Origin of the sequence: Pseudovibrio flavus, from assembly GCF_009711345.1 — a bacterium.
Lineage (GTDB): Bacteria > Pseudomonadota > Alphaproteobacteria > Rhizobiales > Stappiaceae > Pseudovibrio > Pseudovibrio flavus.
On record NZ_SMMA01000054.1, the window covers coordinates 1 to 108,809 of the forward strand.

The 108,809-nt window shown below is 52.7% G+C and carries 96 protein-coding genes and 1 pseudogene; 56 read left to right on the forward strand and 41 right to left on the reverse strand.

Annotated elements, in window-relative coordinates; all coding sequences use genetic code 11:
- The 3 genes from E1162_RS19455 to E1162_RS04155 form a co-directional block, all read left to right on the forward strand.
- The coding region (locus E1162_RS19455) for a hypothetical protein (protein ID WP_257098654.1) at positions 1-470 on the forward strand (470 nt) is incomplete at its 5' end.
- Positions 467-2,119 carry a GMC oxidoreductase gene (locus E1162_RS04150; RefSeq protein WP_155127512.1) on the forward strand — a complete coding sequence of 551 codons (1,653 nt, stop codon included), beginning with the start codon at positions 467-469 and terminating at the stop codon, positions 2,117-2,119. The genes E1162_RS19455 and E1162_RS04150, both read left to right, overlap by 4 nt.
- A 214-nt stretch (positions 2,120-2,333) precedes the next feature.
- Positions 2,334-2,939, forward strand: coding sequence for a transglutaminase-like cysteine peptidase (locus tag E1162_RS04155; RefSeq protein WP_257098655.1), 606 nt, complete (start codon positions 2,334-2,336; stop codon positions 2,937-2,939).
- Between the two features lie 52 nt (positions 2,940-2,991).
- Here the strand turns inward: E1162_RS04155 and E1162_RS04160 are convergent, their stop codons facing one another.
- From E1162_RS04160 to E1162_RS04200, 9 genes are all read right to left on the reverse strand, one after another.
- The gene (locus E1162_RS04160) at positions 2,992-4,176 is read right to left on the reverse strand and encodes a thiolase family protein (protein ID WP_155127255.1); all 1,185 of its coding nucleotides are present in this window, start codon (positions 4,174-4,176) and stop codon (positions 2,992-2,994) included.
- Between the two features lie 17 nt (positions 4,177-4,193).
- Positions 4,194-5,486, reverse strand: a complete 1,293-nt coding sequence (locus E1162_RS04165; protein ID WP_155127258.1) for an ArgE/DapE family deacylase — start codon at positions 5,484-5,486, stop codon at positions 4,194-4,196.
- A gap of 12 nt (positions 5,487-5,498) precedes the next feature.
- Complete coding sequence (locus E1162_RS04170) at positions 5,499-6,155, reverse strand: 3-oxoacid CoA-transferase subunit B (protein WP_371311808.1); 657 nt, start codon at positions 6,153-6,155, stop codon at positions 5,499-5,501.
- Complete coding sequence (locus E1162_RS04175; protein ID WP_257098656.1) at positions 6,139-6,828, reverse strand: CoA transferase subunit A; 690 nt, start codon at positions 6,826-6,828, stop codon at positions 6,139-6,141. Before E1162_RS04175 ends, E1162_RS04170 begins: the two co-directional genes overlap by 17 nt.
- 10 nt (positions 6,829-6,838) lie before the next feature.
- Complete coding sequence (locus E1162_RS04180; RefSeq protein ID WP_155127264.1) at positions 6,839-8,179, reverse strand: aminotransferase family protein; 1,341 nt, start codon at positions 8,177-8,179, stop codon at positions 6,839-6,841.
- Between the two features lie 27 nt (positions 8,180-8,206).
- A complete protein-coding gene (locus E1162_RS04185; RefSeq protein WP_155127267.1) occupies positions 8,207-8,989 on the reverse strand; it encodes an amino acid ABC transporter ATP-binding protein in 783 nt (260 codons plus the stop codon).
- 32 nt (positions 8,990-9,021) lie between these two features.
- Positions 9,022-9,678 (reverse strand): amino acid ABC transporter permease, encoded by a 657-nt coding sequence (locus E1162_RS04190; protein WP_155127270.1) that lies wholly within the window; start codon positions 9,676-9,678, stop codon positions 9,022-9,024.
- 28 nt (positions 9,679-9,706) lie between these two features.
- Positions 9,707-10,354 (reverse strand): amino acid ABC transporter permease, encoded by a 648-nt coding sequence (locus E1162_RS04195; protein WP_155127273.1) that lies wholly within the window; start codon positions 10,352-10,354, stop codon positions 9,707-9,709.
- An 83-nt stretch (positions 10,355-10,437) separates the two neighbouring features.
- Positions 10,438-11,226: a transporter substrate-binding domain-containing protein gene (locus tag E1162_RS04200; RefSeq protein ID WP_155127276.1), complete on the reverse strand. Its 789-nt coding sequence runs from the start codon at positions 11,224-11,226 to the stop codon at positions 10,438-10,440.
- A 151-nt stretch (positions 11,227-11,377) separates the two neighbouring features.
- On the opposite strand from E1162_RS04200, the gene E1162_RS04205 reads away from it, so the two are divergent.
- The 8 genes from E1162_RS04205 to E1162_RS04240 all read left to right on the forward strand — a co-directional run bounded on the left by E1162_RS04205 (position 11,378) and on the right by E1162_RS04240 (position 21,532).
- Positions 11,378-12,331 (forward strand): LysR family transcriptional regulator, encoded by a 954-nt coding sequence (locus tag E1162_RS04205; RefSeq protein WP_155127279.1) that lies wholly within the window; start codon positions 11,378-11,380, stop codon positions 12,329-12,331.
- A gap of 138 nt (positions 12,332-12,469) precedes the next feature.
- Positions 12,470-14,752, forward strand: a complete 2,283-nt coding sequence (locus E1162_RS04210; protein WP_155127282.1) for a bifunctional salicylyl-CoA 5-hydroxylase/oxidoreductase — start codon at positions 12,470-12,472, stop codon at positions 14,750-14,752.
- A complete protein-coding gene (locus tag E1162_RS04215) occupies positions 14,749-15,492 on the forward strand; it encodes an SDR family NAD(P)-dependent oxidoreductase (RefSeq protein ID WP_155127285.1) in 744 nt (247 codons plus the stop codon). Before E1162_RS04210 ends, E1162_RS04215 begins: the two co-directional genes overlap by 4 nt.
- Positions 15,493-15,567: 75 nt before the next feature.
- Positions 15,568-15,972, forward strand: a complete 405-nt coding sequence (locus E1162_RS04220; protein WP_155127287.1) for a RidA family protein — start codon at positions 15,568-15,570, stop codon at positions 15,970-15,972.
- Positions 15,973-16,420: 448 nt separating this feature from the next.
- Complete coding sequence (locus tag E1162_RS04225) at positions 16,421-17,212, forward strand: cyclase family protein (protein ID WP_155127290.1); 792 nt, start codon at positions 16,421-16,423, stop codon at positions 17,210-17,212.
- A gap of 143 nt (positions 17,213-17,355) precedes the next feature.
- On the forward strand, positions 17,356-17,796 hold the full coding sequence (locus E1162_RS04230) for a MarR family winged helix-turn-helix transcriptional regulator (protein ID WP_155127293.1): 441 nt from the start codon (positions 17,356-17,358) through the stop codon (positions 17,794-17,796).
- A gap of 17 nt (positions 17,797-17,813) precedes the next feature.
- A complete protein-coding gene (locus tag E1162_RS04235) occupies positions 17,814-19,958 on the forward strand; it encodes a thiamine pyrophosphate-dependent enzyme (protein ID WP_155127296.1) in 2,145 nt (714 codons plus the stop codon).
- Positions 19,959-19,969: 11 nt separating this feature from the next.
- Positions 19,970-21,532 (forward strand): indolepyruvate oxidoreductase subunit beta family protein, encoded by a 1,563-nt coding sequence (locus E1162_RS04240; RefSeq protein WP_155127299.1) that lies wholly within the window; start codon positions 19,970-19,972, stop codon positions 21,530-21,532.
- 34 nt (positions 21,533-21,566) lie between these two features.
- Here E1162_RS04240 and E1162_RS04245 read toward each other — a convergent pair whose 3' ends face one another.
- Positions 21,567-22,025, reverse strand: coding sequence for a MarR family winged helix-turn-helix transcriptional regulator (locus E1162_RS04245; RefSeq protein WP_155127302.1), 459 nt, complete (start codon positions 22,023-22,025; stop codon positions 21,567-21,569).
- A gap of 270 nt (positions 22,026-22,295) precedes the next feature.
- On the opposite strand from E1162_RS04245, the gene E1162_RS04250 reads away from it, so the two are divergent.
- Positions 22,296-22,865, forward strand: coding sequence for a DUF3291 domain-containing protein (locus tag E1162_RS04250; RefSeq protein WP_155127305.1), 570 nt, complete (start codon positions 22,296-22,298; stop codon positions 22,863-22,865).
- Between the two features lie 122 nt (positions 22,866-22,987).
- On the opposite strand, the gene E1162_RS04255 is transcribed toward E1162_RS04250, so the two are convergent.
- The 3 genes from E1162_RS04255 to E1162_RS04265 form a co-directional block, all read right to left on the reverse strand.
- On the reverse strand, positions 22,988-24,481 hold the full coding sequence (locus E1162_RS04255) for a BCCT family transporter (RefSeq protein ID WP_155127308.1): 1,494 nt from the start codon (positions 24,479-24,481) through the stop codon (positions 22,988-22,990).
- Positions 24,482-24,688: 207 nt separating this feature from the next.
- Complete coding sequence (locus E1162_RS04260) at positions 24,689-25,573, reverse strand: MurR/RpiR family transcriptional regulator (protein ID WP_155127311.1); 885 nt, start codon at positions 25,571-25,573, stop codon at positions 24,689-24,691.
- A 7-nt stretch (positions 25,574-25,580) separates the two neighbouring features.
- Entirely contained in the window at positions 25,581-26,363 is a 783-nt protein-coding gene (locus tag E1162_RS04265) for an SDR family oxidoreductase (protein WP_155127314.1), read from the reverse strand.
- 225 nt (positions 26,364-26,588) lie between these two features.
- On the opposite strand from E1162_RS04265, the pseudogene E1162_RS19460 reads away from it, so the two are divergent.
- The 5 genes and pseudogenes from E1162_RS19460 to E1162_RS04285 form a co-directional block, all read left to right on the forward strand.
- Positions 26,589-27,053 (forward strand): annotated as a pseudogene (locus E1162_RS19460) (hypothetical protein); the annotation flags it as partial.
- A gap of 9 nt (positions 27,054-27,062) precedes the next feature.
- Positions 27,063-27,470 carry a RidA family protein gene (locus E1162_RS19465; RefSeq protein ID WP_257098668.1) on the forward strand — a complete coding sequence of 136 codons (408 nt, stop codon included), beginning with the start codon at positions 27,063-27,065 and terminating at the stop codon, positions 27,468-27,470.
- 173 nt (positions 27,471-27,643) lie between these two features.
- On the forward strand, positions 27,644-28,789 hold the full coding sequence (locus E1162_RS04275; RefSeq protein ID WP_155127320.1) for a mandelate racemase/muconate lactonizing enzyme family protein: 1,146 nt from the start codon (positions 27,644-27,646) through the stop codon (positions 28,787-28,789).
- Positions 28,786-29,568 carry a creatininase family protein gene (locus tag E1162_RS04280; RefSeq protein ID WP_155127323.1) on the forward strand — a complete coding sequence of 261 codons (783 nt, stop codon included), beginning with the start codon at positions 28,786-28,788 and terminating at the stop codon, positions 29,566-29,568. Before E1162_RS04275 ends, E1162_RS04280 begins: the two co-directional genes overlap by 4 nt.
- A gap of 255 nt (positions 29,569-29,823) precedes the next feature.
- A complete protein-coding gene (locus E1162_RS04285) occupies positions 29,824-30,060 on the forward strand; it encodes a hypothetical protein (RefSeq protein WP_257098657.1) in 237 nt (78 codons plus the stop codon).
- Between the two features lie 69 nt (positions 30,061-30,129).
- On the opposite strand, the gene nagA is transcribed toward E1162_RS04285, so the two are convergent.
- The 7 genes from nagA to E1162_RS04320 all read right to left on the reverse strand — a co-directional run bounded on the left by nagA (position 30,130) and on the right by E1162_RS04320 (position 36,645).
- On the reverse strand, positions 30,130-31,323 hold the full coding sequence (nagA, locus tag E1162_RS04290; RefSeq protein ID WP_155127330.1) for an N-acetylglucosamine-6-phosphate deacetylase: 1,194 nt from the start codon (positions 31,321-31,323) through the stop codon (positions 30,130-30,132).
- A gap of 60 nt (positions 31,324-31,383) precedes the next feature.
- The gene (locus E1162_RS04295) at positions 31,384-32,298 is read right to left on the reverse strand and encodes an ROK family protein (RefSeq protein WP_155127333.1); all 915 of its coding nucleotides are present in this window, start codon (positions 32,296-32,298) and stop codon (positions 31,384-31,386) included.
- Positions 32,298-32,987: an N-acetylmannosamine-6-phosphate 2-epimerase gene (locus E1162_RS04300; protein WP_155127336.1), complete on the reverse strand. Its 690-nt coding sequence runs from the start codon at positions 32,985-32,987 to the stop codon at positions 32,298-32,300. Before E1162_RS04300 ends, E1162_RS04295 begins: the two co-directional genes overlap by 1 nt.
- Positions 32,988-33,006: 19 nt before the next feature.
- On the reverse strand, positions 33,007-34,281 hold the full coding sequence (locus E1162_RS04305) for a TRAP transporter large permease (RefSeq protein ID WP_155127339.1): 1,275 nt from the start codon (positions 34,279-34,281) through the stop codon (positions 33,007-33,009).
- On the reverse strand, positions 34,278-34,781 hold the full coding sequence (locus tag E1162_RS04310; RefSeq protein WP_155127342.1) for a TRAP transporter small permease: 504 nt from the start codon (positions 34,779-34,781) through the stop codon (positions 34,278-34,280). The genes E1162_RS04305 and E1162_RS04310 overlap by 4 nt, the downstream gene beginning before the upstream one ends.
- 118 nt (positions 34,782-34,899) lie before the next feature.
- A complete protein-coding gene (locus E1162_RS04315; RefSeq protein ID WP_155127345.1) occupies positions 34,900-35,865 on the reverse strand; it encodes a DctP family TRAP transporter solute-binding subunit in 966 nt (321 codons plus the stop codon).
- A gap of 57 nt (positions 35,866-35,922) precedes the next feature.
- Entirely contained in the window at positions 35,923-36,645 is a 723-nt protein-coding gene (locus tag E1162_RS04320) for an FCD domain-containing protein (RefSeq protein ID WP_155127348.1), read from the reverse strand.
- Positions 36,646-36,839: 194 nt separating this feature from the next.
- Between E1162_RS04320 and E1162_RS04325 the strand changes: the two genes are divergently transcribed.
- Positions 36,840-37,736, forward strand: coding sequence for a dihydrodipicolinate synthase family protein (locus tag E1162_RS04325; RefSeq protein WP_155127351.1), 897 nt, complete (start codon positions 36,840-36,842; stop codon positions 37,734-37,736).
- A 172-nt stretch (positions 37,737-37,908) separates the two neighbouring features.
- Here E1162_RS04325 and E1162_RS04330 read toward each other — a convergent pair whose 3' ends face one another.
- Positions 37,909-38,286 (reverse strand): Rid family detoxifying hydrolase, encoded by a 378-nt coding sequence (locus tag E1162_RS04330; protein ID WP_155127354.1) that lies wholly within the window; start codon positions 38,284-38,286, stop codon positions 37,909-37,911.
- Between the two features lie 18 nt (positions 38,287-38,304).
- Positions 38,305-39,672, reverse strand: coding sequence for an L-cysteine desulfidase family protein (locus E1162_RS19675; RefSeq protein WP_371311809.1), 1,368 nt, complete (start codon positions 39,670-39,672; stop codon positions 38,305-38,307).
- A gap of 569 nt (positions 39,673-40,241) precedes the next feature.
- On the opposite strand from E1162_RS19675, the gene E1162_RS04340 reads away from it, so the two are divergent.
- The 10 genes from E1162_RS04340 to E1162_RS04385 all read left to right on the forward strand — a co-directional run bounded on the left by E1162_RS04340 (position 40,242) and on the right by E1162_RS04385 (position 50,390).
- Positions 40,242-41,003, forward strand: a complete 762-nt coding sequence (locus E1162_RS04340; protein ID WP_257098658.1) for a GntR family transcriptional regulator — start codon at positions 40,242-40,244, stop codon at positions 41,001-41,003.
- Positions 41,004-41,056: 53 nt separating this feature from the next.
- Entirely contained in the window at positions 41,057-42,031 is a 975-nt protein-coding gene (locus tag E1162_RS04345) for a uroporphyrinogen decarboxylase family protein (protein ID WP_155127363.1), read from the forward strand.
- 94 nt (positions 42,032-42,125) lie between these two features.
- Entirely contained in the window at positions 42,126-43,121 is a 996-nt protein-coding gene (locus E1162_RS04350; protein WP_155127365.1) for a TRAP transporter substrate-binding protein, read from the forward strand.
- 127 nt (positions 43,122-43,248) lie between these two features.
- Positions 43,249-43,758 carry a TRAP transporter small permease gene (locus E1162_RS04355; protein ID WP_155127368.1) on the forward strand — a complete coding sequence of 170 codons (510 nt, stop codon included), beginning with the start codon at positions 43,249-43,251 and terminating at the stop codon, positions 43,756-43,758.
- 3 nt (positions 43,759-43,761) lie between these two features.
- The gene (locus E1162_RS04360; RefSeq protein ID WP_155127371.1) at positions 43,762-45,063 is read left to right on the forward strand and encodes a TRAP transporter large permease; all 1,302 of its coding nucleotides are present in this window, start codon (positions 43,762-43,764) and stop codon (positions 45,061-45,063) included.
- Between the two features lie 104 nt (positions 45,064-45,167).
- Positions 45,168-46,094 carry an AEC family transporter gene (locus E1162_RS04365; protein ID WP_155127375.1) on the forward strand — a complete coding sequence of 309 codons (927 nt, stop codon included), beginning with the start codon at positions 45,168-45,170 and terminating at the stop codon, positions 46,092-46,094.
- Between the two features lie 154 nt (positions 46,095-46,248).
- Positions 46,249-46,983, forward strand: coding sequence for a glycosyltransferase family 2 protein (locus tag E1162_RS04370; RefSeq protein WP_155127379.1), 735 nt, complete (start codon positions 46,249-46,251; stop codon positions 46,981-46,983).
- A gap of 11 nt (positions 46,984-46,994) precedes the next feature.
- Positions 46,995-48,347, forward strand: a complete 1,353-nt coding sequence (locus tag E1162_RS04375; RefSeq protein ID WP_155127382.1) for an LssY C-terminal domain-containing protein — start codon at positions 46,995-46,997, stop codon at positions 48,345-48,347.
- Between the two features lie 10 nt (positions 48,348-48,357).
- On the forward strand, positions 48,358-49,017 hold the full coding sequence (locus tag E1162_RS04380) for a response regulator transcription factor (RefSeq protein ID WP_155127385.1): 660 nt from the start codon (positions 48,358-48,360) through the stop codon (positions 49,015-49,017).
- A 5-nt stretch (positions 49,018-49,022) separates the two neighbouring features.
- Positions 49,023-50,390: an ATP-binding protein gene (locus tag E1162_RS04385; protein WP_155127388.1), complete on the forward strand. Its 1,368-nt coding sequence runs from the start codon at positions 49,023-49,025 to the stop codon at positions 50,388-50,390.
- A 202-nt stretch (positions 50,391-50,592) separates the two neighbouring features.
- Here E1162_RS04385 and E1162_RS04390 read toward each other — a convergent pair whose 3' ends face one another.
- Positions 50,593-51,012, reverse strand: coding sequence for a NirD/YgiW/YdeI family stress tolerance protein (locus E1162_RS04390; RefSeq protein ID WP_155127391.1), 420 nt, complete (start codon positions 51,010-51,012; stop codon positions 50,593-50,595).
- Positions 51,013-51,500: 488 nt separating this feature from the next.
- Between E1162_RS04390 and E1162_RS04395 the strand changes: the two genes are divergently transcribed.
- Positions 51,501-53,648, forward strand: a complete 2,148-nt coding sequence (locus E1162_RS04395; RefSeq protein ID WP_155127395.1) for a GGDEF/EAL domain-containing response regulator — start codon at positions 51,501-51,503, stop codon at positions 53,646-53,648.
- 137 nt (positions 53,649-53,785) lie between these two features.
- Positions 53,786-56,305, forward strand: a complete 2,520-nt coding sequence (locus E1162_RS04400) for an ATP-binding protein (RefSeq protein ID WP_155127398.1) — start codon at positions 53,786-53,788, stop codon at positions 56,303-56,305.
- On the opposite strand, the gene E1162_RS04405 is transcribed toward E1162_RS04400, so the two are convergent.
- A complete protein-coding gene (locus E1162_RS04405; RefSeq protein WP_306455016.1) occupies positions 56,306-57,301 on the reverse strand; it encodes a crotonase/enoyl-CoA hydratase family protein in 996 nt (331 codons plus the stop codon).
- Positions 57,302-58,015: 714 nt separating this feature from the next.
- On the opposite strand from E1162_RS04405, the gene E1162_RS04410 reads away from it, so the two are divergent.
- The 4 genes from E1162_RS04410 to E1162_RS04425 all read left to right on the forward strand — a co-directional run bounded on the left by E1162_RS04410 (position 58,016) and on the right by E1162_RS04425 (position 64,125).
- A complete protein-coding gene (locus tag E1162_RS04410) occupies positions 58,016-59,497 on the forward strand; it encodes an aldehyde dehydrogenase (NADP(+)) (RefSeq protein ID WP_257098659.1) in 1,482 nt (493 codons plus the stop codon).
- A 384-nt stretch (positions 59,498-59,881) separates the two neighbouring features.
- Positions 59,882-60,622: a glycosyltransferase family protein gene (locus E1162_RS04415; protein ID WP_257098660.1), complete on the forward strand. Its 741-nt coding sequence runs from the start codon at positions 59,882-59,884 to the stop codon at positions 60,620-60,622.
- Complete coding sequence (locus tag E1162_RS04420) at positions 60,594-61,436, forward strand: hypothetical protein (RefSeq protein WP_155127404.1); 843 nt, start codon at positions 60,594-60,596, stop codon at positions 61,434-61,436. Before E1162_RS04415 ends, E1162_RS04420 begins: the two co-directional genes overlap by 29 nt.
- Complete coding sequence (locus tag E1162_RS04425) at positions 61,381-64,125, forward strand: glycosyltransferase family 29 protein (protein ID WP_155127407.1); 2,745 nt, start codon at positions 61,381-61,383, stop codon at positions 64,123-64,125. The genes E1162_RS04420 and E1162_RS04425 overlap by 56 nt, the downstream gene beginning before the upstream one ends.
- Positions 64,126-64,165: 40 nt before the next feature.
- Here the strand turns inward: E1162_RS04425 and E1162_RS04430 are convergent, their stop codons facing one another.
- The 3 genes from E1162_RS04430 to focA form a co-directional block, all read right to left on the reverse strand.
- A complete protein-coding gene (locus E1162_RS04430) occupies positions 64,166-65,047 on the reverse strand; it encodes an FkbM family methyltransferase (protein ID WP_155127410.1) in 882 nt (293 codons plus the stop codon).
- A gap of 123 nt (positions 65,048-65,170) precedes the next feature.
- Positions 65,171-65,632: a CBS domain-containing protein gene (locus tag E1162_RS19475; protein WP_257098661.1), complete on the reverse strand. Its 462-nt coding sequence runs from the start codon at positions 65,630-65,632 to the stop codon at positions 65,171-65,173.
- Between the two features lie 7 nt (positions 65,633-65,639).
- Positions 65,640-66,554, reverse strand: a complete 915-nt coding sequence (gene focA / locus E1162_RS04435; protein WP_257098662.1) for a formate transporter FocA — start codon at positions 66,552-66,554, stop codon at positions 65,640-65,642.
- A 340-nt stretch (positions 66,555-66,894) separates the two neighbouring features.
- Between focA and E1162_RS04440 the strand changes: the two genes are divergently transcribed.
- Positions 66,895-67,824: a LysR substrate-binding domain-containing protein gene (locus E1162_RS04440; RefSeq protein WP_371311810.1), complete on the forward strand. Its 930-nt coding sequence runs from the start codon at positions 66,895-66,897 to the stop codon at positions 67,822-67,824.
- Positions 67,825-67,985: 161 nt separating this feature from the next.
- Here E1162_RS04440 and E1162_RS04445 read toward each other — a convergent pair whose 3' ends face one another.
- Genes E1162_RS04445 through E1162_RS04455 form a run of 3 tightly spaced genes read right to left on the reverse strand, consistent with a single transcriptional unit; the run spans position 67,986 to position 70,771 of the window.
- Positions 67,986-68,771 carry a glycosyltransferase family 25 protein gene (locus E1162_RS04445; RefSeq protein WP_155127413.1) on the reverse strand — a complete coding sequence of 262 codons (786 nt, stop codon included), beginning with the start codon at positions 68,769-68,771 and terminating at the stop codon, positions 67,986-67,988.
- Positions 68,772-68,783: 12 nt separating this feature from the next.
- The gene (locus E1162_RS04450; protein ID WP_155127416.1) at positions 68,784-69,728 is read right to left on the reverse strand and encodes an alpha-1,2-fucosyltransferase; all 945 of its coding nucleotides are present in this window, start codon (positions 69,726-69,728) and stop codon (positions 68,784-68,786) included.
- Entirely contained in the window at positions 69,728-70,771 is a 1,044-nt protein-coding gene (locus E1162_RS04455; protein WP_155127419.1) for a glycosyltransferase family 10 domain-containing protein, read from the reverse strand. Before E1162_RS04455 ends, E1162_RS04450 begins: the two co-directional genes overlap by 1 nt.
- A gap of 166 nt (positions 70,772-70,937) precedes the next feature.
- On the opposite strand from E1162_RS04455, the gene fcl reads away from it, so the two are divergent.
- From fcl to E1162_RS04470, 3 genes are all read left to right on the forward strand, one after another.
- Complete coding sequence (gene fcl, locus E1162_RS04460; protein ID WP_257098663.1) at positions 70,938-71,885, forward strand: GDP-L-fucose synthase; 948 nt, start codon at positions 70,938-70,940, stop codon at positions 71,883-71,885.
- Positions 71,882-72,949, forward strand: a complete 1,068-nt coding sequence (gmd, locus tag E1162_RS04465) for a GDP-mannose 4,6-dehydratase (protein WP_155127422.1) — start codon at positions 71,882-71,884, stop codon at positions 72,947-72,949. The genes fcl and gmd overlap by 4 nt, the downstream gene beginning before the upstream one ends.
- Positions 72,950-73,054: 105 nt before the next feature.
- On the forward strand, positions 73,055-74,230 hold the full coding sequence (locus E1162_RS04470; RefSeq protein WP_155127425.1) for an AGE family epimerase/isomerase: 1,176 nt from the start codon (positions 73,055-73,057) through the stop codon (positions 74,228-74,230).
- 9 nt (positions 74,231-74,239) lie between these two features.
- Here the strand turns inward: E1162_RS04470 and E1162_RS04475 are convergent, their stop codons facing one another.
- The gene (locus tag E1162_RS04475) at positions 74,240-75,052 is read right to left on the reverse strand and encodes a glycosyltransferase family 2 protein (RefSeq protein WP_155127428.1); all 813 of its coding nucleotides are present in this window, start codon (positions 75,050-75,052) and stop codon (positions 74,240-74,242) included.
- Positions 75,053-75,214: 162 nt separating this feature from the next.
- On the opposite strand from E1162_RS04475, the gene E1162_RS04480 reads away from it, so the two are divergent.
- The 3 genes from E1162_RS04480 (at position 75,215) to E1162_RS04490 (ending at position 78,556) form a co-directional block, all read left to right on the forward strand.
- The gene (locus E1162_RS04480; protein ID WP_155127431.1) at positions 75,215-77,092 is read left to right on the forward strand and encodes a 2-oxoacid:acceptor oxidoreductase subunit alpha; all 1,878 of its coding nucleotides are present in this window, start codon (positions 75,215-75,217) and stop codon (positions 77,090-77,092) included.
- Between the two features lies 1 nt (position 77,093).
- Positions 77,094-78,110 carry a 2-oxoacid:ferredoxin oxidoreductase subunit beta gene (locus E1162_RS04485; RefSeq protein ID WP_155127434.1) on the forward strand — a complete coding sequence of 339 codons (1,017 nt, stop codon included), beginning with the start codon at positions 77,094-77,096 and terminating at the stop codon, positions 78,108-78,110.
- 149 nt (positions 78,111-78,259) lie between these two features.
- Positions 78,260-78,556, forward strand: a complete 297-nt coding sequence (locus E1162_RS04490) for a putative quinol monooxygenase (RefSeq protein WP_155127437.1) — start codon at positions 78,260-78,262, stop codon at positions 78,554-78,556.
- Positions 78,557-78,561: 5 nt separating this feature from the next.
- Here the strand turns inward: E1162_RS04490 and E1162_RS04495 are convergent, their stop codons facing one another.
- Complete coding sequence (locus tag E1162_RS04495; RefSeq protein WP_155127440.1) at positions 78,562-79,575, reverse strand: NAD-dependent epimerase/dehydratase family protein; 1,014 nt, start codon at positions 79,573-79,575, stop codon at positions 78,562-78,564.
- Between the two features lie 264 nt (positions 79,576-79,839).
- Between E1162_RS04495 and E1162_RS04500 the strand changes: the two genes are divergently transcribed.
- On the forward strand, positions 79,840-81,450 hold the full coding sequence (locus E1162_RS04500; RefSeq protein WP_155127443.1) for a GMC family oxidoreductase: 1,611 nt from the start codon (positions 79,840-79,842) through the stop codon (positions 81,448-81,450).
- A 19-nt stretch (positions 81,451-81,469) separates the two neighbouring features.
- Here the strand turns inward: E1162_RS04500 and E1162_RS04505 are convergent, their stop codons facing one another.
- The 7 genes from E1162_RS04505 to E1162_RS04535 form a co-directional block, all read right to left on the reverse strand.
- Entirely contained in the window at positions 81,470-82,627 is a 1,158-nt protein-coding gene (locus E1162_RS04505) for an NAD(P)/FAD-dependent oxidoreductase (protein ID WP_155127446.1), read from the reverse strand.
- A 193-nt stretch (positions 82,628-82,820) separates the two neighbouring features.
- A complete protein-coding gene (locus tag E1162_RS04510; RefSeq protein WP_155127449.1) occupies positions 82,821-83,858 on the reverse strand; it encodes an alcohol dehydrogenase family protein in 1,038 nt (345 codons plus the stop codon).
- Positions 83,851-84,384 carry a TetR/AcrR family transcriptional regulator gene (locus E1162_RS04515; protein ID WP_155127452.1) on the reverse strand — a complete coding sequence of 178 codons (534 nt, stop codon included), beginning with the start codon at positions 84,382-84,384 and terminating at the stop codon, positions 83,851-83,853. The genes E1162_RS04510 and E1162_RS04515 overlap by 8 nt, the downstream gene beginning before the upstream one ends.
- Before the next feature lie 400 nt (positions 84,385-84,784).
- Complete coding sequence (ptsP, locus tag E1162_RS04520; protein ID WP_155127454.1) at positions 84,785-87,190, reverse strand: phosphoenolpyruvate--protein phosphotransferase; 2,406 nt, start codon at positions 87,188-87,190, stop codon at positions 84,785-84,787.
- A 4-nt stretch (positions 87,191-87,194) separates the two neighbouring features.
- Positions 87,195-87,821 (reverse strand): dihydroxyacetone kinase subunit DhaL, encoded by a 627-nt coding sequence (gene dhaL / locus E1162_RS04525; RefSeq protein ID WP_155127457.1) that lies wholly within the window; start codon positions 87,819-87,821, stop codon positions 87,195-87,197.
- 9 nt (positions 87,822-87,830) lie between these two features.
- Positions 87,831-88,895, reverse strand: coding sequence for a dihydroxyacetone kinase subunit DhaK (dhaK, locus tag E1162_RS04530; protein WP_155127460.1), 1,065 nt, complete (start codon positions 88,893-88,895; stop codon positions 87,831-87,833).
- Between the two features lie 504 nt (positions 88,896-89,399).
- Complete coding sequence (locus E1162_RS04535) at positions 89,400-90,278, reverse strand: Dyp-type peroxidase (RefSeq protein ID WP_155127463.1); 879 nt, start codon at positions 90,276-90,278, stop codon at positions 89,400-89,402.
- A gap of 544 nt (positions 90,279-90,822) precedes the next feature.
- Between E1162_RS04535 and E1162_RS04540 the strand changes: the two genes are divergently transcribed.
- The 12 genes from E1162_RS04540 to uxaC all read left to right on the forward strand — a co-directional run bounded on the left by E1162_RS04540 (position 90,823) and on the right by uxaC (position 105,149).
- Positions 90,823-91,851: an extracellular solute-binding protein gene (locus tag E1162_RS04540; protein ID WP_155127466.1), complete on the forward strand. Its 1,029-nt coding sequence runs from the start codon at positions 90,823-90,825 to the stop codon at positions 91,849-91,851.
- Between the two features lie 103 nt (positions 91,852-91,954).
- Positions 91,955-93,016 (forward strand): ABC transporter ATP-binding protein, encoded by a 1,062-nt coding sequence (locus E1162_RS04545; protein ID WP_155127470.1) that lies wholly within the window; start codon positions 91,955-91,957, stop codon positions 93,014-93,016.
- A gap of 2 nt (positions 93,017-93,018) precedes the next feature.
- Positions 93,019-93,867, forward strand: a complete 849-nt coding sequence (locus tag E1162_RS04550; protein WP_155127473.1) for an ABC transporter permease — start codon at positions 93,019-93,021, stop codon at positions 93,865-93,867.
- 5 nt (positions 93,868-93,872) lie between these two features.
- Positions 93,873-94,703, forward strand: coding sequence for an ABC transporter permease (locus E1162_RS04555; RefSeq protein ID WP_155127476.1), 831 nt, complete (start codon positions 93,873-93,875; stop codon positions 94,701-94,703).
- 61 nt (positions 94,704-94,764) lie between these two features.
- A complete protein-coding gene (gene add / locus E1162_RS04560) occupies positions 94,765-95,808 on the forward strand; it encodes an adenosine deaminase (RefSeq protein WP_155127479.1) in 1,044 nt (347 codons plus the stop codon).
- A gap of 342 nt (positions 95,809-96,150) precedes the next feature.
- Entirely contained in the window at positions 96,151-96,882 is a 732-nt protein-coding gene (locus E1162_RS04565; RefSeq protein WP_155127482.1) for an FCD domain-containing protein, read from the forward strand.
- Between the two features lie 667 nt (positions 96,883-97,549).
- Positions 97,550-98,542, forward strand: a complete 993-nt coding sequence (locus E1162_RS04570; RefSeq protein ID WP_155127485.1) for a TRAP transporter substrate-binding protein — start codon at positions 97,550-97,552, stop codon at positions 98,540-98,542.
- A 76-nt stretch (positions 98,543-98,618) separates the two neighbouring features.
- The gene (locus E1162_RS04575; protein ID WP_155127488.1) at positions 98,619-99,131 is read left to right on the forward strand and encodes a TRAP transporter small permease; all 513 of its coding nucleotides are present in this window, start codon (positions 98,619-98,621) and stop codon (positions 99,129-99,131) included.
- A gap of 1 nt (position 99,132) precedes the next feature.
- The gene (locus E1162_RS04580; protein ID WP_155127491.1) at positions 99,133-100,434 is read left to right on the forward strand and encodes a TRAP transporter large permease; all 1,302 of its coding nucleotides are present in this window, start codon (positions 99,133-99,135) and stop codon (positions 100,432-100,434) included.
- A gap of 184 nt (positions 100,435-100,618) precedes the next feature.
- Complete coding sequence (locus E1162_RS04585; protein WP_155127494.1) at positions 100,619-102,097, forward strand: UxaA family hydrolase; 1,479 nt, start codon at positions 100,619-100,621, stop codon at positions 102,095-102,097.
- Positions 102,098-102,180: 83 nt separating this feature from the next.
- The gene (locus tag E1162_RS04590) at positions 102,181-103,665 is read left to right on the forward strand and encodes a tagaturonate reductase (RefSeq protein ID WP_155127497.1); all 1,485 of its coding nucleotides are present in this window, start codon (positions 102,181-102,183) and stop codon (positions 103,663-103,665) included.
- 68 nt (positions 103,666-103,733) lie between these two features.
- Positions 103,734-105,149, forward strand: a complete 1,416-nt coding sequence (gene uxaC / locus E1162_RS04595) for a glucuronate isomerase (RefSeq protein WP_155127500.1) — start codon at positions 103,734-103,736, stop codon at positions 105,147-105,149.
- Between the two features lie 127 nt (positions 105,150-105,276).
- Here uxaC and E1162_RS04600 read toward each other — a convergent pair whose 3' ends face one another.
- Positions 105,277-106,356, reverse strand: coding sequence for a quinone oxidoreductase family protein (locus E1162_RS04600; protein WP_155127503.1), 1,080 nt, complete (start codon positions 106,354-106,356; stop codon positions 105,277-105,279).
- Between the two features lie 61 nt (positions 106,357-106,417).
- On the opposite strand from E1162_RS04600, the gene E1162_RS04605 reads away from it, so the two are divergent.
- Complete coding sequence (locus tag E1162_RS04605) at positions 106,418-106,864, forward strand: MarR family winged helix-turn-helix transcriptional regulator (protein WP_155127506.1); 447 nt, start codon at positions 106,418-106,420, stop codon at positions 106,862-106,864.
- A gap of 211 nt (positions 106,865-107,075) precedes the next feature.
- Positions 107,076-107,828 carry a GNAT family N-acetyltransferase gene (locus E1162_RS04610; protein WP_155127509.1) on the forward strand — a complete coding sequence of 251 codons (753 nt, stop codon included), beginning with the start codon at positions 107,076-107,078 and terminating at the stop codon, positions 107,826-107,828.
- Positions 107,829-107,918: 90 nt separating this feature from the next.
- Here E1162_RS04610 and E1162_RS04615 read toward each other — a convergent pair.
- Positions 107,919-108,809, reverse strand: an 891-nt coding sequence (locus tag E1162_RS04615) for a LysR substrate-binding domain-containing protein (protein WP_257098667.1), incomplete at its 5' end; no start/stop codon positions are given.

A 108,809-nucleotide genomic window follows, 5' to 3' on the forward strand; every position in this document is an offset into this window, starting at 1 on the left:
CACGCCGTCAGCTGTTGCAGTTGGCGGCGGCGTTTGTAGCCTCTCCATTTGCAGTGTCGCTCGCTCTATCTGAAGAAAGCACGGACTCTCTTAGCAACGCCTCCTTCAGTGCCTTTCTCGATACTTTGATACCCTCTGATGATCAAAGTCCTGCTGCTAGCAGCTTAGAAATTCCCGCTAAGCTTTTGAGTTTTTCGAAGGAAAGTGACCTTTTGCAACGGCTTATTCTGCTGGGTACCCAGTGGCTTGATCAGGTTGCTCCGAGCCCGTTTCACGAACTCTCAGAGGCTGACAGGGTTACGGTCGTAAGCTGGATGGCTCAATCTGATTTCAATGAAATTCCGCGCCGCTACTATGAGCTTATGAGAAGCTTTGCGATGGTCTATTACTACGCTGAAGCGGAAGCGCGCACGGAGCTGGATCTATACCGCGCACCGCAGCCGCAAGGGGCAATGCCTCCGTGGACATGAGCTCAGGTTTTGACGCAATCGTTGTTGGGGCAGGTGCAGGCGGGGCAGCTGCAGCGTGGCGACTATGCCAAAGCGGCAGGCAGGTTCTTCTGCTGGAGGCTGGCCCCCGTTTCATAGCCGGTGAAGACTATCACCACACCGCAGATGATTGGGAGAGGGGCGGCTTCCCGCATAAACAGGGCTCAACTGCCAAGGTCACATTTGGCGACCTTGGAACTATCTCTCAAGATCATAAAGACCTCTTTTCTTGGAATGCAGTCCAAGGCAGGCTCGCTGCCGATGGGGCGAGGTCGAGTGACGGTGTTGGTTACCATCACGTTCAAGGTCTAGGAGGTTCGACCCTCGCGTTTGTCGGGGAGGCTCACCGCCTTAACCCCCGATCTATGAAGCTCAAAAGTCATCACGGCGTAGGGTTGGACTGGCCCATCTCATACGAAGATCTTGAGCCTTACTATGGTCTTTGCGAAAGCGTTCTTGGTGTCGCTGGGGAGACCTCGCAAGCTGCTGAGCGCTGGCGGTCTTCACCATATCCATTGCCGCCACACCCGCCAAGCCCGGGAGCGCTCGCGCTGGAAGGCGCAGCACAGCGTTTGGGGCTAAACTGGCACATCAATCCGCGTAGTGCGCTCAGCAAACCTTATGAAGATAGGCCTTCCTGCAATTATTGCGGACAGTGCTCCAAAGGCTGCCCCTTAGAAGATAAGGGATCAGCTGACGTCACCTTTTTGCGTAAGGCAAAAGCAACCGGCAGGCTAACAATAGAAACTGGCGCAAGCGTTACCGGTTTCTCGTTGGATGGAACCGGCGCGATCTCAAGTCTTCGCTTTGTACAAAACGGTGTAGCCCAAACGGCTTCTGCGCCGCTTTTTGTATTGGCAGCGGGAGCGGTTAACACCCCCAGATTGTTGCTTAGCGCCAATATCGCAAATACATCTAGGCTTGTGGGGCGTAACTTCATGGAAACGCTATATGTTTCGGCGACAGGTTTCCTGCCGAAATCCATTGGTACACACCGAGGCTTGCCTGCGGATATGATCTGCTGGGACTTCAACGCCCCTGATGCTGTTGAAGGCATCGTAGGTGGATTTCGTTTGAGCCACGCAACGCAGGAAATTGGACTGCTTGGGCCTATTGCCTATGTCAGCAGGCTGCTTTCAGGCTTCGGGCATCCCCTAAAGGAGGCGTTACGCGAAAAGTTCGGTGCAGCGCTATCAGTTGGAGCAATTGGTGAGGTTCTGCCAAATGCGGCCAGTTATGTGGATCTGGACCCAGAAGAGAAAGATGGAAACGGTCTCCCTGTAGCGCGGATTAATTCAGTGCTTCAAGGCGATGGTATTCAGCGTCTTCGCGCAATAGCTTTTCACAGTAAACGACTGCTTGCTGCGGCTGGCGTGACAGAGCTTTCCGAGTTTCTAACGACATATGACCGCTTCGCATCCACCCACGTGTTTGGCACCTGTGCAATGGGAGATGATCCGCGTCAGTCGGTGGTGGACCGCAATTGCGTAAGTCATGACCATTCGAACCTCTTGATCGTTGATGCAAGCGTCTTCCCCTCGACAGGGGGCGGGGAGTCTCCATCTCTCACCATTCAAGCGCTGGCCACCAGAGCTATTGATCAATACCTGAAAACCGCTGCAACGAACTGACTTAGAAATAGTCTCGAGAGGTTTGGGGTGCTGGACTAATAGTTTTCAGTATTTTATTGAAATTGATCATGAAAACACCAGCAGTTCACCTGCTTATTAACGTTGTTTAATAGTGGAGTCTGCGGCATGTTGGAGTACTGTTATATTTTGTTTTGATGTTTTTGCTTTTTTGTATAAAACATCGCAAAAATAAGAACGGCAGCTGAGCATTTTGATGTTGAAGAAGCTCCTAACTCTCTCGCTTGCAATTGGTATCTCTTTGTTTTCACTTGGTTCCCATGCTGGTGGAACGGGGGAGATGCATGTGCGCGGCAATGCTGCGGCACCTAAAGGGCACGCTTCTTTCTGTCATCATAATTCAGAAGCCTGCGATGCACGTGCTGCAATCCCTTCAAAAGTGGTGCTGACAGACCAACTCCTCAAAGAGCTGAATGCCATAAACATCTACTTCAATTCGACGATCAAGCCTCGCGATGACAAGAAGCTGTTTGCGGTCTCTGAGCATTGGACTTATGCCACATCAGGCGCGGGAGACTGCGAAGAGTACGTGCTGGAAAAGCAAAGAAGGCTCATAGAGCTGGGCTGGCCGCCAAGTGCACTGCTCATAACCGTAGTGAGAGAACGGAGCGGCGGCGGCCACGCGGTGCTAACTGTGCGCACCGATAAGGGTGATCTCATCCTCGACAATCAAACCAACAAGATCCACGAATGGCGCTCAACGCCTTATCGGTTTGTGAAACGCCAATCTGGCGAAAATGCCAGAGAGTGGAACTTCGTCTTGGATGCCAGAAGAATGGCGGTCGCGTTCATAGCAATGTAATTGCATGCTCGCCCTTTTTTAGAAGAGCGAGCACTATGCTTATAGAAGGCTCTTAAAACGCCTCAAAGAGCGCCGCTGCGCCTTGCCCGCCGCCAATACACATGGAAACCACCACATAGCGCTCACCGCGCCTGCGAGCTTCCAACAAAGCGTGACCAGCCATGCGTGCACCGCTCATGCCATAAGGGTGCCCCATAGCAATCGCTCCGCCGTTGACGTTCAACTTCTCCAGCGGGATATCAAGTTGCCTCTGGCAGTAGAGCAACTGCGCAGCAAAGGCCTCATTAATCTCCCATAGGCCGATGTCGGCGGTTGAGAGACCGTGGCGGGCGAGCAGCTTGGGAATGGCGAGAACTGGCCCGATGCCCATTTCTTCTGGCGCGCAGCCTACTACTGCCATGCCGTGGTAAACACCCAAAGGCTGGATACCGCGTTGTTCAGCAACCTTTTCTTCCATAACGACACTAACAGATGCACCGTCTGAGAGCTGGCTGGCATTGCCGGCGGTCACGGTTTGGTCTTCACCCAAAACCGGCTTTAAGCTCTGCAGGCCTTCGGCTGTAGTAGACGGGCGCAGGCATTCGTCGGCGGAAATCGTAATATCTTGAGCGCTGGTCGTACCGCTGGCTTTATCGGTTACCAGCTTGCTTGCGGAGACAGGCACAATCTCCTCTTCCAAACGCCCTGAAAACTGCGCATCGGCAGCGCGAAGCTGGCTCAGCAGTGCGTAGGCGTCTTGGTCCTCACGGCTCACACCGTAACGATCCGCAACGACTTCTGCTGTCTGGATCATAGACAAGTAGTAGTCGCTGTAGTGTTCTTTTACAGAAGGGTCTTTGTAGCGATAGGCGTTCCACTTGTCGTTCTGAACCAGCGAGATGCTGTCCATACCGCCAGCAAGGGCAACATCAACGCCTTCGCCGCAAACCTGCTGGGCAGCAATCGCGATGGCAGAAAGGCCGGAGGCGCATTGCCTATCGATAGTGCTGGCAGCGACGGAAACAGGAAGCCCTGCCGCAATAGCGGCATGACGGGCAAGGTTCACCCCTTGCGAGCCTTGCGTAAGAGCACTGCCGAAGGTGAAGTCTTCAATTTCACCAGCATCAATGCCAGCGCGCTGAATAGCAGCGCGAATGGCAGGAGCAGCAAGGCTTGGAGCCTCAAGGTTGTTGAACGCGCCGCGATAGGCTTTGCCAATAGGTGTGCGTGCGGTGGATGCAATAACGGCTCTGCGCATAGCGACCCTTTCAAGCTCTATAGTTTTTCAAGCCCACACCATTGGGCAATGAACATAGCAATGGTTTGCGTGTTGCGGCGAACGGACTGTAGATCAACGCGCTCGTTAAAACCGTGAATGGCCTCGGCCTTAGGCCCATAGACGAGCGCTGGCGTATCCATGTAGAGGCCAAAGAAGCGGGCATCTGTTGTTGCTGTCACCGCAATCTTTTCCAGGTCCGTGCCCGTCACCTGCTTGTGCACGTCTTCCAGCGTTGCAATGGCAGCGCCTGCGGCTTCCCCTTGGTGCTCAGCGAGGGCATAGCCTTCTGCTAAAAAGCCGTGATAGGTGATTTCCGGCCGGTTTTTCTTCAAGAACGGGTGCTTGTTGGCAGCCTCATTCAAAACAGCCTCGATCTCGGCCTTCGCCTCATTGATATCCTGTCCGGGATAAATGGCGATGCGCACATCAAAACAGCACCAAGCAGGAACGGAGGAGGTCCAGTCACCGCCTTGTATCTTGCCAATGTTCAGGTTGATCGGGTGATCAATACCGCAGTAGCAAGCGTGCTTCTTTTCAGGACGGTTCCATCGTGCTTCAAGCTCGTGCAGGGCCGCAATAAGCGGAATAGATGCTTCAATAGCATTGGAGCCAGACCCTGCTTCAAGCACATGGACGGGTAAGCCCTTTAAGTGCACCTGAAACCAGATGACGCCAATCTGGGCGATAGTTAGAGTTTCGGCAAACGGCTCCGGTATCAGGGCAGCATCAGCGCGGTAGCCTCGCTGTAAGCAGGCAAGGGCACCATTTCCGGTGCACTCTTCTTCTACGACAGATTGCACGAAAACATCGGCTGCCGGTGCAAACCCAGCATCGCGAATAGCATCCAGCGCATAAAGGTTTGCAACAAGCCCCGCCTTCATATCACCAGCGCCGCGGCCATAAAGCCAGTCGCCGTCTTTCCAAGGCTCATAAGGTGGACGTTCCCACATCTCCAATGGGCCTTCCGGCACTACATCGATGTGGCCGTTGAGAATAAGCGAACGCCCTTTGCGGGAGCTTGATGAATGGGTGCCGACAACATTTACCGCATCATCATAGTTGCCGATGACTGGAGAGAAGCCCGGTAGATGCTCAATATCTTTAACATCCACCTGCCAGCGATCCACCTCGTAGCCGCGCTCCGCCATGGCGCGGGCCATAAGATCCTGTGCGCTCTGCTCGTTGCCGCGTGTGGAAGGGTGGCTGGTCAGTTCGCACAAAAAATCGGTCTGCTCGTCAAAGCGCTTTTCGACGGCTGAAAGGATTTTGGATTGGATATCGTTATCCATCAGTGGCTCCATCTAGAAAGTCGGGCAGGTACCTGCAGGAACATTCAGCTTTGCGTCAGTGGCAGCAACAACGTCGGAGACGGTAAGCCCTTCAGCAACTTCGCGCAGAACGAGGCCGTTGTCGCTTACATCAATCACCGCCATATCGGTGTAGATGCGGTCAACACAGGACTTGGCCGTTAGCGGAAGGCTGCACGTCTCGACAATTTTAGAGCGGCCCTTCTTATCGCAATGGGTCGTCAGCACCGCTACTTTGCGTGCTTTCTGGGCAAGCTCGACAGCACCGCCAATACCGGGAGCAAACACGCCGGGTATCTTCCAGTTCGCGAGATCACCGTTGGCCGCTACTTGAAAGGCTCCAAGCAGGGTAAGGCTCAACCTGCCGGAGCGAACCATGGCAAATGACGTTGCACTGTCAAAATATGCCGTTCCAGGAAGGGGAGAAACATAAGCCCCGCCTGCATCAATCAAATTGCGGTCAGCATCATCATTGCTAAGTACCGGCCCAACACCCGAAATGCCGTTTTCTGAATGAAAACAAACAGGAAAGTCTTTGGGAATGAAGTTGACCACCTTGGTTGGCAGGCCAATGCCAAGGTTGACGGTCATGCCCGGTTGGATGTCGCGAGCCGCGCGGGCAATCATTCTGTCTCTAGCGTTGAACGACACCGTACACCTCCGGCAAATCTGATAGTTCGACGATTGCGTCTGTGAACGGGCCAGGACAATGAATGTCTTCCGGCTGGATATCGCCAAGCGCGACATAGCTTTCCGTTTCCACAATCACGGTGTCTGCAGCCATAGCCATCAGCGGGTTGAAGTTCATCGCTGTGCCGGAAAAACGCAGGTTCCCGAAGCTGTCGGCAGACTGGGCGTGAACCAGAGCAAAGTCCGCATTAATGGCAGGTTCCAGCAAACCAACCTTGCCGTTCAGCTCCACCTGCTGCTTGCCATCGGCAAACTCTGTGTCGATGCCAATGTCGCTTACAAACCCCATAAGCCCAGCACCGGCTGCGCGAACGCGCTCCGCCAAAATGCCTTGCGCTACAAACTCGATTTCAACGCTGCCGTTGTTCTTTAGCTCTACGGCGCGGGCATTGAGGCCAATGTGACTGGTTATCAGCTTGCGTACCTGACCGTTTTCCAGCAGCCAGTCGACGCCCATCCCCTTTTCGTTGGCATCGTTCTTGATGACGGTCAGGTCTTTTTGACCTTGGCGCACGAGTTCCTGAATAAGGCAGAACGGCGTACCGGGAACACCAAAGCCACCAAGCATAACGCTGTCACCATCTTTGATCCGGCCAATGGCCTCCTCGATGGTGGTTTTCTTATCAAGCAGCATCGCGCGTTTCCTAAACCTGTTCCAGAACGGGTAGGGAGAACTTGTTGGCAAATTCATAGAGGCTTTCTCGCAGCAGGCCGATCAACTCGTGAATTTGCTCTTCGGTGATGATCAGCGGCGGACAGATCAGGAAGTGATCACCCTCTTTGCCGCCCCGTGTCCGGCGGGAGTAGATGATAAGGCCGCGGGCGTATGCCATCTCCACCAGCTCTTCAAAGGCGTTCAGCTCTTTTGGAAGCGGAGCCATAGTGCTTTGGTCGCTTACAAGTTCAAAAGCTGTCAGCAAGCCTTTGCCTCGCACATCGCCAATGAACGGAAATAACTCTTGCAGGGCAAGCAACTCACCCATAAGCACCTCGCCCATGCGGGCGGCATTATCAATGAGGCCTTCGCGCTCAATTTCCTCAAGCACAGCAAGACCAGCGGAACACGCGAGCGGGTTACCGGCATAGGTGAAGCCGTGCGGGAAACCGCCAGCTTCCAGAACAGCATCAACAATCGTGTTGCTTGCCACCATCGCCCCAAGCGGCGCATAGCCGGAGCCAAAGCCCTTGGACATTGCTATGATATCCGGCTTGATGCCCCAATGCTCTGCGGCAAGAAACTTGCCGGTTCTGCCTACGCCGGTCATCACCTCGTCGTAGATCAGCAGGATATTGAACTCGTCGCAGATATCGCGGATCGCCTGATAGTAGCTGTCAGGAGCGACCAACGCACCCGTTGCAGCCCCGCCTACCGGCTCCATAATGAAGGCAAGGACGGTTTCCGGGCCCTGCTTGATGATTTCTTCACGCAGATACTGCGCGTATTTGTGCCCGCGCTGTTCGTCGCTGAGGTTGTCTTTGTCCAGATAACAGGTTGGTGCCGGTATCTTTGGCATCTCCTGCATCATCGGCTTGAAATTTCCGGCGATCGGTTCGTAACCCGTCAGCGCCAGCGCACCGAGTGTACAGCCATGGTAGGACGGAAAGCGGCTAATCACTTTCCAGCGGCTTTCCTCACCCTTCACAACAGCGTACTGACGGGCAAGCTTGATGGCACTCTCAACAGCTTCCGAGCCGCCTGAAACAAAGAACACCTTGTCCATGCCCTCTGGCATAAAACCAGCGGTCTTGGTTGCCAGCTTCTCCGCAGGCTCCGTTTGGAAGTGCAGGCGATAGCCAAAGGTTGCCTTGTCCATCTGCTGCTTCATGGCGTCGATCACACGCGGGTTCGAGTGACCGATGTTAGACACCATGGCGCCGGAGGATGCATCCAGATACCTTTTGCCGTCCTCGGCATAAAGGTAGATCCCTTTTGAGTGGTCCAGCATAGGGCGGCTGGCCTTGGACATATAAAACAAGTTGGACATGGGCAGTACTCTAAAACGCGATTGGTGTCAGGCAGGCGCTAGGGCGTTTGCACGAAGGTGCTTGGCCAAAAACTCTTTGGTGCGTTCATGCTTAGGGGCGCGGAACAGCTGCTCTGGTGGGCCTTCTTCAACCACCACACCGCCATCCATAAACAGAATGCGGTCAGCAACACTCTCGGCAAAGGCCATCTCGTGGGTGACGATAATCATCGTCATATGCTCTTCTGCCAAGCGCTTCATCACAAGGTTCACCTCCTCCACCAACTCGGGGTCTAGAGCGGAGGTTGCCTCGTCAAACAGCATCACCTTTGGCTGCATCGCCAAAGCGCGGGCAATAGCAACGCGCTGCTTCTGTCCGCCAGAAAGCTGGGATGGGTAATAGTCGATGCGGTCACTCAAGCCCACATGCTCAAGCTGCTCTTCTGCCAGACGGTCTGCCTCGGCATCGGAAATGCCCTTCAACATCTTTGGAGCAAGGGTAATGTTCTCGCGAACCGACAGATGCGGAAACAGGTTGAAATGCTGGAACACCATGCCGATGTTCTGGCGCACCTTGTTGATGTGGTTTTCGTACTGCTTGTGCGGCAGCTTCTTGTTCACCTGCGTGTCTTCAAGCCACACTTCACCGTCTGTCAGTGGATCAAGGTCGTTGATCGCCCGCAAAAGGGTGCTTTTGCCGGAACCGGAAGGGCCGATAATGGCAATGATCTGCCCCTTGTTGACCTTGAGGCTGATGTTCTTAAGCACCTCTAGGTCGCCATAGCACTTACGGGCTTGCCTAATTTCTACGAAAGGTTTTGCGTCTGTCATGACGGGCTCCCACAAAGAAGAAACTTGTTTTGTTAGCGCGTCAGCGCAATGCGTCGCTCGATGCGATGCAAAGTGAACTCCAGCAGCAGGTTGACGACGTAGTAACAAGCTGCGGCAGCGAGATAGAATTCGAACGGGCGGAAGGTTTCCGAGATGGCCAATTGCGAGGCGTGAACCAGCTCCACAACGCCGATAACCGAAACGAGGGCAGAGTCTTTCAGCAGGGCGATCATGTTGTTGCCGATTGGCGGGACAACGTCGCGCACCGCTTGCGGAATAACGATCTTGCGCAAGGTCTGACCGCGTGACAGACCAAGGGTTCTGCCTGCTTCGTGCTGGCCTTTGTCGATGGCTAGAATGCCGGTCTGGATGATGTCGGAATTATAGACCGCAAAGTGCAGACCCAGACCGATCATGCCTGCGAAAAACGCGGGAATATCAATGCCGATCTGAACGAGGCCGAAGTAGATCAAAAACAGCTGCAGCAGCAACGGCGTTGTCATGAACAGCCAAGCGAACGCTTTGATCGGATAGCGGATGATAGCCGGTGCATAGAGCGCACAGATCGCAAAACCGATGCCGCCGAAGAAGCTGAGAACGCCCGCAGAAGCCGTGATTGCAATGGTCCACAGTGCGCCCTGTAGAATAAGCCCTGCAAAGGGCGGGACGACGGTAAGATCCAATCCCATATCTATTTTCCTTCGCTAGAGTTGGGCACTACTGAATGGCGACGCGCTTGTTCAGCCAGCTAACGATCATCCCCGTTAGGGTGATGATGACCATGTAGAGAACGCCTGCCAGAATGAACATTTCGAAGGGCTTGTAGGTCGAGCCGATGTAGCGCTGCGCTGTATAGGTCAGGTCAACAACAGAGATCGCCGAAACCAGAGCCGTTGCTTTGATCTGCGCATTGATGTTGACGCCAAGCGGGCGAACCATCAGGCGGGCCGCCTGAGGAAGAATGACTTTGCGTACTGCCTGAAATTTGGAGAGGCCGAGCGTGCGGGCTGCTTCCATCTGGCCGCTATCAACGGCGATGATTGCTCCGCGAATAGTCTCGGTCATATAGGCGCCGATGTTGATGCCTAGGCCAATGACACCTGCGGAAAACGGATCAAGGTTGATGCCGATCTGCGGGCCACCGAAATAAAGAATGAACAGCTGGATCAAGCAGGGTGTGCCGCGGATAACGCTGACATAAACCGTCGCAATACTGCGGAAAACGACGTTTCCGTAAAGCTTGGCAGAGGCTGCTATAGCCCCAAGTGTCAGCCCCAAAAGGGTAGAAAGTACAGCAAGTTCAAGGGTCACCCACGCCGCCTCTAAAAAGAAAGGGGCAACGCGCTGCATCAGCTCAATGTCCATAATAGACCCGGTCTGTTTCAGGAGATTGGTAGAAGTGAAGGGCCAGTACAGAGCCGGTGCCCTGTACTGGAAATAGTGTCAGATTAGCGGATGTCCGCGCCAACCCACTTTTCAGCAATTGCTGTGTAGGTGCCGTCTGCCTGCATTGCGTCCAGCGCTTCCTGCATAGCTGCTGCCAGCTTCGGGTTACCTTTGCGGATTGCGATGCCAGCCTGATCAGCGGTGCCGGTGAGATCAGGAGCGTCCATCTTTGCGATTTTCGCGCCGTTTTCACGGATAGCAACCAGTACTGGAATGTCATCGGTTACGAATGCATCGATACGGCCGTTTTCAAGCTCAAGAATAAGCTCTGGCAGGCCTTTGTAGGTCTTCAGCTTCCAGCCGTCCTGAGAGCGCGCCCACTTCTCGTGGGTTTCACCCAGAGTCGCGCCAACTTTTTTGCCACTCAAAGAGCCGAGACCGGAAAGGTCAGAACCTTGACGAACGAACACTGCGCGGTTCATGCGGTAGTAAGGGCCAACAAAGTCGACAACCTTCTCGCGCTTTTCAGTGATCGACATGGAGCCGACAATTGCATCGTATTTGTTGGCCAGAAGACCGGCGATGATGCCGTCCCATGCAGTGGTCACAATTTTAACTTCAACGCCCATGCGTTTTGCGATTTCAGCGCCAATGGCAGGGTCAAAGCCAACAACCTTGTTTTCTTCATCAACGAAGTTGAACGGAGGGTAAGCACCGGACATGGCGATGGTGATGGAACCCTTTTCTTTAATGGTGTCCAGTTCATCAGCCAGAGTTGGTGTTGAAACACTCGCGCCTGCTGCAAGCATAGTAACCGCTGCAACAATAGATTTAATAGTGAGCTTAATCATAGTCCCCCCGTGCTCCGTCAATTTGGGCAGTGCTTTCGCTGCAATTTTTCTGGCGTAAGCACATGTGCGTACATACCACTTGCATGAGGCTGATAATAATGCAAATAAATATTCTCTATGACGTTCATAGATTTAGGAAATGATACCTCTAATGTTGAACCAAAAGGATCGCTTCCCAAGAGATTTGGATTGGAACCTTCTTCGTACATTCGTTTTCATTGTAGAGAAGAAGGGAATTACCAGTGCTGCAAATTACCTCGGCCTTAAACAACCTACGCTTTCTAATGCTCTCAAGCGCTTGGAGGATCAATTCCAACAAAAGTTGATTGATCGAAAGCCGAACTACTTTCGGGTTACTGATGCAGGACTTGCACTCTATGAGCAGTGCAGGGGGATGTTTGATCGGGTTTCCAATCTGCCGGAGATTGTCGGAGAGACCTCGCAGAAGGTTGCGGGCCATATTTCCCTCGCCATGACGAGCCATGTGGTAGCCCCCGTATGGGATCGCATTTTGGAGGAGTTCAATCAGGCCTATCCAGATGTCAGCTACTCTGTGGTAGTGGCCGATAGTGAGGAAACCAGCCAGACGGTTCTGGATAAAAAGGCGCTGCTCGGCATTTGCCTAGCCTATGAGGAACTGCCAAAGCTGAAGTACCGTGTTCTGTGCAGGCAGTTTTTCGGCCTCTTTTGCGGACCCAAGCATCAGCTATTCGGCAGAGATGATATCCAGCTTTCCGAGTTGGCTAATGAAAACTCCGTTTCCTTTCATACCGACAATGAAACAGGCGCGCTGCACAAGGTAACCGCTATGCGCAAAGCGGCAGGGCTGGAGCAGAACCTCAAAGGCACTTCTCCGAACCTGTTGGAAGTGCGCAGGATGATTGTTGCGAATCTGGGAATAGGCGCACTTCCCCTGCATGTGGCGGAAAGGGATGTGAAGTTGGGGTTGTTGTGGCGCTTGCCGCCCTACGACGATCTGCCAATGGTGAATATTTACGTGGTTCAAAATCCTGAGGCGGAAACGACAGCAGCGGAACAGGCTTTTTTGACATTTCTTGATGATTTGCTTGATCAAACGCCTTTGGAACAACGTACCTACAGCTAGGTATTTCATGTTTTAAGTGTCGTGCGTGTGCGATTGATTTTTCAATGGCTGAAAAGTTCGCTTCTATCGACTACTTGACATAGCCTTTCGGAAATATATTTTAAGTATAAAGTAAATCTCGCTGTTGGGGGGCTTGAGATGAAAATTGCGGTTCTGGGCGGAGGACCTTCTGGTTTGTATTTCGCCATTTCCATGAAGTTGCGAAACTCCGATCATGACATCACCGTGTACGAGCGTAACCGCTTCAATGACACGTTCGGCTGGGGTGTTGTTCTCTCTGATGAGACAATGAGCAACTTTGAAGGCAATGACCCTGTCAGCGAGAAGATGATTAGGGATCACTTCGCTTATTGGGATGACGTAAAAACCATTCGCGGTGATGAGGTAGAGACCTCCAGCGGCCATGGTTTCTGCGGCATTGGCCGTATGCGCCTGCTGGTGTTGCTGCAGGAGCGGGCAAAACAGCTTGGCGTCAAACTGGTATTCGAGACCGAGATGGACGATGCCCGTATTGCCCAGCTCAAAGGAGACCACGATCTGTTGGTCGCCTCTGATGGTCTAAACTCCAAGACGCGCAGTCTCTACGAAGACCACTTCAAGCCAGAAATCGATATGCGCAAAAATCACTTCGTCTGGCTTGGTACCAAGCAGAAGTTTGATGACGCGTTTACCTTCATCTTTGAAGAAACCGAGCACGGCTGGATTTGGGCGCACGCCTATCAGTTTGACGATGAAACAGCAACGTTCATTGTTGAGTGCGGACCAGAGGTCTATGAGGCTTTCGGCTTTGCGAATATGAGCCAGCAAGAGAGTGTAGCTCTTTGCGAAAAGCTCTTTGAAAAGCACCTCGGTGGTCTTTCTCTCCTTTCCAACTCCAACCACGTTCGTGGCTCCGCTTGGATCCGCTTCCCACGTGTGACCTGTGAGAACTGGTACTTCGATAATGTTGTGCTTCTGGGCGATGCTTCTGCAACGGCGCACTTCTCTATCGGTTCTGGCAGTAAACTGGGTATGGAAAGCGCGATTGCTCTCGCCGATCAGCTGCACATGGATAAGACCTTGCCTCAGGCATTGCGCGATTATCAGGACGAAAGAAAGCTGCAGGTTCTACGCGTAACATCTGCGGCGCGTAACTCCACCCAGTGGTTTGAAGAGGTTGAGCGTTACCTTGGCCTCGACATGATGCAGTTCAACTATTCCCTGCTCACCCGTTCGCAGCGTATCAGTCATGAAAACCTGCGTGAGCGCGATCCTGAATGGCTGGCATCCGCCGAAGCTTGGTTCCAGTCTAAGGCTGGTAACCAAAGCACTCGCCGTCCAATGTTCGCCCCATACCAGATGCGCGGTATGAGCTTGAAAAACCGCATAGTTGTCTCGCCTATGGCGCAGTACAAAGCAAAAGATGGCATGCCGAACGACTGGCACCTCATCCACTACGGTGAACGGGCAAAGGGCGGCGCGGGCCTCGTCTTTACAGAGATGGTCTGCGTAAGCCCGGAAGGGCGCATCACACCGGGTTGTCCGGGCTTCTATACCGATGAGCAGACCGACGCGTGGGCGCGCTTGACTGCCTTCGTTCATCAAGAAACCGATGCCAAGATTTGTGCGCAGATCGGGCATGCAGGCCGCAAGGGCTCTACTCGCCTTGGGTGGGAAGGTATCGACCAGCCGCTAACAAAGGGCAACTGGCCGTTAATGTCAGCGTCAGCCTTGCCTTTGCAGGAGGGTAACCAGACTCCGAAGGCGATGGACCGAGCGGACATGGATCTCGTACGCGACCAGTTTGTCGCCTCCGTCAAGGCAGCTGACAAAGCCGGTTTTGATATGATCGAGATGCACGCCGCGCACGGTTATCTGCTTGCATCCTTCATCTCTCCGGTAACCAACATCCGCGATGATGAATATGGCGGATCACTGGAAAACCGCATGCGCTATCCGCTGGAGGTCTTCCACGCCATGCGTGAAGCGTGGCCTGCAGACAAGCCGATGACTGTTCGTATCTCCGCCCATGACTGGATGGGAGATGCTGGACTGGAGCCAGAAGAGGCAGTGGAAGTTGCAAGGCTTTTGAAGGAAGCAGGCGCGGACGCTATCAACGTGTCATCCGGCCAGACCTCGAAAGAGGAGCAGCCTGTCTACGGACGTATGTTCCAGGTGCCGTTCTCTGACAGAGTGCGTAACGATCTCGATGTGCCTACGCTCGTCGCGGGTAACATCTACGAGGCCGACCACGTCAACTCCATCCTAATGGCTGGCCGCGCTGACTTGGTCCTGCTTGCCCGCCCACATCTGGCTGATCCATACTGGACCCTTCACGCGGCTGTTGAGCTTGGCGATGAAGAGCAGGAGTGGCCAGCCCCTTACGATGGTGGTCGTAGGCAGGCGAACGTACTGGCCGCACGAGCTAGGGAGATGGCATGAGCCTGTCGGGTAAAAAGGCACTTGTAACGGGCGGAGGCACGGGCGTTGGCGCGGTGATCGCCCGTTCTCTGGCGCAGGCCGGAGCCTCTGTTATCATCTGCGGGCGCAGCCTTGATAAGCTTGAGGCTGTCGCAGCAACCCATGACGCAATTTCTGCGGTTCAATGTGACATCACAGATGAAGCGCAAGTTTCATCTATGTTCGAGGCTGCCGGACCTCTTGATATCGTCGTTGCTAATGCTGGTGCATCGGAAAGCGCTCCATTTGCCAAAACCTCGCTGGATGCATTCCAGCGAATGCTCTCCGTCAACCTAACTGGCACCTTCCTCACAATGCGTGAGGGGCTAAAGGCTATGAAGGGGCGCAAAGGGCGTATGATCGTCATAGCCTCCACCGCCGCGCAAAAGGGTTACGCTTATGTCGCCCCATATGCAGCCGCAAAGCATGGCGCGCTGGGCCTCGTTCGTTCCGTCGCGCAGGAGTATGCTGCCAAGGACATCACCGTAAACGCGATTTGTCCCGGCTTTCTGGATACGGAAATGACCGCTCGCACCATAGACAACATCGTCAAGACAACAGGTCGCTCCGAGCAAGACGCACTTGCGGCGCTAACTGCGACAAACCCCATGGGCAAGCTTGTCCCGCCGGAGGATGTTGCAGCCGCTGTACTGTGGCTGTGTGCGGAAGGCTCGGACATGGTGACAGGTCAGGCCATCTCTGTCGCAGGCGGAGAAATTTAACGCACCTGTTAGCGGTAAGCGATTTTTACGGAGCCATCTAGGCTGCAATAATTATATGAAAAAGAACGGTTTTTTATGACTTCACCTCATACCTTTTTAAATCCTGAAGGCTGGGCTCCTGCAAAGGGGTACGCAAACGGCGTCGTTGCTGAAGGCAAAACCATTTATACCGGCGGTCTTGTTGGCTGGAATGAGCAGCAGCAGTTCGTACACAAAGACATGGTTGGCCAGTTCGAGCAGGTGCTGGAAAACATCGTGGCGGTTCTTGCCGAGGCAGGCGCTGGGCCGGAGCACCTCGTGCGGCTAACGTGGTACATAACCGATAAGCAGGAGTATCTCTCCAGCCTGAAGGATTTCGGCGCGATCTATCGCCGGATCATTGGCCGCCACTTCCCCGCTATGGCTGTGGTGCAGGTCGTCGCTTTGATCGAAGATGATGCCAAAATCGAGATTGAGGCAACGGCGGTTCTGCCAAAGTAAGACCCTCAGCTTACATTGCTATTGCATTTAGAGCAGGCTCTCACCGCAAGGGAGCCTGCTATTCGTGCTTGCTCAATTACACTCACGATTCTTGATAATAGAGTGCTCAAAACTTCCCAGTCATAACTTATTGATTTGATGGTTCCTTTTGCCTTGGAACTGGTGAGAGTTGCAGCCTGCGGTCAGCTCGGAGTTTTGTTTTAGATATAAAATAAATTAGGCGATGCCTAGAAAATCTCATTCTGTAGGATCGGGGCGAGAAGTTAAATAAGCTATTGCAATATAGATATAAAATCACATTAAGCGATCGCGCGTCTCGCTAACCTTCTACGTAAATTCCCTTTAAAAATTCCGTTTCCAGTATTTTATACTTGACGTAAATCAAAAATATGCGTTTGCATATATATCACTGTTTGGGGGACGATTTACACCGGTGGGAGGAACAGTAATGACCGCACAAAAGACCCTTTCTGATTTAGCAGTTGCACTCTTGGATGGCTCGGTTCGAGTTGTTGATTGCGCCGCGCCCCTTGGGCCGAATACGCCGCTGTTGAAGCTGCCGCCTGAGCTGGCCGTTGATACGCCAAAGATCGAGATCCACGAGATTGCCCGCTACAACGAGACAGGTCCTTGGTGGGCGTGGAACTGGCTGAAGCTCGGCGAGCATTCCGGCACTCACTTTGATGCGCCTCAGCACTGGATCACCGGTAAGGATTATCCGGATGGCACAACGGATACCATTGATCCGCAAGCGTTTGTTGCTCCGGCTAACGTCATCGACTGTTCCCGTGAAGCTGCCGAAAACAACGACTTCCTTCTCACTGCTGACGGCGTGAAGGCTTGGGAAGCCGAGTATGGTGAGATTGGTGAGGGTGAGTGGGTGCTCATGCGCACCGACTGGGACCAGTACAACACGGATGAGGACAAGTTTCTAAATACGGACGCAACAGGCCCTCATACACCTGGGGTAACGGCCGATTGCGTCGAGTACCTCATGGAAAAGAACGTGCTTGGCTTTGGTACTCAGTGCATTGGAACCGATGCGGGTATGGCGGCAACTTTCGATCTTCCGTTCCCTGCGCATAACCTGCTGCACAAGAACAACCGTTATGGCTTGGCTTCGCTCACCAACCTCGACAAGCTGCCGCCAAAAGGTGCGATTTTTATTGCCAATCCGCTGAAGATCGTTCGCGGCACCGGTTCTCCGGTTCGCGCATTGGCATTGGTTCCTGCTTCCTAAGTCGCTTTCAAAAAGACAGGTCCGGCGCTGCAACCCATTACGGTTGTTCAGCGCTGGCCGTAAACGAGTTTGTCCGGTGTCGCTGGTTGAACAGCGCCGCCAAGGATGAGCCACTACGATCAGTGTTCAGCAAGGAAACTCCCATGAGTGAATTCGGGCTGGAGGAGTTTACTCCCTATCTCATGAACCGCATCGCCGCGCGTTACAACAAGGGCGTGGAGGATGCTCTGCGCACCATTGGCATTTCCGTGCCGCAAATGCGCACCTTGGCCGTTTTGGACGAGCGCGGCCCCTGCACAATCAACGAGCTATCTGTGCTGACGGTGATTAACCAGTCTACCTTGTCGCGCACGCTTGATGTGTTGGAAGAGCGCCGCTGTGTGCGCCGTGAAACTGACCCGAACGATAGCCGCATCAGGGTCATTCACCTGACTGAGAACGGCCGCGACCTGCGACGCTCCACTTGGCCAAAGATGGAGCGGATGGAAGACATCATGTTGGCAAGCCTGACGCCTGAAGAGCGGGACCAGTTCAACGGCTTCCTCAAAAGCATCCTCTACAACATTCGTCAGCACGAGCTTTGAACTAAAAGGAAACGCAGATGGCTGAGCGCTCTTTTGCCGGAGAAGTTGAAAAGCTGAAGCTTGGGGCAGGGGAAACCTTTTCGGGTGAAGGCATTCTGGCAATAACCAAGGCATTGCTTGAAAACGGCGTCGGGTATGTCGGCGGCTATCAAGGCTCGCCAATTTCGCACCTTATGGATGTGCTTGCTGATGCTCAGGATATTCTGGGTGAGTTGGGTGTGCATTTCGAGGCATCGGCCTCTGAGGCAACCGCTACAGCAATGCTCGCGGCCTCGGTCCACTATCCAATTCGCGGTGCCGTCACCTATAAGTCTGTGGTGGGTACGAACGTTGCCTCTGACGCGCTGTCCAACCTCGCATCTGGCGGTGTAACAGGCGGCTCTCTCATCATTATCGGTGAAGACTACGGTGAAGGCTCCTCTATCATGCAGGAGCGCACTTACGCATTCGCTATGAAATCTCAGGTCTGGATGCTGGATCCGCGCCCGAACCTGCCATCCATCGTTAAATCCGTAGGTGATGGTTTCGCGTTGTCGGAAGCCTCCAATACGCCGGTTATGTTGCAGGTTCGCATTCGATCCTGCCACGTCCATGGCCACTTCACTGCTTCTGACAACGTTCGCCCGTCGATGACCGTGACCGAAGCGCTGGAAAACCCGAAGCGCGACCTTAACCGTATTGTTCTTCCTCCGGCGAGCTATCTGCATGAGAATGAAAAGCTCACCAAGCGCTGGCCAGCGGCTGAAAAGTTCATTCTGGACAACAACGTCAACGAAGAGTTTGGTGACGCAGCGGGCAAAGTTGGCCTCATTGTTCAGGGTGGCAACTACAACACTGTTATCCGTGCATTGAACCGTCTTGAGCTGGCGAATATCTACGGCGACACAGACATTCACATTCTGTGTCTGAACGCGATCTACCCACTTTGCGAAAGCCAGATTCTGGACTTCTGCGACGGTAAGGACGCGGTCTTTGTTATCGAAGAAGGGCAGCCGAACTTTATGGAGCAGACCATCGGTCACATGCTCTACAAGAACGGCTGCAAGACCAAGCTAGAAGGCAAGGGTATGTTGCCTCTGGGTGGTGAGCTCACCGGCCAGATTACGCTTGATGGTCTGGGCACTTTCTTCAAGACCCATGCGCCGGAGATGCTTCCGGCCGCCAAAGTGGCGCATAATGAACCGTCACCGGAAATTCCGGATCTCAGCAAAGTTCTGCCTCCGCGCCCGCCCGGTTTTTGTACCGGCTGTCCTGAACGTCCTATTTTTGCGGCGACGAAGCTTGTCGAAGAAGAGCTTGGCCCGCACCACATCGCATCGGATATCGGCTGTCACCTCTTTTCCATCATGCCGCCGTTTGATCTTGGCGCGACGACTATGGGCTACGGCCTTGGTCCGGCATCGGCCTCCGCATTCCATAACGCCAGTAAAGATGGCCGCAAGTCCATCTCCTTCGTGGGTGATGGCGGCTTCTGGCACAACGGCGTCGCTTCTTCTATCGGTAACGCGGTGTTCAACAAAAACGATGGCGTGATTGTAATCGTCGATAACTACTATTCGGCGGCAACGGGCGGTCAGGACATTTTGTCTTCCCGCGCGGATAACAAGACCAAACAGACCAAGAACTCCATCACCGAGGCTGTTCAGGGCATGGGGGTGAAGTGGGTTCGTCAGCTTGATCGCACCTATGATGTTACCAAGATGCGCGACACCTTGAAGGAGGCGCTGGCCTCTACCGAGGAAGGCCCGAAGGTCATTGTTGCGTCCTCAGAATGTATGCTGAACAAGCAGCGCCGCGTGAAGCCGCAAATGGCGAAAGCGGTCAAGGATGGCAAGCGCGTAGAGCGTCCACGCTTGGGCGTTGATGAAGATGTTTGCACCGGTGATCACGCTTGTATGCGTCTGTCGGGCTGTCCGTCACTCTCGGTGAAGGACACTGGCGATCCTCTGCGGGATGATCCAGTCGCGGCAATCGACCAGACCTGCGTTGGCTGCGGTAACTGCGGTGAGGTGGCCGATGCTGCAGTCCTATGCCCGAGCTTTTACGAGGCGCGTATCGTTTCCAACCCGACAACTGCTGAAAAGAGCAGAGCAAAGCGCATAAACCGGATTGTCAGCTGGCTGCAGAAGCGCCGCGACGCCCGCCGAATTGCTTTTGCCTAAGGATTTGAACCATGAATATGCAGGCTCCTTCCCGTTTAGTTGCTCGTCGCTCTCCCGGTCCTGATGGTGAAAGCATCATCACGCTGGCAGCGCTGGCCGTCGGTGGCCAGGGCGGCGGTGTGCTGACAAACTGGATCACGGCCGTTGCCGAGGCAAACGGTTATCGTGCGCAGTCTACCTCCGTGGCAGGCGTGGCTCAGAGAACTGGCGCGACGATCTACTACATCGAGATGTGCCGCGATACCGGCCGCCAGCCAATCTTTGCTTTGTCTCCTTCTGAGGGCGATATCGACATCCTCATCGCCTCCGAGCTTATGGAAGCGGGCCGTGCCATCATGCGTGGCTTTGTTACCCCTAGCCGGACAACTGTGATCGCCTCCACCCATCGCATCCCTGCGGTGATGGAGAAGGTTGCTCCGGGCGATGGCCGCGCCGATGGCAAGGCGGTTCTGGATGCCATGGGCATTTCCGCAGATCATGTTGTTGCCTTCGATATGGAGACGGTAGCAAAGGAAGCAGGCTCGGTTATTTCCTCTTCTCTTCTTGGCGGTCTGGCAGGCTCCGGCTCTCTACCGTTCCCGAAAGAAAGCTACGAGGAAGTCATCAAGGCATCTGGCCGCGGTGTTGAAGCGTCCCTTCGTGCTTTCAAGCGCGCCTACGACTGTGCCGCAGGCAACGAGACACCGCCTCAGCCCGTGGCGCCAGTCGCTCCGGTTCCTGTTCTCGCCGTTCCTGCAAAACTGAAGAAGGCATGGACCGACCTTCAGGACCGTCTATCGCGTCTGCCTGCACCTGTTCAGGAAATGGCAGGTCTCGGCCTTAAGAAGACCGTTGACTATCAGGATGTTGCCTACGGCAGCGAGTATCTCGATAGGTTAGAGCAGGTCGCAAAGATGGATAGCGCACCGTTCAAGATGACTGAGGCTGCTGCCAAGTACATTGCCCGCGCTCTTTGTTACGACGACATTCTCCGCGTTGCTGATCTTAAAACCCGCGCAACCCGTTTTGCCCGCGTTAAAGACGAGGTCTCCGTCAAGGACGATCAGGTTCTGATGCTGACGGAATACTTCCACCCGCGCTTCGAAGAGTTTGTAACGACACTGCCAGCAGGTCTTGGCCGCAAGCTGTCTCGCAGCAAAGGCGTTGAGGCATTCTATACCAAGCACTTTGATAAGGGACGCCGCATCCGAACCGACAAACTTGGCGGTTTTGCTATGCTTTACCTCGTCAGCTCCTTGCGTCCTTGGCGGCGCAAACTGATGCGCCACGAAAGCGAGATGAAGCATGTAGATGCATGGTTCGCGACCGTTCTGCGGGTAGCTGCAAGTGACAAGGCTCTGGCAAGCGAACTGCTTGCTAACTATCGCTTGATCAAAGGCTATTCAGATACGCACGCTCGCGGCCTTTCCAAGTTCGCCCGTGTAATGGGCGCTTTGGAAATGCTGGAAGGTAGAGAGGATGCCGCTGACTGGATGCGGCGTCTGCGTATTGCGGCGCTTGATGATGTTGACGGTGAGGCGCTGGACGGTGCTTTGGCAACCGTCGCATCATTTGCCTCCGCCGAAGCCGCCTGACCGCATTTCTCAGCGTATAATGCTGTAGGCGGTGCTAGCGGCTGGTGTGGTGGCGGATGTCCAGCATAATGGAAATAGCCCGCGCAACATCTGGCTCTGAAACGCCTTCAAACAGCTCGTCCACCCAGCCGCGATGTTCGGCTGTTACGTGGTCCATGAGCTTGCGTCCCTTCTCAGTGGTTTTCACAAGATGGGCGCGGCGGTCATTTTGAATGCTCTGGCGCTCAACCAGCCCTTCCTCAACCAGCTTTTCGATGATGCCGGTAACGTTGCCATTGGAAACGACGAGCTGCTCGGAAAGCTCCGTCATCCGCAGTCCATCAGGATGCGCGCAAAGGGTCGCCATCACGTCAAAACGCGGCAGGGTCATGTCATGCTCATTGCGCAGTCGTTCTCGCAGGTTGCTCTCAACACTGCGAACGGCTTTTAGCATCTGAAGCCACAAACGCACCCTCTGTGTTGCCAAAGAGGGGTCTTTGATCTGGTGGGACATGGATTCATCCTTGGCAAATTCACCTCCCCAATAACATTATGGCGGCCCAATCTCAATTTCTGCGAGAAAACGCTTGTGACTTATGCAGGTGGAGTGAGCCAGCCCTAGGGGAAGTGCGGTCTAACGGAAGGGCCAATTCATCATTGATGATTAAAAATACTTAGCGCGGCCGTTGAATTCGGCACTGCCTTAAGGGCATGCTGCATTGATTTTTGAGTCGTTACTGGCGGCTAAGTGTAACTGTTTTTAAATTTTGCCAATTGGGTTTCAATGCAAGGATTTCGGCTAGCCGTCTACACTTTCAATCAGTTCGTTGCGCCCTACGAGTCTGAGCAGATTAAAGGGTTCCGCGACGCCGAACCTGCTACGATGTTAGCGATTGAAGGCTCCGAGGGCTTTATTGCACGTTCCGGTTATGGAGGTGACGACGGGCTATCGAGTTGGGGCGAGCAGGTCTTTCCCAAGTGCTGGACCAATGACAACGGCGATGATTGGGCACCGTCCACGCTGTCTCTCTGGGCGTCTGTAGAGACAATAATGGCAGCGACTTATCACGGCCTTCACAGGCAGGTGCTTAAGCAGGGGAAGGGCTGGCACATCCGAGCAGATCACATACCCGAGTATGTTTTGTGGTGGGTTCGTGAGGGTGATGCCCCTGACTGGACGCAGGCCGTGCAGCGCTTTGAAATGCTTTTGGACCACGGTGCGCAGCCGAATGCCTTCAGCTTTAGTAAGCTATTTGACCCGCTAGGAAGCCCGATTAAACCGGATATGGAGAGGGTAAAGCAACTGGCGCAGCTGAACGCGGAATTCGCCCGAAAAGATGTGGCCGCCCTTTAGAGAGCCGCCATGTGGCGGTAGCCGCAACTACCTTCAAGGGTTTGGGCGCAAGCTAAGCCAAACCAGAAACCCGATGTAAGTGAATACGGTAAGGTTTAGCGCCGTGTCTATAAGCTGTCCGCTCATTTGTGCTCCTCCCGCTTCAGGGTCTTAAAGAGGCAAACCGCCAGCACTGGCACAATGAAAACAAAGGCTATGGCCGACAGTGCGATGATGGACCGGACCAGCGAGATATCGCCAACGAGCACCATCGCAAGGCCGAGCGCTCCCAAGATTCCGCCCCAGATTGTTCTGATGCGCGGTGTCGGGTTTTCATCGCCTCCTGTGCCAATCATTGCCAGAGTAAATCCGGCGCTGACAACGCTGGTAACAACAAACAAAAATGCGGCAATTATGGTGGCAGTGCGGGTAACACCGTCCAGCGGGAACTTTTCCAGCAATGCGAAGGTGGTTGCGTCAAGATTGGCGCTGTTTACTGCCGAGAGAGCCCCTTCCTGCCTTAGAGCATCAAAGAAGCCTAGTCCGCCGAACACGCCAAACCAAAGAATAGAAAAGAGCGTCGGTGCAACGATAACGCCTACAAGAAACTCCCGAATGGTTCGCCCACGGGAGATACGGGCAATGAAAATACCAACGAACGGTGACCATGCCAGCCACCAGATCATGTAGTTAAGCGTCCAGCCTTGGAACCAGTCCACCAAGCCCTGCTCAAAAAAGCCTGCCGTTGCAAATCCGGCTGGCAGCACTTCAAAGAGATAACGCCCAAAACCTGAAACAATGCCGTTCATAAGGTATGAGGTTGGGCCAAGCACAAGCAGATAGACCATCAAGCCAACGGCAATAAGCATTGCAGCGTTGGAAAGCTTGGCCATACCGTCGCCAAGCTCTTTTCTGAGCGGAATAACAAAGGCAATACACATTGCCGCAAATACGGGGATGGTCAGCAGATCGGTGTCAGTAATGCCGATGAGCCCAGCAAGGCCCGTTTGCACCTGAAAAACGCCCATGGCCAAAGAACCGGCCAAGCCCACCGCAATAGCGACGATAGATAGAAGATCGAAAAGCCACGCTAGAGCTTTGGTCCAGCGTGCTTCGCCCAAAGCCTCAAGTAGAGGGGCGCTAAGCAAAAGCGTTCGCCCGCGCCGAAAGGCAAAGTAGGCGATAATCAACCCGACAACACCGTAGATTGCCCACGCATGAAAGCCCCAGTTTACATAGGTCACAAACAGCGCGTAGCCCGCTGCTTGCGGGTCATCGGTAAACTGTCTCAGTTCTTCGAAGTGGGTGAGAGGCTCGGCAGCGCCGTAGAATAAAAGCCCAACGCCCATGCCAGCTGCAAACAGCATGGCTATCCAAGCAGGCGTAGAAAACTCCGGCTCGCAGCCATCAGGGCCAAGGCGCACGTCTCCATAGCGGGAAAGAGCAAGATAGATGGCTATGAATAAAAGCCCGCTCGCTTCCAGCATAATAAACCAGCCGCGGCTATCAAACTGGGTAGCCACTGCACTGGCGGCCAGCTCTCCCAGTCCTTGCGGATCAGCAATCCCCCAGATCGCAATGCCAGCGCTGATAAGAAGCGCGATAACGAGCAGCGGACTTGGAGATTTTGCACCCATGATCTCAAATCTTCCGGTTTGGACGTCGCTTGTAGCCAAAGGCAGAAGCGAGTGCAGGTTTTGAGTATGGTCTAGGCCATGTAACCGGAAAAACTATAGAGGCTCGTCCATAGGTTGTCTATCAACGCGGACAAGCTAAAGCCGCTTTCTTAAGTCCAATAAATGGGAGAGTTTATCTAGGGCTACTGAATGTTGGGTGCTTAAGCGTCAGTCACCAATTGGCGTATTACGGCGGTCGGTGATCACGTTGCTGATCGTCTCTTTAACCCGTCTTAGCCTTTGCATCACATCAGGGCCGATCTCCTGCGCAACTGCTGTGGCAAGGTAATCCAGCAACAAAAGCTGAGAGTATCTGATCGGTGATGGCGTCAGGATGTTCTCCGGTTCGCTAACCTCAATCGTCAACGCAAGATCAGAGTGTTCTTCTAGCTTGGAGTTGGACCGCGTAACGGAGATAACCCGTGCACCAGCCTCCCGAGCAACGCGCACGGTATCCAGAACGAGCGGCAGCTCACCGGATGCTGAAAAGACAATCAGAATGTCTTCGGGCGTTAAAGTAGCGGCGATCATTCGCTGCTGATAACCATCAGAGCTGTGACTGACCGTCAGCCCCAAGCGGAAAAGACGGTTTACCGTCTCCGAAGCAACGTTCGCAGAAGCTCCGCCCATACCAACAACTTCAATGCGGCGAGCAGCGAGAACGAGCTTGGCAGCCTTGGTAATTTTCTTCGGCGTGATAGAGGCTTTCACCGCATCCAGCGCTTGATAAGCCGTGGCGGTGATGTGCTCTAGATGAGCCGATAAAGGATCCGATAGCTCGGTTGGTTCGCGGTGAAAGTTGCGTGCAAGCGCTAGTGACTGTGCAAGCGCAATGCGAAAATCTGGAAGGCCCTCGTACCCCTTACGGCGACAGAACCGGATCAGCGTTGCCTCGGTAACACGGGCAGAGACAGCGAGCTGGCTCATGGGCAAGTCGATAAACTTCTCCGGCTTCTCCAGTATCAGCTCGGTAATACGCCGTTCGGCAGGGCTTACAGAATCGCTTCCGTGTTTCAGCTCGGTTAGGAGATCGACGTTCTTGTTCACACTCATAATTTGCTCAGCGCCTCACAAATGGAACCTGAGTGAATGCCTCTGGCATCTCCGGTGTGCCTGCAGTCAAACCGCCATCAACGGGAATGGAAGCGCCGGTAATCATCCGCGCTCCGCTACCTAGCAAGAACATCGCGACAGCGGCTATATCCTCAGGTGTAGAGACATCACGAAGCGGATAGAAACGAGAGACGTTTTCCATCACCTCCGGATTGTTCTTCTGCCGCTCATCCCAAGCGCGGGTGCGAACGGTTCCCGGGCAGATCGTGTTGGCGCGAAGGCCCTGACCACCATACTCAACCGCTATGCTACGGGTAAAGCTGTTCAGCGCGGCTTTCGCAGCCGAATATGCAGGGTGGCCGAAGGAGCCCAGCCCATTCACACTGGAAATGGCGATGTAGCGTGAATCCGTTTCACCTATTAGATCGGCCAGAGCTGCTTTAAAGCAGGTGAAGGCAGCGGTGAGGTTGAGCTGGATATCCTGCTCCCACTGGTCAAGCGAAGTTCTGTCCAGCGTCTCGGCAGTCGCAACTCCGGCGTTATTGATCAGCGCATTGGGCGGGCCGACCTGCGCGCGCACCTGCTCAAAAGCAGAAGTGACTGAGCGGGCATCTGTTACATCGCAGTGGATGCAAGCAATATCAATGTGTTGGCGAACGGTATCCAGCGCATCCTCGCGGTTGTCGAGTATGGCCACGCGCGCACCCTGCGCGTGCGCAGCTGATGCAATGGCAAGGCCGATATCGCCAGCCCCGCCAGTGACCACTATGCGCCTGTCTTTAAGTTCCATGGTTCGCCGCCCTCGAACGAAATCAGTAGTTACACATAGATTATTGATAGGTGTAATAGCAGTCAAGCTACAAAAATCGCTTCACATATACGCGAAACTACGCTTATGTTTATAGTGAAACTACGAGGTGAGTTGATTCTGATTGCCGCTGCGTCTGCTCGGGTTTGCGAGCGCGAACGCGCGTAGCGGTCTCACCTCTTTGCAGGGCGGCTAAAGGTATTTGAAATGACACTTTCAGAAAATCCGTTTTCAGAAGCTGATAAAGATCGACGTGAAATCTGGACAATGCTCGTTGATCGCGACATTGAAGCATTCATCGCGCAAGACTGGTCTCTTGTTGCAAATGACTTTGATACAGAAGCATTTATGGGCGTTGATGCAGGCGGCTCTGCCAATCCAGATTCTTGGCGACTACGGTTCTCATCCCTAGACATCTACAAGGAAGAATGGCTGCGTCAGGCAGCTGCATCAGCAGAAGTTGAGTACGCTGAAGACCTTGCCGCTGGCATTCACCGCGCAACCACTTTGCGCGACATCGAAATTTCCGGCGACACTGCCATTGCCCGCAAGAAATTTGACGGCACTATACTGCGCAAAGACGGCGGCCGCGATCAGCTCAACTGGCAAACGCTCTATTATGTTTCCAAGCGTTCCGGCCGTTGGCGCATCACCGGTTTTACTGGCTATCTTCCAAATCCGATGGGCGCGATTGACCGCAAAGGCCCTGCTGTTTCTCTCCCTGAAGGAGCAGGCCAGCACGTGACCGCCGGTCCTTATTCCCCTGTTCTGGAGGTTTCCTCCGAGCGTCTGGTGGTGATCTCTGGTCAGGTAGCCGTTGCGAAAAACGGCGATGTTATTGGCGATACAATTGAAGAGCAAACCCGCGCTACGTTGGAGAACTGCCGCGTTCAGCTGGCAAGTGCCGGATGCGGTCTGGCTGATGTCTTCAAGGTTAACATCTACATGACGGACCTTGCGCTTTGGCCGCGCATGAATGCTGTCTACGACGAAATTATGCCTCATCCACGGCCTGTCCGGGCAGCAGTTGGCACCAAGCTCCTGCCGGGCTTTGAGGTGGAAGTAGAAATGTGGGCTGTCAAAAGATAGCTACTTTTCAAAAGGTTGGCGATGAGTGAAGCGAAAAAGACGCCCCGCACCAACCTCATAACTTTGAATATGTGCACTCCCATAATTCATCGGCCACAGGCACCTCGGTTCTAAACATCGGGGTGCTTTTTCTAGCCCTGCTGCAGATAGGGCGAAGCGTGGAAGGACGAGATATGGCGTTAGCCGACGATACAATCATCGGATTTGAATTTGCAGAAGTAGTGGTTCCAACAAACCCCGGAGTAATTAACTCTGAAGGTTTGGATAAGCCTTTGCATATGCTTCCAGTTGGCGGCAAAGCTGCATGGTCTGTCCAGTTCGACGAGTTGCCAAAGCTCATCTTGCACCTGAAGCTTGCGGGCGGTGTTGTCGGCCTTGGCGAGTTCTACCGCGACCACGAGTGGCCCCGCGTTGAAGCCATCGTCAACGGTCTCATGGGGCTCCGCCTTTCCGAGTTGACGCTTCAAGATCTGCCGCTTCCGCTCTGCCGTGAGTATGACGGTTTCGAATGCGCCATCTGGGATGCTTATGCAAAACTGCTCGGCGTGCCGATGCATAAACTGCTTGGCGGCGCTATTCGGGACCGCGTGCGTGTCGGCGCTTGGTCCAGCCACCGCAGGGTCGAGGAAGTTGGTCCACTTGCAGCAGCTTTTCAGGAGCAGGGCTTTGATTGCATTAAGTTTAAATGCGATCTTGATGATGATCCGGTCGCTTGGTGCCGTGAAATTGCCAGCCATGCGCCGGGTATGAAAGTCATTCTGGACCCTAACCAGCGCTGGGAAAATTCCAGCAGTGCGCGCCCGATTATCAAGGCGCTTGAAGAGGTTGGAAACATCCTCGCCCTTGAAGATCCGATCCCGCGCTGGATGCTGCAGGAATATGCGGACCTTCGCCAGTTCTCATCGCTCTCTATAGCGCTGCACGTTTCCCTTCCATACGTTTATCAAGGCCAGCGCCCGTATGATGCGATTAACGCTTTGACACACCGTGCAGTCGACGGGTTCAACTTTAATGGTGGTCTAGCGCGCTTCAAAGAGCTGGATGCCATTGCCCGTACCGCCAACCTTTCTTGCTGGCATGGCTCAGAAGTAGACCTCGGTATTCTAGAGGCAATGTATGTTCACCAGTCCGCAGCAGCTCGTAGCTGTATCTGGCCGGGGGATATCTTCGGGCGGCTGATCCGCAGTCATGATCTTCTGAAAGAGCCTCTCACGATCAAAGCTCCTTATGCCTTTATTCCGGAAGGACCGGGTTTGGGAATTGAGCTGGATGAAGATGCGATTGAGCGCTTTAAAGTTGGCGAGAGGGCCTTTTCATGAAGTGGGAAGAGCTCACCAGCCCTAAAATCGCGGCTCTCGACAAGAGCATTCCAGTTGTGATGAATATCGCGGCAATCGAGCAGCATGGTCCTCATTTGCCGCTAGCGACGGATGCATTGATCGGCGAACATTTCATCAGCCGCCTGAATGCTGAAAGGGGAGAGCAAGTGCTTGTTCTCCCTCAGATTAAGGTCTGCTGTTCCCGACATCATATGGATTTTGCGGGTACCTTGACTGCAAGCCATACAACGCTTCTGGAATACATCAGCGAAATTGCGGCCTCTGTATTCCAAGCTGGCTTCCAAACCTTTGTGCTGCTCAATAGCCATGGCGGCAATCAGGCGATTGGTCAGGTGGCTGTCGAAAAGATCGGCGCAGATTATCCTGACAGGCAAGTTGCGTTGGCGACTTGGTGGTCGCTTGCAAGGGAGGAGCTTAAGGCGCTCTCAGAAAGTGGCCCGTTCGGCACCGGACATGCTTGTGAGCTGGAAACATCGTTGATCCAGCTGATCGCACCTCACTTGGTGGAAGCCCCTGTTCCTGATGGGCTGCACTATGAGCGGATGTTCGCGCAGGCAGATGGTGACATGCTGTCAGCTGGCAGCGCGAGCCTCTATCGTTCCATGAAGGAAATCTCTGGCGGATCAGGTGTTGTAGGTGCTGTTGAAACGGCGAGCGCTGAGAAAGGGCAACGCATTTCCGACATTGTCACAGCGCAACTTGTACGCTTTGTGGACGAACTCAGAGACTACGGAACCCGTAGAACCTATGGAAACTAGGGTTTGCGCTGATTGATTTATTAGGCATTACCAAAAGGAAAGTATGTAAACGATATTTTGAAAACAGTGCGTATCTGATGCGTTTACTAAATGATGTCCTTTGGTGTCATAGTTTTTTCTTTTTCTCGACCTATGAAACTCCCCCTGATAGGGTATAGGTCGAGATCGACATTCGGTCGGCCGATATAAAAAACAAGAAAGCCGGTTCAAATGAGCGAAAATAAGCAAAAAACGTCTTATACAACGAAAGAAAAAATGGCTCGCCGCTACGATGACGACCATGAACACAAGCATGACAAAGATCATCTAGACTATGAGACCGGCCACAAATCGCATCCTCATCAGGAGCATGGTGGCAATCCGGAAGGCCATAAGCATCCGCATAAGCATCATGATAGAGGTAGCCATTCTGATGATCGGCACCATCATGACAAGATGCATGACCACAAAGAGCATACCCGTGAGCACCACAAGAAGGGTCACGAGGAATAAGCTCTTCCAAGATCAAGGTTCGCAATCGGCACCGACCTGGCTTAAGGCGGTGCCGTTTCTATTTGTGCTTTAGGAAAATAGGGTTCCGTCTACAACCGTTCCGCAGGCTTCTAGGCCATCGGATAGCAGCGTGAGGCCAGCGCGGTAACCTTCTTTCACGTGCCCCAGTTCGCTGGCAAGGCCAAGAGCGCTAGCTGGATTGGTAGAGGCCATCTTGATTGCGCGGCTTACGGAAACGCCGCTGAAGTCAATCATCTTGCGCAGCGCTTCATCCATGGCAAGGTGTGCACCGGCCAAGGTGCCTGCAGCATCGGTCAAACGGCCATCATTGAGGTAAATCTTGTTCCCGAAAACAAAGAACTCGGTGGTCTTGCCAGCCAGCGTTTGCATGGCATCTGTAACCAGACACAGGTGGTCAGGCATCAGCTTTGCAGTCATTTTGATGTTCTGCGGATGGACATGATAGCCATCTGCAATGATGCCCGCATAGAGCGAGCCTGATGAGACGACAGTGCCAACAACACCTGGTTCCCGTCCCTCAATTTGCGACATGGCGTTAAAGAGATGTGTTGCGCCGGAAAGACCTTCTTCCATAGCAATTTGCATATCTTTGTGTGTCGCTTGCGAGTGGCCAGCAAAGACAATGCGCCCCTCAGAAACGAGGCGTTTGATGGTCTGCGGCTTTTGGCATTCTGGTGCGAGCGTTATGAGCAGCTTACCGGAGAAGGGGGCGCAGAGGCGCTCAAGGTCATCTTCTTCCAGCGTGCGAATGCAGCCGGGAGGGTGAATGCCCGGTCTACGTGGGGAAAGGAACGGCCCTTCAAGGTGAAGCCCTAAAACACCTTTCTCACCGGCCCGAATAGCAGCATCTGCCGCTTCAATAGCTGCGGTGTATGCGCTGTCTTCTGCGGTGATAAATGTTGGCATGCAATAGGCTGTGCCGCCTTGTCGGGCACCCGCTGCAATGGCCGCTACAGCTTCCTTTGTGGGCATGTCATTGAACTGAACGTCTAGGGCTCCGTTGATCTGAATATCAATAAAACCCGGCGCTACGATGGGCGCGATGTGGGCCCCGAGCTTCATCGCAGAGGCTGTATTGGAGGGCTCAACCCGAACGATTTTCTCGCCCTCAATCCAGATCAGTTGGTCAGATATTGGAGCTTCAGCGCTGCCGTCATAGAGCGTGCGCGCAAAAACGAGCGAAACCTGCTGGGCCTTCGCGCATCCATGGTGATCTGTCAGGCTTCGTAGTGACTTGTTCATGGGTGGCTCCGCTCGAAATTATCGTTGTTTTATAGATGTGAAACGCAATTAGGCCTGTTTTCAGGCATCGGCAAGTTGCTTTTGGCTGGTCGCTTCAATCAGCGCGCCCCAAAGCCCTGCATCATGCCCAAGTACAGCGGGCTTAATGGCTGGGCGAAAAATCTCTGGAATGTCAGCGCTCGCTTCCAGCACCATGTCCAAATACCCTTCCGCAAGGCCAACGCTGCCGCCCAAGGCAACGCTCTCAACGCCCACAATGGCGCGTAGGTCAGAGCAAACCTCGGCAATTGCCAAAGCTGAGATGCGTACGATGTTGGTGGCCCAAGCCTCTCCAGATCGCATTGCGGCGAAAACTGCGGGGGCTTCTGTTTTTTCGCCGCGTAGCTCGCTCGCTATCCGGCCAATGGCGGTGCCGGATGCGATGCTCTCCACGGTGCCAAAACGTCCGCTACCACAGGTGCTTGTGGCAAAACGAGAGGAGGCGAACCCGACGTGTCCTTGTAAGCCGCTTGGCGCTTTTAGCAGGGTATCGCCTGCAACAATACCGCCGCCAACACCGGTTGAAATGCTGATGAAAGCGAAGGGCGAGGCGTAGCGCTGTTGATTGAGACGATACTCACCCAATGCTGCCGCTTGAACATCATTCAGCATTGTAACTGAGCGGCCAATGCGCTGCTCGATCAGCTTCGCCAGCGGCTCGCTCGGCATCTGCTTCATGGTTTGCTTATTGACCGCTTGTAGGCAGCCGTCCGCATCAACGCGGCCGGTCACAGCAACGCCTACAGGGACTGAGGTACCCGCTGGAAACTGTGAAATTAGGTCAGGCAAACAATCAAGCCATTCGGTAAAGCCAGAGCCTTTGGGAGTGGCGGTTTGCAGGCGCTTGATGATCTTCCCGCCTTCTATTTGGGCGGCGGCGATCTTGGTGCCGCCGATGTCAATGGCAAGGCCTGTCAGTTGGCTGCAAGGTGTCATCAATCGCCCCTCCGCTGATAAGCCTCGCTTACTCCCTTTTCAAACCACTCAACCATCACCTCTAGGCGGGTGAGGGCGCTGCCGACAGTTACGCTGTCTGCGCCATTGCTCATAGCTTCTGCAGCAAGTGCTGGCGTATTGAAACGTCCTTCGGCCATCACGAACGCACCCAACTCGGAGAACTGGCGCAGCAGGGCAAAGTCCGGCTCTGGTCCCTTGTCCTTCGTCTCTTCCGTGTAGCCGGAAAGAGTGGTGCCGATGATCTCGACTTTATGCTCAAGGGCGAAATAGGCATCATCCATGGAGGAGCAGTCCGCCATAATGAGCTTTCCAGCCTTGCGGATTTCGGCAATTACAGCCTCGCGGCTATCAGGGCGCTCTCTGGATGTTCCGTCATAGGCGATAATGTCAGCGCCAGCTTCTGCCAAGGCTTTGGCATGGTCTGCCAGAACGGTGATGCGCACCGGAGTATCTTCCAGATCCGACTTCACGATACCGATGATCGGCACGGAAACGGTTGGCCGAACAGCTTTCAGGTTTTCGACACCTTCGATACGTAGACCTGCTGCCCCACCAGCGACAGCGGCTTGAGCAAGAGCAGCAACAATCTCGGGCTTATCGAGGGGCCCGTTGTCTACCGGCTGGCAGGAGACAACAAGACCACCTTTCAATTGGGATAGAATATCCATCTACTTGATCCTTAGTCCCTTACTGGAGCAGAGATGGCAGGCCGGTTGCCAGAACAGGGAAGAAACCAACCAGAATGAGCACTACGAACGGCGGGATGAGCCAAGGAATGATGGCTTTTGCTAAGTGGTGATATGGAATGTCGCCAACCTTTGCCACCACGAACAGCGCCATGCCCATAGGCGGTGTCAGTGTCGAGATGGTGAGGTTGAGAACAACCATGATACCGAAGTGCAGCGGATCAATGCCGTAGGTCAGAGAAACCGGAACCAGAATTGGCACGATGATCAGCAGGATTGCCAGAACGTCAATGAATGCGCCTAGAACGAAGATCATCAGGTTCACTGCAATCAGGAAGGTCACGGGACTGTCGATCCAGCCCATGAATAGCGCCGTGATCTGCTGAGGTGCCTGCTCGCGAGCAAGAACGAACGAGAGCAGAGAAACACCGGCAATAATCGTCGCGATGGAAGCTGATGTCGTCGTTGTTTCGTACACCGCATCCCAGAACTTCTTGAAGGTCATCTCACGGTAAATGAAGATGTCGATCAAAAGCGCATAGATAACGGTAACCGCCGCCGCTTCAGTGGGTGAAAACAGACCGGAGAAGATGCCACCCACGATGACAACTGGCGTAAGCAGGGCAGGGAACGAGCGGACGAACTTATCCAAAACCTCGCCTGCGGTGAAAGCGCGGTCTCGCGGGTAGTTATGCTTTTTCGCCAGCACATAGACCATGATCATCAAGGTCGCTGCGCATAGGAAACCCGGCACAACACCGCCAAGAAACAGACTGCCGATGGAGGTGTTGGAGATCACGCCATAGAGAACCATCGTAATGCTAGGCGGCACAAGCGGGCCAATCATGGAAGAGGCAGCCGTCACCGAACCGGAGAACTTGTCCGGATAGCCAGCATCACGCATGGCGCGGATTTCCATTTTTCCTAGACCGCCAGCATCTGCCACAACAGAGCCGGACATGCCGGAAAAGAAGAGTGATGCCAGAACGTTAACATGGCCGAGGCCGCCAGAAATGCGGCCTACCAGAGCACGGGCAAAACCAAACAAATGGTTGGTGATGCCGGCGGAATTCAAAATAGCGGCGGCCAGCAAGAAGAGTGGCACGGCCAGAATAGGGAAGCTGTTCAAGCCATCGGACATCAGCTGCACGGCAAAATTGATGCCGGAGCCTGTGTAGAGAAAGTATCCGATGGACACAAAGATCATGGCGATGCCAATCGGCACGCCGACGAACACCATGGCCAGCCATGCAAGACAGATCGTAAGAAGCGTCATACAGCGGCCTCCTCTTCATTGGTTTTTACGGCTGGTTGGCGCAGGGCTTTAACGTCTTTGAAAATACGCATGGCTACGCGGAAAATTATAAAGAAGGAGGCAACGAAGAACCCGCAATACATTGCTGCATCAGTCAGCGGCAGGGTCACACTCTCGTTCCACCATGTACGGTTTACGGTCTTCCAAGCGATTTGGCATAGCTTGATCATGACGCCGAGATAGATAACGTCGAAAATCAGATAGAGAACGGCTTTCACCTTCTCTCCAAGGAGTTCGGCAATAAACTCCATGCGCAGGTGACCGTTTGTCCGTTCAACCTCGGCAATTCCAATAAAGGCCATCCAGACCCAGATCCATCGGGCCAGCTCTTCTGTCCAGATAGGTGGGTTGAATGAGCTTAAGCGACCGGAAATCTGAAGAACGATTACAGCAATCAGGATGATGAACAAGCAGGACGCAACACAGCCTTCGAAGCTGTAGCGTTTACCGGAATTTTCCATGAGAGCGCCTGTGACTTTGTTGCAAAAGGGATGTCCGGCATAGCTGCCGGACATCGGGATGCGGTGCGGAATGCTTGCCAGCCCTATCGGAGGTTAGAGCCAGCAAGCCCGCAGTGCATTACTGGTCAATCAGAGCAGAGATGGAGCCTTTGCCGAATTCAGCTTCCAGCTCATCGTAGTAAGGCTGCATTGCTGTACGGAATGGTGCAGCATCTGGAGAAGTGATTGTCAGCCCGCGCTCTTTGAACTGCTCGATCAAAGCGCTTTCTGCACCCATGGTCAGACCGTCAGCGTGGTCACCGCCAGCTGTTACAGCTGCTTTAACCCAGCCTTGCTCTTCTTCGTTAAGACCGTTCCACAGCTCTGCGGAAAGGTTAACTGCAGTAGAAGCAATGAAGTGACCGGTCAGGGCAATGTGGCTCTGCACTTCGTAGAACTTCATTGCATCGATGGTTGGCAGCGGGTTTTCCTGCGCGTCAACCTGATTGGTCTGCAGAGCAAGGTAAACTTCCGCAAACGCGACTGGTGCAGGAGAAGCGCCGGTGTTTGCAGCAAACGCGATCAGGAATGGCACGTTAGGAGTGCGAACGCGCAGGCCCTTCATGTCTTCAATAGAGTTGATCGGCTTGTTGGAAGTCATGTGGCGGGTGCCGTAGTACCAAACGTCCAGCTGCTTGATGCCGCGCTTCATGAACTCTTTGTCCATCTTCTCGCCGAATGGGCCAGCGATGATGCGCTGTAGATGGTCAAAGTCGGAAACGACGTAAGGTGCGCCGATCAGCTTCAGCTCAGGGATCATGTAGCTCATGTCCGGATAACCGGTCATAACGCCGCCAAGATCACCAGCCTGCATCTGTGCGGTCATGGACTTGAAGTCACCCAGCTGGGAGCTTGGGAAGATTTTCAAGGTCATTTCGCCGCCGGAGAGTTCTTCCAGCTTTTCTTTAAACTTAACTGCGCCAGCGTATGCGTAGGACGCTTCATTGTCCTGCATGCCAAGGCTAATTTCTTTTGCAGCCATTGCGCCGCTAAAGGTTACAGAGCAAAGAGCAGTTGCAGCTACGAGTGCTTTTAAAATTTTCATTCCTACCTCCCAAGTAATGAACAGTTCCGAGCGAACGAATAATCCCGTCGCTTCAATTCAAGGCCCAGAGTCTACTTTCGGTGGTGGGGTTAGACGTGCACGGTAAGATCGCTCCAGATGATATTCCATCACCTCGGTAGCCTTGTTGGCATCCCCCACGAGAATTGCCTCGTACATCGCCCTATGTTCTTCATAGACCAAACGGTCGTAGTTCTTTTGGTCACTTACAGGGCGCCTACTCGACATTATGGCTTCAGCAAACTTGTCGTAGAGTGCGAGGATCACTTCATTTCCAACAACGGCAATCAAGCTATGGTGGAACTCAAGGTCGGTGCGCTTGAATTCCGGAGTTCCAATGGTTTGATAGTTGGCTTCTAGAGCCTGCCTTATCTTGGCAATTTGTACGTTGTTGGCTTTTCGTGTCGCTTCTCGTATTGCGCCGCACTCAATAAACTGCCGAACCTGTTCCATGTGAGCGATGCTTTCATCAGCGCCCAAAATGTCCTGCAACCTAAGGGCGGCAGAGCCAAGAACGGTAGAGAGGGATGGATGTGCTGCGCGGGGGCGTCGTCCTGTTTCAACCGAGGCATAACCCTCAATTTGAACATGCAGCAAAGCTTCGCGAACCGTAGGTCTGGAAGCGCCAAAGCGCTCACACAACTCACGTTCTGTCGGTAACGGAGAGTCGATTGCAATCGTTCCCGAACGTATATCGCTAATCAATGACTTAGCTATGGTATCAGATGTTTTTGCACCTTCTACCTGAGCAATGTGCTGCATATCAAAATTCCATGATGTTTGCATAAGTTGAGTGTGACTACTCCAAAGTCTTATATGAATCGCCCCTTTGATTTCCACTCTTTCCATTTTGGTATTACTAAATAAGTTTCTTGTCAATCCAGATGTAATTCATGTAGTAATCGGGGAAAGCAGTCGCAGTTCGCTGTGATTACATTGGGAAGGAAATTGAAAACATGTCCAAGGTATTGGCAGGTATGCACGTCGCCCTTATTAGCGGCTTCTCGGATAACGGGGCGTTTGATCCTAAGCGTCAGGAAAACATACTAGAATACGTTATGCGTCAAAACGTTACCGGTCTTTACGTTGGTGGAAGCAGCGGCGAGGGCGCCTTGATGTCAGTCGCTGAATTGAGTGCTCAACAAGAGGTTGTGAAGGGCGTTGCACAAGACACGAACCTTGAACTAATTGCCCACGTTGGACTGCCATCTCTTCGCGACTCAATTGAACTGGCAAAGCGTGCTCAGTCACTTGGCTATCACGGGCTTTCTGCCTTGCCTCCGCACGCCTATCCATACTCACAAGAAGAAATCTACGAGTATTATGAGGTGCTTGCTGCGGCGACTGATTTGCCGATGATTGTTTATGAAGTGCCAGTAAGGACAGGACGTCCAACGCCGCTCGATCAAATGATTCGTCTTTTAGACCTGCCAAATGTGAAGGGCATCAAATACACAAGCTCAGACCTGTTCGCTCTGGCGCAGCTGCAAAAAGCGCGCCCGAACAGTACTTATTTCTTCGGTTTTGACGAGATTATTTCCAGTGCGCTAGCGCTTGGTGTGGATGGCGGTATTGGCACCACCTACAACGTTCTGGGGTCACTTTATGGCGCGCTTTATGAGGCCGCGGCTGCCAGCGATATGAAGAAAATGCAACAACTTCAACGCATTTCGCAGGATTACGTCAGTGCATTACTCGTGACTGGTGTCATTCCGGGGACAAAGCTAACGCTTGAAATGCTTGGTGTTGATTGTGGTCCGGCAAGAGCACCATTCAAGCTACGCGGTGAAGATCCGCGTAAGACCCTTGAGGCTGTAATTAGTGATCCGGCGTTCAGAGAGTGGATTGTCTGACCAAAAATGATTGATGGTAAGTCTACTTATTCACAGGTTCGTCGACTTTGAACGACTCACTCAGGATAAGTGATCCCAATAAGCAAGAAACCCCGCCGTGTTGGCGGGGTTTTTCGTAGGATCGACACCGCAGGACGTGATGATCGATTCTAGTGTGTGAGCATTGTTGTAATCAAAGTGGAACAATAGCTTCGATTTCAACTTTCGCTCCCAGAGGCAGCGCGGCGACCTGAACCGTGCTGCGAGCCGGGAACGGCTCGGCGAACGCTTCCGCATAAACTTCATTCACAGCAGCAAAGTCAGCCATATCGGTGAGGAAGATGCCGATTTTAGAAGCGTTCTTAAGGTCTGCCCCTGCTTCCGCAGCAATCGCGGCAAGGTTCTTCAGGCTCTGCACAGCCTGACCTCGGGCCTCGTCGCTTGCAAATTTACCTGTGGCCGGATCGATTGGGAGTTGGCCAGAGATAAACAGGAAGTTGTTCGCTACGATGGCCTGGGAGAACGGGCCAATAGCAGCGGGTGCAGCAGTGGTGGAGATTGGTTTACGCATAACTTTTGTCTCCGAAAATTAAACTGGGCTACGCAGCATGCTGATAACGGTTTTGTCCGTTTCAACCATGCCTGGGTTGTTAAGGGTGCCGAGGTTCGCAATGGTCTGCTCAATAGTCTGGCTTACAATGCCGTCACCCGGTTCTACGTTTGCGCCGTTCATTGCCAGCTGGGCAAACTGCACTGCTGTTGCAGCAACAGTGGCCACTTTGTATGCGCAGGAAACTTTCGCGCCGTCGCAGAGCATGCCCGCAAAGGTGCCGATGACGGACTGAACAGCGCCAACCATCTTTTCGATATCGCCGCCTTCAAGGTAGACGCTTGCTGCTGCTACGCCTGCGCCCGGTGCAATAGCACAGCCGCAGTAGGAGCTTACGCGGCCAGCGTGGGCTTTAACGTAGATGGCAAGGACGGAAGTGATAGCAAGAGCGCGCTGACGAACATCATCGCTTACACCAAGCTCGCGAGCGTAGGTGTCTACGCCAACAAAGTTGGTAATGCCGTGGTTGCCAGAACCTGCGATGGAGTGAATCTGAACAGGAAGGCCGCGCATACGTGCTTCAGAAGATGCGCCAGTCATTGCACGAACGCGGCTGATGCGGCGGGCTTGCTCATCACCAGCGACTGTTTTCATCAAAGCAGGGCCGAGTGTGGACTGTTTGTCAGCAAGGCCAATCTCGGCAGCTTCGCGGTTACGGTCTGCTGCTTCGAACAGATAATCAGCCTCTGAAAGGTCCAGTTCAAGAACCTGAGCAAGAATATCGCGTACAGACATCGCTTTAAGGCGGTCAGTCGGGCTAACTTCATCTGCAGCTGCGCTTGTAGCTGTATTCTGCTGCGCCTGCGCGCTCTCTAGCACTTCACCATTCTTGCAAACTTCAACGATCTTGTCGTGGCGGCCCAAGATAGTGACGGTTACGACGTCATCTGCAGCTTTCGCCGTTGCTTTTAGGTAGATGGAGCCTGGAGCTTGTGCGTCACAGGTAAGGGAGATCTTATCTGCCTTCACCATTTCAATGGCAGCGGCGGTATTTTCTTCGTCAACTTTCGCGAAAACGTTGAGGCCAAGGCTGCTGTCGCAAATCAAAGCGCCAAGAGCACAGGAATACTGCAGGCCCTTGAGGGTTGTTCCTGGAATGCCAACGGTCAAGCCGTTCTTGTAAATGCTGATAGATACTTCAAGATCAATCGTCTCAGGCATGCAGCCAAGGGCTTCTGCAGCTTTCGCAGCAATCAAGGCAGCTGCGCCAACTTCGGTACAGCCAACGGCAGGTGCGATTTCGGACTTAAGGACGTCCAACATCTCCTGAGATGTTAGGGGCTTTAATGCTCCCTTTTGTTCTTGTGACAGCATAACGTCGCCTTCAAATGGAACATGTTTGTTCACGCTTCTCTCCCATTTTTGCGAGGCCATGTACAGCGAACAATTCAAGACGCTCCGAAAACGGGCGGTGACAGCGTCTTGTTTACAGCTGAATGTGATGCCTCTGAAATTTCAATTCGGCGCAATAATGCTTCTCTAACATTTCAACGTCAAGGCGGTCATCCCGTCGCACAACGTTCAGCACTAATGGGAGGGGTGTTTTTGGAACAATTGCTCCTGCGTAATTTTGGGGGAGATTATCTCTGATATATGGCAGAGTTCTGCGGCTTTTCTGGTATTTCACTGCGTGTGGAAAATTTTCGCCGGCGCTTGTGGATACTATTATGCCTATGAAAAACAACAGATTTACAGATATATTTCAATTTACGTCGGGGTGTCTGCCAGTTCGATTGAATGGCGTATATCGCCCCTAAGGGCTTTCGCTGAGAGGTTTCGGCTGGAAAAAGAAACGCCTCCGGATTCTCCTGTATCGTATCTTTACTGTGACCGGATGTCCCGTTTCCTTTCGCTTGACCGTGAAATGTCAGAGAGCTATCGTTCGTAATCAGATGAAATGTCAACGCAGGAAACCGATGACAGCAGATCGCGACGAAATTCCCCAAACCACTTCTCTTAGTGATGCGGCTTATGACCGGATCAAAGCAGATATCGTGAAGTTTGAACTGAAGCCTGGACAGGAAATTACCGAGTCCAAGCTCGTCGAGACCTACGGCATTGGTAAAGCTCCTATTCGCACAGCGCTTCTGCGCTTGTGTCATGAGCGCCTCGTGGAATCTTTACCTCGTCGCGGCTACGTCGTCGCGCCGATCACTATCCGAGATGTCATCGACATCTACGAACTTCGTTTGTTGCTGGAGCCGGAAGCTGCGCGTCTCGCTGCTGGCCGCGTAAAAGCAGAGCGCCTGATGGAGTTGAACGAGGCTTGTGAGCAAGCTTGTAGTTCCAACGAGCCAGACGCGCCGGAGAAGTACCTTGAACTAAACACGCGGTTTCACTTGGAAATCGCAATGGCGAGTGGAAACCACCGGCTGATTTCTTTCATTTCATCCCTGTTGGATGAGAGTCAGCGCATTCGTCACATGGGATTGAAGACCGATAACGGTTGCACAAAGGAATACCGCATTCAGCACACACAGCTGATCGAAGCTCTTATATCGGGAGATGGGGCTTTAGCTGCGGAAATCACAGAAAGACATATCCGGGCAGGTCGTGAAATGACCGTTCGGGCTGTTCTATCAGGAGCAGATATTTTGGATAGGCCAATCAGTCCAGCCTTTGACAAGGGTGCTGGCAAGCTATTGGTCATAAAGAGGAAAGAGGAATCCGACGAGTAGCGGCGTCGAATTCCTCCAAATTGCGATCTCAAACGACAAGATTGGAGGATCACATGAATAAAATGGAGCGTTTTCACGCTGCGGTCAAGGGCGAAGCCGTTGATCGTGTGCCGATGACATTTTGGCTTCATTTTGTAACGGATGCACTGGACGGAGCAGAATCTGCACGTTTGCATGCGAGACTTATTCGGGAATACGACCTTGATTTGGCTAAGGTTATCAGCGACTACCGCCCAAAATTGGCGGAAGGTCTTGAAACGCTGGAAACCAAAGAGGATATGCTGAAGATCAAGGTAAAGGATCTGTCCGAACGGGAGTATCAGGAACAGTTCCGTTTGCTGCGCGTAATGCGCGCTGACTTCGGCGATGATGTGCCGGTAATCGATACGTCATTTGACCCTATCCAGCAGGTTCTACGCCTTGCTGGTGGTGAAAAGCGGAATATCATTTTTGATAATCCAAAAGAAGCTCACCTGATGCTTGAAAACGTGACTGAAACGCTCTGCCGTTATATGCGTCACATCAAGAGCATCGGCGTTGATGGTGTTCTTTACTCCACCCATGCTGCAATTACCGAAGCGTCTCCAGCGGGCGTTTCCGATGATATCGTCAAAGAATTCTATCATCCTTATGAAAAGGCTGTCATGGACGCCATGGAAGGAATGGTTCGTATCGTCCATCCATGCCTGACCCATTTGGATATGGATCGTATTCTTGGCTACGACTTCGAAGTTCTCAGCTGGTGGGATCGCGGCACTGAATGTCCGTCTCTTGCTGAAATGCGTGCAAAAACCGACCGTTGTTTGATGGGTGGTTTTGATCACGCCGGAGTTATCAACCGTCCATTGCCTAAGCTTCAAGACGAAATCTTCGACGCTTTGGATCAGGTTGACGGCCGCGGCATCATCCTTTCTCCGGGCTGCACCATCTATTCACAGGTTCCGTCCCGTACTCTTCGCACCGTTCGTGATGCTGTTGACCAGTGGTCTGCTGCTAACATTTCAGGTCTACGCCTAGCAGCTCAGTAATCGGGCTCACTGTCTATCAGTTTAAATCACATCCAAAGTCACATGCAGGGAGCTTGTGACAACCATAACCTATTGTTTTCTTTGGGAGGAAAACATGAAAAAACTACTCGCGACACTCGCCGCCACTACAGTTCTTTCCGTTGCAGCTTCGGGAGCATTTGCTGCAAAGTATGAACTGCGTCTTTCCACCGTGGTCAACGACCCGCATCCATGGACCGAAGCTGCTTTCCAGATGGCTAAGGAAGTGGAAGAAAAGACTAAAGGCGAAGTGAAGATCACCGTTTTTGAAGGTGGTTCTTTGGGTAGCGATGCTGCGGCAATCGACCAGATGCGCATGGGCTCAGTAGACTTCGTTGTTGGCGGTACCACCAACGCTGCTCGTGTTGCACCTGAATTCGGCGTGTTCTCTCTGTCTTACCTGTTTGAGAACATGGACCAGTTCAAACGCGCTATGGATCCGGCTTCTCCAGTTGTTAAGCAGCTGAAAGAAACCATTTCCGATCGCGGCATGGGCTTTGAACTGCTCGCTCTTGGTGGTGGCGGTACTCGTACCTTCTCCAACAACCGGCGTCCTATCAACTCCGTGGAAGACATCAAGGGTCTGAAAATGCGCGTTCCTGGCGCAAAAGCAGATGCTCTGATGTGGTCTGAGCTTGGCGCTCTGCCAACTTCCATGCCGTTCACCGAAGTATACTCTGCAATCCAGACCGGCGTTGTAGACTCCTTCGAAAGCACCATCTCCAGCTTCAGCTCTTCCAAGTTCTACGAAGTGGCGAAGTATCATGCTCTGACCAACCACCAGATCATGACCACTCACATCTCCGGAAGTAGCGCAACCATGAACCGTTTGCCAGACGAGTATGCTGCAATCGTTCGCGAAGCAGCAAACAACGCCGGTAAGGTTATCACTGAAGCAGGCGAACGCTTTGACGCGGAAGTTCTGGCAACTCTGCCTTCTAAAGGCGTGACCGTAACGACCGTTGATACCGCTCCTTTTGCAGCGAAACTGGTATCCCTTCACGAGGAAATCGCAGAGGACGCTGGCTACCCAGAAATCCTCGCTCTGATCCGTGAATCCAACGCAAAATAACAAGCGCTTTTAAGGGTCGGGGGCATTCCCAAACATGCCCCCGATCTTGATGCCAGTCTCGTTTGGCTCGAAGCCTGCATTTTTAAGCGCAACGAGTCAGACCTAATCACTAATAAAGGAACAGGTCGTGCTCACTAAAATCAATGACATTTTAGAGAAGCTGCTACTGACCATCGTCTGGCCACTCTTTCTTCTATATATCGGTACGATCTTTATGCAGGTCATGTGCCGCAGCTTCTTCGACGTATCTATCCTCTGGCTCGATGAAGTCGCCCTGATGTGCTTTATGTGGACCATCATGCTGGGCGCAGCTGTAGGTCTTCGCAGACAGGTTCACTATCTCGTTGAATCTATTCCAGATACCTATCCCCTCCCAAGCCTTATCCTGAAACTCTTCGCACACGTTGTTGTTGCCATCATGATCTACGTCTTTATCGACGCAGGTTGGGGTTACACGAAGATGAGCATGTGGAGCTTCTCTACCGCGCTCAGCGTGCCTTGGGGTTACGTCTACGTTTCTCTGCCTCTGTCGGCTCTCTTCATGATCCCATTCTGGGTCGAAGCAGTCATGAAAGACATTCAGGCATATCGCAATTACGACATTGCTTACGTACGCGATTTTGATAACGAGGTTTAAGCCATGCATCCTGTCGTACTATTGATTGGCAGTTTGCTGCTGCTTATTGCTCTTCGCGTTCCTATTGCTTTTGCTCTTGGTATTGCGTCCTTCATAACCATCAGTGAACTCGGACTGTCCTACATGACAGTGGCAAACCAGATGTTCACCTCCATCAACTCCTTTGCACTGCTTGCAGTTCCGTTCTTCCTCTTCCTTGGTCGTTTGATGAACGACGGCGGTATTACTGACCGCCTGCTGAAAGTGGCAGACGTAACCGTAGGTACCTTCAAAGGCGGTCTGGGCCACGTAAACGTTGGCTTCTCCATGATGTTCGCAAGTATCTCCGGCTCTGCAGCTGCTGATACCGCCAGTGTTGGCGCGATCATTATCCCTGCGATGAAGAAAGACGGCTATCCAGCTCCGTTCGCGGTTGCTCTGACCGCTGTGTCTTCCACCATCGGAATGATCATTCCGCCATCCATCATCATGGTTCTCTATGGTGCGTTCGGTAACGTTTCTGTTGGTGCACTGTTCCTTGGCGGCGTTGTTCCAGGTCTTCTCGTTGGCTTCGGTCAGATGGGCTATACCTACTACATCGCTTGCAAGTACGGCATGCAGCCATCCCCGCGTAAGCCTATGAAAGAAATCGCAGCGTCGATCTGGTATGCATCCCCAGCTCTGTCCCTGCCGGTTATCATTCTGGGCGGCATCATGGGCGGTATCTGTACCGCAACAGAAGCTGCTGCAATTGCAGTGGTCGTAGGCTTTATCCTCGCAGTAGGCGTCTACAAGAACGTGAAAGTTAGTGAAATCCCAGCGCTTCTTTCCGACTCTGTAATCTCCTACACCCTGCCGCTCTTCTGTGTGGCAACCGCAGGTATCATGGGCTTCCTGATTGCGTACCTCAACATTGCGCAGGACGTTGCAGACTTCATTCTCGGCATCACCACCGATCCGTACATGATCTATGCACTGATCGTTGGCTTCCTGCTCATCGTTGGTACCGTTCTCAGCCCGGTAACCGCTGTTGTGATCTTCCTTCCGATCCTTCAGCATCTTGGTCAGGTTGCTGGTTACGATCAGGTTCACCTTGGTCTGGTTGTTGTGCTTGCTCTGACCATCGGTCTGGTAACCCCACCATATGGCATCAGCTTGCTGATCGCTTCCCAGATTGGCGGTGTGTCTTCGGTCAAAGCGTTCCTTGCAGTTATCCCGCTGATCTGCATTTCGCTGGCAGTTATCGCTCTGGGCATCATCTTCCCTGATGTCTTCCTGATCCTGCCAAAGACATTCATGCCGGAGGCATTTGGCATCATTAGCTAAACAAAACCAATAGTTTGAATTGGGCAGATGGCTGGTTTCGACCAGCCATCTCTTTCGCGTTTAAAAGCAGGCTTTCGCCGTTTACCCTTGTCAGGAAATAAGTCATGACCGTTGCTCTTAATGCACTTTTGCCGGTTATCTTCGTCGTCGTTCTTGGGTGGTTCTTAAAAAACAAAGGGATCATCAAGCTAGAGAGTTGGTCGGGGCTTGAGGCGCTGTGCTACTGGGTTTTATTTCCTGCAATCATTTTCAGAAATTTGGGAACGGCGAATTTCAGCGAAATGCCTGTTGGGGCGATGACCGTTGTGGTCCTTGGCACTTTTCTGAGCCTTTGCCTCATTACGCAGTTACTCAAGCCAGCGCTTTGTCGCTGCTTCGGCTTTTCAGGACCACGTTTTACCTCTGTATTTCAAGGCATTGTAAGGTGGAACGCCTTCATCTCCATGGGTGTTGCAGGCTCATTCATCGGGGAAGAAGGTGTGACGCTGCTGGCTATCGTTATCGCCTTGCAGGTGCCGCTGGTAAACGCTATCTGCGTAACGCAAATCTCCATCTACGCATCTGGTACAAAACCGAATTTCAAGAAGATCTTTCGTGATCTGGCAACCAACGCCTATGTAATTGCGACCTTGCTGGGCTTGGCGCTTAACTTCTCCGGCCTTACGCTGCCAACAAGCGCCTATTCATTCATCTCCATGCTTGCAGGAGCTGCTTTGCCACTTGGCATGCTGTGCGTGGGTGCATCCATTAATCTGGCAGCGCTGCGCAGACCAAGTACAGCCTTGCTGGTTGGTAGCTTGCCCCGCCTCTGTCTTGCACCGCTGCTTGCCTATGCACTTATCCTCTGGACCGGCCTTGAGCCGGTGGCCGCGGCTGCCGTTATCATCGCTTTTGCAACGCCTGCAGGTGGCGGTGCTTACCTGCTGGCAAAGCAGCTTGGCGGTGATGCTGAGCTGATGGCGGAAATTCTTGTTTTCCAAACAGTTGTGGCTGTCTTTACGATGACTTTCTGGCTTTACGTGCTCTGTTAGATAACTGCTAAATTAAAGGGGTATAGCTCTTCAGGCGGAGAATTTAGTCTGGTGAGGCGGCGCGGGCCGGCGCGCGCCAGATACTTCTCTGCCTTCAGGTTGTCTTCAGGTTGAGATTTTACCTCAGCCTTAATGCATAGAAGAGGCACCCCCGATGAATATTCCAAGATTGTCGATTGTCATCATTACGCTGAATGAGGAAGTGCGGTTGCCGCGCTTGCTGTCTGACCTTGAGTGCCAGACTTGGAAAGACTTCGAGATCATCCACGTCGATAGCAACAGCACAGATAGCACCATTGATGTTTCGGCTGACTGGCAGCGCAAGTTTGCAAACTATTCAATTATAGAAATGGACAAGCGAGGCGTAAGTCTGGGTCGCAATACCGGCGCTTCTTATGCGCAAGGACAGCACATCCTTTTTCTGGATGCTGATGTGAGGCTCCATCCAAACTTCCTCTGGAATGCCATCTGCGAGCTTTACAACAAAGAGCTGGATGTAGCAGCCGTCTGTATGTCTGGCGAAGGTCTGCCGCTTAAACATCGCCTTGGGTACTCAGCTTTCAATCTCGGTATTCAGCTTACATCAGGCTTCTACCCAACAGCCGTTGGTGCCTGCATTTTCTCGACACCAGAAGCACATAACCTGATTGGCGGCTTTGACGAGCGCCTTCAGCTTTGTGAAGATTGCAACTACGCACTCAAGGCTAAGCGCGAAAAAAGCCTGCGGTTTGGTCTGCTGCGTACTAAGTTCTCCTTTGACCCGCGCCGCCTTAATCAGGATGGCACTTTGAAAACGGGACTGACCTACCTGAGAGCAAACGTGCACCGCTTTTTCAAAGGTGAGCTGTATCAGGGCGAGATCCGTTACGAGTTCGGACATTATAAATAGGCTTTGGTGTCATGGCTGAACTCGCATCCGCTTTTTCCGGTCCACTCGGGCTTGCCCTGTTGGCTGCCGTTGCATTTGGTGACGCGCTGATTGGTGTCAGTTTCTTCGTAATGGGAGAGGTTGCCTTTCTAGCAGCAGGTGCATTGTTTGCGATGACAGGGAGCCCGCTACCAATTGCGGTTGTCATGATCGCTGCTTGGCTGGCTGATCTGGCGAGCTTTCTGCTGGGCTATAAATTGGGAAGTCGCGGAGCTCTGCGGTTTTTAGGCAAAGCCAAAGCAAGAAAGGCATGGCGTAGAGCAGCGACAGCCCTTGCCAATTATCCTTTGTTCTTCGTTGTAGGCTCAAGGCTGCTTGGGCCAGTCGCGTGGATTACTCCGTTCATGGCAGGCTCCCTTTCTCTCTCGTTTCCGAGGTTTATGGCTGCTTCTGCGATAGGTGTGTTGCTGGGTGTGGGCCAGTTCTGCCTCTTCGGCGCGCTTGGGGCTACCGGCCTATCGCACGTGGGCTCCTACTGGGAGAGTATTTCCGCGTTTGCTATGGAGCACTTGGTCGCCATCCTGTTCTTTGCAGCAATGGGCGCCAGCGTGGCTGCTATTTTAATTGTTCCGCGCTGGTCCAAGGCGACAAAGTTTGCCGTTAGCACGCTAACGGCGACTTCAATTTTCGCTGCAACCAATCTGATCTACTTTTTCGGAACTGATGCCCATTCAATGACGGCTGAAGCGTTCCATGTTCGCACACAAAGCCTTTGTGAAGCGATAAAAGGACCGCTTGTCGTAAAACCGGGAAGAACCAGTCTGCATATGCCGCAACCGGTCAACGTGCTTTTGGTAAGCGATAAGAAACCAGAGCACATTATGCAGCAGATGGGATGGCACAAGAACCTGACCTACACGCGCGATAAGGTAGATTTTCTCACCTACCTCAAGCTTCTGGGTCAAAACCTCCTGCCAATTTCAGAGCTGTATCTGGATGAAGCTCCGGCCGATAGCGCATTCCAACTTCCGGGGACTCTTTCCAAGCGAGTTCATATGCGCTGGTGGCGTGTGGGGGGAACCGATGAAAGGTCCATCTACTTCGGCGCAATCAGCAGAGACGAAGAGCTGGCAATCAAGTACTATCGCGCCATTCCGGCTATCTTGCATGACATCGCTCCAAATGTGGATGTTGACCGCGACGCGCTAGGCCAGCAGGTGCATGAAGTCTCCGGCTATGGCGTAAGTGGTTATGCGGTTTTGACCGAGCCCGTTGTGGAGAGCGCTGATCAAGACTATGAAACCGATGGCCGTCTATTGATAGTGAATGCGCACACAACAGCCCTCACTCCGGCAGAAAAGAACTGTCTCTACAGAGAGGTTTAAGGAAGGTCTCATGCGCGCTCTATTGGTTGAAGACGAGTTTCTGGTAGCAGATGCTATCAAGGTGATCATGGAGCGGTCAGGCTATCATGTCGATCATGTTGGTGATGGCGAAAGCGCAATTGAGGCTATCCATAGCACAGCGTTCGACATCATCATCCTAGATCTGGGTCTGCCAAAAGCTGATGGGCTTTCAGTGCTTAAGGAGCTGCGCAAAACAGGCGCCGGTGTTCCGGTCATTATCCTGACAGCGCGTGAAGCCATTGAGAACCGGATTGAGGGACTAGACCTAGGCGCTGACGACTACCTTACCAAGCCTTTTGATATGGACGAGTTGCTCGCTCGTTGCCGCGCCTTGATCCGCCGCGCAAACGGCAGAGCGACTCCGATGCTGGAACATGGTCCGATTGCTGTAAATCCAGCATCGCAAACCGCGACCTATGAGGGGCGACGGGTCGAGCTGTCACCTCTAGCGTTTCAGGTTCTTTCTGTGCTTTTGGAGCGTAAGGGTAGGGTGGTTTCCAAAGATGATCTTGCTGAAGTGCTTTATGGCTGGGATGAGAGCGCCGAAAGCAATACAGTCGAGGTCTACGTTTCTCAGGTTCGGCGGGCATTCTTTCCCAAGCTCATCAGAACCATTCGCGGGGTTGGGTACATAATCGACAAGGAGTGAGGTGAATGCTGAAACGGTATATGCGCCGCATTGAGGCTGCACGTTCTATTCGCCTGCGTTTGTTGATGGTTCTTATTCCGGTGCTGGTCGTCGTTTGGGCGGTCGCATCTCTAATCGTCTACATTTTCGCTTACTTCGTCTTCATGGACACCATGCAGGAGCAGATGCTTCGCATGGCAACTGTTGCAGCGGACGTTCATCAAAGCACCATCGCTCGGCCAAAGTGGGACGGGACTGACGATGATGATGTAGATGAAAAGCACGAGCTAAAACGAAAGGACGACTATGTGGTCGTCATTCGAGATAGCGACGGCAATACGCTCCACCAGTCCCACAGCACGCTCCATTTCCCTAATGATCTGCCCTATGGCCGCAGTGAAGTGACAGTCGCCAACAGATCGTGGCTTGTGCTGCATATGAAGGCTGAGGACGGCGCGCGGTCTTTCATTATCGCCAGCCGTGAAAACGAGGTCGATGAAGTTATTCGCAGCTTGGCAGCATCTGCGGCTTTGCCGTTGTTTTTGGTTTTCAGTCTCTCTCTTATCACCGTGGTCTGGCTGGTTGGCTCAGGCTTGAAGCCTCTTAATCAGCTTTCTTCTGCCTTGAATGGCCGAAAACCAGATCAGCTGGAAGCCATTGAAGAGCAAGGGCAGGTCAAAGAGCTGCTGCCAATCGTTAAAGCGCTGAATGCTCTGTTCGCTAGAATTAGACGGTTCATGGATCGTGAGCGTCGTTTCATTGACGACGCTGCTCATGAACTGCGTACGCCTTTGACCGTCGTGAAGGCGCAATGTCAGGCGATTGACGAAACCCGCCTTGATGATGTGACTAAGCAGCGGATCGGACACATTCTAACGGGCGTAGACAGGGCAAATGCCATCTGCAACCAGTTGCTTGCTCAGGCAAGGGCTGAGCAGCCGAACGCTGCAATGAATGATGTAGACCTTAAGCCGCTTCTCTTTGGTCTGGTAGGTGAAATGGATGCACTTGCGCAGCAGCGCGGGTGTGAGCTTTCCGCCGAGAATGTGGAAACGGTGCCAACGGCATACGTATCTCAGTCCGATCTTTGGATGATCCTTCGCAATATTTTGGAAAACGCAATTCGCTTCGCAGGCGACGGCGGAGAGGTTCAGCTCTCATGCCAGCTTGTGAACGGGCAAACAGTGATTGCGGTTGAAGATAGCGGTCCGGGTATTGATAAAAGCGAGCGCGGTAAAGTGTTTGAGCGCTTCTATAGCACCAACGTTTCCGAAGGCGCTGGTTTGGGTCTTTCTATCGTCAATGCACTGGCCAATCGAAACCGGCTTGATGTTGTCGTGTGTGATCCGCTCCATCTAACCGGTGCAAGGTTCGAACTTCACTTCCCTCGCTAAAGGCAGATGCAGCCAAAAAAAGAGCCGCAGTAAACTGCGGCTAGTTGGTTGGACATCAGGATCTATTAGGGAGGAAGAAAGGATCTGGCTCGAACGGCCAAAGCCGTTAGGGAAGGTCGGAGAAAAGAAAAAGAAAGAGAGGAATGCCCGGGGTAGGCGTTCCTCTTCTTAGTTGGGCTATCAAGGCAATGGCCGCTTTGTCTTACTGCACGACGATGATGTGTTTTGCATCAAGATGCGCAGTACCGAACAACGGCTTCTCGTATTCGCCGAAAACGCGAATTGTGGCGGTATCGTTGAGCACGTAATCGCCTTTTCTGCTCACTTCCATTTCAACTTCCTGCACACCGTCGCTGAACACGAAGGTGTTCTTGTCGATCTGACGGATGATCTTGCCTTCAACAACGACATCTTGATCAGAAAACAGGCTCGCGCCTGCGATCATGTCGGCGATGCTGGTTGTCTCAACTGGGCCGGTGTAGGAGATTTCACCGCGCTTGCGGTGGTTGTCGCGATCGCCATCACCGTCGTGATCGCCGCCTGCAAAAGCAGCGCCAGAGAAGAGTAGGGAGGTTGCGACTGCGGTAGCAATCAGGGAGGTCTTACGGGAGATAAAAGTCATTTTGATGGGCCTTCTTGTTTGGAACAAGTGCAATAGGCACCGCCAACCTGAAGCCAATCTGAAGGGCGCAATTCTCTCTTAAAAAATACTGATGAGCGGTGATCGAGCCTGCCAAAGGGGCTGCGTAATTTAACCTAAGGTGGTGATCTGGGCTGCGAAATCTGTGCTAATTGTCTGGAACTAAAGTGTAATTCCTTTGAAGGCGCACGGATAACAGAGTAATTTACATCTTATGCGAAGGCCCGGAACTTGGTGGATGTAAAACAAACAAAAACCAAGTTTTTCTCACCAAGCAGTTCGCAGTTTCCGTCTATTTCAGAGGTTATTTGGCTCTCCGATAAATACTCAATTTTCACGGCTTGCTTGTATCTTCATTAATCCTTTGTCGATAATTAGCACTTAGTTTTGAGAGTGGTGTTTTTACCGGAGGGGCGAGCCCTTGTGACTCTAAGGGCTTCGGTAATAACGCCTAGTAAGTGAGTTGCTGCATGTCCGTAATTGTTATTGTTGATGATCGTGCGATTAACCGGAGTATTTTAAACCGGTTAGCGCTTGCTGTTGACGATAGCGTGGAGACTAAGTGCTTTTCCAAGGCATCTGAAGCGCTCGCTTATATGCGTCAGTCACCACCTGATCTCGTTGTTACAGACTACAGCATGCCGGAAATGGACGGCGCAGAGCTTACCGGTCAGTTGCGTGCAACACCGGGCTGTAGCGATGTTCCGGTTATTGTGATTACCGTTTTTACAGAGCGCGTGTTTCGCATCAAAGCGTTGGAAGCAGGCGCGACTGACTTCTTGCAAAGTCCTGTAGATCATAACGAATTCCTAAGCCGCGCCCGTAACCTTCTGGCACTGCGCAAAGAGCAGCTTGCCGCCAAGAACAGGGCGAGCGATCTGGAAAACCAGCTCTCCAGCGTTGAGCAGCGCCATCTGGTGGCTCTGCGTGACACCAAGGAGCAGCTGGGACAGGTTATCGATAGCGTGCCGGCGTTGATTACCGCAGTTGATCCCAGCGGCGTGTGCTCCTTTGCGAACACGTCTTGGGCTAGCTTTGTTGGAACTCCGCTTTCGGAGATCGTCGGGCGTCCGCTACGGGGCGAGCTGGGCAATCTAACGAACGATAGTAACCGTAGGCTTGATCGCAAAGTATTCCTTTATGGCAGGCCACTGCCTCCATACGAGGTGGAGGTAATTGCCCCGGAAGGCAAGCGCAGCCACTTTCTGGTTACGAAGGATCCGCTCAAGGATAGTAACGGCGCGATTACCCATGTGGTAACGACAGCAACCGACATCACTGACCGCAAACGGGCAGAAGCGCATCTCATTCATATTGCGCACCATGACTCGCTGACGAACCTTCCAAACCGCACCTATCTTAGCCAACGAATTGACGAGGAAATCGCATCACGCCGCAAGAACGGTGGATCGTTTGCTCTGCATTTCCTTGATCTTGACCGCTTTAAATCAATCAACGATGCGTTGGGCCATCGCACTGGCGATCGCTATCTTGAAATGGTTGCCGAGCGTCTTCAAAGCTGTGTCGGGCACAAGGATATGGTCGCTCGCCTTGGTGGTGACGAGTTCGCCATCATGCAGACCGACCTTCAGCGGCCAGATGACGCTACCGCTCTGGCGCGGCGTATTGTGGAAGTGATCGAAGAGCCGTTCTATCTGGACGGACAAGAGCTGCGCACTTCGGCAAGTATCGGCATTACGCGCTTTCCGCAGGATGGCACCAGCAGCGATGAACTGCTCCGCCATGCTGATATGGCTATGTACCAATCCAAGGCAGAGGGCGGCAACGTCTATCGCCTGTTCGCTTTCAGCATGGACCAGTACGCACGCGAGTCCATCGCTCTGGAAACTGATCTGCGCCAAGCGCTGCTTTCTGACCAGCTTGAGCTTTACTATCAGCCGCAGGTGGACATTGGTACGGGCCGCATTTTCGGCGCTGAGGCATTGCTGCGCTGGCACCGACCGGGCGCCGGGCTTGTTGCTCCCGATGCGTTTTTAGGCATAGCTGAGGAAACCGGACTTATTCTGCCAATTGGTGAATGGGTGCTGATGGAAGCGTGCCGCGAGGCCAAGCGTTGGCACGAAGCGGGATATGAAGACCTGAAGGTCGCCGTCAATCTATCACCTACACAGTTCCGCAAGCAGGTGGTGCCTGACATGGTGGCAGCAGCGCTTTCTTCTACGCGCCTGCCGGCTAGCGCTTTGGAGCTGGAGATTACAGAACACATCGTTATGCATGGTTCGGAAGCCGTCGAGAATGATCTGAAAGCCATTCAGCGACTAGGCTGCAAGATCTCCATCGATGACTTTGGTACCGGCTATTCATCGCTTATGTATCTCAGCCGTTTTTCTATCAACGGCTTGAAGATCGACCGCGCATTCACGCGCAGTATCGGAACGGAATCGAACAACACAGCAATTGCCAAGGCAATTGTTGGTCTGGGTACCAGTTTGGGCCTGGGCGTATTGGCAGAGGGCGTCGAGACGGAAGACCAAGCCCACTATCTGCTATCAATTGGCTGCGCTCAGGCGCAGGGATACTACTATGGAAAGCCTATGCCGGCCTCCGCGTTTTTGGAGTTAGTGGCTGGGCAGCATTGTCAGGATGAACTTGCCTGAACAACAATGCTCTGAGGGGGGTGTTGGAAGTGGAGTATTGGAGTAAATTCCAATTCCTTAGTGATGTAGGGAAGGGGCTTGCCTCCTTACGTGATGCTTATAAGCGCGTAAACGTTGCCACGCAGGGTGAGGCGGAAATGTCTCGCAATCGCGTGGTCTTTACGCTGTTGCTTATTCCCTATGCGCTCTCCGAGATAAAAGAGTTTGCTTACTATCCAGAACTCATCAACTGGATGATGATCTGGTTTACGTTTGGCACCGTGGCCTTGTGTGGTGCGATCTGGGCCAACCCTTGGGCCAGTCCCATTAGGCGCGGCTGTGCCCTACTTGTCGATTTGGGAACGTTGACCTGTACGCTCTATGTCGGGGGCGGCTACACGGCGATTATTTTCCCGATCTATCTCTGGGTGATCTTCGGCAATGGTTTCCGCTTCGGTTTGACCTACCTTAAGGTCGCGACCCTGTTCTCGGTGGCAGGGTTCTCGATGGTTCTCACCACCCCTTACTGGCTTGAGCAGCATTTGCTGGGCTGGGGTCTTCTCTCCTGCCTTATCGTTCTGCCGCTCTATGCAGAGCGCCTCATATTGAGTTTGCGTAACGCTAAAAGGGAAGCAGAAGCTGCAAACCTAGCCAAAACGCAGTTTCTTACCGCCGTCAGTCATGAGCTGAGAACCCCGCTAAACGCCATCATCGGCATGGGCGATCTTCTGCAGGATACCGAGTTGGACGGCGAGCAGCGTGAAATGGCCCGAACCATCAAAAGTTCGGCTGGCGCACTGCTATCCATGATCAATGGTATTCTTGATTTCTCCCGTATCGAAGCAGGCCAGCTGTCGGTGCATGAAGAGGTCTTTGACATCAATGATGTGCTGAAAGAAGTGGCGCAGATTGTAAGAACGCAGGCGCATGCGAAGAACCTTCAGTTCAACGTTTTCGTCTGCAGCAATCTACCGCCGCTGCTTATTGGTGATCGCCGTCATATCAAGGAAATGGTCCTCAACCTTGCCGGCAACGCTCTCAAGTTTACCGAAAACGGCTACATCGCTATTAGCGCTCAGGCAGAAAAGACATCTGGCGGCAAGCTAAGCCTGCGTATTTCTGTATCCGATACCGGTATTGGTATTAGCGAAGAAGCTCGTGAGCGTATCTTCGAGCGCTTCACGCAGGCTGATGCGTCGATCGTTGATCGTTTCGGCGGCACCGGTCTGGGCCTTGCCATTGTTAAGCAGGTTGTTGAGGGGCTTGGCGGAACGGTTGTTCTCAAAAGCCAGCTCGGCATGGGCAGCAGCTTCATTTTGAACGTGCCTGTTGGCCGCGCTGTAACGACCGAGCTTGATAAGCTCAAGTTCTCTGAAGGGGCTGCGCTTCTCGTGGGAGAGGCACCTGATAGAAGCAAGCGCTTGATCGAGTTCCTAACGGGTACCGGTGTTCAATATCAGTGCGTTGAGACAACTGCGCAGGCGATCCGAGAGCTGGAGCAGCTTGCCCGTCAGGGTGTTCGCAAGTCTGTCATCTTCTTTATGGCTGGCTCCAACGCTGCCCCGCTGGACATGCTCATCACTGCGGCGAAAATGCCAAGCCGTTTGATGGATGTTGAATTCGTTCTGGTCGATGGTAAAGGTCCTCTGACCACAGATGAAAGGCGTCCACTTCAGTCGCACTGCCTTTCCCATCTGGAGAACGATTTCGGCGCTCAGGAAATTACCAGAGTGCTTCGTGCAGCAGGAGCGCGCTCTGTCAGCTATGAAGTTGCGCCGGTGGCCTTCAACCGGTCACGGCAGGAAATTGGTACGACCATGAGTATTTTGGTGGCAGAAGATAACCGCACAAACCAGCGGGTTATCGAAAAAATTCTGCTTAAAGGCGGACACCGTTGCCATATCGTTGAAGATGGCGACAAGGCGCTGGATGCCATGGAAGCTGGCGGCTTTGACGGGGTTATTATGGACCTCAACATGCCAGTGCTGAACGGTCTTGATGCGATCAAGCTGTGGCGTATGGGAGAGCGCGGCGAAGATCACCTTCCGATTATTGCGCTGACCGCCGATGCAACGCCAACCGCTGCTCGAAACGTAATGGAAGCTGGGGCTGATGCCTGTGCGACTAAGCCTATCGAGCCAAATGCTCTGCTGGTGTTGATTGATGAAGTCTTCGCGAGAGGGCAGATTGCAGGCGCTTCCAACGGTGAAGTTGGTTCGGATGGTCAGACCTTGAGCTTTATCAGTGACCACCCACGCTTTGGAGCAGCGTCCGCTCCTGCGGATATGGATTTCACAGCGCTGCGCAGGCTGCATGACCTAGGCGGACCGGAGTTCGTTGCTGGAATTATCGCGGACTATCTGGATGATGCGACTACGCTTCTGCAGGACCTTTCCGACACCGTCGAGGAGAAAGACGCCAAGCTATTCCGTGAGAAGGCCCATGCGCTCCATTCGGCTTCGGTCAACGTAGGCGCTCATGAAGTGGCGACCTTATGCCGAAACTTGGAAACCATGCCGACCAAAGAGATCGAGGATAAGGGTATGACGCTTCTTCGGGAGCTGACTTGCCTACTGGATGAAGCGCGGAGCGGTTTGAGCTCCTACCTGCTTGATATGGCTGGCATGGACCCTGAAGCGGGATCACACCAGCCGTCAAACAACATTCATCTCTTCTGATTAAAGAGCAACTTCGCCTTGCGCTGCAGGGCGGAGTTTGTCCTGCGCTTTTGTAAGGCGCAGCATCTTCTTCATGTCAGAGTCTGTAAGCTGCAAAGCGGCTTCCACCCAAACCTCTACAACTTCTTTAAGCTCATCGTAGGTCACAGGCTGTACAATGCGTCCCGCGCGATAGATAGCGGAGTGTGCGTTGTATTTCTTGGAGTTGCGGTTTACGTACTCTGTTGCCGCTGCGCGCCCTTCACCGTTTTCAGCAAGAACGTCTACAATGCCCATCTCGAAGAGTTCTTCTGCCGTATACAGCTTGCCGCTCATAATCATCTTCTCGGCTTGGTAGCCATCCAGACGGCGAGCGAGGAAGCTATAAGCACCCATGCCGGGGAAGAGGTTGAACAGCACCTCAGGCAGACCGAACTTCGCCTTCTTTTCGGCGATAATCACATCGCATGATAAAGCGGTTTCAAAGCCACCACCCAAAGCATCACCCTGTACCAGTGCAACCGTGTTGATCGGGCGGTCCATGCTGACGTAGTTCTGATGAATAACGTCAATGCAGCTGATCGCATAGGCGGTCAGACCAGAGCGGTCCTGCTTTTCGATGTGCTTGATGAAGAGCCCAAGGTCACCACCAAGGTTGTAAACATTAGGAACCTTGGAGCCCACCACAAGATGACGGATCGGTGTTGCCATACTCTGAGAGAAAGTATCAAAGAGGCGGGTGATGATGCGCTGAGCACCTGCTAGGTCACGCAGAAGCTCGGGAGTGAAGGAAGGGCGTTCAGGGCTGTTCATGTCAGCCCAAACAGTCATGCTGTCTTCTTCGTAGCTTAGGGAAACTGTAGGGAGCTGCGCCGCCGCAAACATCTGCGTAAGCGACATCGGATTCACAGCGCCGCGCAGACTATGGACGTTGTTTGAAACTGATGCAGCGTCGCTCGTGCCATCATTAATTTGATGTAGGGAAGTCATGGAATCTTCGCGGGTTAAATCAGGCATGCTCAAATCCGGTTACAGATACCGGGGTGAAAGACAAACCGCCCGGCAATCAGAGGTGTAACTACAAATCCTCTCGAGTTGCCTCTAGGTGCTGTTACTGGCAGAAAACCCAAGGTCAACTTGATGAATAGTTGTAGCAAAAATTATTTCGCCGTAATTATGGTAAATAAAAGATAAACTAGTCAACATGAAATAGTTTCAAATTTTTACTATCTATTAGTATTAGTAAAAGTTGATTTTTAAATGTTTAGAGATTAACCATAACATGTATTTTGGCATCTACTTTAATATTTGAAAAAATCGATTTTGCGTCGTCATCCACGACATATAGTAACTACGGAAATTAAGGGTAGTATATTTGGTATATCAGTGTGCGCTGATGTGCGCTTGGCGTCATATCAGTATATTAACCTATACAATCGATTGATTAGAAAAATTAAGCTAAATTGATCTACGAGAGCGGCTCTCCCGCTCTGATAGACGTTAGTTATTCAATGAGTAAAAACGCGGGTACTTCGCAAAGAGTAGCCAAAAGTCCAATCGCGATTCGTAACGGAAGGTTCATTTCAAGCTTTAGGTTGATGCGGGTGGGTCGTCGCTAATCGCGTCCCTCATTCGTCTAATCCATTCAAAAGGTCATTGCCTTTCTATCTATAGAGATATATCACAGCGGAAATTTCTATCGAGATGCTTGTGGGGCAGCAGGCACTCTCGATGTTTCAGGAGGGCATTACTGTGACGAACAATCACTTGATCGGTGGGCAATGGATTGCCGCACAAACTTTGGCTATCGGCGAGGCTGTAGACCAAGCAGCGCAGTCTGCTGAGGCTGCATTCGATAGTTTTGCAAATACACCGGCAGCTCAACGGGCGTCCTTTCTTCGTGCTGTTGCGGAGGAAATTGATGCTCGCGGCGATCTGATTACAGAAGCGGGGGTGCGTGAAACAGCGCTGCCTGAGGCGCGGCTCGTCGGCGAGCGTGGCCGTACGACTGGGCAACTGCGCATGTTTGCCGATCATATTGAAGATGGCACCTATCTTGACCGCCGTTATGATGAAGCCCTGCCAGACCGCCAGCCGATGGCTCGCCCTTCCTTACGTCTGATGCAGCGTCCTATAGGCCCAGTCGCTGTCTTTGGGGCTTCTAACTTCCCTCTTGCGTTTTCTACAGCTGGTGGTGACACAGCTTCTGCTTGGGCAGCTGGTTGCCCTGTTGTTGTGAAGGCTCATCCTGCCCATCCTGAAACCGGCGTCATCGTTGCTAAGGCCATCCAAGCAGCAATAGAGCGCTGCGGTCTACATTCTGGCGTGTTCTCTTTTGTTCAGGGAGACGGAGTTGAGCCAGGCCAACTCCTAGTGCAGCACCCACTTATCAAGGCCGTCGGCTTTACAGGTTCACTTGGTGGTGGTCGCGCCCTTTTCGACCTATGTGCATCGCGCCCAGAACCTATCCCGTTCTTCGGTGAGCTGGGCTCCGTCAATCCTGTCTTCGTATCTGACACTACACTCAAGGCCAGAGGCAATGAGTTGGCAGAGCAGTGGTGCCAGTCTCTAACAATGGGTGTTGGCCAGTTCTGCACCAATCCGGGCATTGTCGTTCTGCAAGCAGGAGAAGAGGCAGAGGCATTTATAGAGGTCGCAACGAAGGCCCTTTCAAACAGCCCTTCGCAGACAATGCTTACTGATGGTATTGCAGCCGCCTATCACAAAGGCAGTTCAGAACTCTCTTCTGCTGAAGGCACCCAGACCTTGCTAGAAGCAGCAGGAGAAGGCCGCACGGTCACCCCAGCGCTGCTTAGAACAAGCGCGCAAAACTGGCTTTCATCCAAAGCGCTGGGAGAGGAAGTGTTTGGTCCATTGGGTTTGGTCGTAGTGGCTGAGGGGAGCGACGAAGTGCTTGCAATTGCCCGCGCCCTAGAAGGGCAGCTTACTTGCACATTGCAGATCGAGCAGAGCGATAAAGACTTTGCCAAATCGCTACTGCCTATTTTGGAGCGCAAAGCTGGCCGTATTCTAGTCAACGGCTTCCCGACCGGTGTTGAGGTTGCTGATGCGATGGTGCATGGCGGCCCATACCCTGCCTCCACCAATTTCGGAGCAACCTCTGTTGGTTCCATGGCAATTCGGCGGTTCCTGCGCCCCGTTTGCTATCAGAATGTAGATGAGGAGCTGATGCCAGAAGGCTGGCTGAGCTGATTCATCAAACTTGATGATCGGGAGGGCTCGCTCTCCCGATTTTCGCGCGGCACTCATCCATCAAATGTGATGGGTCTTGGCAATTATCTGTCTACAACTCGCGTGAAAACTTCACTCAAAAAATCAGCATTTTTGGGGCTGCACTTTAGAAGCATTTAATGCGCTGCGAAAAGCCGTTGAATATCAATGCTTCTAAATGTGATCGAGCGGCGCGAAGTCGCTTATTCTGTCAAATACATACCTGTAAAATTTGCCTGCATAATTTCGTTGGTCGGAGCCTGCCAACGGCTTCCTGCAATAGTGCCCGGACACGCCAACTTGTAACCATAGCCATAGCGAAATTGAACAGCGGTTGCTGTTCCAATGTTAAAGCAGGTGGGCGACATGTCTGAGTTAATAAAAGTGTTTATCGGGTACGATCCAGATGAGGTAATGCCCTATCACGTCCTTAGCCAAAGCATCATAGAAAACAGCTCCCTGCCTGTATCCATTGTTCCGGTAGCGTTGAAGAATTTAGGCAAGCTCTACTACCGCGATCGCAATGAGCTGCAATCGACAGAGTTCTCGTTCAGCCGGTTCCTTGCTCCCTATCTTTCCAACTATGAAGGTTGGGGCATTTTCATGGACTGTGACATGTTCGTGCGTCAGGATCTGGCAGAGCTTTGGGCCCTTCGCGACGATAAATACGCGGTTATGTGCTGCAAGCACGATTACCAGCCCAAGGAAGACGCCAAGTTTTTGGGGCGCGTGCAAACCAAGTACGAAAAGAAGAACTGGTCCAGTGTCATGCTGTTCAACAACAGCAAATGCCGCGCACTGACTCCAGATTATGTTTCAACCCGAACCGGCTTGGAGCTTCATCAGTTCAAGTGGTTGGAAGGTGATCATCTAATCGGTTCCATTCCATTGAAATGGAACCACTTGGTTGGCGTGTACGACTATGACCCTGCTGCGGCTCTTGTGCACTTTACCGAGGGTGGGCCGTACTTCGAAACCTACAAGGACTGCGATTATTCTGAGGAATGGGAGCGGTACAAAGCCCGCACCTTACACGTCGCAAAAGACACAGTTGCCCAACCGAGTAAGGAGGCTGCCAATGGCGTTAAAGAGCTGGTTTCCTCCTGAGCTCCATTCCAGCTATGTGGTAACGACAACGTTTCATCGGTCCGGCTATGAGCTCTACGGGAGCAAATGCATAGAGTCATTTCTGCGGTTCTGGCCGGACGATGTGAAGATGGTCGTCTATGCCGAAGACGTGGAGGTGAAGGAGCAGGACGACCGCCTGATCGTTCTGGACCAGCGCCCCACGCTGGCAGCTCTTCAGTCTTTCAAAGAGGCTTACGCAGGTGAGCCTAAGGCTAACGGCACCTGCCGTGCAGCTAGCGGTGAACCCTATAACTTTCGATGGGATGCGGTTCGCTTTTCCAACAAGGTCTTTGCTATCACCCACGCTATCAAAGCATGGCATGGTAGGGCAGACCACCTCATCTGGCTGGATGCGGATACGGTAACGCGTAAGCCAGTAACGGCCGAATTGTTAGAGAAAGTATCGCCAGCCCAAAACGAGCTTGCTGCCTACCTCAACCGGCGCAGCTATCCAGAGTGTGGTTGGGTTGGATATAACCTTAAGCATCCTCACATCTTGCGCTTCGCGGAAACGTTTGAGGACAGCTACACAAGTGGTGCTTTCATGAACATGAAAGAAAACCACGACAGCTACGTCTTCTGGCAGATTGCTTTAGAGATGGAGAACGCCGACGGCATTCCGTTCAAAAAGTTGGGCTCCGACCGCGCTCGCGGCCATATCTTCCTCAACAGCGAGTTGGGAAAGTACCTCGATCATTTGAAAGGGCCGAGAAAAAACACAGGTCGTAGCTTCGTGAATGACGTACGCCCATGGCGTCTTGATCGCATCTGGCAACTTCTTAGAGCACGGTGAGCGGATGGAGAACCCAAAGCACGTCGTTCATGGTCTGGTGCCAATTTGCTCAATGCCTTCTGATCAAGGGTTCTGGCAGGTTTTAGTGACCTGTAGCTCACGGGAGTTTCTAGAGTTTGGAGAGCGGTTTCTGGCAGGGGCAGAATTGCGTTCGCCGGGGCTGCGTATTGTTGTTTGTTTAAGTGACCATAACGATAAGGCGCTCAAGCTTCTCTACGAGATTGGAGATAAGCTGAAAGCTACTTCCGTCCTGTATTTACGCCATGGTTATCCATCGGATATCGGACAATCTGGTCTCGCGCTTTCATCTGCCGCTTGGTTGCTCCAGATTACCCGACTAGCGGTTTTTTCGCTGCCAGTTAACGCCCAGATCCAAAAGGCGCTTCATCTCCTACCGGTTTCAATGGAAGGGCAGCCATTTGTTCTTAAAGCGCTGATAAGTAAAAAGGGAAAGGGTGAAACACTCATCATATGGGCAAGGGCAAGTGCCCGAAACTCACGCCGCATATTGCGGATGCAGACCCTCTTATCCATCAGAGACAGCGCAGTGTCAGAAGGAGGGGCTTGGGAACCGAATTTGCCAAATCGGGGTTCGTTTCCCGCAGAACTCTTTGGCAGTGGCCCTGATAAGGAGCCAGCAGTTGAGCTAGAGATCGCTCTTGATTTCGATCGTCGCAGGACAGTTTCTGCAACCGAACAGTTAGCCAAAGAGCCGGACACTTATGTTCTTTTTCCCCGTCAGGACCTTGGAACCAAAGCGCCGCTACAAGACAATTCCTACGAAATGCGGGTGCGTAGGCTGTCTAAAGCTGGCCGGCAGCATTGGTTCAACATGGCCCGCGTATTGTATCAGCAGGCCATTAACGACGGACTGAACCCCAGAATTTTACCCATTAGCCAGTGGGAAATTTCCGCAAAGCTTCTTGCTTCCTTGGGAAACGCCAAACGAATTTACGTGTCCCACATGCTACGGGAGCAGCTCAATCACCCTGCAGCGGTCTTTTACATGCAAGAAATGCTGCCTTCTGTATTTACAGTTGGGAAGAACGGCTGGGGATCAAAGGGGGACGGCTACGGAAGTACCCAGTTCCTAAATGAACCCGCCGAGGAGCGCTTGGAGCAATTTAAAACCGAGTTCTCTGCGGGGCGCATAACCAAAGCACCGCAAAATGGAGGGGCTAGCGGTCAGCCTATGGAGTGCGATGTGTTGGCTCCCCTACAGGTGCCAGAAGATGAAGCGCTGACCTTTCACGGCATTTGCACACTGGATACCTATGTCGAAACGCTGGCTGAGTATGCTGTGAGGACAGGCAAGACAGTCTGTTTTCGCAAGCATCCGTTAGATCGGACCGCCTACTTTGATCAGGTGAAGGCGCGTTATTCCAAAGACAGGAATATCCGCTTTTCGAAAAAGGGGCACATACATGATGCTATAAGGGGCGCAAAGTCGGTTGCGGTTATCAATAGCGGCGTCGGTTTTGAGGCCATGTTGCTTGGTAAACCAGTGGTTTGTTTTGGCCGCGCTATCTACGAGGCCGCGGGTTATTTGGTGTCAGATGACGGGTTTGACAGTGCCATGGATCGGGCGCTGGCCGAACCAATGGAACAACGCATAGAACGCTACGACCGGTTTTTATCTTGGTTCCTCTACAAGGTCGCATGGAAGCTGGATGAGACAGTATTAAACTTCAATTCCGATAGGCTTGCAGAACCTCAATTTAAGATAAATCCGTGTCTTGACAGTTCTTTGCAGCCTGCTGGCAATTCCAATGTTGCCTCGCGGAGCTTCCTTTCCAGAGCGAAGCGAAAAGCGTCCAAAAAAGTCATTGGAACGGTGGAGCAGCGCATCTGGAAGCCGGTGCTGGAGGCGAGAAAAGCCTTTTGGTTGCCCCGCCTTGCAGCAAAACGAAAACCCTACATGAAGCCGTTTGACCCCGCTTCGCTTGAGGGGAAGCGAGTCGCCTTGGTAGGAAATGCAGCATCTCTTTTGACAACGCGTTTTGGGGAAGAGATCGATAGCCACGATATCGTTATCAGGATGAACCTCGGCTACCCCTTCTTGGCTAATCCTCGGCTGCGATCTCTGCTCATACCGGAAGCCTATATTGAGGGCTTTTTTACCGATCGTCGCTCGAGAGATTATGAGCAAATGGCAGTGCTACGTGCGGATGCCCCTTCTGAGGTGCTTAGGCACTGCACGAACATTGGTGCATTAGGCCGACGAACCGATATCTGGTCCTGTTCGACTGCAGATCAAAACCGTCAGCTTTTCTTCGCCCCTCTGTTCAATTGCACAACGGTCGCTTGTCATCCCTCCCACAATCACTTGTCTATGGAATTGGTAAAATCGAGGCAGGTGGAGGAGCTTTCAGATAGCACCTATCACAATCTTCGTAGCGGTTTGGGGATTGAGCCGTCCTCTGGCTTAATATGGATCGACTATCTACGCACGACTGGTCTTCAAACCCTATCGATCTATGGGTTCGATTTCTTCTCAACGGCTCATGCAGTCCGCAAAACTGTCAATCAGTTGGAGGCTCGCGGCGTCTGGCCCCATGCGCCTGATGTGGAGCAAGCATATGTGACACAGACGCTGTTACCCGCAGACGAACGCATCAGATTGGTAAACTCGAATACACCGCGCGAAGCAGAGAGTGGCGCGCCAGCTCACCAGCCTGAGAACGCCTGACCCATGGGGTTGTGACTGCGAACTGAGGCTATGCTGGTTTTCAGGAAAAACAGAAGGAACCCAAATGATGCTCTGCATTGTTTGGGTTGTTGGGCTGGTCAAGCGGCGTTGGAAACCGGCGGGTGCAAGTGGTGAACTCGCAGATGTCACGCCGTAGCCAAGTCAGTTCCATTGTTTGCGGCATGGCGATGCCACCAAGTACTCGCAGAGGGGAATTGTTGTTGCCATGAACGTGCACGACTTGGTGGGTCGCATGTAGATTTCTTAGCGCTTGTCGTGCCTTTCGGCTCCAGAAGGGCTTATGCAGTTTGTTGAGGTCGTGAACTTCCATCAGGATTTGGCGAAAACGCTGCAGATCGGCGGTGTCCATTTCTGCGAACACATCCCATTCATGCCCTTCAATATCCATTTTCAGCGTCATTTCGCGGCAGGTTTCATGACCGTTTTCGCGAAATTCAGCGGGCAGGGAAGTGAGTTCATCCGCCGCCAACACAGGGCTGGTAATGCCTAGTTTTTTGAAATGAAAGTTGGGGTGTTTTTCTGGAAGCTTTGAGATCGTGTGGTCGTATTGGAAGATCTGAAATCCGCGATTGGCCATCGCTTTATCCCAAGACACATCACGGTTGATGCCTAGGGAATAAGCAACGGCATCACCTGCTGCGATCTCTGCCATGATATAACCGCCATCATATTCCTGCCCCACCCGTTCAAAAGATAGTCCTACGGGGTCTTTCGGCTCGATCAGCTTGAGGAGTTCCTTCGCCTGCCGTTGAACAGCAACATCCATCTCTGGCGCTTTGGCGGGCTTTAGTCGCTCCTCCAGTCTTTCAACGCGTTTCTCAAGACGGTTATATTCGTGGGGTTTTAGGGACTTATCTCGCTTGAAGGCTCGCAAACCAAGGCCGAAGTGATCTGTTTTCATATGCCGCTACTAAGCCTCCAAGGCCCTGAATTGCTATCTCAAATTCAGTTCTAGGAAACGGGCGGCTAGGGCTCAATCCGAAGAGATCTCTGGTCAATTTTGGTTAGGCTGGAAAGGTGGGCTTTAGATACAGGCTGGTTCGTCCAAATAGAGCGGGAACAGCGCCCTCATAACATCAAGACTACTTACGGTGCCAATGAGAACGCGGCCGTCCATTACGGGGTAGCTTAGCGGGTGATCGGCAGGAACGCGCCGAAGCCGTTCATAGGGGTAGCAGTCGGTGGCAGCACTGTCGTTTTCCAACCGCTTGCGCTCTTCACTCATGTTTTCGGCAAGCGAAAACACGTCATCACGCGGAGAAACGGTTTTCACGTCCTTGCGCATTAACTGCTGTATTTTTTGATGATTCGAAGGTTGGAAGTCGGCGCTGTAGAGATTGACGATGGCGTCTTGAATGGAAAAGTACCCCACAAGATCGCGCATGTGATTGAGAACTGGTGCGCCAGAAAGGTCCCGCTCGAGTAGTCGGTCAAGGGCGTCCCTGACCGACATATCTTCACTCAAAATGAGCGGATCACAGTCCATTATTGCCTCAACGGCAATCGCTCTTCGCGGCATGAGCTGGTTCGCTTGTCTTTTCTTCGGTTTTCTTGGAAGCGTTTTCGTAGATCCACCAGTTGGCAAGGCCAACGAGACCAGCGCCGCCAACAATGTTGCCAAGGGTAACCGGAATAAGGTTTGCGAAGATGAAGTTGCCAATGGTCAGGTCAGCAAACTGGGCAGGATCAGCGCCAACTGCAGACCAGAACTCTGGACCAGCGAGAGACTGAATGGTGATGCCCAGTGGAACCATGAACATGTTTGCAACGCTGTGCTCAAAGCCGGTGCTCACAAACATCGCAACAGGCATCATAACCATGAATGCTTTGGTCATTGCGTTTGTGGAGCTGAAGGTCATCCAGGTTGCCAAGCAAACCATAAGGTTACAAAGCACGCCAAGAGAAAATGCCTGCAGCGGGGTGTGGTGCAGCTTGTGCTGCGCAATTTTCATTGCGTTAAGGCCCCACTCGCCATTGTGCAGCATGTGCACGCCGCCAGCATAAACCAGAGCAACAAGAGCCAGCGCGCCAACAAGGTTGCCCAAATAGACCTTGCCCCAGCCCTGCAGCATCTTGCTTACGGAAACCTGACGATTAGCCCAAGCAATAGCGGTCAGAACGGTACTGGTGAACAGCTCAGCGCCGCACAGCACTACGAGCATCAGGCCCATAGAGAACATGAAACCACCCAGTACGCGGCTTACGCCCCAGCCAATCTGGCTGCTACCGGTTGTGGTGGTGATGTAAAAAATAAACGCAAGACCAATGAAGGCACCGCCCATAACGGCAAGGCTCAAGGTCATGGTTGAAGATTTTTTGCATTTGTACAGGGCGTACTTGGCAGCCTGCGCCATCATTTCTGGCGGGGTAAGGTACTGCTTTTCGTATGTGGTCGGCTCTGCTGCCATGGTGGTGGCGCTCCCCCTAAAATCTCGGTCGCACATGGATCGCAGCCACAGGGATGGTGCGAGGAAACGCTTACGTTTATGCCCCAGTGACGTCGATAATTCATTGTTCTTGATGGCGCGGAATTTGGCTTAGAAATAGCCTTAAGTAAAATTGATTGTTTTGGATATCTATATCAAACGAAATGATGGATCGTGATAAAAGGGGGTATCAACTTCTCTATGTTAAGTAAAGTTGATATTCATATAGTGATGATATAATTTATTCTTATAACGATAAGCTGAGAATATACGGTTAATTGCTGTAATGCAATTATGCTAAGTATAGAAACGTAGGTTACTTGTGCGCTATTCCCTCAAACAGTTAGCGGTTTTCGATGCTATCGCGTCAACCGGCTCTGTAAGTCAGGCAGCAGATAAGTTGGCGATGACACAGTCTGCGGCCAGTATGGCCCTATCACAGCTGGAAAAGATGTTAGGTCGTCCGCTGTTTGAAAGACAGGGGAAGCGGCTTGTGCTCACCCACTGGGGCAATTGGCTTCGACCACGCGCAAAACACTTGCTATTCGACGCGCGCGAGATCGAGTTAGGCTTTTACGATCAACATGTTATAAGTGGTGAGCTTTCTCTGGGTGCAAGCCAAACGGCGGCAGAGCATCTCATTCCCGATCTTATCAGCAACATTGATGGAGAGTTTCCGGAGCTTCGTATCAACCTTGAAGTTCGCAACACCTCAAAGGTGATAGAAGGGGTGCGGGACTACGAGTACGAGCTGGGAATTATTGAGGGGCGCTGCGATGATAGCCGCCTTCACCAAGAAGTTTGGTGCCGTGATCATCTGGTGATTTTCGTCTCCAAGCACCACCCGTTTGCTACTCTGGAGAAGGTTAGCCTGTCTCAACTCGAACAGGCAAAATGGGTTTTGAGAGAGCCGGGGTCAGGAACTCGCAGGATTTTTGATAGTGCTATCCATGGGTTTATCGATGATCTTGATGTATGGCGCGAATATGAGCATGTGCCGGTTTTGCGCACACTTGTTGCAAATGGCCGCTACGTAAGTTGCCTGCCGTTTCTTGATGTGGAGAAATATATCGAGCGCGGGGAGTTCGTTGCTCTGAATGTTCCTGAGATCAAAATTGAAAGAACATTGTCTTTCGTTTGGCGGGCAAATTCGGTCGATAATCCTCTAAGAGATTGTTTAATAAGGGAAGCTAAGAGGCTGGTTAAGCTGCAGCACCGTCAGCTTCAAGTCGGGTTGCCTAATAATATTTGATAGTGATTATCAATAAAATTGATATGCGCTCTTAATGTTCGAACTGCTGATTTAACCCTCTGAATCTAATTGGAAAATGTCGAAATTGTCCGCCATTTTTCTGGCTGGGTAAAACGCGTATAGGGTGTAGGCGGTCATTCTATTTCTCTGCGAAAAAAGACCTATCCTACAGTACGGGTACGACGCTTTTTGCCAGACAATAAACTCCGCAGAAAATGGTCTGCAGATCCAAGAACGCCGAAGGTATGGACCCTGAAAGATAGCTCAGCGACCCGTTTGTGTCCGGCATCTTTGAAGCGCTTGCGAGCAGGCAGGCTGCGCTCACCAGAAATTCTGTCGATACTGGAGGCGAGGATGTTCGCGGTAGCCAGCGGCGGAAGGATACCGTAGGTCTGGATATCATGTTCCCAAGGTCTGCGAAGGTCCTCATCAATGGGGCGTTTGCGCAAAGCACGGTACTCCAAAAACTTCTGAGCGCCTTTCTTGCTAACGAGATAAGCGCCTGCATTATTGGGTACACGCCAGTATTGAACGACCTCGCCAATATTGGGGAGGTTTGCGACGGGCGTATATGTAGACTTGGAAGGGTTGCTTAAGCGGATTATCTCCCAGTTTTCGGGAAGTCCTTCGACGCTTCTAACAAATTCGGGAAGGAGCGGGCTCAGAGCCAAATCGTCCTCCATAACGAGGACCATGTCCTCATCTTCGCTTTTCAAGAGATCGGCCATAACAGCAAGATGGGAAGCATAGCAGCCAATCTCCGCTTCAGTCATCGCGCTATCAATGTCGCCGCGTTCATTCAAAAAGTACCGCTGTAGATCCTGAGGAATGGCCTTGCCGCGAAAAGCGTGTTGAACTTCGTATGGTAGGCCTAGGGTTTGCAGCTCTTGATGCATGTGAGCAAGGCGATCTTTGTCTTCTTTCAAATTGATAACGACAATCTTCATTGGAACTCCTTGCTACAGGCGAAGCCATTGGGGCGGGCAGATGTCGTCCATCTGCTTGCTTTCGGCTGACCCAGCTGCAAACCATTGCTTCGGGGCGTAAACCAACTTTTGATTGGAAGGATTGAGCCACGCGCCCCACCAACTAAACGAGCTGTTAGCGACAATGTGGTGCTGGCAGTGGGCCATCATGTATAGGTCGTGAAGTCGGTGGCCTGTGTTGCAAAGCATGCGATTAGGCCAATCTGCAGTGATAGACGCTGCGGCTTCAGGGTCATCGCTAAAAACCAGAAAGTGACAAGCACCCAAACGAGCTTCGATGTCTGCTCGTGCCTGCTCGTAATAAGGTTTTTCCAACAGACCGTGAATTGCCAGTGTTTCCGGCCGCAAGGCATAGTCACCGCGCCGGATATGGACAGAAACGGTGTTTGGGACGTCGAGTGCCGCGAGGAAATTAGGGGCGATATTGGAGCGGAAGTGAGCAAGATCGAACTCGGCTCGTATCTCCTCGGCAAACGGCTGGAAGAAGTATTCTGACTGGAAGTACCCGTTGAGATACGTTCCTTGCTTAACGCCGTAAATTTGCTCGTCAAAGTCTAATCGTTGATAGTCCAACCGAGCGCCAGTCCAAAATGAAGCGCGCTTCTTTTTTCCTCCCGAAAGCTTGCGCCATGCCTTTTGCAGCATTGGCTCCTTGAATTCCGGAAGGCTCCAAACGCGTCCGGTAATTGGAAACGCATCTAGCCCAAATACTGCGTGTTTGAGCTTTCGGTTGGTTTCAACGTGCAATAGGAGTTGGACGCCTAGTCGCCGCGCCTGCGTAAACCCAGCGGCATATTGGAACATCTGATTGCCTAAGCCGCCGAAAATTCGTGAGCAGATGTAACTATCGAAAGCGACAGGGGTAACGCTGGCCACAGGGCGAAAGGGCTGATCGTACAATTGCTGGGCGTTGTTCATTAGCCGCGCTCCAATATGGGCAGCGCAAAGCGCCAACAGAAGGCCCTGAGCCTCCGCGTGCTTGGAAGTAACTGCTGTAGCAATGGTTTGGAGTAGGATATGCGGGTGTGTTTGCTGGGGCTGATTGCTAATTTTTGGTCCGCGAGAGACGCGACCAGAGCACTACACTGAGCGAAAATATTGTAGCGGAACAGAAGTCTCTGTTTGTTTTCTGTCATTGCAGTCAATGCATCGGGCAGACTGGCGACATTTTGATCTAGGCAGCGCTCAATAACGTCAGCAGAATGCTGCGGTGCGCTTGTATCGATGGATAGAAACCCGCGACCATCGAAGTAGCGGTTCGCTAGCTGGCCGCCATTATAAAGCGGAAAGGCACCGGCAAGGATGGCGTCCGCTAGTTTTTCCGACCAGTAATGCGGGTGCCTACTGTTCTCCAACGCCAAGTGATAGCGGGACGAGAGCAAGATCGGCGTTTTTTCTGGAAGAGGCCTAAACCCTCTACCAAAAATCTGAAGCCGCTCTCCCAACCGCTTCTTAAGTACCTCTAGAAAGCGCAGACGTCTGACCTGCTCTTTGCTGATGCATTTCGTTGAGCATATGGCGGAAATTTCCAGCGGTCTCTCATCAGGGTTTGGTGGCGTGGCTAGCATCTCCTCCCAACCGGCAGAGGAACTTGGAGGCGAGGCAGGATCGAAAGAAAGGCCGTAGAACCAAGGAAGCGCAGGCTGAACCGGAATGACTTTGGAACCGCGCAAAGACTTACATGGAAACGGTGAGCAAACCACACCGAACTGGCCCATAAACTGCCTCGAGGATTGCTGTATTTCAGGCGGCTCTGTGAGAAAAAGAATACGCCGCTCTTTTGGAATGCGCGTGTTCAGCTGCCCGTCTGGGCGGTCATAAACCACCAGCCAATCCGCAGGCGTACTCTCCTCAGCAAATATAAAGCGCGTATCGCCCCACACACCGTCACCGGCAGGGGTTTGCCTAAAAAGCCAAGGCCCCAGATGGGGCGAGGAAAGCTGTATGATAGTCAAAAACATATGCCCGCTTAGATAGAGCGAGCATCATGGCGCAGAGACAGCAGTGGTAAAATTCCAAGATACTACCACTGGATTTTTTCCGGCAAATATTACGGGATTTTTTTAGCAGTAATCCTTGCGATAAGACTGGTGCTAATCAGGGGATTAATAACTGATCGGGGGCGCCTTGCCATTTTCATTTGCAGGTAAACGGGTGTTTGTTGCTGGCCATAAGGGCATGGTCGGAGCCGCTTTGTGCCGAGCTCTTCAAAAAGAAGAGTGCGAAGTGCTCGTTGCGGACCGCCGTGAGCTGAACCTGACGGATCAGGCGCAGGTCAAGCATTGGATGAAGATGCATAGACCAGACGCTGTTCTGGTTGCCGCAGCGAAGGTGGGCGGCATCCATGCCAATAGAAGCTTTCCTGCTGAGTTTCTCTATGAAAACTTGATGATCGAGGCCAATTTGGTCCATGCGGCTTACGAGAGCGGTGTAGAGAAGTTGTTGATGCTCGGTTCCAGCTGTATCTATCCTAAGCTTGCCGACCAACCAATGAGCGAGAATGCGTTGTTGAGCGGTCCGCTAGAGGAAACCAATAAATGGTACGCCATCGCGAAGATCGCGGGCATTAAGCTCTGTGATGCCTTTAGGCAGCAGTACGGCTGCGATTTCATCTCGGCCATGCCAACCAACCTTTATGGTTCCCGTGATAACTTCCATCCTCAAAACTCTCATGTGCCCGCCGCGCTTCTGGCTCGTTTTCACGACGCCAAAACCAATCAAACACCTGAAGTCGTTGTGTGGGGTTCAGGCAGCCCGCTTCGCGAGTTTATGTATGTCGATGACCTTGCCAGCGCCTGTGTATTTTTGATGAAGCATTACAGCAGTGCGGGACCTGTGAACGTGGCGAGCGGTCAGGAAATCAGTATCGCCGACTTTGCTCGGCTCGTAGCCCAAACGGTTGGTTATGAGGGCAACATCGTCTTTGATACTAGCATGCCCGATGGCACACCGCGAAAGCTGCTTGATGGCAGCAAGCTTACCGCAATGGGGTGGACTGCTCCAACCAGCCTAAAGGCCGGATTGAACTCCTATTACCAGTGGTTTCTTGAAAATATTGAAGGGTTACGCCAATGACCAAAACAGCTTTGATCACCGGCATAACCGGTCAGGATGGCGCTTATCTGGCAGAGCTTCTGCTTTCCAAGGGCTATATGGTTCACGGGGTTAAGCGTCGCTCCTCTTCGTTTAACACACAGCGTGTTGATCATCTCTATACTGATCCCCACGATGGAGAGCCGCGGTTCCGCTTACATTATGGTGACGTGACCGATGCAACAAATCTGATCCGCCTTGTTCAGGAAACGCAGCCAGACGAAATCTATAACCTTGCAGCTCAAAGCCACGTACAAGTGAGCTTTGACACGCCTGAATACACCGCAAACTCTGATGCCATGGGTACGCTCCGCCTGCTGGAAGCTATTCGTATTCTTGGTATGGGTGACAAGGTTCGTTTCTATCAGGCATCGACTTCCGAGCTTTACGGCAAGGTACAGGAGATACCGCAGTCGGAAACGACACCGTTTTATCCGCGCAGCCCGTATGCTGCTGCCAAACTTTACTCTTTCTGGATCACGGTGAATTATCGGGAGGCATATGGCCTTCACGCCTCCAACGGCATTCTGTTCAATCATGAAAGTCCACTTCGTGGCGAAACATTCGTAACCCGTAAGATTACCCGCGCTGTCGCCGCGATCCATCACAATAAGCAGCAGTGCCTTTATCTGGGCAATCTGGATGCCAAGCGTGACTGGGGCCATGCTCGCGATTACGTGGAAGGTATGTGGCGCATACTTCAGCAGGATATTGCGGAGGACTATGTACTTGCGACGGGCGAGGCGCACTCTGTACGCGAATTCGTTGAAGCAGCCTTTTCCAAGATAGATATGGAAATTGACTGGCACGGAACAGGCGTGGAAGAAAAAGGCTTGGACCGGAAAACAGGTCGTGTCTTGGTACAGGTCGATCCGCGCTACTTCCGCCCGACAGAGGTTGAGTTCCTTTTAGGGGACCCTGCAAAAGCGAGGCAGAAGCTAGGCTGGCAGCATAAAACTACCTTTAAAGAGCTGGTCTGGGAGATGATGGAGGCTGACCTCTCAGAGCTTGGCGAAAGTGCAAAAGCTGTTCATGAATTCGCCTAGAATGCGAGTTTAATGTACGTTTTTCGACACACCTTGAGGGGGTTGACTGGTCCTTCAGCCTTCTCTAACCAAGGGCCTCAGACTCTTATTTGCAAAGAATAGCTTATGTGCGCTCACCAACTGACTCTGGAAAATCAGCGAGACACCCTGACTTCATGGCTTTTTGAAAAAGCCTTGCCGCTCTGGAGTGAGACTGGTCTGGACAGAGTACAGGGCGGCTGTTTTGAAACAATCGGCCTTGATGGCAATGGCACAGCAGCTGCGCGCAGAGGGCGGCTGCACCCACGGCAGATCTATGTTTTCCAAGAAGCTGGACGCATGGGCTGGAACGGCTCTTGGGAGCGCGCTGCTATTCACTGCTATGACTACATGGTGAGCCACTACGCCACTGAGCAAGGGTACATTGCCAATCTCGCCTCCGCAGATGGCGAGCAGATAGACAGCTCCTTCATTCTTTACAATCAGGCTTTTGCTTTGCTGGCGCTTGCTTCACTTGCAGCAACTGCGGAAGGCGAGCGGAAGCTGACATACATCGAACAAGGCCGTGCTTTGCTAGAGCTGCTATTGCGACACTACAAGCATCCTACGGCAGGATTTGAGGAAGCGCAGCCTACTAAAGATACCTTGTGCTCTAACCCGCACATGCACCTGTTCGAAGCGATGCAGGCTTGGATGCCGGTAGACCATGCTGGAAAGTGGCAAGCGGTTGCACAGGAAATCGCTGACTTGGCGTTGGATCACATGTTTGATTATGAAACGGGCATTGGCGAGTTCTTTGACCGCAACTGGAACCCTAAGGATGGGGCTGCTGGAGAGCGGTTGGAGCCGGGGCACCAGTATGAATGGGCTTGGCTCCTTGCACACTGGTATCGCAAAACTGGACAGGTCAAGGCTCTTGAAGCTGCAAGAGAGCTCTACAAGATTGCCGAGCTTCATGGTCTGGATGAAAAAAGTGGTCTGGTGTTTATGGCGATGGACCGCTCTTACAATGTGGTGGAAGCAACCTGCCGCCTTTGGGGGCAGACAGAGCGCCTGAAAACCGCACTTGTACTTGGCAGCCTTGCGGAAAGTGACGTCGAAAAAGGTGAGTACGACAATGCTGCGATAGCTGCCAGTGTTGGGCTGCAGAAGTACTTTGAGGGCGTGCCCGTGGGGCTTTGGAAAGACAAGTACGAGCCTGATGGCTCCTTTGTTGAGGAAGCTGCACCTGCAAGCTCGCTCTACCATATCGTTGCTGCGATTAGCGAATTCCGGCAGCTTGTGCCAATTGAGGCCAAGTAGAGCAAGAGTTCAGCCTTTGATGGAAGGGCGTTCGCGCTTTCCAGCTTTTATCAGCAATTCGTATTCATAGAGCTTTGCAAGGCGCAGGTGCCGCGAAAAGGCGTAGTTGCGGGCATTGATAAGTCCCCACCATCCATACAGAAACCCACGTCTCAGAAAATAGCTTTTGAAGAATGAGAGACCGTATTCATAACTAAGACGAAGAGGATGGATATGCCGCCCTCTTTGCATGAGATCCCGAACCTGCATATCCGAGTATCGGTTCATTTTTTCGACAACCCAGTGAATGGACCGTTGGGAGTAGTGGGACACCTTCCCCTTTAGGCTCCCGATCTTCGCTTCCTTCAATGGCCGAACTGTATCGTGTACGGGCGACTCTGAAAAACGCCCCTTCGTCCGGTCATAGAGCCGATACTGCCAATACCCATAGGCCCAACGCTTGGGGCTTTCCTCATGGGGGAAGACATCGGCAATATGCACCCTGTAAACATCCAACTCGGGCAACGGATTGAAATGGAAGCGTATCTCTTCTGCTAACTCGGGTGTTAAAACTTCATCGGCATCAAGGTTTAGCAGCCACGTGTTTGTGCAGCAGTCCTCTGCGAAACGCTTTTGCCTGCCATAACCTGCCCATGGGTTATGGAAGACCTTTGCGCCTTTCGCTTCGGCAATTTCTACGGTGCGATCCTTGGAACCAGAATCCACCACAATCACCTCATCCACCCAATCAATCACGCTGTCTATGGTACGGCCAATGCGGTCTTCTTCATCAAGAGAGATGATGAAAACAGACAGCGGAGTTTTGGCATGTACGGAGGACATCGGATTACTGCGCAGCCTTCTTAGGTGTAAAGGGTGTATCCGTAAGATGCAGTAGGCATAAACCGAGGCTCTGTAATGCTTGCTGCATAGGTAGTGAGCATAGCGACATGCGGTTTCCTTACCAATCTGCCAAATGACAATAATGAAAAGGCTGGAGTTTACATGGAAGGATTGGCCAAAGACGGCGAACTCCCTGTATCTCAGAACCCTGAGGTCGATTTCGTCCGCGTAAGAATAGCCGGTGACTCGGGTGACGGGGTTCAGATGACAGGTACGCAGCTTGCAGAAAGCGCGGCCCGTTTCGGTAATGATATTGCAACGTTCCCGGATTTCCCTTCCGATATTCGTGCGCCAAGCGGCACCGTTTACGGCGTTTCGGCTTATTCGCTGAATATCGGTCACACAGAAGTTGCCACCTTTGGTGACGAGAGCGACGCTTTGGTTGCGCTTAATCCTGCGGCTCTCAAAAAGTACCTCAGCGGGCTCAAGCAAGGCGGCACGCTGGTCATTGACGGCGGCAGCTTTACAGATCGCGCTATCACCAAAGCAGGCTTTGATAGCGATCCGCGTGAAAACGGCATGCTGGAAGGTATGCGCCTGATCGATGTCGATATCACTGACCTGACAGAAAAGGCGGTGAAGGAAGCAGGCCTCAGCGCCAAGGATGCAAAGCGCTGCAAGAACATGTGGACGCTGGGCCTTATCCTTTGGCTGTTTGAGCGTGATATCGAGGATATCTCTCGTTGGATCGAGCGTAAGTTCTCCAAGAAGCCGGAGATCATGCAGGCGAACTTGTTGGCGCTGAAAGCTGGTCATCTCTACGGTGAAAATGCTGAACTAGCGCCGGATGTAACTCGCTTCCATATTCCGCCAGCGCCTGTCGCTGCGGGCGACTATCGTTCCATCAACGGCAACGAGGCAATGGCATACGGCCTTTATACGGGTGCTACGCTTGCTGGAGTTGATGCGTTTTACGGTTCCTACCCGATTACGCCTGCATCCCCGCTGCTTCATACGTTTGTTAAGCTGAAGGAACTTGGCGCTCTGTCCTTCCAGGCAGAAGACGAGATTGCGGCAGTGTGCGCAGCGCTGGGCGCTTCTTACGCTGGTCACTTGGGCATCACCGGTTCTTCGGGGCCGGGTGTTGCGTTGAAAACTGAAGCTCTGGGCCTTGCTATCATGACCGAGCTTCCGCTGGTCGTTGTCAATGTTCAGCGTGGCGGCCCGTCTACCGGTTTACCAACCAAGACCGAGCAGTCAGACCTTTATCAAGCAGTTCTGGGCCGCAATGGCGATGCGCCGATGCCAGTCATTGCACCTGCTCATCCAGGCGAATGCTTTGACATTGGCGTTGAAGCTTGCCGCCTTGCGGTGACCCATATGACACCGGTGATGGTGCTGTCTGATGGCTATATCGCCAACTCCAGCCAGCCTTGGAAACTGCCGGACTTCAACGACCCGAAATACGCACCGTTCCCTGTTACCCATCCAACGGATCCTGTGGGCTTCCTGCCTTACGGCCATGATCCGGAAACGATGGCGCGTCCTTGGGCTATTCCGGGCACTCCGGAACTGATGCACCGCATCGGTGGTCTGGAACGTGAAGTGGGCACTGGCAACATTTCCTATGAGGGTGAAAATCATCATAAGATGACTGAAATCCGTGCAGGCAAGCTGGAAGCGATCCGCCGTGCAATTCCGCTACAGCATGTGGAATCTGGTAGCGAGACTGGCCGCGTTGCTATCGTTGGCTGGGGGTCAAGCTGGGGGCCTATCCGCGTTGCGACCCGCCGAGCCATAGCGCAAGGCAAATCGGTTTCCCATATTCATTTGCGCCACATCAGTCCGATGCCATCCAACCTCAAAGAGCTGCTTTCCGGCTTCGATAAAATCATCGTACCGGAGATGAACTACGGCCAGCTGGCAATGCTCTTGAGAGCGCAGACAGGTCTTGAGATTGACGGTCGCAGCTGCGTTAAGGGCCGCCCATTCTATGTGCGTGAAATTTCCGCGATGATCGACGAGGCTTTGGAGGACTGACATGAACCAGTTGACTGCAAAGGACTTTGCCAGCCCCCTAGACGTTCGCTGGTGCCCGGGTTGCGGTGATTACGCACTGCTGAAAACGCTACAGAAAACGCTCGCAGATGAAGGCGCAAAACTGGAAGATACGCTCTGTATTTCCGGCATCGGCTGTTCTTCGCGCTTGCCGTACTACATGGCAACCTATGGCTTCCATACCATTCATGGCCGTGCTCCGGCCATTGCAACAGGTGTAAAGCTATCCAACCCTGAGCTGGATGTGTGGCTGTTTACAGGTGACGGCGATGGTCTTTCCATCGGCGGCAATCACCTGCTGCATCTGCTGCGCCGGAACATCGACATGCAGGTTATTCTGATGAATAACCAGATCTACGGTTTGACCAAGGGCCAGTTCTCTCCAACCACGCAAAAGGGCTGCCGTACGCCAAGCTCACCTGCAGGTGTGGTTGATAATCCGATGAACCCTGCTGCTTTCGCTCTGGGTGCTGGTGGTCGTTTCGTTGCTCGGTGCTTCGATACCCAAGCCAAAGTGCTAGCTCCGATCCTCTCCGCCGCTAAAGCGTTTGATGGAACCGCGTTGGTTGAAGTGCTTCAGAACTGCATCATCTTCAACGATGGTGTTTTTGATGGCTTGAAGGACAAGAAGCAGGGACCCGAAGTCACCATCGTTGTCGAGCATGGCAAGCCGATGGTTTTCGGCGCGAACTGCGACAAAGGCATTCGCCTCGCACCGCACGGTTTCGGCCTAGAGGTTGTTGAGCTCACTGAAGGTGGCATCACCGTTGATGACCTTCTCGTTCATGATGAGACCAATCCGTTCCTTGCAATGGCACTGGCGCATCTGGGCGAAAAAGAAGGGGAGCCGACTGTTCTGGGCATTCTCTATCGTCAGCCAGCTGAGGAATACAGTAAAGCAGCGCGTAAAGGTTTGCCGGAAGCTGAACTGTCTATGGCTGACAAACTCTCTGGCCTTTCCAAAACCCTTCGGAAAGCAGAGGTTTGGAGCGTGGAGTAATCCTCGCTTAGGGCCACATTGAATAAATTGGAGACCCGCTTTCTTGAAGGCTTAACGATAGCCGTCAGGGAGCGGGTCTTTTTATTGACCTCAGGGAATGTTCCTGCCACTGTTTTGGCAACAACAATAAGAAGCCAAGGTCACGTTTCATGCCAAACAGCATCTATGTTGCCGTCCGGTTTACAGCTCTACCGGGTGAGACAGTCAATATCATCGAGGTTTTGGAAGAACTCGCCCAAAAAACTCGTGAAGAGCCCGGTTGTCTTTCCTTTGACTATTTCCAGTCCCGCGATGACCCACTTCAATTCATCTCCGTAGAGCACTGGCAAGACCCTGCTGCGGAGGACGCGCACTGGCATACACCGCATGTTATTGATGCATTGCAGGATATAAAGCCATCACTTGCTGGCGAGATCACCAAGGCGAGCTATGCCAAACTAACCTGACTGGCTCACTTGTCCGCGAAATAGTCCCAGTACCAGTCAACAAAAGCGCTAACGCCTTCTTCAACGCAAGTTTCTGGAACATATCCGGTAAGGGCGTTGAGGAGCGATGGATCAGACATGGTCTGATGGACATCACCTTTTTGCATAGGCAGCATGTTTTTCTGGGCGGTTTTGCCAAGCGACTTTTCGATTGTCTCGATAAACGGCATAAGGCCGATTGGCTGGCCTCCAGCGATGTTCACCACACGCCATGGGGCGACAGGGGAAAGAGAGTCGACACCCTCTTCAAACAACACCGGTGAACCTTCAACAGGAACAGCATCTACAAGGCGTACAATACCTTCTACGAGATCATCAACGTAGGTGAAGTCTCGGCCCATCTGTCCCTCACCATAAACGTCGATAGGGCGATCATTCTCGATAGCATCAACAAACTTGAACAGCGCCATATCAGGTCGGCCCCAAGGGCCATACACGGTAAAGAACCGGAAGCAGGTGGTTGGTATCTTCCAAAGGTGCGCGTAGGAGTGCGTCATCGCTTCATTGGCCTTTTTGGTGGCCGCATAAAGCGTCATAGGAGAATCCGCTCGGTCTGTTTCCATAAACGGCATCTTCTCGTTGCCGCCGTATACGGAGCTGGTAGACGCTGCAAGAAAGTGCTTTGGCTGAATGCGCCGCGCAGCTTCCATTACGTTGAACGTACCAACGAGATTGGCACTTACATAGGCTTCTGGACACTCAAGAGAGTAGCGAACACCTGCCTGCGCAGCCAAATGAATGATGATGTCCGGCTGACTCTCATCAACTGCAGTATCCAGAAACTCTTTGTCCTCCAGCATACCTACGTAATGGCGATAGCCGTTTGAACGCTCCAGCCGTTCAACACGCGCGGTTTTCAGGCGCGGGTCGTAGTAGGGTGTCATTCCATCATAGCCGTCAACAAAATGGCCTTCGTCCAGCAAACGCCTTGCAAGATGATAGCCGATAAAACCTGCTGTGCCGGTGATGAAGAATTTCATTGATCTGTACCGCTTCGATGGATGTTGCCCCATTCCTACAATGAACTTTGGCCTCTTACCTAATAAAAAACTGACGGATTACACTTCAAACTAGCCTGATCCCATGGGTTCAATCAGAGCTTTTTGGCGGGAAGCATTCGCCCAAAGCAGCAGACCTTATCTCTTGTTTCCCCTTCGGTATTGAGGGAAGCTTGGTAAAGCACTTCCAGGGACGGAGAAAAGTGCTGCGCGGCGACCTTTGCCGCATCGGGGAGGGATGAGACAATGGCAAGTGTAACGCCTGCCGAAACCTACGATTTTATTGTGGTCGGGGCGGGTTCTGCGGGCTGCGTGCTGGCGAACCGTTTGAGCGAAGATCCAAAGAACCGCGTTCTGCTGCTTGAAGCTGGAGGGCGCGATAACTACCACTGGGTTCATATTCCGATCGGCTACCTTTACTGCATTGGTAATCCGCGCACGGACTGGTGTTTTGAAACCACTGCCGAAAAGGGGCTGAATGGCCGTAAGCTAGGTTATCCGCGCGGCAAGGTTCTTGGAGGATGTTCATCTATCAACGGCATGATCTATATGCGCGGTCAGGCTGCGGATTATGATGGTTGGCGACAGCTTGGCAACGTTGGCTGGGGCTGGGACGATGTGCTGCCCTACTTCAAGAAAACCGAGGACCACGCAAACCGGAACGGCGCTTATCACGGGCAGGGCGGTGAGCTTCGGGTGGAGACTCAGCGTACCCACTGGGACGTTCTGGATGCTGTTCACGAAGCGGCGCAGGAAATGGGCGTTCCCGTTTGCGATGACGTGAATGACGGCGACAATGACGGTGTTGCTTACTTCGAGGTGAACCAGAAAAGTGGTTTGCGGTGGAGTGCTGCCAGAGCGCTTTTGAACCCAGCCAAGAAGCGTAGCAACCTCACAATCAAAACACATGCCCATGTTCGCCGCCTTACGATGGACGGCAAAAAGGTAACCGGCCTTGTTTACGAGCAGAACGGGAACCCAGTTTCTGTGACAGCCAACAAGGAGACGATCTTAGCTGCTGGTGCAATTGGCTCACCGCAAATTCTGATGCTTTCCGGCATCGGCCCTGCTGAAGAACTAGCGCGGCATGGCATCACGCCTAAACATGTGCTGAAAGGTGTTGGCGGTAACCTTCAAGACCACCTGCAACTGCGCACCATCTACAAGGTGGACGGCGTTAAAACGCTGAACGAGATTAACAGCAATTGGTTTGGCAAAATGCAGATCGGCCTGCAGTACGCGCTAAAGCGCTCCGGCCCACTTTCCATGGCACCTAGCCAGCTTGGAATATTCACCCGTTCTCATGAGCACTACGCGACACCAAACCTTGAGTATCACGTACAGCCGCTCTCCTTGGAGAAATTCGGGGAGCCGCTCCATCCATTCCCTGCAATCACGGTCTCCGTCTGCAATTTGCGTCCGCAGAGCAGAGGAACCGTTTCGCTGCAAAGCGCAGACCCTTACGCCAAGCCCATCATCGCGCCTAACTACCTGAGCGCACAAGAGGACAAGGACGTTGCCGTAGCAGCGCTAAGGCAAGCACGTACCTTGATGGAAACGCAGCGCATGGCCCGCTACAACCCGCGTGAGATCAAGCCGGGACCGGAGGTTGAGAGCGATGAAGCTCTACTGAAAGCGGCTGGCGATGTGGGAACCACCATCTTCCACCCTGTCGGCACAGCCAAGATGGGGCATGATGACAGGGCTGTGGTTGATGACAAGTTGAAGGTGCATGGGCTGGAAGGGCTTCGCGTTGTTGATGCCTCTATCATGCCAACGCTTGTATCTGGCAACACCCATGCGCCAGTGGTGATGATTGCAGAAAAAGCCAGTGAAATGATTTTGGGCCGCTCCTAAGGCGGCCCATTACTGTTGCTTATGGCTTGTCTTGGCTCTCGATAATCCGGCGGCCAGTCATATAGGCCTTCGGATCATTGATCGCGTCCACCGCCACTAACTCGTTCTTGTGGTAGTACCAGAACGACATGGAACCTTCGCGACGACCAAGCTGTGTCACGACCATATCATAGCCGTGGTGTAGGCCAGCAATCTGCAGCTTCACATCATACTGGTCAGACCAGAACCAAGGGTGCGCAAGGTATGCTTCGTTTCCGCCAAGCATGTTCTTTGCAACGCATTCGGCATGTTCAACAGCGTGCGGAACGCTTTCCAAGCGGATGCGGCGGCCGCGAAACTCGAAAGATGCACAGTCGCCAGCAGCCCAGATGCTTGGGTCTGTGGTGCGGCCCAACTCGTCTGTCCAGATGCCGTTCTCGATCTGTAAGCCAGCATTTTCTGCAAGCTCGGTCACAGGATCAATGCCAACGCCTACGACAACGAAGTCAGCCTCAAGCTCTGTGCCATCGCTAAGTACGGCGGAGCGCACAACATCCTCGCCCTTCAGAACGGAAACGCCTACGCCTTCTTTGATCTCGACGCCATGAGAGGTGTGAAGCTTGCGGAAGAAGTCTGCGGTTTCTTTGGAGGCAACGCGCTGAAGAATACGCTCTGCCATCTCTACCAGAGCAACCTGCATACCCTTTTTCGCTGCAACGGCAGCAGCCTCTAGGCCGATGTAACCGCCGCCAACAACAAGAACACGGGCGCCTTGCGCAAAGCACTTGGACATAGCGTTCATGTCGGCAAGGGTGCGCACGGTAAACACGTTGCCCAGTTCGCCGCCAATCTGCGCCGGTAGCTTGCGCGCATAGCTGCCGGTGGTAATAGCAAGCTGATCGTAATTGATCTTCTTGCTGTCAACACTCACGGTCTTGCTGCTGCGGTCAATCTGGCTCACACGTTTGCCAACGCGCAAGTCGATGTTGTTTTCTTCATAAAAACGCTGCGGGCGAAGGTAGAGCTGGTCCTCCTGCATTTCGCCCAATAGATATTTTTTGGAAAGCGGCGGACGCTGGTAGGGAATGACCGGCTCTTCGCCAATCATCACGATTTTTCCGGTGAACCCCTCACTACGGAGCTTGGCGGCCAGAGAACAACCTGCCTGACCGGCGCCAACGATAACAAACTGTGCCATAAAAAACGTCTCGTCGATCCCACGGCTCATGGGCCGGAGCTGAACATATAACTAAACAATACTTGGCCCGTTCATTGGCGAAAAGCAACAATGAACTGTTGGGGAGTTGCCATGCATCCCGTGCGATTACTGTTAAGCTAACATATAAAAGACCCGCCTGAGTGCTTGCGGGGCTTGGAAAACTTCGTGCTACTCAAACGGTTAGAACGATTTTGCCAACGTGACTTTTTTCTAAAAAGCGTTTTTGTGCGTCTACAATGCTCTCAAGCGGAAACTCCATTGTAACCAATGGCTTGATGTCGCCATTCTCAATACGCTTTACGAGATTACCAAAGACTTCGGGCTCCAGAACCGTGCAGCCAAAGAAACTGAGGTCTTTCAGGTACAGGGTGCGCAGGTCCAGTTCCACAATTGGTCCGGCAATCGCACCGGAAACGGCGTAGCGGCCTTTGGGGCGCAGAACATCCAGCAGTTCCGGCCATTTATCACCGCCAACCAGATCAATGACGACGTCAACGCTGTTCTGCCCCAATACGGCAGCAGGTACATCGTTACGGTCCAGCGTTGCTTCTGCCCCTAGTTCCAGCAGCATTTGCTCTTTGCTGGCTGAGGTGACGGCAATAACACGGGCACCGCGTGCCTTTGCAAGCTGAACAGCTGCGGAGCCGACACCGCCTGAGGCTCCGGTTACAAGCACCACATCCCCTTGCTGCACGTTGGCGCGGGTCAGCATGTTCTCGGCAGCCGAATAGGAGCAAGGGAACGAGGCAAGCTCAACGTCGCTGAGTGTGCTTTGGATAGGGTAGGCGTGGGAAGCATCGACGACAACGTACTGCGCAAAACCGCCGTCACATTCTGATCCGATGTACCAAGGTGTCTCAAGTGGCTCGCCGTTAACGCGTTGAAGACAAGGCTCAACAAGAACGCGCTCACCCAAACGCGTTACATCAACGTTGCTGCCGACTTCAACGATCTCACCGCACATGTCCGCGCCCTGAATACGCGGAAAGGTAAGAGCAGTACCGGCCCAACCGGCGTCTTCCGAAGCGCCATCGTTTTTGGAGTACCAGCCAATGCGAGTGTTAATGTCCGTGTTGTTGACACCAGCAGCGCCAACGCGGATGAGAACCTCTCGTTCACGTGGTTTTGGCTTTGGTAGATCAGTCCGGTAAGACAGCGCGTCGTAGTCACCGTGGCCGGTCATTACAACGCCGTACATGCAGTCAGTCATCGACTATGTCTCCATTTATGATCTTATCTGCGAGAGAGTGGCCCCACGCCAGAGCCTCTTCACCGTAAAGCGGCCATGTTGATGAGAGCGCTTCATGCAGCAGGAAAAGCTCACCGGCTTTCTCTTTGCTGCCGACGATCCCTTCAAAAAACGCAAGAACCTGCTCTTTGTAGGCAGCAACGGCCTGCTTGATCGCAACGCTATCCGGATGGGCAGAAAGGGCTGCCACATGCATGCATCCGCGTGGAGCGGTAGTGCGCATCCATTGAGCCAGACAATCAAGTACATGACGAAGCGCAGCCTGCGGGTCTTTTGGGCAGTCCTGCTTAAGCAGAGCGATATAACGGGCGTGGCGATGGTCTAGCGCTGCAACGATCATATCTTCGCGTGAGGGGAAATATTTGTAGAGCGTGCGTAAACTCACATCCGCCGCCCGCCGTAGCTCGGCAACACCGGGTTCGCTGAAGCCCCGCTTGGAGAACGCGGCTTCCAATCGGGCCGCAATTGTATCTCGGTCAACTCTCATGCGAGGAAAGTAGAGCGAACATTCTACTTTTTCAAGATGGGGATGCTCTTTGTTAAAAATGGACCCCGCATCAAGTGCGGGGTGACATTGGGATATTGTTGCAACGCAAGCCGGGTCGCCGGCTGTCGACTGCCGGTGGTGCTAGGTGCCTCGCTGGTGACGAAGGAACGAAGCCTCTGGTGAACTGAGCGTTTCCACATTCGAGAAGTCATCCCGGACAAGCAAAGCGCTGATCCGGGATCCAGAACGGTATTTCTATCTGCCCCTTAATTGAGAGGCGCTCTCTCCGCCCACCTGCGATCACCCCGCATTTGATGTTTGACCCATCATCCAAACAAGCAAAGAAAAAGGCCAATGGTTTCCCATCGGCCTTTTGCATTTTCTTATCACTCACTCGTCGTTAGGCGAGGGAGCTTTGACGGACCTTTGCCTTGAGGGCTGGCAGGAGGGAGCCGGACGCGGAGAGCTTGGAGATACCAAGACGGAGCAGTAGCTCGGTTACCTTGGTGTCGCCCGCCATCTCGCCGCACATGCTGACTGCAATGCCTGCACGCTTGCCAGCTTCACAGGTCATCTGGATGGCCTTGAGAACCGCCGGTTCGTTATAGTCAACCAGCTCAGCCACCTGCGGGTTACCGCGGTCAGCTGCCATGACGTACTGTGTCAGGTCGTTGGTGCCGATGGAGAAGAAGTCAGCTTCTAGCGCCAGAGCATCAGCATCGAGCACCGCAGACGGCACCTCGATCATGATGCCAACCTGCATCGGAACCGTTTCTGCTGGCATACCCAGTTCAGCGCGGCACTCTTCCACCAGCGCTTTGACGGCTTTGAGTTCACGCACATTGGCGATCATCGGTACCATCATCTGGATGTTCGGCTGCTCGGCCGCTGCGCGGATCAACGCACGGATTTGGGTCTTGAACAGCGCCGGATCAGACAGACACATGCGCACACCGCGGTGACCGAGGAACGGGTTTTCCTCCTCCGCCATCGGGTAGCTTGCCAAAGGCTTGTCACCGCCAACATCCAGCGTACGGATGGTGATCGGGTTCTCGCCAAAAGCAGCTGCAATGCGCTTGTACTCTTCGTACTGGAACTCTTCGTCCGGCAGTTCTGCGCGGGACTGGAACAAGAACTCGGTGCGTAGCAGGCCAACGCCCTCTGCACCGTTTTCCAGAGCGCCCGCCACATCAGCAAAGCTGCCGATATTGGCAAGGATCGGATAACGCACACCGTCCTTGGTCACAGCAGGTTCAAGCGCTGCGGTTTTGGTCTGCTCGAGAGCTGCACGCCATTCATCACGGCGGCTTGCCAGAGCTTCACGCTCGTCAGCCGGTGCGTTCGTCCATAGGCGGCCGCTGAAGCCGTCAAGGATAACGTCCTGACCCGGTTTGATCTCGGTAAGACAGCCCGTTGCACGCACAATCGCCGGAATACCCATAGCACGGGCGATAATCGCCGAGTGCGAGGTCTTGCCGCCGCCTGCAAGGCAGATGCCCAGCACGGTGTTCTTATCAAGACGGGCGGTATCGGACGGGGTAAGGTCTTCAGCGAACAGGATGGTGTTCGGCTCGATGGTCGGCTGATCAGCTTCACTGCCGCACAGCGCGATCATCACCTGACGGGTGATGTCGAGAACGTCAGCGCCGCGCTCACGCATATAAGCGCTGTCAGATGCTTCGTACTGGGCTTTGAGGGTGCCCATCACGCTCATCCATGCAGCTTCCGCAATTGCACCCGCTTCGATCTCAGCGGTAAGGCGTGGCAGCAATTCAGGATCGCTCAGCATGCCAGCGTGAGCTGTAAAGATTTCCGCTTTTGCAGTGTCCTTGGCAGCTTTTGCGTGGGCAGCTTCTGCCTGCAGGCCTTCAAAGACTGCATCAATCGCATTGGTGAGGTGCTTGAGTTCAGCGTCGGTGCCCTCGCTTGCGCGGGTAGGAACCTCAGGCATCTTCACGGTAAAGAAGGAAGCTGGACCGAACGCAATACCGTCAGAGGCTGGCAAGCCAACAATAGCGCCGTCAATGGCCTCTACTGGGGCTTCAATTTCTGCCTCGACATGAACCTCAGGGGCCGCGTCAACGTCTTCACCAAAGCCTTCTTTAGCAAGGCGGGCAAAGGCATCAATGGCGGCCTGCGCATCTGGTCCGCTTACGTGCAAGATGACGTCTTCATCACGGCGCACAGCAAGCACTGCAACAGCGTTGAGGCTCTTGGCGTTTGCCTTCTCACCACGGCATTCTAGCTGCACAGTGGCGTCAAAGCCTGCCAGCGCACCAACGATAGCTGCTGCAGGGCGGGCATGAAGGCCGTTGTGGTTGAGAACTTTCCAGTTGAAGGTGAGCGCTGGACCATCCAGATGCGCGCCTGCATCTTCTGCAGGGCTGGAAGTGTCTTCTACGCCCAGATGCTTCTGCTTGGCCGCAAGAGCGCCCATGGCCTCCTGCTTCACCGCTTCCAGTGGAAGGCCGCTTGCAGCAGCAACAGCTGCGGCCATGGTTCCTTCCACGAGCGGGGCGGCACACATTTGAACTTTTTCCGCCAGTTCAGGGTCGATCAACTCGATGGCCATCTCCGCGCTCATCAAAGCGCTGCCAAGGTCCATCAGGATCAGAACACCGCTGTCATCAGCAACGGTTTCAATGGCGGTCATGACAGACACAGGGTCGGTGCCAATCGGGTTGGCGGGATCATCAATCCCGCCAGCAACTGCGATTGGGCACTTGCCTTGTGTCATCTGCTCAGCCAGCTCTGCCACACCGGCAGCAAGCTGTGCGCTGTGCGATACAACAACAATACCTACCAAGGGTTTATGCTCCCAGCACAGTCTCTTTCAAGGTCTTGACCATCAGCATGGAAGAGGTTGCACCTGCATCCTGATGACCGATGGAGCGCTCGCCCAGATAGCTGGCGCGGCCCTTGCGTGCCTGCATGTCAACGGTGGACTGAACACCAGCTTCAGCCGCTGTCACCATGGCAGGCAGAGCAGCTTCCAGCGTGTCAGCAGCTTTTGCCGCTTCCAGAACCGGCCACCAGACATCACACATGGTCTTGTCGCCAGGTTCTGCTTTACCGCGGGCAACAACACCGGCAACAGCTGCATCAAGAACTGCAACCAGATCAGCCAGTTCCAGCTCTTCCTTGCCCTTTGCAGCAGCGGACGCGCGGATAAAGAAGGTGCCATAAAGCGGGCCGGATGCGCCGCCGATGGAAGACATCAGCGCCATGCCGGTTGCTTTGAGAACGCCTTCAATGTTCTGGTCTTCAAAGGTTGGCAGCTTTTCTGCTACCTTTTCAAAGCCGCGGTTCATGTTGATGCCGTGGTCAGCATCACCGATTTCCTTGTCCAGATCGGTCAGGAAGTCACGCTGCGCAGCGAAGACTTCAGCACAGGTTTTAAGCCAAGTGACAATTTGTTCTTGTTTGATTGTAGTCATTGTACTTCCTTAACGGCCCCAACGCAGAGACGGTGCTTTTACTGGTGCATCCCACAGTTCAAGAGTTTTAGCGTCTGCCTTCACGAGTGTGATGGAGAAGCCTTCCATGTCCAGTGCGGTGCAATAGTTGCCAATGAGGTTACGGGCGATTTTGAAGCCCTTGTCTTCAAGGCATTTATGGAGCTTGCGATAAGCGCCATAGAGTTCGGATTCTGGCGTGCCGCCAAGACCGTTCACCATCACGATGAACTCGTCGCCAGCGTTGAACTCGTCAATGGCAACGGTTTCTTCGTCGTACATGCCCATTTCGCGGTTCCATGTACGAACAACGCGGGTGTACGGGGTGTTGTCCAGCAGCTCGTCTACCATCTGCGCTACAAGCGTGTCGCAGTCGGTGTATTCGCGCCGTTCAATGCCCGGCTCACCGTGGATACCAACGCCGAATTCGATTTCGTTGTCAGCAAGGGTGAAGGATGGCTTGCCAGCAGCTGGCACGGTGCACGCGCCAAGGGCAACACCGAAGGAGCGGGAGCGGTTGTTGAGGGAGCGGGCCAGATCTGTTGCTTCATCCAGATCAGCGCCAGCTTCAATGGCAGCGCCCACCAGTTTCTCGATGAGAACGGTTGCGCCAACGCCGCGGCGGCCTGCGGTATAGAGGCTGTCTTTTACTGCAACGTCGTCATCAATGGTGACGGAAGCGACAGGGATGTCGTCAAAGTGCAGCAGCTCAACAGCAGATTCAAAGTTCAGAACATCGCCGGTGTAGTTCTTGATGAGAAGCAGAACGCCCTTGCCGGTGTTAACGGCTTTGCCGCATTCGTACATCTGGTCCGGGGTTGGGGAGGTAAAGACCTGACCCGGGCACGCTGCGGTCAGCATGCCTTCGCCGATAAAGCCGGCGTGCATTGGCTCGTGGCCAGAACCACCACCGGAGATCAGCGCAACTTTATCGCCGCAAACCTCACGGTAAACGTAACGTGGCTCTTCGCAGAACTTTAGCTCTGGATGCGCAAGTGCCAAACCTTCAAGCTGCTCGGCTACTACATCTTCAACGCGATTGATTAGCTTCTTCATTGTTTCCCAAAACTCCCAGAACAGTCGATGAGCTTCTACCCGTTTATCTTATCTTTATGGCGCAAACCCAGTTGCCTTGATGGCATTTTCAAGGGTGTGGCCAGTGGGGCTTTACAGGCTAAAACATCACAGAACAGACAGTGAGAAATCAGCAATTACGCATAGGGATGCGCTCTTCCGTACATTCATGTGGAATTAAAACGACAGAAAATGACAAAAACGTGCATTTTTCGGTCATTTTGGAGCGTGAAAGAGGTATTTTTCAGCTTCGCCGCGACATAAATGCTGTTTGCGGTCCTGAAAAAGGAGTTCCAGAAAGTGGAATTGCTCAACCTTTCTGGGGAAATCTAGCGCGCAAATCGCGTTTCTAGGCAATTTTGCGTGAAAAAAGTTTTCATTCTGGGCGCTTTTTAATGATTGGCCGCCCAATTAAAGGGTATTGGGCGGCTTAAGTCGCAAAATCCAGATGAAATGATGAACCACTCTTCTGGTTCAATATATCACTTAGGCAGCCTTAAGATTCAGTCTGCCCTCGGAAGTCACAGGTGGGCACCAGTAGTAGGCACCAGTGATAGGGCGGGAGAAACGGAACAACCCGTCAACGATGCCGTCATCCAGTCCGAGCATGCGCTTCATCTGAACTTCAAACGGCCAAAGCGATGCGCCGTAGGCAACAAACATGAGGCCCTTGCCATCGTCATCCATAAACGGCATGGAACGACGAACAACGAAGGCTGGCTTTTCGAAGCTGTTCTGGCCCGTGCGTTTTACGTGGGAAGAGATAGGGCTTTCTGGAAACTCGTAGTTATCTTCCAATCGGCGACCAATGACGTCGTCGCGTTCTGGTACCGGCAGGCTGTTGAAGTACTCCAGATCATGGATCCACTTTTGTACTGCAACCAAACTGCCGCCGCGCTGGTTCGCTGAACCTTCAGCAACAATTGCCGCTTCAACGGCTTCTTCGCCAATCGGGTTTTCTGTACCGTCTTCGTAGCCAGAAAGGTCTCGGCCACCTTTATATAGGAAGGCATCTGTCGCGTTTAGCAAAACAAACGCTTCGCTGAGTTCGCCAGTGACAGTTTTGGAGCGTGTTTCAACTTCTTCACGGTCAGCGCCGCGTACCCAAACCCATAGCTCATCTTGGGTTTCTGGGGCTTCAACACCGCGCACACCAGTAAGGGTGGTGAACGGCTTAAGACCGAGGGACTCAGCTTTTTCTCCGAGCAGGGCAGGGCCTACGCCAATAACGATGGTTTCGTTAACGTAAAGTGATGAGAGAACCTCAAGAGCCTGCTCATTTGAGCACCCTTCTTGCAAACCAAAATGCAAGTAGCAGGCAAAGAGAGGCAAATCGGCCAAAATGCCGGTTTGGTAGTTATTCATATACAGTGACCCTTGCAGCATAGATCTTATTAAGTGGGAGCTACCCCAGCTCCGTGTTCCTGCATCAAGTAATGCAGGCTTACATTTGATGGGTGCAGATTATTGCTTCTTGGTGTGATTGCGAGATTAGTTAAAGTCCCTATTCGGGTCTTTGGTAATTATCTTTTAAATTCATATAGTTCTAAGATATCGTCACTTTAATAACATATTCCGCAGGGTGATTTGGACCATGCGCCAGATGGTTCCGGCATGGCCCGATAGCGTGGATGTCACGCCTGCCGCCAGACTCTGATTCTGTCGTTAATCCCCAGTAGAAAGACGCTTCACAGAAAGAACCCTTAGTCGCAAATGATGCATTATTATGCAGTGTGATTGATTATTAATCGGGCACTGCCTGCGGAACATTCAACCAAATACGCACAAATACTTCCCTATCGTTATTAGACTTTCATTTAAGAAAATCTCATTTAAAGAAGCCGCTTCAACAGCGCATCGCTAGTCGATTACTTGTGATCCGCACCAAAAAGAGAACTTAAAAACCAATATGGCGAAGAAGATAGTTAAGCTGGGCACCATCGCTGCCCTGAGCCTCGTTGCGTCTGCTGGAGCTTCCCTAGCGACCGATTTGAAAATCTCCGTATGGGGCGGTGGTTACGCCGAAAAATTCGAGAAGCATATTGTTCAGCCTTTCGAAGAGGAAACCGGCATTTCCATTACACTCGACGGCGGTCGCAGCACCGAACGTCTTTCCAAGCTGATCGCAACACGCGGTCGTGGCGCGGATCTTATGATCATCTCCGATTTCCAGATGTTTGAAGCGTCCAAGCGTGGCCTGCTTCAGCCTGTAGATCGCGCAAACATCCCGAACATCGATCGCCTCTATGACTTCGCTCAGGACCCGATCGGCGGCGGCATGTGCCCGGCCTTTACCGTTGTTGCAGCTGGCATTGCTTACAACAAAGACCACTACGAGACCGCTCCTACAAGCTGGGGCCAGCTCCTCGATGGTTCTTCCAAAGCGAAGTCCGGTTATCCTGACATTGCACTTTCCTACGGCATCCCGTCTTTGATCCTGTTCTCCGAAATGAACGGTGGTTCTATCGACGATCTTGCTCCTGGCATCAAAGCTATTCAGGAAGCAAAAGACGATCTGCATTTCTTTGGCGGTCGTGACGTTCTGGAAAGCATCAACATGGGCGATGTTTCCATCGCTCCGCACCTGAACATCTTCGTGAAGAAAGATCCTGAAGCAACAATCCAGTTCACTTGGCCTGAAGAAGGCGCACTGGGTCTGCGTAACATGATCTGTGTAGTTAAGGGTTCTAAGGAAGCAGAAGCTGCCGAGAAGTTCATCAACTACTTCATCTCCGCTGATGTGCAGGCAAAGTGGCTTGAAGTTTCCGGTGACGAGCCAGTCAACAAAGACGTTGATATGAGCAAGGCTGATGAGCTGCCGCTGAACCTTCTGGGTAAAGAAGCGCTCGAAAAAGCTAACTTCTGGCCAATCGACAAGATCATCGCCAAAAAGCCTGAATGGGTTTCCATGTGGCAGGAAGAAGTGATCGCAAACTAATAGTGCGATCGAAACATCAATAAAATCAAGGAGAACGGCTTGCCAATGCGAACCGTTCTCTTTTGGCTTTTTAGGCCATGTTGAAAGACCCGGATACGGCGCTATGTCTTCTATTGAAATTCAAAACCTGTCCAAGAACTACGGTGAAGTAACCGCAGTGCGCGATGCATGCTTTGCAGCGGAACAGGGCTCCTTCGTTAGCCTGCTCGGCCCAAGTGGTTGCGGCAAGACCACAACCTTGCGCATGATCGCGGGCTTTGAGGATATCACAAGCGGCGATATCAAACTGGGCGGCAAGTCCATCAAAGGCACCCCGCCATGGAGACGCAACATCGGTGTTGTGTTCCAGTCTTACGCTCTATTCCCGTTCATGACTGTTCTTCAGAACATCTGCTACGGTTTGAAAATGCGCGGCGTTCCTAAAAACGAGCAGCTTGCTCGCGCCCGCAAGGTTATGGAGATCGTTGGTCTTCATGAGATGGAAAACCGCTACCCGCGTCAGCTCTCCGGTGGCCAAAAGCAGCGCGTAGCGCTTGCTCGTTCCATCGTAATCGAACCAGAGATCCTTTTGCTCGACGAACCGCTTTCCGCACTTGATGCCAAGATGCGTGACGAAATGCGTTTCGAGCTTAAGCGCATCCAGCGTACTTCCGGCGTTACTACTATTTTCGTGACACACGATCAGGAGGAAGCGTTTGCCCTTTCCGACAAGATCGTCGTCATGAACAAATCCGTTGTGCGTCAGGTCGGTACGCCTCGCGAGATCTGGGAAGAGCCGAATTCTGAATTTGTTGCAGGCTTTATCGGCGTAGAAAACCTCTTGCCTTGCCACATCGTTGCTGAAGACGGCCGTGCATTCGGTCAGTTTGGCTCCCACCGACTTGAAACCGATGCAAAACACATTGGCAAACAGGGTGAGTTCGTTCTCGGTATTCGCTCTACCGATCTCGTCCCGCTTGCGGACAACGGCCAGTGCGGTCAGAACAACACCATCTGCGGCGAAGTCGTGGGCGAAGTTTATACTGGTGAAGCGAACATCTACCAGATCAGCTCTCCAATGAGCGACAAGCCGATCACCGTGAAAACGCGTCGCGATCACCGCCTGTCGGGCAGCGTTTGCCTTGCCGTTGACCCTTCCAAGGTCATGGTTCTGGAGCGCGGTTGATTATGGCTTCTGAACGCTCTTTCTTTACGAACGGATACGCGCTTTCCAGTCCGGCCTTCACATTGGTTGGTCTGATTGCGCTGGTTCCGGTGTTACAGCTGTTTGCTTCGGCTTTTTGGTCTTTCACGACTGAAAGCTACACCCTCGCAAACTTCACCGCGCTGCTAGACAGTAAAATGGCTACGCAGGCATTCTGGCGCTCTATTCGCGTATCGCTTTGTGTAACTGTTGTAACTGTTCTGCTTGGCTATCCGCTTGCCATGGGTCTTTTGCGCGCTGGTAGCCGTATGCAGTCCTTGCTGCTAACGCTGCTTGTGTTTCCGCTGATGGTCTCTGTGGTGGTTCGCGCCTATGGCTGGCTTGTTGTACTCTCCCCATCGGGTGTGCTTAACAAGCTGCTGCTGAATCTCGGCATCATCAGTGAGCCTCTGTCGCTCATTCACAACGAGGCTGCGGTTATTATCGGTGAGTCACAGTTGCTACTGCCTTACATGGTGCTGGCGCTTGTTGCGACCTTGCAAAAGGTTGACCCAAGTCTAGAGGAAGCATCCCTCAGCCTTGGAGCGAACCCGCTGACAACCTTCTTCCGCGTTATTGTTCCGATGAGTATTCCCGGTCTTCTGTCCGGTACGTTGATGGTGTTCTCGCTGGCTATCACCGCCTTTGCAACACCGTTGCTTTTGGGTGGTGGCAGAACCCCGATGATGACCACGCTGGTTTACAGCTTCGCCTTCACCACCTTCGAGTGGGACAAAGCAGCAGCTGTCGGCATTGTTCTGGCGGTACTGGCTCTCTTCTTCGTCTGCGTACAGCGTTGGGCGGCGAAGGTCGGCCTCAAGTCTTTCGGGTGATTGGTATGTCTCAAGCAAATAACTATGCCGCCGAACGCATGATGTGGTCCGCAAGCCGCGGCCTGCTGTACCTCACCATTCTGGCTGGCTACATCTTCCTTCTGGCACCGATCTTCATCGTGGTGGTGGCTTCGTTCACAAACGATAACTACCTGCTGTTTCCGCCAAAGGAATTCTCGCTGCATTGGTACTATGAGGTTTTCTCGCTCTCATGGTTCCGCTCTGCGCTGCTTAGCTCGCTGGTGATTTCGGTAATCTCTACAACCATCTCTGCTGCGATTGGCATCTTTGTCGCTCGCGCACTGGCGCGCATTCCGTTCCGTGGTAAAGCTCTGGTGGAACTGGTTGTCTTGTCTCCGTTGCTGCTGCCAAGTGTGGTTCTGGGCTTTGCGCTCTTCAACTTCGCGGTCTACTTCGCGATTGAGAACAACAACTTCATCAACCTCGTTGCTGGCCACGTACTGATCACCATTCCATTCGTGGTGCGTTCTGTGTGGGCGGCAATGGCAGGGGCGGATGTCTCTCTTGAAGAAGCAAGCATGAGCCTTGGCGCAACGCCTGCACAGGCGTTCCGTGATGTGGTTCTGCCGATGGCGCGCCCGGGCATCATCGCTGGCTGTATTCTTGCGTTCACCTATTCGTTCAACGATGTGACTCTGTCGATCTTCCTCGCGGGCTCCAATACCACAACCCTGCCGGTACAGATGATGTCTCACATTGAGACTTCTGGCGATCCGTCTCCGGCGGCGATCTCTTCGCTGATGGTTGGTTTGACCATGATCTTCTTCGTGATCATCGCCAAAACCGTAGGCTTGAAAATCTTTACGGACCGATAAGTTCAAGGGGCGCTGTGGTGCCCCTTTTTCCTTAACCCTGTTTGTTTGAGAAGACCGAGTTATGTCTGATCTATTTTTCAATAAGTTTCCTAAAGCGGAACTGCACTGCCATCTCTACGGAACCATTCGTGAAGAAACGCTGGCCGACTTCGTCCGTGCTTCTGGCGAGCCTCTGCCTGTTAGCGAAGTGCCAGATTACTATGTTCGCGGTGATAAGCCGAAGGGCGTGCTACACATCTTCCGCATGATGGAAGAGCACATTCTAGGCAACACAGATCGTCTCTACCGCTTGACCTATGAATGCCTTGAAGATGAAGCGCGTGAAGGTGTTCGTTACATCGAGCTGTTTTGGAACTACACCGAAACCGGCCGCTTCTCTGGCCAGAGCTATGCGACCTTGCAGAGCGCAATTCTTGCCGCAATGCGCGATGCTGAGAAAGATCTCGGCATTGTCTCCCGTCTGATCCCGGCGGTTGACCGTGAGCGTTCTGAAGAAGCTGCAGCAGAACTGGTTGAGCTCGCTATCCAGCACCGTACCGACGAAGTTGTTGGCATTGGTATCGATTATCGTGAGAACGACCATCCGCCAGAAAACTTCTGGAAGGCCTATCAGTTGGCTCGCCGCGCTGGTCTTAAAACCACCGCGCACGCTGGCGAATTTGGCTGCCACCACCGCAATGTTGAAACCGCAATTGACCTGCTGAAGGTTGATCGTATCGACCATGGTTACACCGTGCTGGATTGCCCTGAGCTCACCAAGCGCTGCGCAGATATGGGTATGGTCTTTACCGTGGTGCCGACCAATTCTTACTACCTGCGTACTTTGAAGCCGGAAGAATGGGCGCAAAAGCATCCGATCCGCTTCATGAAAGACGCTGGTATCAAGATCCATCCGAACACTGACGATCCAACCTTCCATAACGTGACACCAGCGTTGGCGTGGAAGATGATGGTCCGTGACTTTGGCTACTCCATTGATGATCTTCGCGAATTCACGCTGAACGGCCTTGATGGCGCGTTCATTGACGACGTAACCCGTCGTCAATGGAAGCGTGAGTGGATTGCTGAGTTCGATGCACTTCGTGCCGAACACGTAAAAGACTAAAGCTAGTTTGCAGACGGTTTTTCAAGGGCCTGCGGTTTCCGCAGGCCCTTTTTTATGGGCAGGCCTAGTGGTTCAAAATGTGAGGAATAAGCTCGTTTCCTCGCTATGATTATTCTAGGGGAAGTTGGGTTTTAAGCGATGCATTCCAAGCTGAATTTCTACAAGCTTGAGATTTTTTGCAATGATCCCACTAGACATGAGAGCTTTACTTCAATATTAACTGCGCCTCTCCTGCATTATACTTCCTACAGGGAAATACGAAGAGTTTCCGTTTGAGGTTAGGGGCAATGTTATTTGCAGGTATAACAACTTAAACATAAGCAGCCTCAGCAAGGGAGCGCCATGTCTGCAAATAATCCTCGTCTGTACCAAGAGATTGGTGAGCAACTGAAACAGCAGATTATTGATGGCGTCTTCAAGGTTGGTGAGAAATTACCTCCCGAGAGAACAATTTGTACCGACTACGGCATCAGCCGCACAGTTGTTCGCGAAGCAATTATTATGCTGGAGCTTGAAGGCTTGGTATCTGTTCGCAAGGGGTCGGGAATTCATGTCATTTCCGATACGCCAAGAACGTCCAAGGCCGAAGATAATGTGATTGAGCAGGCTCTGCGGCGCTTAATCTCTGAAATGCAGTTTACCGGACCTTTTGAGATGCTTGAGGCGCGTCAGTACATCGAGTGCCTTACTGTTGAGTTGGCGGCCAGCAAGATAACGGATGAAGATCTTGGGAAGCTCGCTTCTATTCAAAGTAGAGCTAAGGCGGAAGATCGGGCTCGCGACTCTGATTGGGATAAGGATTTCCATATTCAGATCGCTAGGTCTACGGGCAATTCGGTTATCGCGCTGCTTGTTGAGATGATGTGGCATGGTCGCGCTAAAAATCCGCTATGGACCAGTCTGCACAAGCATATCGATGAGAATGATTTGAATAGCTGGTGTGCCGAGCATCAAGCGATCATGGATGCGCTTGCGGTGCATGATCCCAAAAAGGCCCAGTACGCTATGTGGTCCCACTTGGAGAGTACCAAAAAGACGCTTTATTCAGCTTCTTCCGCTGTGAAGGAGGAGTGAGCTTTTCTCACTGAGTTTGACAATTAACCCGCCTCTGGCGGGTTTTTTATTTTCGCCTACACCTATACGCGAGTTGTCAGACACCTTTTTCGGTGCTGGCAAAATGTATAATACCAATTCCAACCTATAATACCAATTTTCCAAGAAACAAGACGCCGCACGGGTGTTTATACCTATGTGCGTTTTGTCGCGCCATCCGTTGTAGTGAAATCATGTCTGAATCAAGAAATAGAGTCTATCCTGTTATACAAGATAGTATTTATTTAGTTCATGTGGAAATAAATGTCATGCAACTTCTATATTATTACATATAAATAAGATGAGGTATTGTTGGCTAGGCTTCAATATTGAAGAAAAATCTAGAATAAGTTCAAACAACATTGATTGTCTATAAATATTGCTCGTGAATGTGGCAAATAATGGCGACCTGCCACATTTTGGCAAAGATATATCGCGGCACTCTGCGAGACTAGCATGGTAGAAGGCTACGTCATTTTCCCAATTGCTGCATGTGAAATTGGTATGACAAAAGAGACCCGAGCACGGATACGAAGAAAAAGTTCTTATACCGATTTTCTAATAGGAGGCACTCGGTATGGCGCGCGATTTTTATAGCAACCCAAGCTTTGGAACTCGTCCCGTGACAACAAAAATCGGGAAAACTATTATGTCTGCAAATTTCACAAAGTTCGCACTTGGTCTGGCTGTAGCACTGCCAACTGCACTTGCATCTTTCTCTGCAACCGCAGTTGAAGCTGTTACCATTCGTTTGGCACATAACCTTGAGCCAAGCCACGTTGTTGCAATGGCTCTGGAACAGCTGGGTGACGACCTGAAGGAAATGTCCGGCGGCAAAATGAAACTGCGCATCTATGGCTCTGGCCAGATGGGCGGTCCTCGTGAAACTCTCGAAATGCTCCAGCAGGAAGCTCTGGACATGACCAAGGGTTCCGCAAGTGAGATGGAAGCATTCGAAAGCACCTTCTCCGTATTCTCCATGCCTTACCTGTTCCGCGACAAAGCGCACTTCCACGAAGTTCTCTACGGAGAAATCGGCCGTGAAATGATGGCTCTGCCGAAAGACAAAGGCTTCATGGCAATTGCTGCTTACGAAGCAGGTGAGCGCAGCTTCTACGCTACTAAGCCGATCAAGAGCCCTGCAGATATGAAGGGTCTCAAAATCCGCGTGGTTTCTACCCCAACCACCAACCGCATGATCGAGCTTCTCGGCGCTTCTCCTGCACCAATCGCATTCGGTGAAGTTTACACCGCGATCCAGCAGGGCGTTATCGATGGCGCAGAAAACAACGAGCCATCCTACTACCACACCCGCCACGTTGAAGTTGCTCAGCACGTTGCTCTCGACCAGCACACCTCCGTGCCTGACTACCTCGTAATCTCCACTGCTACTTGGGATGCACTGTCTGCTGAACAGCAGGAAATCCTGATGAAAGCTGCTCGTAAGTCTGAAGACTACCAGCGCGAACTGTGGGACGCAGAAGTAGAAAAGTCCATCAAGCTTTCTAAAGAAGCTGGCGCGACTTTCTATGAAGTAGACAAGACCGCATTCCGTGCAGCTCTTCAGCCACTGTACGACGATGCTGCTGCTGACCAGAACAAAAACGCTTGGATCCAGCGCATCGAAGCTGCTGGCAAGTAATCGCAAAATATCGAGGGGAAGGGGCTTTGTCCCTTCTCCTTCTTGTGGCTTGCCACGACAAGACTAGAGCGAAATCATGCTTCCCCAAAAAATCAAGAAACTTCTCGACGGCGTCATCGCCATGTTCAGCGCTTCTGTCATGGCACTTCTGGTGGTCTGCGTCACCTGGCAGGTTTTCAGCCGCTACGTTCTTAACGAGCCTAGCACCCTTACCGACGAAATCGCGCGCTTTGCTATGATCTGGGTTGGTCTTCTTGGCGGTGCTTACTGTGTTGGCGCAAAACGCCACCTAGCGATCGATCTGCTTACCGGCAAGCTGGAAGGCGCAAAAAGACATTTGTGCGACATCTACACCAACTTGTTCGTCTGTTTCTTTGCAGCTGCTGCGATGATTGTCGGCGGTATGCGTCTGCTTCTCAAGGTGCAGGCTACTGGCCAGATCTCCCCTGCGCTCGAACTGCCAATGGAATACGTCTATGCGGTTCTGCCTTTGAGCGGCGTCATCATCGTTATCTATACCCTTCATTTTGCTGTTGAAGCGCTGCGCGAACTGATCAGCAATAAATCCTCTGCTCCGAAGGAGAATTAAGATGGATTGGCTCATTCCACTCGTCCTTTTCGGATCTTTCTTCCTGCTGGTTTTTACCGGCGTTCCTATCGCCTTCGCTCTGGGCATCTCCGCGATCTTCGCTGGTGGCATGATGATGCCGGTGGAAGTCATTCTGGCTGTTATCAGTCAGCGTATGGTCGCTGGTCTTGATAGCTTTGCCCTGCTGGCAATTCCGTTCTTTGTTCTCGCTGGTGTGCTGATGAACAGTGGCGGCATTGCAAAACGCCTTATCGCGTTCTCCCAGATTCTGGTTGGCCAGATGCCGGGTTCCATGGCGCACGTAAACGTTATGGCAAACATGCTGTTCGGCTCCATCTCCGGTTCTGCAACTGCTGCTGCAGCGGCAGTTGGTGGCACCATGGCGCCCCTGCAGAAAGAAGCTGGCTACGACCCTGCATACTCTGCTGCTGTAAACGTCACTTCCTGTATTACCGGCCTTTTGATTCCACCATCCAACGTTCTGATCATTTATGCTCTGACCGCTGGCGGCATCTCTGTTTCCACCCTCTTCATGGCTGGCTACCTGCCGGGTATCCTGATGGGTCTTTGCTTGATGGCAGTTGGTGCAATCATTGCAAAGCGTCGTAACTACCCGCTGTCTCCAAAGCCAACTTTGAACCAGGCTCTGAAAATCACTTGGGAAGCAATTCCAAGCCTGATGCTGGTTGTGATCGTAATGGGCGGCATCATGGGCGGCGTATTCACCGCGACTGAAGCATCCGCTATCGCAGTGGTCTACGCTTTCTTCCTGTCCGTGATCATTTATCGTGAAGTGAAGTTCTCTCAGCTGCCTCAGCTTCTGATTGACTCAGTTGTGATGACCGCGATCATCCTCATTCTGATCTCCATCTCTATCGGCATGTCTTGGGTTATGACCCGCGCTGACATTCCGTTCATCATCACTGATGCAATGATGGCGATCTCCGAGAACCCGATCATCATCCTGCTCATCATCAACGTCATCCTCCTGATTGTTGGTGTGTTCATGGACATGACACCTGCAGTTCTGATCTTCACCCCGATCTTCCTGCCTATCGCACGCGACATCGGCATGGATCCAGTTCACTTCGGTATCATGCTCGTAGCGAACCTGTGTATCGGTCTGTGTACTCCACCTGTAGGTGCAGCGCTGTTCGTTGGCTGTACTGTGTCCGATGTGAAGGTTCACGACATGATCAAGCCAATGCTGCCATTCTTCGGCGCACTGCTCGTCGCACTCGGCCTGATCATCTATGTGCCTGAACTTTCTCTCTTCCTGCCGCGTTTCTTCGGCATGATGTAATTGAAAGCGAGTGGGGAAGCAGCTGCCTCCCCACTCAAATAACCCCCGCATAGTCGGGGAAGATACCGAACATCACCAACTAGAACGCGACAGTTAATACAACATAGGGTGGTCTTGCCGGGATGACCTCGGCAGGCAACGCCCCTCCCTTGCCCAAAGGCAGGCCAGGACTACCGAGACTCTCATGAAAACCACCTTAAAGATCCATCCAAACGATACAGTTTGCGTCGCCATTCAGGCGCTCAAGTCCGGTGATACTTTCGAAGGTGTAACGCTCCTTGAGGATATCCCAGCAGGTCACAAGTTCGCATTGAAACCAATTGCCGCCGGTGATGACGCCATCAAGTACGGCTATTCCATCGGCAAGGCGAAAAGCGACATTGCAGCTGGTGCCCATGTGCATGCGCACAACATCAAGACCGGTCTCGGAACCGACGAAACCTACACCTATTCCGGCGTGCCTGTAGAAGACGCCATTGTCAGCGATATTCCAACCATCAATGCCTTTGTTCGCAAAAACGGCGATATCGGCATTCGCAACGATCTCTGGATCGTACCGCTTGTTGGCTGCATCAACGGTGTAGCGCAAAACGTTGCGCGCCAGTTTGAAGCCTCCGGCAAACTGCCAGAAGGCGCTCAGGTTCTTGTTCTTTCGCACCCGTTCGGCTGCTCCCAGCTGGGCGACGATCTGGATAACACCCGCACAATCCTGCAGAACCTCGTTGTTCATCCAAATGCTGGTGGTGTGCTGGTTCTGGGTCTTGGCTGTGAAAACAACACCATGGCTTCCTTCAAAGAAGGCTTGGTACTGCCAGATGAGTCTCGCGTTCGTTTCATGGTCGCGCAGGACTTCAAAGACGAAGCAGAGATCGCTACCGGCTTGCTCGACGAGCTTTGCGAGCAGCTGCACAACGACAAGCGCGAACCGGTGGGCGTTGATCGTCTGCGCATCGGTTTGAAGTGTGGTGGTTCTGACGGTTTCTCCGGTATTACCGCAAACCCGCTTCTTGGCTCCATGTCTGATTGGTTGATCGCTCGCGGCGGCACTTCTGTTCTGACCGAAGTGCCGGAAATGTTCGGCGCAGAGCGTATCTTGATGGCGCGCGCTGAAAACCAAGGCGTTTTCGCGGACATCGTTACGCTGATCAACGACTTCAAGCAGTACTATGTGGATCACAATCAGCCGATCTATGAGAACCCGTCTCCGGGTAACAAGGCTGGCGGTATCACCACATTGGAAGAGAAGTCTCTCGGCTGCACCCAGAAGGCTGGTACTGCAATCGTTCGCGATGTGAAGCGCTATAAAGAGCGCATCGAAAAACGCGGTCTGAACCTGTTTGAAGCACCGGGCAACGACGGCACTGCGATTACCGCTCTTGCTGCATGTGGCTGCCATATGGTGCTGTTCACCACCGGCCGCGGCAACCCGATGGGCTCTGTTATTCCAACCGTGAAAGTTGCTTCCAACAACGAGTTGGCTGCCAACAAACCCCACTGGATCGACTATTCCGCTGGCCCTGTAGCGCAGGGCAATGCCAGCCTTGATGAAGTATGCGAAGATTTCGCAGCCTATCTGATGGACGTGGCCAACGGCACCCAAACCCGCAACGAGATTACCCGAAATCAGGACGTGGTGATCTTCAAATCGGGCGTAACGCTTTAAAGAACTCCAGCGCTCCCGACAGACTGAAATGCTTGTCGGGAGTATCTGCAAAATTAACAAGCTCACCACAAGAGAGATCACTGATGGAACGAGTGAATGCATCTAACCTGAATGGCCGTGCCCGCCCGACCGAGCGCGTTATTCAGTTCGGCGAAGGTAACTTCCTGCGCGCGTTTATCGACTGGAAAATCGATCGCATGAACGAAGAAGTCGGCACCGACTTCGGCGTTGTTGTTGTTCGCCCTATCGATGGCGGTATTCCAATTTCCCTGAACGACAGCGACGGCGTTTACACCGTTCTGTCTCGCGGTGTTGGCGAAGATGGCAATGCGTTCTCCGACGCTCGTCCGATTTCCGCAATCCGCCGTGAAATCTCCGCCGTTCATGACTGGGAAGAAACCCTGTCTCTGGCACGCAATACCGACTTCGTAGCTGTTGTTTCCAACACCACCGAAGCTGGCATCACCTATGTGGCAGACTGCAAGAAAGACGATGCGCCACCTGCATCCTTCCCTGCAAAAGTAACCCGCATGCTGATGGAACGCTTTGAAGCATGTGGCCAGTCTGAAGCTCCGGGCTTCCACTTCCTGCCTTGCGAACTGATCGACAAAAACGGCGACACCCTCGAGAAGGTTGTTCTCAAGCACGCTGCTGACTGGGCTCTTTCTGAAGAGTTCGTCGCATGGGTTAAAGAGAAGAACGCATTCTACAACACCCTTGTTGACCGCATCGTACCGGGCTACCCGCGTGACGAAGCAGACGCAATCGAAGCAGAGCTAGGCTACAAAGACCCTCTGATGGTTGCTGCTGAGCTGTTCCACTTCCTCGTTATCGAGAAGCGTGACGACCAGCCTGAACTGGTGATGCCACTTGCTGAAAAAGACAGCGGCACCATCGTTGTTGCTAATGCCGACGGTTACAAAGAACGCAAAGTAGCGATCCTCAACGGTTCTCACACCGCTCTGTGCCCACTGGCACTGGTAGCAGGTATCGACTCCGTTAAGGAAGCAATGGACAACGGTCCGGCAAACGCATTCCTCAAAGGCATGCTCGAAACCGAAATCATGCCGTACCTGTCTCTGCCACAGGACGAGCTGAAGGTGTTTGCTGAAGAAGTTCTACGCCGCTTTGCGAACCCGTTCATCGCGCACCGTTGGTACGACATCTCCCTCAACGGTATTGCGAAGTTCCACACCCGCAACCTGCCACGCTTTGAAAAGCACAAAGAAGTTTCCGGCCACGCACCTCGTTACATGGGTCTTTCCCTTGCTGCATGGCTTGCATTCTACACCGGCAACTTTGCAAAAGCTGCAGACCTGCCAGCACGTGACGCTGACGATGTGAAGGCAAAGTTTGCTGAAATCGCAGCGCTGAAAGACAGTGACGGCGTTGAAGCAATGGTTCGTGCATTCCTGCGTGAAGAGAGCTTCTGGGGTAAGAGCCTCGAGTGCTGCTCATTGGTAAAAACTGTTGTCGAAGGCTTCGATTTCCTCACCGAACAGCCATTCGATCTTGACCGTCTTGCCTTTTGGGATGTAGGCGGCAAGAACTGCCAATGCTGCGGATAATAAATTAACGCGCAGGGTCTCAGGGCCCTGCGTTTTTTAGAAGAATAATCAAATCTGGAGCCTCTCTAATGAGCAGCTTTCTGACTGAAGACTTCCTCCTTCACACCGATGTTGCACGTGAACTGTATCACGACTTCGCGAAGGACATGCCGATCATCGACTATCACTGCCACCTGCCTCCTCATCAGGTTGCCGATGATCACAAATTCGAAAACCTGACCCAGATCTGGCTGTACGGCGATCACTACAAGTGGCGCGGCATGCGCACCAACGGTGTTGCTGAACGTTTCTGCACCGGCGATGCTTCCGATAAAGAAAAGTTCCTGAAGTGGGCTGAAACCGTTCCTCAGACCCTCGGTAACCCGCTGTACCACTGGACCCACCTTGAGCTGCGTCGTCCGTTCGGCATCGATGATGTTGTGCTGAACCCAGAGACCGCAGAAGGCGTGTGGAACCGTGCAAACGAACTGCTTGCTACCCCTGAGTTCTCCGCTCGCGGTATCATGAAGCAGATGAACGTTGTGATGGCTGGCACCACCGACGATCCAATCGACGATCTGGCAGCTCACAAGAAAATCGCTGAAGACGCAGACTTCAACGTTCAAGTTCGTCCAAGCTGGCGCCCTGACAAATCCTTCGTAATCAACGCTCCGATTTACCCTGAGTACATTGCAAAGCTTGGCGAAGTTTCCGGCGTTGAAATCGTGAAGTTTGCTGATCTGTGCGATGCGCTTTCCAAGCGTATGGACCACTTCGCAGCACACGGCTGTAACATTTCCGACCACGCGCTTGACGTTGTTGTTTACGAAGAAGCGACCGAAGCTGAACTGGACGCGATCATTGCAAAGCGTCTCGGCGGTGAGCTGGTTTCCCAGCTGGATGCAAATCGCATTCAGACCGCAGTAATGGTCTTCCTCGGTAAAGAATACGCAAAACGCGGTTGGGTACAGCAGTACCACATCGGCGCGCTGCGCAATAACTCTGACCGTATGCTGCGTCTGCTCGGCCCGGACACCGGCTTTGACTCCATCAACGACGGCCTGGTTGCTGCTCCTCTTGCTAAGCTCCTGAACGCTCTGGACACTGAAGATGCTCTGCCAAAGACCATTCTTTACTGTCTGAACCCACGCGACAACGAAGTTCTGGGCACCATGTGTGGCTGTTTCCAGGGCGGTGAAACCGCTGGCAAAATCCAGTTCGGTTCCGGCTGGTGGTTCAACGACCAGAAAGACGGCATGCTGCGTCAGATGGAACAGCTCTCCCAGCTGGGTCTGCTGTCCCGCTTCGTTGGTATGCTGACCGACAGCCGTTCGTTCCTCTCCTACACCCGCCACGAATACTTCCGTCGTCTGGTTTGCCAGCTGATCGGCAAGTGGGTTGTAGAAGGCGAGGCTCCTCGCGACATGAAGCTTCTGGGCCAGATGGTTCAGGACATCAGCTTCAACAACGCAAACGAGTACTTCGGTTACAAGATCGAGCTCTAAACGTTAAAAGGCTGAAACTCCGCGCTAATTCTTTGATGAAACGCGCAGCAGCCTGACAAAAAGAAAATTGGCCCGCCCTCGGCTACCGAGCGGCGGGCTTTTTTATTTGCAATCACGCCAGCGAAAATCATAACCACGGTTTTAAAATGACTTTGCCTAGTACTTCGTGATTTTCGACTAGCCGGTGTGCCTCTCTAATTTCACGAAGAGGGAGCTCGCATGCAATTTGTGGCTTGATTAACCCGCGTGAAAGAGCCTCTAAAAACACTCTCTGGTCATTGAGCCGTGAGCCGCGGATACCAACCACATTCATCTCCTTGGAGACGAGGTCCATGATCGACCAAGGTAATGGGCCGCGCTGCACGTCTCCGCCGACGGGGCAGATTGTTCCGCCTAGTCGCAGTGCTGAGAAACTAAGATCTAGTAGATCCGGATTGCCTGTAAATTCAATGGAATGCTCAACACCTTGGCCACGGGTAAATTGCAATATTTGCTCCAGAGCCGAGGTGATATTAGCAGGGTCGACCACGAGATCCGCGCCCAACTCATACAGGGCTTGGCGTTTCTTTTCGCTTCTGCTTGTTGTGATAACAGATGCACCTGAAAGGCGTGCCCACTCTAAAGTGGCATATCCCATCCCTCCGGATGCGCCGGTAACGAACACAACATCTCCCGGACGGACATTGCACCGATCCACCACGATACGGTGACTTGTCGGGTACGACCAAGAGCCAGCAGCGGCAGCCTCGTAACTCACATTGTCGGGCAGCTTCATCCAGTAATGCTCTGGACGGGAGACGTACTGCGCGTTGCCACCCTTCATCGCATGTCCAGGGTAATCAATGCCAACCGACAGGTTACCCAGCCCGCGAACAGCATTCAGGTCCGATGGGTTTTCAGGATGAACTAGGCCAAGCACGCGGTCCCCGGCGGAGAACGCTCTCACATGCTCTCCTACCTCAACAACCTCGCCGGTTGCTTCACGGCCAAGCTGCTGAGGAAGGGGAAAAGCGGCCCTACCAGGAAGGCCCTTGTTCTCAAACTTGGCGAAGAGGTCGCCGTTTCTGTATTTGATATCCCAACCAGAAACAGAGGTCGCCATCACCTTTACCAGAACGTCGAAAGGGCCAACTTCCGGAAAGGGAAAATCTCCATACTCGAGAACGTCCAAACCACCACATTGATTGATGCGCGCTGCTTTCATCATTTTCTAACGCCTTCTTCTCTGTTATTGTCAATCTAGATTTACATTGAAAGGTGTCCGGATTATGTCAATCAAGATTGACGATGAGGCGGAGTATTTTCTTGCTGATAATGTGAAGGGGCTAATGCAAGACTATGTTTCGCGTACGAACGTGGAACTCATGGAGTGGAGAGAGGGTTCAAGCTTCGCCAACCTACGAGAGGGCGATGTGCGTTTGCTTGGTCTTTTAAGAGGCCAGACCCTGTCGCTTTCCGATCTTGCTCGAAAGGCTGGAATTACGCGGCAGGCTGTTCATAGCGCTATGCACCGTCTTAGTGACGAGGGGATGATTTCACTCGTTGCTGCCCCCGATGATCGGAAGCAAAAGAACATTCAAGTCACGGAAAAAGGGCATGCGTTTCGAAACTCCGTTGCCGAGATTTTACAGGCACAGGAACGGCGCCTTGAAGCGAAGCTAGGGGCTGAAGAATTTCAGAAATTAAAGGCACTTCTTGTGAAGGCGATAAGCTAGCGAAGGACGGTATAGTCGTTTGGCCCAATGGGGTCGGCCAACGATTTGGTTAGGGTTCTGTTGATTTGCCAATTGTATCGGCGTGTTCGCACTATGCCGCTGGTCCTGTGATTTTGCATAAACTGGACCTTTTAAAGATCCGGTTTGTGGGTAGTTCTGTCCGTAGATAGCGCTGAACCAGTTGGCGCATTTATGTTTTTAGGATTACAGCATGACCGGACTGGAAGACCTTTATCCGCGACCACTATCAGGGCACATCGTCACTACGCCGCCACCAGCCCTTGTACCGCCGCGCACCGCTATTGAGGGGCAGCATGTGGTGCTTGAACCGCTTAACCCTGTTGAACATTGCAGTGCGCTTTATGTGGCTAGCCATAGCAGCGAAGAAGTGCTTCATATCTGGGACTACATGAAGGTTGGGCCGTGGGCAGAGGAAGACGCTTATATGGCCTACCTGCGCCAACTTTCCTCCAGCTTTGACCCTGTAGCCTATGTTGTCCGCTCCAAGGAAACCGGCAGCATTTGCGGGCAGATCACCTTCCTCGACATTCATCCCGAAACCGGCGTGATTGAGATCGGTAACATCTGGTTTGCACCGGAGCTACAGCGTACCCGGGCTGCGACCGAGGCTCTATTCCTGATGATCAAGCAGGCCATGGATGATCTTGGCTACCGACGTATGCAGTGGCGCTGTAATGCGCTCAATAAAAAATCCCGCCAAGCGGCTCGCCGTCTAGGCTTCCGCTTTGAGGGGATTTTCTACAACGACACTATTGCGAAAGGTCGTAACCGCGATACCGCTTGGTACTCCATTCTGGACAGTGAATGGCCTGAGCTGCGTGGCATTATCGAAAGCTGGCTTGCGGACGATAACTTCGATGCGAATGGTCAGCAGAAGCAGTCCCTCTTGGAAATGACGGTAAGCAGAGAACCCACCGAACGCCGCTCACTCGAAGATGTATGACGGCAAACCCGCGACGGCTCCCAATCAGCGTTTAGCGTTTTGCTGACCCCGTTTCTTTCCACATTCTGAGCGCGGCAGAACGTGCTGCGCTCAGTATTCCCAGTTCTTCGCAAACTCGAAAAACTCCTTGGCTATAGGGCTTTGATACTTGTCTCGGTGGACAAGAAGAGAAAACCGGCGGGTGAGGGGCTGCTTTAATGAAACCTCGCATACATCGCCGCGCGCTAGCGCATCTTTCACCGCCAGCCGAGAAAGGCATGAAAGCCCTAAGCCAGCGCTAACCGAGTTGATAATTGCCACGGGGCTATTCAGCTCAAAAGCAAGTGTCCAACCGGTCAGGCTTTTTGTTATATGACTGGCAAAGAACTCCCTGGTGCCCGAACCTTCTTCCCGCAACACCCAATCTCGTTTGCTAAGGGCTGAAACAGGAATTGGTGCTCTGGAGGCGAGGGGATCATCTTTGGCGCAGATAATCACCATCTCATCTTCTCTCCAGTCTTCGCAGATGAGCTCCTTGGCGGAGACAAAGCCTTCCACCAGACCAATATCCAATTGGAAGGAAAGTAAGGCATCAACAACATCGCGGGTGTTTGATATCTCCAGCTCTTGGCTCATGTGGCCGGTTGAGCGCCTGAAGTCACCAATTAGGAACGGCGTGAGGTTGTTTCCCACCGTATAACTGCTTCCGATTTTGAGCGTTCCACGTGCACCGCCATCCTCAGCGAAAAGGTGGCCAATTGCCTCTGCTCGCTCAAGCAGCTCATCAGCCAGAGGTAGAAGCAGGTGTCCTTGCTCATTCATCAAAAGACGTTTGTTGAATCGGTCAAAAAGACGTCTTCCTAGTTGCCGCTCCATCTCGGCCAAAGCCATGCTCACGGCAGGCTTGGTGAGGTTAAGTAGTTCTGCTGCAGCGGTAATTGAGCCTTCCTGAGAAATGGCTCTAAAAACCTTTAGTTGTTTGAGCGAGACGTTCATGGCTTT

Bases quoted from the DNA above. Each gene is read 5' to 3' on its own strand.
- E1162_RS04150 (WP_155127512.1), top strand. From the start codon at position 467: ATGAGCTCAGGTTTTGACGCAATCGTTGTTGGGGCAGGTGCAGGCGGG.
- E1162_RS04155 (WP_257098655.1), top strand. From the start codon at position 2,334: ATGTTGAAGAAGCTCCTAACTCTCTCGCTTGCAATTGGTATCTCTTTG.
- E1162_RS04160 (WP_155127255.1), bottom strand. From the start codon at position 4,176: ATGCGCAGAGCCGTTATTGCATCCACCGCACGCACACCTATTGGCAAA.
- E1162_RS04165 (WP_155127258.1), bottom strand. From the start codon at position 5,486: ATGGATAACGATATCCAATCCAAAATCCTTTCAGCCGTCGAAAAGCGC.
- E1162_RS04175 (WP_257098656.1), bottom strand. From the start codon at position 6,828: ATGCTGCTTGATAAGAAAACCACCATCGAGGAGGCCATTGGCCGGATC.
- E1162_RS04180 (WP_155127264.1), bottom strand. From the start codon at position 8,179: ATGTCCAACTTGTTTTATATGTCCAAGGCCAGCCGCCCTATGCTGGAC.
- E1162_RS04185 (WP_155127267.1), bottom strand. From the start codon at position 8,989: ATGACAGACGCAAAACCTTTCGTAGAAATTAGGCAAGCCCGTAAGTGC.
- E1162_RS04190 (WP_155127270.1), bottom strand. From the start codon at position 9,678: ATGGGATTGGATCTTACCGTCGTCCCGCCCTTTGCAGGGCTTATTCTA.
- E1162_RS04195 (WP_155127273.1), bottom strand. From the start codon at position 10,354: ATGGACATTGAGCTGATGCAGCGCGTTGCCCCTTTCTTTTTAGAGGCG.
- E1162_RS04200 (WP_155127276.1), bottom strand. From the start codon at position 11,226: ATGATTAAGCTCACTATTAAATCTATTGTTGCAGCGGTTACTATGCTT.
- E1162_RS04205 (WP_155127279.1), top strand. From the start codon at position 11,378: ATGTTGAACCAAAAGGATCGCTTCCCAAGAGATTTGGATTGGAACCTT.
- E1162_RS04210 (WP_155127282.1), top strand. From the start codon at position 12,470: ATGAAAATTGCGGTTCTGGGCGGAGGACCTTCTGGTTTGTATTTCGCC.
- E1162_RS04215 (WP_155127285.1), top strand. From the start codon at position 14,749: ATGAGCCTGTCGGGTAAAAAGGCACTTGTAACGGGCGGAGGCACGGGC.
- E1162_RS04220 (WP_155127287.1), top strand. From the start codon at position 15,568: ATGACTTCACCTCATACCTTTTTAAATCCTGAAGGCTGGGCTCCTGCA.
- E1162_RS04225 (WP_155127290.1), top strand. From the start codon at position 16,421: ATGACCGCACAAAAGACCCTTTCTGATTTAGCAGTTGCACTCTTGGAT.
- E1162_RS04230 (WP_155127293.1), top strand. From the start codon at position 17,356: ATGAGTGAATTCGGGCTGGAGGAGTTTACTCCCTATCTCATGAACCGC.
- E1162_RS04235 (WP_155127296.1), top strand. From the start codon at position 17,814: ATGGCTGAGCGCTCTTTTGCCGGAGAAGTTGAAAAGCTGAAGCTTGGG.
- E1162_RS04240 (WP_155127299.1), top strand. From the start codon at position 19,970: ATGAATATGCAGGCTCCTTCCCGTTTAGTTGCTCGTCGCTCTCCCGGT.
- E1162_RS04245 (WP_155127302.1), bottom strand. From the start codon at position 22,025: ATGTCCCACCAGATCAAAGACCCCTCTTTGGCAACACAGAGGGTGCGT.
- E1162_RS04250 (WP_155127305.1), top strand. From the start codon at position 22,296: ATGCAAGGATTTCGGCTAGCCGTCTACACTTTCAATCAGTTCGTTGCG.
- E1162_RS04255 (WP_155127308.1), bottom strand. From the start codon at position 24,481: ATGGGTGCAAAATCTCCAAGTCCGCTGCTCGTTATCGCGCTTCTTATC.
- E1162_RS04260 (WP_155127311.1), bottom strand. From the start codon at position 25,573: ATGAGTGTGAACAAGAACGTCGATCTCCTAACCGAGCTGAAACACGGA.
- E1162_RS04265 (WP_155127314.1), bottom strand. From the start codon at position 26,363: ATGGAACTTAAAGACAGGCGCATAGTGGTCACTGGCGGGGCTGGCGAT.
- E1162_RS19465 (WP_257098668.1), top strand. From the start codon at position 27,063: ATGGGCGCGATTGACCGCAAAGGCCCTGCTGTTTCTCTCCCTGAAGGA.
- E1162_RS04275 (WP_155127320.1), top strand. From the start codon at position 27,644: ATGGCGTTAGCCGACGATACAATCATCGGATTTGAATTTGCAGAAGTA.
- E1162_RS04280 (WP_155127323.1), top strand. From the start codon at position 28,786: ATGAAGTGGGAAGAGCTCACCAGCCCTAAAATCGCGGCTCTCGACAAG.
- E1162_RS04285 (WP_257098657.1), top strand. From the start codon at position 29,824: ATGGCTCGCCGCTACGATGACGACCATGAACACAAGCATGACAAAGAT.
- nagA (WP_155127330.1), bottom strand. From the start codon at position 31,323: ATGAACAAGTCACTACGAAGCCTGACAGATCACCATGGATGCGCGAAG.
- E1162_RS04295 (WP_155127333.1), bottom strand. From the start codon at position 32,298: ATGACACCTTGCAGCCAACTGACAGGCCTTGCCATTGACATCGGCGGC.
- E1162_RS04300 (WP_155127336.1), bottom strand. From the start codon at position 32,987: ATGGATATTCTATCCCAATTGAAAGGTGGTCTTGTTGTCTCCTGCCAG.
- E1162_RS04305 (WP_155127339.1), bottom strand. From the start codon at position 34,281: ATGACGCTTCTTACGATCTGTCTTGCATGGCTGGCCATGGTGTTCGTC.
- E1162_RS04310 (WP_155127342.1), bottom strand. From the start codon at position 34,781: ATGGAAAATTCCGGTAAACGCTACAGCTTCGAAGGCTGTGTTGCGTCC.
- E1162_RS04315 (WP_155127345.1), bottom strand. From the start codon at position 35,865: ATGAAAATTTTAAAAGCACTCGTAGCTGCAACTGCTCTTTGCTCTGTA.
- E1162_RS04320 (WP_155127348.1), bottom strand. From the start codon at position 36,645: ATGCAGCACATTGCTCAGGTAGAAGGTGCAAAAACATCTGATACCATA.
- E1162_RS04325 (WP_155127351.1), top strand. From the start codon at position 36,840: ATGTCCAAGGTATTGGCAGGTATGCACGTCGCCCTTATTAGCGGCTTC.
- E1162_RS04330 (WP_155127354.1), bottom strand. From the start codon at position 38,286: ATGCGTAAACCAATCTCCACCACTGCTGCACCCGCTGCTATTGGCCCG.
- E1162_RS04340 (WP_257098658.1), top strand. From the start codon at position 40,242: ATGACAGCAGATCGCGACGAAATTCCCCAAACCACTTCTCTTAGTGAT.
- E1162_RS04345 (WP_155127363.1), top strand. From the start codon at position 41,057: ATGAATAAAATGGAGCGTTTTCACGCTGCGGTCAAGGGCGAAGCCGTT.
- E1162_RS04350 (WP_155127365.1), top strand. From the start codon at position 42,126: ATGAAAAAACTACTCGCGACACTCGCCGCCACTACAGTTCTTTCCGTT.
- E1162_RS04360 (WP_155127371.1), top strand. From the start codon at position 43,762: ATGCATCCTGTCGTACTATTGATTGGCAGTTTGCTGCTGCTTATTGCT.
- E1162_RS04365 (WP_155127375.1), top strand. From the start codon at position 45,168: ATGACCGTTGCTCTTAATGCACTTTTGCCGGTTATCTTCGTCGTCGTT.
- E1162_RS04370 (WP_155127379.1), top strand. From the start codon at position 46,249: ATGAATATTCCAAGATTGTCGATTGTCATCATTACGCTGAATGAGGAA.
- E1162_RS04375 (WP_155127382.1), top strand. From the start codon at position 46,995: ATGGCTGAACTCGCATCCGCTTTTTCCGGTCCACTCGGGCTTGCCCTG.
- E1162_RS04380 (WP_155127385.1), top strand. From the start codon at position 48,358: ATGCGCGCTCTATTGGTTGAAGACGAGTTTCTGGTAGCAGATGCTATC.
- E1162_RS04385 (WP_155127388.1), top strand. From the start codon at position 49,023: ATGCTGAAACGGTATATGCGCCGCATTGAGGCTGCACGTTCTATTCGC.
- E1162_RS04390 (WP_155127391.1), bottom strand. From the start codon at position 51,012: ATGACTTTTATCTCCCGTAAGACCTCCCTGATTGCTACCGCAGTCGCA.
- E1162_RS04395 (WP_155127395.1), top strand. From the start codon at position 51,501: ATGTCCGTAATTGTTATTGTTGATGATCGTGCGATTAACCGGAGTATT.
- E1162_RS04400 (WP_155127398.1), top strand. From the start codon at position 53,786: ATGTCTCGCAATCGCGTGGTCTTTACGCTGTTGCTTATTCCCTATGCG.
- E1162_RS04405 (WP_306455016.1), bottom strand. From the start codon at position 57,301: ATGCCTGATTTAACCCGCGAAGATTCCATGACTTCCCTACATCAAATT.
- E1162_RS04410 (WP_257098659.1), top strand. From the start codon at position 58,016: ATGTTTCAGGAGGGCATTACTGTGACGAACAATCACTTGATCGGTGGG.
- E1162_RS04415 (WP_257098660.1), top strand. From the start codon at position 59,882: ATGTCTGAGTTAATAAAAGTGTTTATCGGGTACGATCCAGATGAGGTA.
- E1162_RS04420 (WP_155127404.1), top strand. From the start codon at position 60,594: ATGGCGTTAAAGAGCTGGTTTCCTCCTGAGCTCCATTCCAGCTATGTG.
- E1162_RS04425 (WP_155127407.1), top strand. From the start codon at position 61,381: ATGACGTACGCCCATGGCGTCTTGATCGCATCTGGCAACTTCTTAGAG.
- E1162_RS04430 (WP_155127410.1), bottom strand. From the start codon at position 65,047: ATGAAAACAGATCACTTCGGCCTTGGTTTGCGAGCCTTCAAGCGAGAT.
- E1162_RS19475 (WP_257098661.1), bottom strand. From the start codon at position 65,632: ATGGACTGTGATCCGCTCATTTTGAGTGAAGATATGTCGGTCAGGGAC.
- focA (WP_257098662.1), bottom strand. From the start codon at position 66,554: ATGGCAGCAGAGCCGACCACATACGAAAAGCAGTACCTTACCCCGCCA.
- E1162_RS04445 (WP_155127413.1), bottom strand. From the start codon at position 68,771: ATGAAGATTGTCGTTATCAATTTGAAAGAAGACAAAGATCGCCTTGCT.
- E1162_RS04450 (WP_155127416.1), bottom strand. From the start codon at position 69,728: ATGAACAACGCCCAGCAATTGTACGATCAGCCCTTTCGCCCTGTGGCC.
- E1162_RS04455 (WP_155127419.1), bottom strand. From the start codon at position 70,771: ATGTTTTTGACTATCATACAGCTTTCCTCGCCCCATCTGGGGCCTTGG.
- gmd (WP_155127422.1), top strand. From the start codon at position 71,882: ATGACCAAAACAGCTTTGATCACCGGCATAACCGGTCAGGATGGCGCT.
- E1162_RS04470 (WP_155127425.1), top strand. From the start codon at position 73,055: ATGTGCGCTCACCAACTGACTCTGGAAAATCAGCGAGACACCCTGACT.
- E1162_RS04475 (WP_155127428.1), bottom strand. From the start codon at position 75,052: ATGTCCTCCGTACATGCCAAAACTCCGCTGTCTGTTTTCATCATCTCT.
- E1162_RS04480 (WP_155127431.1), top strand. From the start codon at position 75,215: ATGGAAGGATTGGCCAAAGACGGCGAACTCCCTGTATCTCAGAACCCT.
- E1162_RS04485 (WP_155127434.1), top strand. From the start codon at position 77,094: ATGAACCAGTTGACTGCAAAGGACTTTGCCAGCCCCCTAGACGTTCGC.
- E1162_RS04490 (WP_155127437.1), top strand. From the start codon at position 78,260: ATGCCAAACAGCATCTATGTTGCCGTCCGGTTTACAGCTCTACCGGGT.
- E1162_RS04495 (WP_155127440.1), bottom strand. From the start codon at position 79,575: ATGAAATTCTTCATCACCGGCACAGCAGGTTTTATCGGCTATCATCTT.
- E1162_RS04500 (WP_155127443.1), top strand. From the start codon at position 79,840: ATGGCAAGTGTAACGCCTGCCGAAACCTACGATTTTATTGTGGTCGGG.
- E1162_RS04505 (WP_155127446.1), bottom strand. From the start codon at position 82,627: ATGGCACAGTTTGTTATCGTTGGCGCCGGTCAGGCAGGTTGTTCTCTG.
- E1162_RS04510 (WP_155127449.1), bottom strand. From the start codon at position 83,858: ATGACTGACTGCATGTACGGCGTTGTAATGACCGGCCACGGTGACTAC.
- E1162_RS04515 (WP_155127452.1), bottom strand. From the start codon at position 84,384: ATGAGAGTTGACCGAGATACAATTGCGGCCCGATTGGAAGCCGCGTTC.
- dhaL (WP_155127457.1), bottom strand. From the start codon at position 87,821: ATGACTACAATCAAACAAGAACAAATTGTCACTTGGCTTAAAACCTGT.
- dhaK (WP_155127460.1), bottom strand. From the start codon at position 88,895: ATGAAGAAGCTAATCAATCGCGTTGAAGATGTAGTAGCCGAGCAGCTT.
- E1162_RS04535 (WP_155127463.1), bottom strand. From the start codon at position 90,278: ATGAATAACTACCAAACCGGCATTTTGGCCGATTTGCCTCTCTTTGCC.
- E1162_RS04540 (WP_155127466.1), top strand. From the start codon at position 90,823: ATGGCGAAGAAGATAGTTAAGCTGGGCACCATCGCTGCCCTGAGCCTC.
- E1162_RS04545 (WP_155127470.1), top strand. From the start codon at position 91,955: ATGTCTTCTATTGAAATTCAAAACCTGTCCAAGAACTACGGTGAAGTA.
- E1162_RS04550 (WP_155127473.1), top strand. From the start codon at position 93,019: ATGGCTTCTGAACGCTCTTTCTTTACGAACGGATACGCGCTTTCCAGT.
- E1162_RS04555 (WP_155127476.1), top strand. From the start codon at position 93,873: ATGTCTCAAGCAAATAACTATGCCGCCGAACGCATGATGTGGTCCGCA.
- add (WP_155127479.1), top strand. From the start codon at position 94,765: ATGTCTGATCTATTTTTCAATAAGTTTCCTAAAGCGGAACTGCACTGC.
- E1162_RS04565 (WP_155127482.1), top strand. From the start codon at position 96,151: ATGTCTGCAAATAATCCTCGTCTGTACCAAGAGATTGGTGAGCAACTG.
- E1162_RS04570 (WP_155127485.1), top strand. From the start codon at position 97,550: ATGTCTGCAAATTTCACAAAGTTCGCACTTGGTCTGGCTGTAGCACTG.
- E1162_RS04575 (WP_155127488.1), top strand. From the start codon at position 98,619: ATGCTTCCCCAAAAAATCAAGAAACTTCTCGACGGCGTCATCGCCATG.
- E1162_RS04580 (WP_155127491.1), top strand. From the start codon at position 99,133: ATGGATTGGCTCATTCCACTCGTCCTTTTCGGATCTTTCTTCCTGCTG.
- E1162_RS04585 (WP_155127494.1), top strand. From the start codon at position 100,619: ATGAAAACCACCTTAAAGATCCATCCAAACGATACAGTTTGCGTCGCC.
- E1162_RS04590 (WP_155127497.1), top strand. From the start codon at position 102,181: ATGGAACGAGTGAATGCATCTAACCTGAATGGCCGTGCCCGCCCGACC.
- uxaC (WP_155127500.1), top strand. From the start codon at position 103,734: ATGAGCAGCTTTCTGACTGAAGACTTCCTCCTTCACACCGATGTTGCA.
- E1162_RS04600 (WP_155127503.1), bottom strand. From the start codon at position 106,356: ATGATGAAAGCAGCGCGCATCAATCAATGTGGTGGTTTGGACGTTCTC.
- E1162_RS04605 (WP_155127506.1), top strand. From the start codon at position 106,418: ATGTCAATCAAGATTGACGATGAGGCGGAGTATTTTCTTGCTGATAAT.
- E1162_RS04610 (WP_155127509.1), top strand. From the start codon at position 107,076: ATGACCGGACTGGAAGACCTTTATCCGCGACCACTATCAGGGCACATC.